Origin of the sequence: Leifsonia sp. NPDC058248 (assembly GCF_042881905.1) — a bacterium.
In the GTDB taxonomy this organism is placed as follows: domain Bacteria; phylum Actinomycetota; class Actinomycetes; order Actinomycetales; family Microbacteriaceae; genus Leifsonia.
This window is the reverse complement of the sequence record NZ_JBHVXB010000002.1, coordinates 335728-451070: the sequence shown is the minus strand read 5'-3', so window position 1 is coordinate 451070 and position 115343 is coordinate 335728. Positions and strand designations below refer to the sequence as shown.

Genomic DNA, 115343 nt, shown 5'->3' with positions numbered 1-115343 from the left:
GCGGTCGGCCCAGGCCCGGGGCGGTGGCAGGCTGTCGCCGTTTCCGCGCATCACGGGGAGGTCGGAGGTGGTGCGCCCGGCCTCGATCGCGGCCCACCAGCGGTCGATCTCGGTGCGGCTGGCGCGGCCGTTGAACTCGCGCAGGGCGGCGAGCGCCCGCTTGCTCTCCGGCATCGCCTTGGCGGCGGCGGTGAGGGAGGCGTCCGGGACCAGACGGCCGGGGGCCGTGTCCGTCTCCCGTGCCAGCTCGTCGCGCGTCAGCCACAGCTCCCGTGCGGCGGCCAGGTTCCGGATGCCCCGCACGGAGTGGATGCCCGACAGGCGCCGCCACGGCTCGTTGCGCACCGGCTTGAGGTCGCGGGCCAGCTCGTCGGCGAACTCCTCCTGGGCCATCGCGGTCTTGCCGGACTCCTCGAGGAGGGCGGCGATCGCGTCGCGCAGGTCGGGGAGCAGTTCCACGTCGAGAGCGGCGTACACCAGCCACGGCTCGGGGAGCGGCCGGGTCGACCAGTCCGCGGCGGAATGCTCCTTGGCCAGGTGGACGCCGAGCAGCTCCTCCACGACCGTGCCGAGGCCGACGCGGGGCATCCCGAGCAGCCGGGCGGCCAGCTCGGTGTCGAAGATCCGCTGCGGGTCGAGGCCGACCTCGCGCAGGCAGGTGAGGTCCTGCGTGGCGGCGTGGAGCACCCACTCGTCGTCGGCGATCGCGGCGTTCAGCTCGTCGAACCGGCCCACCGCGGGAGGGTCGAAGAGAAAGGTGCCGGCGCCGCGCCGGAAGATCTGGATCAGGTAGGCGCGCTGCGAATACCGGAAGCCGGAGGCCCGCTCGGCGTCGACCGCGATCGGACCGATGCCGGCGGCGATCGAATCGACCGCCGCGAAATAGTCGTCGCGGGAGGTGATGACGGAGTGCTCAGTCACGCGGCGGCCGTCTCGTGGAGAGCAGGCTCACACCCTCGCCGGTGGGAGGAAGGCCGGCGAGCATGCAGAGCAGTTCGCCCCAGCCCTCGACGTGGGCGGTGATGTCGTGCTCGAGAGGGGTCCACGAGGCGCGGAGTTCGATCTGCGAGCCGTCGCCCTGCTTGGCGAGCTCGCCGAACCCGGTCGAGATGATCTTGGTGGCCGTGCCACTGGCTGCCGTGTACTTGGCGTGCCGCGCGTCGAGCGCGTCCACCAGCCATGACCAGGCGACATCGGCGAGGAAGGGGTCGAGACCGATGTCGGTCTCGAGCGGAGCCTGCGCGAAGCAGACCACGCGGAACCGGCCGCCCCAGGCCTCCGGCTCGTCCTCGTCGTAGAGCAGGATGAACCGCCCGGTGCCGAGGTCGGAGTCGATGCCGTGGCGCGCCGGACGCACGTCGGCGGCCAACGCGACTGCGTACGGTGCGAGCTGCCCGGGCGCCGGGATCTCGCTGATCACCAGTTCGGGACGGGACTGCGCGGTGCGGATCGTCTCCAACGCCGCGGCGAACTCCGGGGGAGTGCTGGGGGGCGAGGATGTGGTCGGCACGTTACGAACACTATGGTCGTTTGCGCGCGCGGACGGGTAAGGCACGCCGCTGGAGAACTCCTGAGCGAGATCGGAGGGTTCGGCATTACCCTGCTGACATGGCGAGGTCGACGATCGCGAAAACCATCTGGACGGCTGCCGGCGTCGCCGGCGCCCTGGCGCTGGTCGCAGCAGCGGGGGCGGGCCTGGTCATGGCCCGAGTGGCCCTCACCGTGATCACGCCGGTGCGCAAGAGACCGCAGAACCAGAGCATCCGGGGCGTGGACCTCGACGCCGGCACCGTGACGCTGAAGGACACGCCGGATGCCGCCGTCCCCGGTCGTTACGGCCTGTGGTTCGACGACGAGACCGGGTACGCGAAGATCAGCGGTGTCCTCGAGAAGGCCGACGGCCTGGTGACCCGCACGGTCGAGCGCGTCGTGTTCGGCGAGCTGCACCCCACGGGACGCGCGCGGATCAGCGGCTATTACTATCTCGAGCCGGAAGAGCTCGGGCTTCCTGTGAAAAGCATCATGATCGAGACCGAGCTGGGGGAGGCACCTGCCTGGCACTTCCCGCCGGGCGACGGGGACGGCGCCGACGACGGTCGCTGGGTGATTCAGGTCCACGGCTGGGGCGCGTCGCGACAAGAAGGGCTGCGCGCTGTGCGGGCGTTCCACGAGCAGGGCTACACCGTCCTGCTCGCGTCGTACCGCAACGACGGGGATGCTCCGGAGAGCGCCGACCGCCGGTACGGGCTGGGCGGAACGGAGTGGCGCGACATCGACTCCGCCATCCGCTACGCCGCCGGCAACGGCGCCCGCACGATCGTGCTGATGGGCTGGTCGATGGGCGGGGCCGTGGTGCTGCAGACCATCACGCGCTCGACGTCGTCGGGGCTCATCCACGGGATCATCCTGGACTCGCCCGTCATCGACTGGATCGACACCCTCGAGTACCAGGCACGCCTGCTGCGGCTGCCCGAGCCGATCACGCAAGGGGCGCTACGGCTCATCGAGTCCACCTGGAGCGGCCCGATCACCGGCCTGGGCGCCCCGATCGACCTGGCGAGCATGAACTTCGTCGCCCGCGCCGCCGACCTCAGCCTGCCCACGCTCATCCTGCACAGCGACGACGACGGGTTCGTGCCGTCGACGGCGTCGCGGGCGCTCGCCGAAGCGCGCAGCGACATCGTGACGCTGGTGCCGTTCGCCAACGCGCTCCACACCAAACTGTGGAACTACGACGAGGAGCGCTGGAAGACGGCCATCGCCGACTGGCTGGCCGCGAACGTGCACTGACGCTCCGACCCGCCTCTTCGGCCTCTAGGCCGCGATCTTCTCGCGAACCTGCCGCTTGGTGCGCCCCAGCAGCGCCGACATGCCCCGGATGCGCAGCGGAGACACGGCCTGCGTGAGACCGATCGTCTGCGGGTAGTCGTCGGGGACCGCCAGCACCTCGTCCGCCGTCAGCCCGGCCAGACCCTGCACCAGGATCGACGCGAAACCGCGCGTGGTCGGAGACTCCCGCGGCGCGGTGGCGTGGAGGTGCACGATGCCGTCGTCGTCCACCTCCACGAAGATGAACACCGGCGACTGGCATTCCACGACGCGCTCGAGCAGGTCGGGGTGGTCGCGGTATTGCTCCGGCAGCTCGGGGAGCTCGTTGGAGAACTCCAGGAGCAGCTGCAGCCGGTCGGGCTGCTCGAGCGCCAGGAAGTCGTCGCGGATCTCCGCGAGGGCCGGAGCGAGAACTGTCATAGAGCGATTTTACGTCGCCGGAACCGGACCGGGCTCGCTCCCGACGGCGATCGGCACGCGCACCGCGCTTCCCCACTCGGTCCAGGAGCCGTCATAGTTGCGCACGTTCTCGAAACCGAGCAGGTGGGTGAGCACGAACCAGGTGTGGCTCGAGCGCTCGCCGATGCGGCAGTACGCGATGACGTCGTCGCCGGGCTCCAGCCCCGCGTCGCCGAGGTAGATGGCCTCGAGCTCCGGACGGCGCTTGAACGTGGCATCCGGAGCGGCGGCACGCGCCCAGGGCACAGAGGCGGCCGACGGGATGTGACCGGCACGCAATGCGCCCTCGGTGGGGTAGCCCGGGATCTCGGTGCGCTCGCCGCTGTACTCCTCCGGGGAGCGCACGTCGATCAGCGGCTTGCCGAAGTGGGCGAGGACGTCGTCTTTGAAGGCACGGAGACGCGTGTCATCGCGTTCGACGATCGGGTACTCGACCGGCGTGCGGTGCGGGACCTCGGTGGTGATCTCGCGGCCCTCGGCGATCCACTTGTCGCGGCCGCCGTCGAGCAGGCGGACGTCTGCGTGCCCGAACAGGCTGAAGACCCAGAGGGCGTACGCCGCCCACCAGTTGTTCTTGTCGCCGTAGAGGACGACCGTGTCATCGCGGGCGATGCCCTTGCGGCTCAGCAGCTCGGCGAACTTCTCACCGTCGACGTAGTCGCGGAGGACCGGGTCGTTGAGGTCGGTGTGCCAGTCGATCTTCACGGCGCCCGGGATGTGGCCCGTGTCGTAGAGGAGGACGTCCTCATCGGACTCGACGACGACGAGCGCCGGGTCGTCCAGGTGCTGCTGGAGCCAGTCGGTGCTCACCAGCCGCTCGGGGTGTGCGTAGTCGGCGAAAGCGGGGGACGGATCGACCTCGGTGGGCATGGGGATGGACCTCCTGAGAGCGCCTTGTGAGCGCGGGGAACAATCGACTGCGTCGGATTAGGCTGGAAACCCTCGACACTCAGCGAACTTACGTTCCAGGCTACGCGGCGTAAACGGGTGCTGTAAGACTTCGACACAAAGGTGCAGCTTTCATGACCATCGACCAGACCGGCGCCCTCGTGCGTCTCGCCGACCGCACTCCCGACATCACGGGAGCTGAGATCGCCGCCTCTCTGGTGCCGCCGTCGCAGTTCGAGCACGCCACCTTCGAGTCGTACCGGCCCGACCACGACTACCCGTCGCAGGCGGAGGCCGTCGGGCTGCTCAAGACGTTCGCGAAGTCGTGGGAGCCGCAGCGGCCGGCGGGACTGTTCAGCCGCAACCGCAAGAAGGCCGAGACCAAACCGGGCGTGTACCTCGACGGCGGGTTCGGCGTCGGCAAGACCCACCTCCTCGCAGCGCTCTGGCACGAGGCGCCTGGCCCCAAGTACTTCGGCACCTTCATCGAATACACCGCCCTCGTCGGCGCACTCGGCTACGCCGGCGCGGTCAAACTGCTGCGCGGCTCGACCCTGATCTGCATCGACGAGTTCGAACTCGATGATCCGGGCGACACGATGATGATGACCCGCATGCTCAGCGAGCTGGTCGCATCCGGAACCCGCATCGCCGCCACGTCGAACACCCCGCCGAACGCGCTCGGCGAGGGGCGCTTCGCCGCCAGCGACTTTCTGCGGGAGATCCAGGCGCTCTCCGGATACTTCGAGACGATCCGCATCGACGGCCTCGACTACCGCCGCCGCGACACCGAGGGCCGCGCCGTCACCGTCGACGACGAGGAGTACGCCCGCATCGTCGCCGCGCTCAACGCCCGCGGCGAGGTGACGACCAGCGACGACTTCGAATCCCTCATCGCGCACCTCGCCACCGTGCATCCGTCGAAGTACATCAAGCTGCTCGACGGGATCGACGTGATCGGGCTGTCCGACGTGCGCATCCTGCACGACCAGATGGCGGCCCTGCGCCTGGTCGCCTTCATCGACCGGGTGTACGACGCCGAGATCCCCGTCGTGCAGACGGGCGAGCCCCTGAGCGAGGTGTTCGACGAGGAGATGCTCGGCGGGGGCTACCGCAAGAAGTACCTCCGCTCGGTGTCGCGCATGATCGCGCTCACCACCGGCGAGCTGCCACCCCACGAGGAGTAGCGTGCGCGAGCTCGCGGCCGACATCGACGCCCTCGCCGTCCAGACCGGATTCTCCGGAGCGGTGTCGGTACGTCACGGGGACGAGCCGGTTTTCGACGGCGCGTACGGGCTCGCCGATCGCGGCCACGTCATCCCGAACACGATCGCCACGCGGTTCGGCATCGCGAGCGGGGTCAAAGGGCTCACAGCGCTCGCCGTGACGTCGCGGGTGTCGGATGGCACCCTCGCGTTCGATACGACGGCCCGCTCGGTGCTCGGCTCGGACCTGCCGGAGATCGACGACGGCGTGACCGTGGAACACCTCCTGGCCCACCGCTCGGGGATCGGGGACTACTTCGACGAAGAGGCGGAAGGCGAGATCACCGACTACGTTCTCCCGGTGCCCGTGCACGAGCTCGTCGAGACGGAGGACTACCTTCGCGTACTGGGCGGGCATCCGGCGAAATTCTCACCGGGGGAGCGGTTCTCGTACTGCAACGGTGGGTACGTGGTGCTCGCGCTGATCGCCGAGCGCGCGGCCGGACTGCCCTTCCGGGAGCTCGCGCGAACGCGCGTCTGCGAACCGGCCGGTTTGCACACGACCGGATTCCCGCGATCGGACGAACTGCCGGGGGACGCCGCGCTCGGCTACCTGCCGATCGACGGTGTCGACCGCACCAACGTCTTCCATCTGCCCGTGCGCGGAAGCGGCGACGGCGGGGCGTACTCGACGGCAGCCGACTTCGGGCACTTCTGGCCGGCGCTCCTGGGCGGCCGGATCGTGCCGGAGCCGATGGTCGACCGGATGCTCGCTCGACGCAGCGAGGCCGGAGACGGGATGGGCTACGGACTCGGGTTCTGGCTGCGGGATGCCGACGGCGCGATCGTGCTCGAAGGGTACGACGCGGGGGTCTCCTTCCGCAGCTGGCACCGCCGGGCATCCGGAACCACGGTCACGGTGGTCTCGAACACGTCCGACGGCGCCTGGCCGGTCGCGCGCCGGCTGGCGGACCTGCTCGGCTGACGCGGCGGGCCCGTGCGCGTCTTCCAGGCGCCGCCCTCTGCTGCGGCCGCGCTGGCCGAATTCGACCAGACGTCGTCGATCGACAGCACGCGGTAACTCCGGAACTCTGGTCGTGGCCCGGCCGAACGGTCCGGAGTTGGTCGTAGCGGCGCGGCGTGTCGGGCATCCGTTCCGGAGTTGCGAGCGCGGCACACTTCCACGCCATTCGCTGCTGTGCGAAACACGATGTTTACATGCATCAGCGATGCGTAACACTCGCGAAACACGAGCATCCTTCGACCGAAACCTCTCGCGACAAAACTGGGCGACACCCCGAAGCGTTCCCACCCGCACCACCGGGGACACCGTGAGCATTCACAGAGAGGCAGACCATTCGTATGTTGCTACACCTGGCAGCCAGCTACGACGCCAAGACGAGTGTTGACTCGCTCTGGCTTCTCGTCGCCGCAGCACTTGTCCTTTTGATGACCCCGGGCGTGGCCTTCTTCTACGGTGGCATGGTCCGGGCGAAGAGCGTCATCAGCATGATGATGATGAGCTTCGGCGCCATGGCCATCGTCGGCGTCCTCTGGGTGCTCTACGGGTACGGCCTCTCATTCGGCCCGCCGTCGATCCCGCACTTCCTGGGCACACCCGACTGGGGACTCTCCAGCCTCATGGGCAGCGACGGCATCACCCCCGACATGAACAAGCTCGCGTTCGCCGGCTTCCAGGCCACCTTCGCGATCATCACCGTCGCCCTGATCTCCGGTGCGATCGCCGACCGTGCCAAGTTCGGCGCCTGGATGGTCTTCGCCGGCGTCTGGGTCACCGTCGTCTACTTCCCGGTGGCGTACTGGGTGTTCAACCTCGCGGACGGCTGGGCTCCGGCCGTGCTGCACGTGAACGACTTCGCGGGTGGTACTGCGGTCCACATCAACGCCGGTGCGGCCGGCCTGGCGCTCGCACTGGTGCTCGGCAAGCGCGTCGGCTTCCAGAAGGGCATGTCGAAACCGCACAACGTCCCGCTCACGCTCCTCGGCGCCGCGCTCCTGTGGTTCGGATGGTTCGGGTTCAACGCCGGTTCCGAGGCCGCTGTCGACGGCGTCGCAGCGATCGCCTGGATCAACACGCTCGCCGCCCCGGCCGCCGCGATCCTCGGCTGGCTGATCGTCGAGAAGCTCAAGGACGGCAAACCGACGTCGATCGGTGCCGCATCCGGAGCCGTGACCGGCCTGGTCGCGATCACCCCGGCCTGTAACATCCTGACCCCTGGGTTCGCGATCCTGCTCGGCGTCATCGCCGGCGCCGTGTGCTGCCTCGCGATCGACCTCAAGTTCAAGCTCGGCTTCGACGACTCGCTCGACGTGGTCGGCATCCACCTCATCGGTGGTCTGATCGGAACGCTCTACATCGGCATCTTCGGCTTCACCCACGTCTACAACTCGAAGGGCGAGCCGACGGATGCGTTCTCCAGCCTCCTCTACGGCGGCAGCTTCCAGCAGCTCGGGGTGCAGGCGGTCGGCGCCTTCGCCGTGCTGATCTACTCGTTCGTCCTGGCGTACGCCATCGGCTGGATCATCCAGAAGACGATGGGCTTCCGCATCAAGAACGAGGACGAGCTGGCCGGCGTCGACACGGTGGTGCACGGCGAAGAGGGCTACGCCCTCGAGCCCGTCTGATCCCTACACGAACACAGCAGTGAGCGGGGTGTCGCCTTCGGGCGGCACCCCGCTTGCGTGCGACGCGACCGGCGCGTGCCGGACGCTAGGGTGAATGCCAGCCGGCGCGGAGGAGGAGGGCTATGGTCACGTGGCTCGCTGACGCGTCCGCCGGGGCCGCCGCGCCCACGGCGGGCCAGCTGACGGACACGCTGCTGATGCTCGTCAGTGCGTCCATGGTCATGCTGATCGTCCCCGGCGTCGCCCTCTTCTACGGAGGGATGTCGGGTCGGGCCGGTGCGGCGCAGGCGTTCCGGGCCGCGCTCTCCGGCACAGCGGTCGTCGTCGTCCTCGCGGTCGCGGGCGGATATGGCCTGATCGCCGGGCCGGCGCTCATCCCTCACGTGCTCGGGATGCCCGACTGGGGGCTCGCCTCGCTTCTCGGCGGACTCGGGCCGCACGGCCTCGCCGATGCGGACCCGTACCCGCTCGCCCGCGCGGGCTACCTGGTTGCGCTGTGCGCCGTCGCTGTCGCGATCCTCGGGGCGGCCGTCGCCTCGCGCGTCACCCTCCGTGCCTGGGTCGTGTTCGTCGGTGTCTGGTCGCTGCTGGTGCTGTTCCCCGCCTGCTACGCGGTCTTCGCCCTCTCCGACGGCTGGGCGGTGGCCGGGATGAACGTGGTCGACTTCGGTGGCGCCCTCCCGGTGAGCCTCGCGGCGGGGAGCGGAGCGGCGGGCGTCATCCTCGCGTGCGGGCGGCGGGGTCATCCGCCGACAGGCATCCACAGTCTTCCTCTGGTCGCCACGGGCGGCTCGCTGATCTGGTTCGGCTGGTTCGGGCTGACGGTCGGCTCGGAGGGCGCCGTCGACGCCTTCTCGTCGCTGATCTGGATCAACACCCTCATCGCGTCGGCGGGCGGCGCGCTGACCTGGATCATCGTCGACCGGGTGATGCTGCGGCGTCCGACCATCACCAGCGCCCTCTGCGGGGCGGTCTCCGGCCTGGTGGCGATCGCGCCGGCATCCGGGGTGGTGACCACCGGCTGGTCGCTCCTGCTGGGAGCCCTGGCCGCGCTCGCGTGCGCGACGATGGTCGACCTCGCCGCACGGGCACGCTTCGGCGTTCCGATGGCGATCTGCGTCATCCACATCGTCGCCAGCCTGGTCGGGCTCTTCTACATCGGACTGTTCTCCAGCGGCGGGGGACTGATCGAGAGCGGGAACTTCGACCTCTTCGTCTCGCAAGCCGTCGCCGGGATCACCGTGGCCGCCGGTTCGTTCTTCCTCTCGCTGCTGGTCGCCGTCGCGTTGCGGTACACGATCGGCCTCACGCGGGTCCGGTATCCTTCGGACGATGCCGAGCCCGATGAGATTCCTGCGCGCCGTGGCGAGCCTGTTCCGGCCGAATCAGACCGAGCCGGCGACCCGGCCGGCGGTCGAGCCGGGCCGTAGCGGAGCCGCCGCCACGGTCGAAGTGGACCCACGTCGTCTCGGCCGCGTGACCACGACCTATACGCCGCGGACCGACGGCGACGCCGACCCCGGCGAGATCGTGTGGACCTGGGTGCCGTACGAGGAGCGGGACGGCCGAGGAAAGGACCGCCCGGTGCTCGTCGTCGCGAGGGAGGCCACAGGAACCGTGCTCGCCGTGCAGCTGACCAGCCAAGAGCATCCGGGGCGTTCCGACCAGTTGTCGATCGGGACCGGAGCGTGGGACAGCAAGGGTCGATCGAGCTACGTCATGATCGACCGCGTCTTCCGCGTGCATCAGCAGGGGATGCGACGCGAAGCCGCCGCCCTCGACGCCCGGCGGTTCGGTGCCGTGCGCACGGCGTTGAGCGCCCGTTACGGCTGGCGCTGAGATGAGATTCTCTCAGCTATAGACATCGGCTTTCTCGAAGGTGTAGGCCGGAACCGTCGACGACGACACGGAAGCAGGCGATCGTGCGAAACCCGGCGCATGGGAGGCTCTGGACGGGCCTTGCCCTCACCGTCACCGTGACACTGGCGCTCACCGCATGTCATGGGGATCCACCGCCCTCTGTCATCAAAGAAGGCATTGCGGCGGCGAAATCCGACCTCAAAGCGATCTTCGGCGACCTCTCGGCGACAGCGCGAGCGGGCGAGCATGACGCCCCGCCCGTGTTCACGAAGGCGACGACGTCGTCCGAAGTCGATACGGCCGGTGATCAGCTCATCCGGGAACTCAACGAGTACAAAGACGCCTACGCGCGGATCGGGACGGCCGCCCAGACCGCCATGGACATCGACCTGGGCATCCCCGATGACGCCTACGCTCTTGCCGCCGCCGCCTTCATGGGAGGGGATCGCAACCCGAAGTTCGAGCAATACGTCGACGAGCTCGCCGAGAAGCTCGTTCGCGGACTCATGTGCCAGGGACTCCGGAAAGTCATCGATGCGCAGGCTCAGGCGGAAGAGCAGCGCTCTGGCATCGACTACCAGCCCATCGATCCGAACCTGGCGCTGACGTACGTCATCGACAGGCTGAATGAGTTCTCGCACGACTGGGCCCCGTACATCAACTCCGCGAAGCTGGCCGAGGACGCAACGGGGAAGGCGCAGGCGATCATCGAGAGCGTCGACGGAATAATCACGGCACCGAACGGCACCATCCGGCAGGCGGACTTCCTGTACCTGCGTTCGTGCGTCGTCAAATCGCCGTAGGCGGGCCAGGGCACCCCGACCTTCGCGGGTGATCACGCGCGCGGGATCACCCGATCGGAGTGATTCCGGATGCCGGCGGTGCGTGCCACAGTGAGGCTTCCGTTCGACGCGCGAGAGGGTCCTCATGTCCGATCCCGATCTCGATTCCGATCCCGGTCCCGATGGGCCTGACGGTGCGCCGAAGAAGCCGCTGTGGAAGCGCGCCTGGTTCATCGTCACTGCGATCATCGTCGCGATCCTCCTCGTCGCCGGAATCACCACCGCGGCCACCCAGGTCGCGACCATCGACGCGCAGACGGCGGGGACCACCCAGACACCGACGCCGACACCGCCTCCGCTCGCTCTCGAAACGCCGTCGGAGACCGCCACGCCCGTGCCGACGCCGTCACTGATAGCGCCAACGACGACAGAGCCCACGCCGGAACCGACGGCCGGACCGACCGCGGAGCCGAGCCCGGAGCCGACCGGCGAGCCGATCACCGCGCCGACCATCGAGCCGAGCCCGGAGCCGACCACGGACCCGCCTGCGGTCGACCCCGCCCGCTTCAAGACGTCGGCCGGCAAACACCTCAACGACTTCGAGAAGGGCCTGAACGCGATGTCCACCGCGATGACGGAGTTCAACAATCCGCTCGTGGTCGCCAACTCCGTCAAGCTCGCGCTCAACGCCAAGCAGCTGAAAGGGCTCGATGCTCCGGAGAACATCTCCGAGGAGTGGAACGCGGCCAACGACGCGCTGACCAGTCTGGTCGCGGAGATGAAGGTGGTGGTCAAGGCCCAGGACTATCCGGCGCTGACGAACCTGGTCGAGGCGGGGCACCACCAAGTGGCCGCGATGCGGGACATCGTCGCCCGCGCAGAGTGAGCTCGACAGCGTCGCGAAATGAAAGAACCCCGGTCGACCCGGGGCGGTTACTGGTGGGCGATACCGGACTCGAACCGATGACCTCTTCCGTGTGAAGGAAGCGCGCTACCAACTGCGCCAATCGCCCTGAACTGTGCCGGAGAATCCCGGCTGCGAGACTCGATACTAGCCGACGATCGGGCTCCGACGCACATCCGGCATGCGACACACCCGGTTACGTCACCGGTTTTGAAATCGACGATCCCATCAGCTAAAGTCATTGAAGTGCCGCAGCGATGCGGAACACAGTTGCGGATGTGGCGCAGTGGTAGCGCATAACCTTGCCAAGGTTAGGGTCGCGAGTTCGAATCTCGTCATCCGCTCGAGTCGGCCCGATCGAAAGATCGGGCCTCTCACTACGGTGGTGAACCCAAACGGTGGATTGGCCGAGAGGCGAGGCAGCGGCCTGCAAAGCCGTATACACGGGTTCGAATCCCGTATCCACCTCCAGCCCGCAGTAAAACGTGGGTCTGGGCGATTGGCGCAGCGGTAGCGCGCTTCCCTGACACGGAAGAGGTCACTGGTTCGATCCCAGTATCGCCCACAGAGAGAAGCCCCCGGGAAACCGGGGGTTTTCTTCGTTTTCGGGCTTTGTTTTGGGTGAACGTGCTCCGTCGTGGGGTCAGCGTGGGGTCCGCGATTAGGCGAGTTCTAGGCAATATGTCAGTTTGCGACAGCTTCGGCCTTTTTACTAACGTCCAGCTCATACAAATGAACAGCGCGAAACTAAAGCGCAGAGGCGGAAAGGCCCGTCTCGAGAAAGGACACGCACCACCCGGTGCGCAGACGCCAGACGGCCGGATACACGACCAGGCGACCTGGTTCCTGGATAGCTAACAAGCATCCAAGGAGACAGGTATGCCCAGTACAGCCCATTACGCAGTTCGTGACACCACCGCCGATGCCCCGCGTATCGAACGCCTCGGTCACACGATTCCAAATGCCGCAGAATCCGCGACCCCGAGCATGCAGCCTGCGGCAAAGAGCATGGCTCGATACCCGCCTCCCGAGAGCGGAAGTGCAAGGCGCATAGGTTCCGCAACGGTTCCTTTAGTGCCAGCGTCTAACTCGCCTTCTCGCATAAGCCAATGATCTTCGAGTCGCTGGACGGAGGGAATAGCGATTGTGACCGGGTTTCGTATTCGTCGTGGTCGTCCAGGGCGCTGCTGTGGTAATAATCTTGGCGCTATTCGCATCGATGGCGCTATCAAGCCTGCTTGTCTTGGGGCGGCGGCGTGGCTTGGAACTCCGGCGAGCGCGCCCACTACCGATGTCCTCATGCGGACGCCGGTCGATAGCCGCGCCTCGCTCATCGTGCCCGTTGCCTATGGACGATTCGGCGTCCTTGAGATTCGTCATCGAGACCTCCTCCAACTCGACGCCAACGACTTCGACGTGCCAGGGAGGCCCGCCAACGGGTCGGTTTTCTTGCGCCGGACGGGCAAGGAGAACACGAGAGCGACATCCCAAACTCGCGCGAGCGAGGATGGCGCCGGGTAGTTGTCGGCCTAGCCGTGCCGACAAACTACGTCGGTTGCTCCAACAAGGTCCGCTAGAACATCTCACAGCACGCTAGACGATCGGCTTGCGGATACCCTCGGTGGGTGGATCGTTACCCTTGAGACATGGAACCGGACTGGATCGAACCTTGTCATTCCCGGTGACCGAGGACCAGCTTCGTCCACTGTCTCGCTGAGGGATCCGCTATCGTCGCCGATGTCTTGTCCTAACAGTCGGGCCGTTTCGGGAGCGTTCGCTGGGGTCAGCGGTCGATGGACGCCATGTTGTTCCCGTCGTGGCGTTCGCCGGCCGCGGGTTCGAGGGAGTCCAACCGGTCTAGCTGGTCCGTGCTGAGCTCGATGCTGTCGGCTGCGGTGTTCTCCTCGACGCGTGTGACGCGACGGGTGCCGGGGATGGGCGCGATGTCGTCGCCGCGGGTGAGGATCCACGCGAGCGCGGTCTGGGCGGGGGTTGCTCCGATCTCGGCGCCGATCGCCTGCACCTCGTCGACGATGCGGAGGTTGCGGGTGAAGTTCTCGCCGATGAAGCGCGGGTTGCTCTTGCGCCAGTCGTCGTCCGCGAAGTCGTCGACCGTGCGGATCTGACCGGTCAGGAGGCCGTGGCCGAGCGGCGAGTACGGGACGAATCCGATGCCGAGCTCGCGCAGCAGGGGAAGGATTTCGGCCTCGACGTCTCGGGTCCAGAGCGAGTATTCGGTCTGCAGCGCCGATACCGGCTGCACAGCGTGGGCGCGGCGGATGGTGTCAGGCGAGGCTTCTGACAGACCGAAGTGCAGCACCTTGCCTTCGGCGATCAGTTCGGCGACTGCGTCGGCGGTCTCCTCGATCGGCGTGTTCCGGTCGACGCGGTGCTGGTAGTAGAGGTCGATGTGGTCGGTTCCGAGTCGGTGCAACGAGCCTTCCACAGCGGCGCGGATGTTGGCGGCGCTGCTGTCGGTGATTCCCGGGCCACCGCCGGCATGTGAGACGAGGCCGAATTTCGTCGCGATCTTTACCTCGTCCCGACGGTTCTTGATGGCGTCGCCGACGATCTTCTCGCTGAGGTACGGGCCATAGATCTCCGCGGTGTCGATGTGGGTAACCCCCAGGTCCAGGGCGCGCTGGATCGTGCGGATGGACTCGCTGTGATCCAGCGCTCCCTCAGTTGTGTAGGTGCCGGCCATTGTCATGGCGCCGAGGCCGATGCGGGAGACGTCGAGGTCTCCGAGGTGGGCGTGCTTCATGGTGTGCTTCCTTCTTCGTGTTGTGCGGATGCTCGGCCAGTGCCGGTGATGAACCAACGTTCACGGCTTCGTCATGGCGACGAGTCAACGCGCTCCGCCGCAGTCGAGGGAGTCCCGCTCTTTCCGGTTAACAGCAGGGACCCCCTAACGCCGGAGCGCTGACGTAGATTCGAAACATGGACTCAGCCAACGACATCCGCGAGTTCCTGACCTCCCGACGGGCCAGGCTCACGCCTGAACAGGCCGGCCTGCCGAACTTCGGCGGACGTCGCCGCGTGCCAGGGCTCCGCCGCGAAGAGGTCGCCCTCTTGGCGGGTATGAGCGTCGAGTACTACGTCCGATTCGAACGTGGCAACGCCAAGGGCATCTCCGAAGTCGTGCTCGAGGGAGTCAGCCGCGCACTACAGCTCGATGACGCCGAACGCTCCCACCTCTACGACCTCGTCCGCGCCGCCAACGAAGGCATCCACCCCCAACGCCGCCGAGGCAGCACCAAGACGCAAGACATCCGACCCGGGCTCCAGCAGCTCATCGACTCAATGCACGACGTGCCCGTATTCGTCCAGAACGGGCGCCTCGACATCCTCGCCACCAACCAGCTCGGCCACGCCGTGTTCTCCGAGCTGTACGTGCAGCCCCGGCGCCCAGCGAACTTCGGACGATTCCTCTTCCTCGACCCGCGCGCGGACGTCTTCTACCGCGACTGGGACGACGCCGCCTACCAGACCGTCGCGTTACTCCGTAGCGAGGCCGGCCGCTCATCGCACGATCGCATCCTCAGCGACCTGATCGGCGAACTCTCCACCCGCAGCGACCGTTTCCGCACACTCTGGGCATCCCACGACGTCCGCGAACACCGAACCGGCGTAAAACTCCTCACCCACCCCATCGTCGGCGACCTCGATCTCGCCTTCGAAGCGATGAATCTCTCGTCCGACCGCGGGCTCCAACTCATCGCCTACAGCGCCACCCCGGGCTCAACCACAGCCGACGCCCTGAAACTCCTCGCCAGCTGGGCCGCCACTGACAACACCGAGAGTCGTACGACCGCACCAACCGACGCATCGCCTTCCTGACAGGTATTCCGCTCAGAGCGCACCTGAACCGGACTTGATCTTGCGCTGAATGCTCGACCCGGTGATTGCCCGGCGCAGGATCCGGTTGCGGTCGGGTTAGCAATTGCCGGCCAGCTCGTTGCGCTGCGTTGTTATCCGGGCCACCGTCTAATGGCGCTGTCACACGCTGAAGCCGGACGTCCTTCTCCGATAGGGCGAACAAGGCGGCAATGGAATCCCGCAGCAGTTCCGGTTTCAACATCGCCTGGCAGGCGCAGCCGTCGTCCGTCGAGTCGACGAGCAGGGCGTGTGGGCATCGGATGACGGAAGGCCGCTTTTCCGCGCTGTGGTGCGAGGACCCTCTCGCCGGTGGCGCCGAGCGCGTTGTCCGACGAGCAGAGGGCATTTCTGATCGAGTCCGGGACTTTCACGGCAGATGAGCTCAGCGAAACTGAAGCCAGGATTGACCGCGGTGCATTCCAACTCGACTCGATGGAGTGGTGGCTGTCGGAGATGCGAGCGACTCTGTCGCTTCGGGACGCTGCCGCGTTCCTCGGGCGGGAAGAGGACGCCGTAAGGCGGGCCGTCGCAGAGCGAGGCCTGTACGCCGTGGAGATCGCTGGGCGCCTGCGATTTCCGTGGTTCCAGTTCAGCCTTCGCTCGCCAGGAAAAGTCCTGCCCCATCTAGAAGCCCTGCTGCCAGCTCTGGAGGAGCGGTGGGGCTGGAGCAGCATCAGTCGCCCCTTCGCGACAAGGCAGGAGGATCTCGTCGGTGATGGCTGGAAAACACCCGCCAGTTGGCTAGAAGACGACAAGCTTTCTTCGCCCAAGGCTCCTCCCCGCCTTCCAAAATGGTCTCGAGCAAGACCCGGCGTTCCGATGGCCCTGTCATAGTGTTAGCCTCCAGCTGACGGCACGCGCCACAAGTGCAGAGCAGCTGCATCCCCGCGACGCCAGCAGCGCATGGAATCGAGTCCATCGTGACTACCATCCCGACCAAGCCCACCGTGAACGGCAAGGACCCGGACCGTCCGCCCCGACCCAATGCGCGCCCGAGGCGACACATCGGTTTGATCGTGGCCGGTTCGTTGGCCACCGGACTCATCGCCGCTCTCCTCCTCGTTGCCGCCCCGTTCATCCGGCCAGAGGAAAGCGCAGTCACCGGAGCAGCCCTCCTGGGCTTTGCGCTGGGCTGGGCGATGTTGGCAGTGCTCTCCATTCGGTTCACCGATCAGCCCCAACGGTGGGCTGCGATTCCCGCAACGTTCATGGGACTGGGCGGTCTCCTGCTGGTGGTATTCGGCTCATCAGTACACGGGGTGCTCAATTGGGTGTGGCCGCCCGCCTTGCTCGCCTTGGTGATTTGGATGGCTATCCAGATCCATCGACACCTTCGTAGTCGGAGCGGACGCTGGCTTCTCTACCCAGTTATCGGATTGCTGGCTGTTGCCTCGATCAGCGGCGGCTACGAGACCGTCGCCGAAGCGGTGGATGCAAGCGCCCACCCGATGGAAGGTCAGCTGATCAACGTCGGCGGACACAACCTGCACCTGAGTTGCACGGGCTCGGGCAGCCCCACCGTCGTGTTGGAACCAGGCGCAGGCGAGATGTCCGCTGATCTCGGTTGGATTGCGCCCGCTGTGGCTCGTGACACCCGAGTATGTGTCTACGACCGTGCAGGTCGTGGGTGGAGCCAGCCCGCAAGCGCGCCCCAGGATGGAAGGCAGATCGCGACCGACCTGCACGCATTGCTACATCGCGGAAACGTCGCGGGTCCCTACGTGTTGGCCGGCCATTCGTTCGGCGGCCTCTACGTGCAATCCTTCGCAGCCCTTTACCCCGACGAAGTGGTCGGAATGGTGCTAATCGACTCCACGGCTCCGAGGCCGAGACCGAGCTCGGCTGCGACGGATGCTGGGGACTCGTACAACGTCATGGGTCGCGTCTCCGCTTTGGCTTCGAGCTTTGCTCGCTTCGGTCTAGGCCGGCTCTACGGCCAGTTCGACTGGGGCAGCCTACCGCCGGCATCCCGGGACGAGGCACGCGCCAGCGTGGCGAAAGCCGGCCAGCTGGGAAGCACGATTGATGAGTACGTCGAGGCGAACTCCTCGATGGAGCAAGCTGCCACTCTCGTCAGCTTCGCCGACAAACCCTTGGTCGTGCTGACCGCTGGCAACGGAAGCACTGCCGACTGGCCCGCAAAGCAGGACGCCATGGCCACCTTGTCGACTAACAGCGCACACCGAGTCATCGCCGGCGCCACCCACGCGGCCCTGCTGACGGACGAGAAATATGCCGCCAAGACCACTCAAGCGATCCTCGACGTCGTCACGTCGGTGAGGAGTTCTGCGCCGCTGGTCAGGTGATACTCGCGCGAGGCGACAGGTTACCCGGAACGGTGTAGCGGGTGCTATGCCGCTGCTGACCTGATCATGCTTTCATCCGGCCGCGCAAGTACTGGTGGACAGACCCAACTGCGACGGATCCCTCGCCGACCCCGCCGGCAACCCGCTTGATAGACCCAAACCGCACATCACCAGCCGCGAAAACACCGGGCAGATTTGTCTCGAAAGGTAACGGCGGGGGAGTGGCCGGCCAATATTCCGGGGGTACGTCCGAGCCGGTATAGACGAATCCGCGGTCGTCTCGACTCACGCTTACCAGCCAACTTGTGTGTGGCTCTGCTCCGATCAGGACGAATGCTGCGCTCACGGCGAGAGTTGTTCGCTCAGCTGAGTCGGTGTCTTCGATTTGCAGGGCGTTCAGGCGCGCATCGCCGTACCCCTCGATGACGCGCGCGCTGAGCACCACCCGGATGTTGGATGTGGCTTCGATTTGGTCAATGAGATAGCGGGACATCCCGGCTGTGAGCGAGTGCCCGCGGACGACCATGACGACCTCGCTCGCAAAGCTGGCGAGGTGTAGCGCGGCCTGCCCGGCGGAATTGGCGCCGCCGATGACAGCGACCGGTTCACCGGAAAAGGCCGGTGCCTCGACACCCGCGGCACCGTAGAACACTCCGACCCCGGTCAACCGATCGAGCGCCTGAACGCCCAATCGGCGGTACGTGACCCCGGTAGCGATGATGACGGCATCCGCTCGGATCGGTTCCTCGTCGGTCAATGTGAGGATCAGCCCGTCGCCATCGGCCTCCACCGCCAGCGCCTCGTGAGTGAATACGAACTCGGCGCCCAGCAGGACGGCCTGCTCCCATGCCCGGTGAGCGAGCTCACTGCCGTTGATGCCGCGCGGAAATCCAAGGTAGTTGCGGATCATTGAGCTCGTGCCAGCTTGGCCGCCGATGGCTTGGCCCTCGATGACGACGGTTTGGAGCCCCTCAGACGCCCCGAATACCGCCGCTGCCAGCCCCGCCGGTCCTGCGCCAACAATGGCAAGATCGTACTTTTCTCGCGAAGCGCGGGTGGAGATGCCGTGTGCGGCCGCGATCTGAGCGGAAGACGGGTTCTGCAGAACGGACCCGTCGTGGCGTATTAGAGCGGGAAGTTGTTGGCCATCCACCTTGTGGTCGAGCGCGAGCCGCTGACCTTCCTCGGATTCGAGGGAGAAGAAGCGGAAAGGGATCCCATTCCTGGTGAGGATGTCTCGGATCTCGTGGGAGCGAGGGGCCCAGGGGTCCCCCAGTACGCGGTACACGAGGTGTTGAGGGCGGTGAGCACGAGTCCAGGCTGTCAACGCCTCTTGCAGTTGGGGATATAACCACTCCTCCGGAGTGTCCCATCCCTTCACCAGTGCTAGGTCGATTTGACCTAGCGCGGTAGCGCGGCGAACCCGATGGAACTGGCTAAGCGGAAAATTGGTGTGACTTTCATCCATCGGGATTAGAAGAATTCGAGTCGCTTGCTTCTCAAGCGCGTGAGCACGCTCCAAGAAACTCACGCCGTCAACGTCGGGGAGGCCGATGTCCGCTGCGATTATGGCTATGTCGTATCCGCGTTCGATGAAGCGACGGATGCTGTCTAGGCCTTGAGCGCCGGAGCCCACCGCTTGGATCTCGTAGTCCGCGCCGAATCTTCGTTTCACAGCCGTCGATGCGGCGTCGCGCGATGAGTCTTCCGCGTCGACAATCAGGATTATCGGGGAGTAGCGCGGGGCTCCGGCGCGTCCGCCAGACTGGCCATTCATGTGCGTACCTCCCTGCCGAGAACCGTCGAGCCGAACTTTGAGTTGCTTCAGGCCTGCGGTGCGCGACCGGTAGTTTTCAAGGCCGACTCAGCCGCGGTTTCTCGCTTCGGTTTGAGGAGCACGTCGAGAATCTCACCTACCGCGACTTCGTCCAGTCCTTCCCGGCGGATCGGCTGGTCCGGATGCAGTTCGTAGAAGTTGCGACTGCCTACCCGGCGGCGGGTCAGGTATCCGCCTTCGACTAGTTCCGTCACGATGCGGTGTGCCGCCCGTTCCTGGACACCCACGCTTTCGGCGATCTCCCGGATCCGGATTCCCGGGTGACGCGCGACGCAGTAGAGCGCATGTAAGTGATTAGTCAGAAAACCCCACTCAGCCATGACACAAGTCTACTGTCATTTAGGACATGTTTCTATTGCCATGTCGTCTGGAACAGGATATCGTTGCCCACATCGGCGCGGAAGTTCCAAGCCGCCGGCACAAGCCCCGGACCTGGCCAGAATGAGAGACCCGCCCGGTGCCGTGATGCCGAGCCCCCATGAGCGAGGGCGGCTTCACGGCCTATGGAAGGACTTCTCATGGAGCGACAATCTGCGTACGCCCTTGCATTGGAGGGCGAGCATGCCCAGCGTCTGAGCCGCTGGCTATGGCTCGTGAAATGGCTGCTGATCATCCCGCACGTCATTGTGTTGTTCTTCTTGTGGATCGTCTTCCTGGTGCTGTCGGTGGTGGCGTTCTTCGCGATTCTGATCACAGGCCGCTATCCGCGGGGGATTTTCGACTTCAACGTCGGCGTGCTGCGCTGGACGTGGCGGGTCAGCTACTACTCCTACAGCGCGCTCGGGACCGACCGCTATCCGCCGTTCAAGCTGGCCGATGATCCGAACTACCCGGCCCGACTTTCCATCGAGTACCCGCAGAAGCTCTCACGCGGACTCGTGTTGGTGAAGTGGTGGCTGCTCGCGCTGCCGCACTACCTGATCATCGGCGTGTTCACCGGTGCCGCCTTCGCCGGCTACAGCCAGATCCGCGATGGCAATGCTTGGGCCTACGGCAGCGGCCTCATCGGCCTGCTGGTCCTCATCGCCGGTCTCGTCTTGCTGTTCTCCGGCCGCTACCCCCGCGGCGTGTTCGACCTCATCATGGGCATGAACCGCTGGGTCTACCGAGTCAGCGCCTACGCCGCACTGATGACCGACCAATACCCACCACTCCGCATGGACATGGGCGGCAAGGAACCCCCGACCACCGCAGAGGTCCCCAGCATCATCGGGCCGGATCCACTGCCAGCGATTTAAGAAGGGCCAACCATCCGGAAGCGGTGTGCACCCAAGCCTGGAGCGCACCGCCCGGCAGCACGATCCATCACAACTAGTGCCAACGCACCTTCGAAGGAGCACACCATGGCCGCCAACACCGACATCACCGCTCCGGTGAGAGTTCATATTCCGCGGCGCCGAATGCTGCCGACGAGGCGGATCTCCCTGACCGTCGGCATCCTTTACGTGCTCACGTTCGTCTCCATCCCGACGCTGGCGCTGTACGCGCCTATCAAGAACAACGTCGGCGCCTTCATCCTGGGCGCCGGAAGCACATCAGCACTCCAGTGGGGCGCGCTCTCCGAGGTCATTGTCGGCTTGGCCGGCATCAGCACCGCCATAGTGCTGTACCCGCTGACCAAACGAATCAACCAAACCGCGGCCCTGGGGTTGGTGGCGGCCCGGCTCCTGGAAACCTGCCTCATCTTCGTCAGCGTCGTCAGCCTGCTCACGATCATGACACTGCGAAACGACCTCGCCGGAACCGCCGGGACGAACCCTGCGGCGCTGGCCACGATGGGCCACAGCCTGCTCGCAAGCTACAACTGGACGTTCCTGCTCTCCGGAAGCCTGATGCCCGTCGCGTGCGACGTGCTCCTCGGCTACATGCTGTACCGGTCCGCCCTCGTTCCCCGCATCTTCCCGATCGTCGCATTCATCGGCGCACCGCTGCTCCTGGCCTCCGACATCGCGGTCTTCTTCGGCGCCTACTCGAACGTGTCCCCGATCGCCGTTCTCGCCGCACTGCCCGTCGCCGTGTTCGAACTGTCCCTGGGTATCTGGCTGATCGTCAAGGGTTTCAAGCCAACGCCGCTGACCGCCGACTACAACGAAACCAGCCAGTCCACAGCAGCCTGAGCGTCGGCTTCACAAGCAGGCCTGCCAGAACGCTGTCCCAGATACGCGTCACCGCAGTAGTGCCGCGCCCCCGGGAAGAGATCCTCCGCTGAGACGGCTTCCGCTCCTTTGGAGCGATGAGTGTTGACCGGTGTCGCACTGGTTGCGGCCTCGAACGACGGCGGACAAACTACCTGGCGGGAGACCGGGACAAACTGCGGGCGGAAACCCTCATCGAGAGGTTTGAACTGGAAAATCTGGCTGGCCGGCCGACAGCATCTGTCGACCGTCGCCCCACGTTGTCCTTCCGCCACGAAAGTCGATGGCCCGCGCAGTTGCCCACCTGCGCGCACCCGGTCAGGCAGACGCACAGCATCACGAGCGCGGCTGTCGCGGCACATCACTTCCTCCATCGACCGGGCACAGGGCGACGCTATCGCTCCCAAGCTGCTTCGTCGCTGTTCCTCGGTCGTAGTGCACGACTCTTGCGTTGAGAACTCTGCGTGTGATCGTCTTGCCCCGTGAACTTTTTCCCGCCAGATCGACCTCACAATCAGACCGAAGCTTCTCAGCAGGATCCGGCTCCATGGTGGAAACCGTCAGACGCGGAGCTGCCGGCCCTATTCCCGATCGGCGAGGTGATCGCGCAGAGTGACACCGTGGTGCTGATCGTTGCCGTAGCGCGTGTGTACAGCAACGGCGTCGAGTTCCTCATTGACCGTCGTCTGAGGCGCGGTGGCTTGAGCAGGCGGGACTGGCAGCAGATGCAATGGCAGATGCACGACCACTACGCCCAGCACGACCCCGATCGACTGCGCTACGGCGTGGTGCTCGGTGACGGTCAGCAGCTCATCCTGGACGGGCCACCGTCGATGTACGGCGAGGTCCCTGAGCGGCACAGCCTGTCGCTGTCCGGTGGCAATGGCGGTGGGTCAGAGGATTTCTACCGATTCGACGACGGCATGTGGCTGTGGCCGCTGCCACCGGAAGGTCCGCTCGAGGTTGTCGCTCAGTGGCCTGCGTTCGGTATACCCGAGTCGCGCGTCGTGCTCGACAGTGCGCCACTCATTGAGCTGGCTGCGCAGGCGCGGCCTGTTTGGAGCGAGCGGTAGCTCGGCCACGCGTGCTGGGATGCCCAGTTGTCACGGCGCTTTGTGCCGTCTAAACGCAAACGAGGATCGCGGCCCCGACCAAGATCAGCGCTGCAAGTGTCCACCCCTGCCGGACGCCCTGGACAAAGAAGGCGATCGCACCGGCGGAGAACGCAAAGCTCCACATCGTCCAGATCCAGGAGCGACCGATGTGCGCGCTCGATTGTTGCGTGGCGGAGCCTTCATGCGCCGAGTATGTGCCCGCCGGGCCTCCAGGACAAAGATCACCGAGAGCCATGTCTCAGGACATCGGTGACAGGTCGGGATCAATAGGTCGGTGACACTTTGGCCGGTCCCTCAGTCGGGAATTCCGCTAAATTGGGCGCACGTCGTCACCGGTTCGCACTGGCCGGCAACCTCACGCCGGCGTCCACCTCGAAGGAGAGCTGTGACCAATCGCGATACATCCGACAGCAACAGCGCCGACACCCGACTCGCGTGGACCATCGGCGGTGCGCTTCTTCTCGTCTCGCCGGTTCTGTCCCTCGGCACTCCGCCCATCGGCTCCTTCATACCTGGAGGGGGCTACTTCGGACCGGTCTGCTTCTCTGCCGCCACTGTGCTCTTCGCGTTCGGCATCCGAGGCTCCGGGAGCGTGACCGCGCGGCGGCCGCTCGGGACGACCGCCCTGGTGTTCCTCGGCGTGTGGACGATGCTGACGGCGACGCTCCTGGGCGGGCCAGTCATGTCCACCATTTACGCGGCCACCGGTGGCAACGAGTGGACGTTGGCGATCGGCAACGCCACCGTCCTGATCCAGTCCCTCGGCGCCCTGATCGCGGCGATCGAGATCGGGCGCGCCGGCGTGGTCCCGCGCCCCTGGAACTGGGCGCCGACGTGGGCACTGGCCGCGATCGCCGTCCCCTGGGCGATCCTTCGGATCGTGGGCCTGGTCGGCGAGCCGGCCGTCATGATGCTGGTGTTCGCGTTCTCCACGATCGACGGAATCATCAATATCACCGCGGCTGTGTTCCTCGGAGTCGTCGCAATCGTTCTCGCGCAGCTCACAACTCCGACGGGCACAACCCTTTCTGACGACCTAGGCGGCGAGGAGACGGGCAGGGCCGGCACCGACCCCGGTCGCCGGAACCGCTCTGTCCTCCTGCTGCTGGTAGTCGGTGCGTTGGTGACCATCGGGGGTGTGGTCGGCGGACTCCTGGCGCGGGCATCCATCGATCGGGCGCTCTCCGCGGCATCCGGCGTCCCTACGCTGCCGGTCTTCACCTACACCCAGTACACCCAGGCGCATCCTTTCCTGCCCGACCTCACGGGGCTGTGGATCGGCAGCTTCGTCGCGGTTCTCGGCGTGGCCATCCTGCTCGCAGGGGTCGTCGTCGCAACCATGAAGCCGCGCGCAATGTCCTAGCTCAGCCGAGGACGCCTATCCGGTGGCAGGGAAGCGTCGCCAGCCCTCGGTACTCCTCTCGAAGGATGGCACGACGTTCACGGTGGTCACCGTGGTCGCCAGCGCGCACGGCATCTAACAAGTGCTTTGGATGATTGCCCCGGCAAGCTGCCGTGATCTCCCATGCAGCCTGATGACACCGTCGCCCGCCTCGACGCCGTCGCCGCGCCATCCGCCACCCGAAGGGTGCCGCTGGGCGCTGCCCCGATGCCGAAGGGTGGGATGCCTCGACCCTGTCACAGATCCGACGGGTACCCGGTCTGAGCTTCATGACGCCAGCGGAATCACCGCGGCACTGACGGAAGGTACCAGTCATGAAGATCGTCGTCATCGGAGGAACAGGCCTCATCGGCTCCAAAGTCGTCGAACACCTCACCGCGCACGGCCACGAGGCCGTCGCCGCCTCGCCGAACTCGGGCGTGAACACCATCACCGGCGAGGGACTCGCCGAGGCGCTCGGGGGCGCCGACGTCGTGGTGGACGTCTCGAACTCGCCGTCGTTCGCCGACGACGACGTGCTCGAGTTCTTCACAACCTCCACCACGAATCTGCTCGCCGCCGAGCGCCAGGCCGGGGTCGGCCACCATGTCGCGCTCTCCATCGTGGGTGCGGAGCGCCTGCCGAACAGCGGATACCTGCGCGCGAAGGTCGCCCAGGAGAAGCTGATCGAGGACTCGGGCCTGCCGTACTCGACCGTGCGGGCGACGCAGTTCTACGAGTTCGTCGGACGCATCGCCGACGAGGCGACCGTCGACGGCACGGCCATACTCAGCACCGGGCTGATGCAGCCGATCGCGGCGGCGGATGTCTCGACTGCTGTCGCCCGGGTCGCTGCCGGCGACCCGATCAACGGAACGCTCGAGATCGGCGGACCGGAGCGCATCGCCCAGGACGAGTTCGTCCGCACCGGCCTGGCGGCCAAGGGCGACCCCCGCACCGTCATCGGCGACCCTGACGCGCTCTACTTCGGTACGAAGATCACGGGCACCGAGCTCGTGCCCGGCCCGGACGCACAGCTGTCGACGACCACGTTCGCCGAGTGGCTCGCGGCTCAGCCGGCGTCTGCGAAGTAGCCCGTCATGGAATCCGCATACAACTCCGACCCGAGCGCACAGTCGTCGCCGACTCACCGGTGACGAACGAATCACAACCGAAGGAAAGCACATGACTCACAATCGATTCATCCAACAGAGAGAAGTGGACAGCATGACTGGCCTGAAGCCCACCATCGTGCTCGTGCACGGCGCCTTCGCCGAGTCGGCCAGCTGGAACGGCGTCATCGAGCACCTCCAGGCGCAGGGCCATGACACGGTTGCCGTCGCCAACCCGCTGCGCAGCCTCACCATCGACGCCGCCTACCTGCGCGACGTCATCGCGGGTCTCGCCGGGCCGGTCGTGCTCGTCGGGCACTCATACGGCGGCATGGTGATCACCGAGGCCGCATCGAACAACGACGCCGTGCTCGCGCTCGTCTACGTGGGTGCGTTCGCGCCCGGCACCGGCGACAGCGCCCTGTCGCTCTCTGGGAAGTTTCCAGGCAGCACCCTGGGCGAGGCGCTTGCCGGCTACCCGGTCTCGACCGGCGGCAATGAGCTTGTCATCCGCACCGACGCGTTCCACCACCAGTTCGCAGCCGATGTAGCCGACGGCACGGCGGCGCTCATGGCCGCGACCCAGCGACCGGTCACCGAGGCGGCGCTCTCCGAGGGCCTTCCCACGGATGCCCCGGCCTGGAAGCAGCACCCGTCGTGGTTCGTGTACGGCGACGACGACCTCAACATCCCGGCCGAGCTGCAGCGGTTCCAGGTCGAGCTGACGGGAGCACGCGGAGTCCGCGAGCTGGCGGGCGCCTCGCACGCGCTGAGTGTGTCCCAGCCGGGCGAAGTCGCGGCATCCGTGCTCGACGCGGTTGCCGGCGTCGCAGCGGTGGCGGCGTAGACGCGGCGAGTGTTGTCCGTGTCATGACCAGGAAACCGGCCACCGACACGGACAACACTCGCCAGCGGTTCGCGCCGCTGCACGACGGAGATCGGCCATAACCGGACGCGAGAGGTCGTCGAGGCCGGCCTGCTGGATCCGGCGTCGCGTTGGACGCTTGGCGACTACCGCGAGGCGGCGTGACGCCCAGCGGCGCCCTATGCCTTTTTCTCCCGCGCGTGAGTGGCCCAGTCGATGAACCAGAGCACCACTGGAAGCACGATGACAGCGAGCAGTCCGATGATGAGCGCCAGAATGAAGAAGTCGACCGACTCGATATACCCAGTCGTCGGGGCCGCCTTGTCGTTGAGGTGTGCGCGGAACTCGTCGATCTGAGCCTGGTAGAGGATCTTGCCGAAGTCCACTGCTCCGCGTTCCCCAGGCGCGACCGCAGGGGGAGTCGGCCAGTCGATGCTCGGAGTGGCACTAGCCTGCTTCGTCTGCTCAAAGGTCGCCGTGGTGATGAATGGAAGCGCCATCCCCACCAGACCAACCGCCAGCGCCACGACAGCCGCGCGGATTGCCCACGAGCGCCTTCGTACGGTGCGGTCGACTGCTTCACCGATCGCCACGATCCGATCGTGGACGTTCTGCCCGAGCGACTTTCCTCCCGGCGGCGTCATCATCACCTTGTAGCCCGGCGTGATGAACGCCAGGTAGTACGTCGACAAGACCACGGCCACTCCGAGGAACAAGGGTGTGATCAAGCCCCTGATCGGAAAGGCGGTTCCCGTAGCGGAGAAGACCAGCCCGAGAACACCTGTGTACAGAGCAGCGATCGCCGTCGAGGCGCCTTGAACCGTCGTCGCTCCGGTCTTGGCGCGGTCGACGCTTCCAACCGCGAGGTCGTAGAACCGCCCTTCATACGCCGCGAGACTGGTGTTATCCGCCTTGAAGTTCTCCATCACCTGCGGCGGCAGCGCCGGCTTCTGGTTGGGGGCGCCCTGCTCCGGCCCCGGTGGAACCCCGCCCTGGCCTTGTTGCGCGTCGTCGGTCATCAGAAGGCAGGTGGCGCTGGTGGTGCAGGTGGGGCGAAGCCCGGGATGTCCGTCTCAGGGGCAGCTCCAGGATCGAGCTGCCACCAACCGTCCGCGTCCCGCTGAACGAGAAGCCCTTGGACAGCGAAACCGTCCAGTCGATGTCCCTTCTCGGACGAAGTAGCACTCTCGGGCGCGATGACGTGTACTCGCCACTCGACGGTCTGCACAAAGTCATGCTCGTCGAATTCCTGCTGTTCCTTGTCGCAGTAGACCATGATGGTCCTCCCCAGCCGGCGTCCTCGTCTGGCTGATTCGATCGCAGAGTAGCGCAGCCCCTGGCATCGAGTCCAGGGAGTGAGACGCGAACGATCTGCAGGAGCTGTCGCGAGCCCGATGCTGGAGCGCGAAGCGTTCAGCGTCGACCGCGACCTGGTTCAACCGCCGACCGAGCGCCTCCGTTAGGGTCGCCTCTATGGCTATGCACGTCGACGAGCTCCATCTCGAGGATGCGCTCGTGCAGCGGCTGATCGTCGAGCAGTTCCCGGAGTGGCGACACGAGCCGATCCGCCGCGTTGTGAGCAATGGAACCGTCAACGCGATTTATCGGATCGGGTCTGATCTCACCGCGCGCTTCCCGCTACGAGACGTTGACCCGGCGGACGTTGCGGCCGAACTTGCCCGGGAGGCTGAAGCGATGCGGGAGCTGGGCGCGTGCTGTCCGTTCCCGACGCCTGTCCACGTCGCGACGGGTGCGCCCGGCCACGGCTATCCGCTGCCGTGGTCGGTGCAGACGTGGCTCGACGGGGATGTTGCGACACCCGACGGTTTGGCCGGGTCCAAGCGATTCGCCCGGGATCTCGCTTCCCTTCTGAAAGCGTTTCGTGTGGCGGATACCAGAGGGCGCGGGTTCCCAGGTGCAGGCCGCGGCGGTCGGTTGCAGGATTCGGACGAATGGATGGAAGTCTGTTTCCGCGAGAGCGAAGGTCTGCTCCCGGTCGATCGGCTCCGTGCCCTCTGGAGCGGGTTCCGTTCCCTTCCGCCGGCGGCCGACCTCGTCATGAGCCATCGCGACCTCATCCCGGCCAACGTCCTCGTCGATCGCGAGCGACTCGTCGGGGTCCTCGACGGCGGCGATTTCGCGCCCGCCGACCCAGCGCTCGATCTCGTCGTCGCCTGGCACATGCTCGACGGCGATGCCCGTGCAACCTTTCGCTCCGAGCTGGGATGCGACGACGTCGAGTGGCGGCGCGGGGCGGCCTGGGCATTCCAGCAGGCCATGGGCCTCCCGTGGTATTACCGGGAATCGAACCCCGGAATGAGCGCCCTGGGGCGAGGCACCCTTGCCCGGATACTCAGCGACCCGGTAGTCGCCTGAGAGCGTTTGCTGGGCCAGGCCTGGATGAGGATGTCTTCGTCAGCTTCGGAGACTGTGAGATCGTACGCGAGGTTGTCGCCGCGGTTTCGAATCCGAATTTGGTAGGTGCCGGGCCCCCGCAGTGGCCATGTTGATGTCAGGGACGCCGTCGGTGGAGAGTGCTTGGAAATCTATCCTGCCGGTCGGTGGGCTGATCGGCCGGTCGAGCTCTTTGAACGCTCACGACGAGAGCGTCTGCTTGAAGTCGCAGTACGCACACACCAGATGCCCGTTCGTGTACTCCCACAGGTGCGGGTGAGGCGAGGCGAAGAAGCCACAGAGGTCTTCGGTGACGGCGAGGTCGGGGTCGGCGGTGATTGTGTCGGTGGTCGGCATTTCGGTTCAGCTTTCGGCGGCTCGGGTGCGGCGCGATTGGCGTCTTCTCATCTGACTGTGTTGGATCGCAATCAGTATCCAGCGTCGGAAGAAGCGGCGAAATACCTAGAACTGGTGCCGCCCATATGGGGTCAGCTGCATGCGTCGGCCGCAGCAGGTTGACGTGCGTCGGCGTCGTCAGGTACTTGGCCCCGATTACCTCAGAGACGGAGGGCGCGCGTGTCAGCGTGAGCGACACCGACGCCGCGGGTGAGATACCCTCGGCACACATGGGATGGTCGCGCAAGAAAGCCAGCATCGTTCTCTCGGCCGTCAGCATCGTCGGCTTGGTCGCCGCTTTGACCGCGTGCACCGCGGCACCGCCATCGCGCCCCTCGCCGCAAACGACGTCGCCGGCGGCCGAAGCGCCACCGTCGCCGGCTTCGTCCTCCCCGACTTCGCCCTCCCTCACAGCTGTCGACACGATAATCGTGCATCCCACCGGCATCGACCTGACCGCGTCCGGGGTCGTCCAGATGTCACTCGCCTACACCGCTACCGCCGAGCTGTTCACGTCCCAACTCGCTGCCGCAATCGGCACCCCTGCAGAAGTGACCCAACATCCATCGCAGGATTACCGTATGGCGGATTCGACGTCGTACGAGTGGCCCGGATTGAGAATCGTAGACGAGCACCGAAAACAGGGGGGTCCCGGGCCATCGCCGTCAGGGACACCGACTCTGTTTCTCGTGGCGACCGGGCCGGTCATCGGTCACGGCATAACGATCCAAACGGTGCAAGGGATCAAGCCAGGCGACACTGTTGCCTCGGTCGCGGCCAAGTTGGGGGTCGATCCGGAGGCGTCGGTGTACTTCGAAGTCCCGGCCGAGACAGGTCCATCTCTTGGGCCGTCCGCCGTGGAAGGCGAGATCAACGCTGCTGCAGTGGCCGTTGGACAGGCGATCGGGAACCCCTCGGTGGTGAACGTCCTCGCGCCTTACAACTTCGGCGACGGGCACGACATCTGAGCCGACTTCCACGGGTCGTGGTCGTTCGCTCAGGATTGAAGCGGTGATTCAGCACCGATCGCTCATCGCAGTTGATCGTCCTTCCGCCACGAAGACTGTCCGTTTCAGCGAGTGGACAATCTCAGTGCAGGAGCTATCAAGCGGAGACGTCCCCCTGACCTGTCGGTTACGGCGCAACGGCCACTTCGTTTCAGCCCGCAGTCGTGGCCCCGCTAGAAGAATTCGACAGGGATATCAAGATTCTCATTCCGATCCTTGCCGCACTTGGTGCAGCGCTCATAGCGGTCGCCGTCGGGGGTGCTCTCCACATGCCAATGGTGTCGCAGGTTGAGCAGGCACAGCAACGGCTTGCGACGCACGTTCCCCTTTTCGTTGGGGGATGCAATGGCTGATGACACCCTTCGTTGAATTGCGTCCGGGCATCGTTGCCCCCTTCAAACTATTCTGCACAACTTCTCATTTTCGTTGATGAGGGGTCGTTTCGCTACCGCGCTCTGTGCCGCCGCTCCGGACTCAATCGCTCACCGCGACGCAGGCAGCTGGTTCGCCCATCCGATATAGCAGCCGGAAGCCGCGTTTGCGGCTCAGCGCAAGCACTTCCGGTGCTGAGCATCGCGGCGTGATCACCCTGAACACGCGGACTCTGTGAACCTTCTCGCGTGACGTGCTCCTGCCTGGGCGGATCGATTGCAAACCCATAACGATCTCTCAGGAGACGTGCCGAATTCTTTGCCAAATATGGGAGAGCAGGGCGTGTGCTGGAAGGGAGAGCAAGGAGCCGGAATGAGACAGCGCGCGGATTCGGAGGGGTCGCAGGTGGAGGGTGTCTCCGTCGTGGTTCCCACGTTCGACGAGGCGGCCAACGTCGGCGAGCTGGTGCGTTGGCTCGCCGCGGTGCTCGACCCCGACCGGAGCGAGATCCTGATCGTCGACGACTCAAGCGATGGCACCGCGCACGTCGCCTCCGAGAGCGCCGATCATGTGCCGCACCGGGTCCGGGTCGTGCACCGTGACGAACCCGTCGGCGGCCTCTCGGGCGCCGTGCTCGCCGGGATGGCGCTGGCGGTCCACCGCTGGGTAGTCGTTATGGACGGCGATCTGCAGCATCCGCCGGAGGACCTCCCGCGGCTGATCGCGGCGGGGGAGGCCCGCGGAGCGGACATCGTGGCGGCCTCGCGGTATCTCGCCGGCGGCAGTGCTGGGGGCCTGGAAGGGACGATGCGTCATCTCGTCTCCACCGGGAGCACGGTCGTCGCGCGCGTTCTCTTTCCCCGACGGCTGCGCGGATGCACCGACCCGATGACCGGGTTCTTCGCGGTCCGTCGCGACGCGCTCGATCTGCGGGCCATGCGTCCGCAGGGATTCAAGATCCTGCTGGAGGTGCTCGTCCGGCACCGGTTGACGATGAGCGAGATCCCGTTCTCGTTCGGCGTCCGCTCGGCCGGCCAGTCGAAGGCGACGCTCGCTAACGGGGCCGCCTACCTGCGGCAGCTCGTCGCGCTCCGACTGCAGCCATCCTCGACCGCCCGAAGCGCGGCCGCCGTCGAAGTCGTGTGACCCCGGTGACGGGCATGACCGTCGCGCCGATCGCTCCTCGATCCCGAAGCCGCAGAGTCCGCGACGCGGTCAGCCGTCGGCCGATCCTCCCGCTGGTCGCTCTCGGGCTGGGCTGCGCGGTGATCGCCTGGCTGCGGATTCCGGCGATCGCCCGCGATACTTTCTGGGCGGAAGACGGCCGAACCTTCATCTCGTCGGCCGCGCTGGGCGGGCCGAGCGCCCTCTTCAAGCCCTACGCCGGCTACCTGCACACCGTGCCCCGGCTGGTCGCCGCGGTCGTCGTGCTTCTTCCCGTACATTGGTGGGCGCTCGCCACCGCGGCCTCCGCCTGCGCGATCGCGGGCATCCTTGCGGTCGTCGTGTTCGTCTGTACCCGCGACCTGGTGCCGTGGCTTCCCGCCCGGCTCTTCATCGCCGGGCTGACGGTTCTCGCCCCGTTGGCGCCGCGGGAGGTGCTGGGAAACCTCGCCAACCTGCATTCCGTGTTCCTCTGGACGCTGTTCTGGATCGTCCTTTCGCGACCGCGCCGGATGCGGACCGCGGTCATCCTCTCGGTCGTGGCGTTCCTCGGTGCGATGACCGAGATCCAGGCCGTCTTCCTGGCCCCGCTGCTGCTGCTCCGCTCACGCGACCGTCTGGTGTGGATCGTGCGCGCGGGACTGATTGCCGGGATGGTCGTGCAGCTCGTCGTGACCCTGGGCTGGCCGCGGGCGGGGAACACGAACCCGGCTGTCGACCCGCTGTCGATCGGGTACGGGTATCTGATCAACGCGGTCATGCCGCTCGTGATCCCGCAATCGCAGCTCGGCCCCGTCCTCGCCTCGACCGGTCCGGCCGTCGGGATCGCCGTCGTCGCAGCCATCGCTGCGGCCATGGTCTACGTCGTACTCCGTGGCACGCGCGCTCAACGTCTTCTCGTCGTCGCGGCCCTAAGCGGATCCGTACTGATCTACGTCGCGAGCGTTGCGACCAACCCGAACACTTTCTACGACTACGCACGGCTCACCTCCGCGCAGCTGTCGACCGTCTGGCTCACCCGCTACGGCGTCGTCCCCTCGATGCTGCTCGCGCTCGTGCTGCCCGTCGCCGCGGCGATCGCGTTCGGTCGCCGGCATCGACGGCGTGCGGTGAGCTGGTCGGTCATCGCGGTCGCGGCTGTGTCGGCTGCGCTCATCGTCGCCCAGCTCGGGCCGCAATGGACCCGGCGTTCGGACGGTCCCGCCTGGCAGCCGCAGCTCGCGGCGGCCACCGCCCAATGTCGACGCGACGACGAGGTGCGCTTCGTCAACCTCAAGGAGACGATCGGCTGGACAGTGACCGTCCCCTGCGTCGACCTCACCGGCAGAGTCGTCGCCGGCAGTTAGGCTCTGAGCGCTTCCGACCCGGTCAACCACGAGGACGCGCGCGTGCGGAGAGCGCCGAGGGCGACAGCCCACGGGATCAGCAAGCAGAGCGTGAACAGCATCCAATTCGGCACGGACGGACCGAACCTGGTCATCGCCCAGAGGATCAGGGGATGCGTGAGCACCACCATGAACCCACCGTACGCGAGCACGGTCGCCACACGAGAGACCGCCGCGGGAAGACGCTCGCAGAGCCGCTCGGCAGTGAGCACGAGCCCGAACGAGATCGCGACGGCGACCAGATCGCTGACCAGCGGCGTCCCGAAATCACCCTGCTTGATGTCCAAGGGAAGCGCGATCCCGGTAGTGACGAGCACGCCGGATGCACCCAGAAGGCCTGCCCCGAGCAAGCCCGGCCGAGCGATGTGCGGGCGAAGCGTCCGGGCGAGGATGCCGAGCGCCAGGAAGGCGACGCAGGGGACGGTCGACCCGACCGACAGCGGGGTGCGGGCCAGCTGGGGGCCGACGGTGACGCTCAGATCCAGCCCAACACCTGCGACGGCCCAGGTCACGACCCGCGGGAGACGCCAGAGCAGACGCAGGAAGACGGTCGAGAAGAATAGGGCCATCACGAACCAGAACGTCGTGAACGGCATCGCGGAGTTCTCCCCGTCGATGAGCGGTCCAGCCAGCCGCTGCAAGGCGTTGTCCTCCAGCTGCGAGTCCACGACGACGAACACGACGCCGATCAGCACCAACCAGGTGAGCATCGGACGCAGTAGCGTCCGCGTCCGCGTGGTCAGTTCCTGCTTGAGCGAGCGGTTCGGCGACCAGAAGTATCCCGCGAGGACGAAGAACAGCGGGACATGCCAGCTGTAGAGCAGGGTCCGGACGATCGGGAAGGGCATGGTGTGTCCGGCGACGACGGCTACGATGCCGAGGACACGCACCACATCGATGGCGGCCGATCGCGGCTTCCCGGCTGCCGCGCGCGACGCTCCGGACGGATCAGGCAGGGTCGCGGTAGGGTCGGTGCCCCTCAGAGTTGCCACCATCTCGATACCGTCCTCTCTCCTCCATGCCGACAAGACCTCCCTACCCGCAGTCAATGCCCTGAATCCCAAGATTCTGCCAAGTCAGCCTGCTCGCGGCGCGCTTCGGATCAGATAGGGCTAACCTCCGAGCGCGGCGACGATCGACTGCGCCTGACTCCAGTACTGCGCGTAGTAGTTCGGGTCCGCGTTCACTTGGACCGCGTGCGCGAGCGCTGTGGGCGACATGCTCTGCCAGCCGTCGATGCTGGTGAGCTTGTGGAAGAAGTTGGATGCCGCCGTATACGGGTCCATACGGTCGGCGAGCGTGCCCCACGCGCCGTTGTCGCGCTGCTGGAAGAGCCCGCGGCTGTCTGGCCCGGCGGCGTCCCCGTAGGTCAGGTTGCGGAGGCCGGACTCACCGATAGCCGTCATCACCCCGACAGCCTGCGTGTGGCTGCCGATGCCGTCATCGCGTGCGGCGTTCATGATGTGCGCGGCCATGATCAGCTCCGACTGGCAGAAGCCCGCCACTGGGCCGGCGGGGACGACGATCGTGCCCACGGTCGTCGGAGCGACCTGGGGACACGCGGCGGCAGGTGGTGCAGTCTGCCGCGCGGTCGAAGCCGGCGACAAGATTGGGGCAACCCAGGCGGCGGCGAACCAGCCTGCGGTCGCGAGCGCGCCGACGGCCACCAGCCCGATGAGCAGCTTTCTCAGAGGGATCTCCTGTCGTACGGACGAGAGCCCGACGCTACTGGAGAAAGCTGCGCCCAGCCTATGGAAGTCCTGATCAAGTTTCGGTTCCACACAGTTCGCGTCGCTCCGACGGCAGAGAGCTGGAAAGTCCCTGCCGTTTCTTAGAGGCACCTTGCGCTGGGTCAGCGACACTGCTGGACGCACCATTTGCTGCTCTGTTCATCAGGAGAGAACCGTGACATTCCACACAACCATCCCGCTACTCGACGCTTCAGCCTGGCTGCATGCGTTCGGACCGTGGGTGCTCGTCGGAATCGCCGTAGTGGTGTTCATCGAGTCCGGAGTCCTCTTCCCATTCCTCCCCGGGGACTCGCTACTCATCACCGCCGCCATCCTCGCGCCGCACCTGGGTATCCAGGCTTGGCAGGTCGCTCTTGTCGCGGCGGTTGCTGCCTTCGCGGGAGACCAGGTCGGGTACTGGTTGGGGAAGCGATACGGCCGGCACCTCTTCAAACCCGACGCCCGTGTCCTCAAGACCGAGCGGCTGGAGCAGGCCGACGCGTTCTTCGCCCGGTATGGGGGCGTCTCGCTGGTGCTCGGCCGCTTCGTGCCGTTCGTGCGCACCTACGTCCCCCTGGCCGCCGGGATTGCGGCGATGAGGTACCCCCGTTTCCTGCTGTGGAACGCGCTCGGCGGCGTCAGCTGGACCGTCGCCATGGTCGTCCTCGGAGTGCTGCTCGGGGGCATCCCGCTCGTGGCGAACAACATCGACGTGCTGATGATCGTCGTCGTCGCTGTGTCCGTCCTGCCCATCGTGATCAGCGCGCTGCGCCGCCGGCGTTCCCGTTCGCGGGAGGAAGACGCCCCCGTCGAGTGAATCGACCCAGGGAGGGGAGGTCGAACGTCTGTCTGGACTCTCAAAGCCGCTGCGACGGTGTCGACTAAATGATTACAATGTGTAATGATTACACTCTGCAGCTAATTAGGAGAACGCATGGTCGATCCTATGCTCGAGAAGCTCATTCGCTTTCAGCAGCCCGAACGTTCGCTCGGCTACGCCCGGGCCCTGAGTGACGAAACCCTGGCTGGGCTGTTCAATACCGACAGCGAGACGTACCGCGAAGCAATAGCCCAGCTCGACGCGCAGAGGGCTGAGACAGTTCGCCGACTGGCCTCACGCGCGGAGCTGCGTGCGGTCCTCCAGCATTCGCCGTTCGAGCCCGGCCAGACGATCGTCGCGACCGGCGAGAGCACAACGGCCGATCGATCCTCCTGGTTCGAACTCATCGCTGCACTCTTCGCCGCTGAACGACCTGACCTCGAACTCACCTTCGAGAACCTGGCCGTCGCCGGCTCGACCACGACCCAGGCGCTCGCCAGCGTGCCTTCGCTGCGGCGCGCATCCGGAGACTGGGTGTTCTGCATGCTCGGCGGAAACGACTCCCAGCGGTTCGGCGGCGCGGACGGCACACGTCTGGTGAGTACAGCCGAGACGGTTCGCAACCTTCGGGCGCTCCGCGACCTGGTGCAAGCCGAGGGAGCGAACTGGGTGTGGCTGACGCCGACTCCGGTAGATGAGGTGCTGATTGCGCAGTTCCGCTTCTTCCGCTTCGCCGGGATCACCTGGACCAACGCAGACGCTCGCGGGATCGCCGCCGAACTCCCCAAGCTGGGCGGTCCAATCATCGACACGTTCGCGGCAGAGCCTGTGGCCGAACCGTTCCTCGACGACGGCCTGCACCCGAGTCTGAGCGCCCAAGAGGCCTTAGCCGCACAGGTGCTGACGTCGCTCAGCTCGATTTCGGGTTTACGAAGGATCACTACCTCGCGACAGTGAATCACTCCCGCCAGTGCCTGACGATCGGGTCAGCCGCGCCCGTGCCTGCGTCGACGCCGGATGATCTCCACGACGCTCATTGCGCTCCCGACGGCCAGGAGCACCACGGCCCAACCGAGCGGGCCGCCGATGTCCGTTCCCGTGCCCGAGAGCGCTCCGCTCGCGCTCGGTTCGCCGCCGCCGGACGGCGGTACCGGGGCAGGTTCGTTGATCGTGATGTCCGCGGAGGCCTCACCCGTCTCCGGGGTGGGGTCTGGTGTCGTGGTGGCGGCGACTGCGTGGTTCGGGTAGTCGCCCGATGCGGTCGCCTGCGCTGTCACATGGATGGCGATGCTCGACCCGGGGCTCAGCGTTCCGAAGTCGCAGGAGACGGCGGTCTGGATGAGCGTGCAACGGGTGTCATCGACGGTGAGCGCGACGATTCCCTGCGGCATCGGGTCATCGAGCTGCACGTTCTCTGCGTCAGCGGGGCCATTGTTGCCGACTGTGAGGGTGTAGGTGAAGACGTCGCCGACATGCGCGGCGGGCGTGCTCACGGTCTTGGAGAGGGTGACCACGGCCGGCAGGGGTGACACCGTGACGACGGCCGATTGGGCGTTGTTCGTCAGGTCCGGGTCGAATGGAGTGCTGCCGGTCCGGTCGGAGGCGGCGGTGTTTATGAAGGTGCCGAGTGTCGAGGCCGTTGCGACGATGGTCAGCGTCTCCTCGGGGCCGGCCTGCCGGACAGGCGGCACGGGGTCGAGACTGTCGAGCGTCCACGCGCCGGTAGCCGGGTCGTACGCCCCCGCGCTCTGCGTGGCCGAGACCAGCGTCATACCTGCGGGCACCAGGTCGTCGACCTGTACGACACCGGCAGGGTCGGGGCCGAGATTGGTGACAGTGACATGGAAGGTGACCGTGTCACCCAGCTGGGCCTGGGGCGCATCCACCGCCTTCTGCACGCGGATATCGGCGGCAGGAACGTGCAGGCTGGCGCTGGCTTCATTGTTCGTGAAGTCAGGGTCGATCGTCTGCCGGTCATCGACGATGACGTCGTTGCCGAACCAGCCCGATTGGGCGCGGACGAGGACATCGACGGTGAGTGTCAGGCTGCCGCCCGATGGTATGCCGCCGAGGTTCCATAGCCGCGTGGCGGGGTCGAAGGTGGTGCCCGGTGGCGCGGTGAAACCAGTGATGTCCGCCGCCGGCATGAGCGGATCGAAAGCGTAGGAGTCGAGCGAGGCGTTGGGCCCGTTGTTCGTGACCGTCACGGTGTAGGTCACCGTCTGCCCTGGGCGGGCGACGACAGGCGCGACCGATTTCGAGATCGTCAGGTCTGCAAGTCGCACGATGTCCAGGTCGACCGAGTCGCTGTTGTTGGACGGGTCGGCGTCGCTCTGGGTCAGCGACTCCAGCCCGACCGTATTGGTGGTGTGCCCGGTGGTGCTGGCGATCACCCGGATGATCAGCACGGCCGACGCGCCCGGAGCGAGCGTGCCCACCGTCCACTCGCCCGTGGCCGGATCGTAGGTGCCGTCGCCGGTCGCGGACACGAACGTCAGGTTCGACGGGAGCTGGTCGCGCAGCATGACATCGGTGGCGGTCGCCGGCGTCGCGAGCGGATTGTTCGTGGCCGTGACGGTGAACTCGGCGAGCGAGTTCAAGGGCAGGCGGGTGCTCGGGCCGCCCTGGAGGAGGCTGATGGCCTTCGTCACCCCGATATCGACGGTCGGTTGCGCTGTGGTCACCGTGGCCGAGGAGGAGTTGTTGTCCTCGTTCGGGTCGGTGACGATGGGGTCGCGCATCGTGGCCGTGTTCACCTGGGTGCCCGCGTCATCCACCGTCGCAGTGACGATCGCTTTCAGGGTCTCGCCCGGCGCGAGGGCGCCGATGGTCCACCGCCCCGTAGCGAGGTCGTACGTTCCCCGGTCGACGGTGACAGCGGTCGCGGTGATGCCGGGCGGCAGCAGGTCATCGACGAACGCGCCGGTTACGGCCTCGGGACCGTTGTTGCTCGCGGCGAGCTGGTAGGTGACCGTGTCGCCTACGACTGCCGTCTGCGGAAAGACGTTCTTGACGATCGTGAGATCGGCGATCGGCGGGCGCACGACCAGATCGGCAGTGCTGGAGTTGTTGGACGGGTTCGGATCAGGCGGCGTCGAGCCCGCACGGATGACCGCGAGGTTCGTAGAGGTATCGACGATCGTGGTGGTCACAGTGATGTCCAGTGTCACGACCTGACCGACCGCCAGGCTCCCGATGGACCAGGTGAATGTCGCTGGGCTGTAGGAGCCGTCGCCGGTCGCCGAGACGAACGTCAGTGAGCCGGGCAGAGTATCCAGAACGGCCGCATTCGTGGCGGCGAAGGGCCCGAGGTTCGTCACCGTGAGACGGAATGTCGCGTGGCTTCCGACCGGAACCGAGGCGTTCCCCACGACCGTCTTCGTGATCGCGAGGTCGGCGGTCTGCACGATGGGGTTGAGGGTGACGCTTGCCTTATCGTTCGCCGGGTTGGTGTCGATCTGCGTCATCCCGGTGCGCGAGGCCGCGTTCGCGATGGCCGTGATCGACCGAACGGTCGCGACGATGCTGAGGGTCGCCGAGCCGCCGACAGGGATGCTCGGGATCGCCCGCGCACCTGTCGCCGGATTGTAGGTGCCAGAACTCGGGGTGCTGGACACGTAGACGAGCCGGGAGTCCGGCCCGTAGTTCGGCACCTGGTCGGTGACGACGACATTGGTTGCGACGCTCGGCCCGTTGTTGGTGGCGGTGACGGTGAACGTCACGTCGTCTCCGACCAGCGGAGTGGAGTCGTTGACGATCTTGGTGACGCCGACGTCCGTTGCGACCGGGATCTGGGCCGTCGCAGGCGGTGAGGTGACCGTCTGCCCGATCGGTGTCACCGCGGTGACGGTGGCGGTGTTGACGAGGAAACCCTGCGCGTTCAGCTGCGCCGCGGTGATGACGTGGCTTCCCGTGCAGGTCATCTGCGCTCCGGGGGCGAGCGTACCCAGTGGGCAGCTGATCGCGCCGGCGCTCATCCTGTTGTCCGTGAGCGTGAACGTGCTCAGGGTGGAGCCACCGGTGTTCTGAACTACGTACTGAAAACTCACCTGCTGGCCGACCGCGTACGGGGCGGGCGTGGTCACCGCTTTGCTGAGGGCGACGGATGAGGTCAACGAGACGGTCGCGCTGGCTTCCGGCGAGGTCACCGGTCCTGCCGCGCTCGCCGCATTGGCCGTGGCCGTGTTGAGGATGCTGCCGGCCGCGGCATCGGCCGCCGTCACCACGTAACTGCCGCGGCAGGTCGTCGAGGACCCGACGGCGGGCGCCGGCTGCAGCGTCGTGAGCGCGCAGGCAATGGAGGCGGTCGGTATGCGGCTGTCCGCGATCGACAGGGCGCTGACCGGAATGGTCCCGGCATTCGTCACCGTGTACTGGTACGGGATGCTCGTCCCGGGCACGATGACGGCGGGAAGTGTGCCCGCCGTGCGGTCGACCTGCTTCTCGAGCTGCAGCTGGGGCAGCGGGAGAATCGTCTGGATGTTCGCCGCCCGGATCAGGTGCACGTCGTTGCTTCCGCCGGTGGATGCGCTCAGACCGAACTTGTACGTGGACGGCGTGTTCGGTGGGGCCGGGATGTTCAGCTCGGTGATCCACGGACCCGTCGGTGTGTAACGCACCTGGACGATCACCCGCGGGATCGGATTCGCGACGGTCACGGGTGTGATCTGGATGTTCACTGTGCGCAGCGACCCGGTGAGCGTGCTGGCACGAAGGGTGCCGGATCCGCCGTTCAGTGTCGTGCCCGGCTTGTTCGCGTTGGTCACCGGCGTCCGGACGGTCGCTCCCAGCAGGCAGTAGCCGCTCGTGCCTGCACCGGGTCCGCGCAACGAGATGACGTTCGGGGCGATCGCGCCGGATGACGTGCTTGGCGATCGCTGCCCGGCCGGGCATCCGGAACCGCGCGCTTCGCCGTCGTCCCAGAAGTTGCCGAACGCGTCCAGCCCGACCCCGAGATAGCCGCCCACGATTCCCGGTTCGTTGTCGCGCTGCGCATAGCCGAGGCTCCCGCCGAGCCCGCCCGTTGCGGTCAGCGAGGTCGACCCGTCGACCAGGAAGAAGCCGATCCCGTCGGCGCCGTTCCCGCCGTACTGGAACTGGTCGAACGTGATCGAGATGCCCGCCGACGCCGGAACCGGCTTGTTGTAGAGGACGCTACCCCCCGCGTTGCCTGCGAGGTCGGTCAGCTGCAGGTAGCCGGGGGTCACGCCGAGACCGGGGAGGGTCGCTCCGCCGTTGCGGTGCGCGCCGCAGTTCGGGATCTGCGCCGAACCAGCTGGCGGCGTCGACCCGGCGGCGGCACCGGTGAGGCAGGCGTCGCCCTGCACGGTCCACGCCGGGTCGGGAGCACTCGCTCCGGTGAACGTCTCGGTCACGATGGTCGAACCGCCGGTGGGGGGATCGGCGTGCGCGAGGAGTGCCGGCGCGATGAGCACTCCGGCCGCGACGAGCGCGACGATGGTGCCTCCAGCGGCAACCGCACGTACTCCCATATCGCGCCTCCCCAGGTGACGACGACAATGCTCAAGTGAAACACACCCGCTAGGCGAGTGGCTAGACGTGGCCTTGTGGGATGCTGCGCTCATCTCCGAGGGGCACGCCCTGGTCCGCGAGCGGCTGGCTTCCGGTCGCGCGCCCGGGCGGTATCAGTTGTTGGCCGCGATCAACGCGGTGCACACCGACGGCACAGCGACCGACTGGGCGCAGGTCGTCGCGCTCTACGATCAGCTGGTGGCGCTCGACCCTTCTCCGATCGTGCAGCTCAACCGGGCCATCGCGGTCGGCGAGTGCGACGGCCCCGACAGGGGACTCGCACTGGTCGACCGGCTCGCGGACGAGCTCAACGGGTATCACCCCTTCCATGCGGCTCGGGCGCTGTCGCTCGGACGTCTCGGCCGGGACGCCGAGGCGCGGGAGGCGTACGGTGCCGCGAGTACGCTCGCGGAGAACTCCGCCGAGATCGCGTACCTCGAGCGGCGCCGGTCGGAGCTCGGCTCCACGGGACTGTGAGTGACACCCGCTCGGAAAGCAACGATTGAGCCAGTGGGATCAGCGGATTAGGTTTGCTGACCGGGGGCACACGCCCCGGACGGGGCGGGGCGTATGGCCGAGCGGATCAGTTCCAGGCAGTTCCACGACGCGCCGGGCACGAGTGGCTGGCATGTCTTGTACGGCGGCGCCCAGATCGTGTTCGCGACCGGGTCGTTTGCGATCGGAGTGGAGTTCATCCGCCGCATCGCCCTGGAGATTGTCACCCTGGGCCGAGAGCCCGACGTCGATCTCCGGCCGGAGGTGGTCGTCGTCCGTACCGCGGCATCGGTTAACGGGCAGCTTGACACCATCGATGCTGAGCTCGCCCATTGCGTCTCGGCGATCGCCGAAGACATGGGCATCGAGCCCGATCCGTCGAGGCTGCACACGATTCAGATCGCCGTCGCCGAGGCCGAGGGGGTGCGCACCCGCGACTTCTGGGTCGCTGCGCTGGGATACGAGGAGGTGGGCGGACTCCTAGTGGACCCGTTGCGGCGCGGGCCGCGGCTGTGGTTCGACGAGATCGCCGTGCCCGGCCGCGGCCGGACACACATCGACGTGGCCGTCCCGAGGGACCGGGCCGAAGCACGGGTCGCCGCCGTCGAAGCGGCGGGCGGCCGTCTGGCCGACGGATCGCACGCTCCGGACTGGTGGACCCTGGCGTCCCCGGACAATCACGGCATCGACATCGCGGCGTGGGGAGATGTGGACGGCTGATCGAGGTCGCACAACGCCCTGTGCTGACAACTCATCCCCGACAACGAGCTGGGCGTCGGCGATCACGGCGCGCACCAGCGGGTTGCAAGAGCTCCGTCAGTAAGCCGGCGAGGTCGTCGACCAGCCGCGGGACCCGGTTTCCGTGGGTGGAACGACGGTCACGTTGCAAGCCGAATCAGGCGCTTGCACTTAGTGATGGCAATCGCTTCCGAACCCTCACGGACGCGACGGATTTGGTGCGGCGTTCAAAACGGCGTGGAACAGGTAGTTCGTCGATCGCTGCTACCTCCGTTAGTTGCACTGCGAGGGCGGAATACGTCCCTGTGCGATGAGCTGTCCCAATTCGTTCCCGACATTGAATGCCTGCCCTGTCATGGCGATCGTCCTCTTGGTCGATTGAGTGGGGTGGTCGTGGGGCAGGGTCGACGTCATCGGAGTCTGATCCTGCCCGACTGGACGCGCGGCATGCGCGGCCGCAGGCTTGGGTAGCGTCTGAGCCGAACTCGTCGCGCAGCGCGTATCCACTTCGTATTGCACGGATTGCCCAGCAGAGGGACGCGGGTCTACCGTGGGCAGATGGTGGGGCGAAATCGCGCGCTGATGCGCATCGAGAGCGGGCTCGTCGGACTGGCGGCTGTCGTCGCCATGACAGCATGCAGCACGATGGCGGTGGGGTCCTCGCCGAGCGATTCGCCGGCGTCCTCGGCGCCCATCCCGCATGGCTCGATCGTTGACGACCTCACGCCATTGCACGGGGCGAGCGTGCAGTGGTTGGGACCGCCCACGAAGGCGGTCATAGTCAGTCAGGCAGCCGCATCCGGCCTGCTGAGCATGCCCTGGGTTCTGGTCTCGCTGTCCGCCGATCATCGGTTGGCGGAGATCGTGGCGGTGGGCGGTAACGGCGGCAACGGGGGGTGTGTTTCACCCGCCGGCGTGCGCATCGAGCGACGCTCTGGCGCCGTGACGCTCACCGCGCTCAGCCGCCAGGGGCCCGACCAGGCATGTACGGCGATGCTCGCCCTGCAGCATCTGACCGTAGAGCTGCCGGTCGCAGTGGGCGGCGGAGTCCGACTGATCCACCCGCCGACGGATCCGGACTGGAGCAACCCGGCCTTCCTCGCCGGCTTCACCTAGATCGAGCCCTCAGTCGTCGTAGGGCGCCTCAAGCCGATGAGCAGCGCGGTCCCCTCACTCGCCGGGCTGCGATTAGCCGCGATGAACGCCTGCGCTCAGCGCTGATCGGCGACCGAAAATCCAACCGAGGACCGCCGCAACAATCAGCAGACCGGCGATGCAGCAGGCGGCGCCGGCAGCCCGCTCAAGCGTCACTGGGTACATCCCGGAGAAGTCGAACGATGTCGCGTTCGCACCGGAGAAGAACCCGAACGTTCCGAACGATGCAGGCGCGAACAGCAGCACTCCTGCGCCGACCACGACCATGACCACGGCTACCGCCAACAGCACCCACAACACGATTCGCCCCTGCATGAGCTCAGAGTAGCTGAGCGATGCGCGGTCTCTTCCGAGTGCCCCTGAGTGGGGCGTCAGCGCTCTCGCGCTCACCGGTTGCAGCGCCGCCTCCTCTTCGTCTTCCTCGGGCTCGAAAAGCAGCTCCGCTGCCGAGCCCACCACGGAGGCCGCCAAGGCCCCCGACCTGACCGGCTCCTGGAAGCAGACGAACTCCGCGAGCACGGACAGCTACCAGGCCGCCGAGATCACCGGCGACGTCATCACGATCAACTGGGTGAGCAACGGCGGAGACACGAAGTCGATCTACTGGATCGGGACCTTCACGGCGCCGACCGACGCGAACACTCCATATGAGTGGACGTCGACGCGCGACAAGGCCGCCACCGATTCGGCAATGCTGACGTCGCAGGACGACACCAAGGTGTTCACATTCCAGGACGACACCATCAGCTACTCGGCCAGCGCCCTCGGCACCACGACCACCGTCAAGCTCAAGAAGGACTGAGCATCACAGGAGAACGATCGAGCCCGGGCATCCGGCCCGGGTTTTTTCGCGCGCCCGGGCGGCGCGGATTACCCCACTAAAGTTGAATCGTCCAACAACGAACTTTAGGAGTGGAAAAGGTGGCTGACGGCTTCGAGCTCTTCACCGACCGTTCCGTTGTCGCAATGCGCGTCAACGGCGAATTGAAAGATCTCGCGACGCAGGTCACTACCACCGACACCGTCGAGCCGGTCACGATCGACTCGCCGGACGGGCTGGGCATCCTTCGCCACTCCGCCGCCCACGTGCTCGCGCAGGCCGTGCAGTCGATCAACCCGGAGGCGAAGCTCGGCATCGGCCCGCCCATCACCGACGGCTTCTACTACGACTTCGATGTCGCCGAGCCGTTCACGCCGGAAGACCTCAAGGCTCTCGACAAGGAGATGGCGCGCATCGTCCGCGCCGGCCAGCGTTTCGTGCGCCGGGTCGTCACCGATGAGCAGGCGCGCGCCGAACTCGCCGGCGAGCCGTACAAACTCGAGCTCATCAGCCTCAAGGGCGGCAGCGAGCCCGGCGACACCGCCGCGTTCGAGGCGGGGGAGAGCGTCGAGGTAGGCGGCGCCGAGCTGACCATCTACGACAACGTCGACCCCAAGACGGGCGAGACCGTCTGGAAAGACCTCTGCCGCGGACCCCACCTGCCCAACACCCGGATGATCGGCAACGGTTACGCGCTCACCCGCGTGGCTGCCGCATACTGGCGCGGCTCCGAGAAGAACAAGCAGCTGCAGCGCGTGTACGGCACGGCGTGGCCGACCAAGGACGAACTGCGGGCGTACCAGGCGCGCATGGAGGAGGCCGCCAAGCGCGACCACCGCAAGCTCGGCACCGAGCTCGACCTCTTCAGCTTCCCCGACGAGATCGGCTCCGGCCTCGCTGTCTTCCACCCGAAGGGCGGAATCATCCGCCGCCAGATGGAGGACTACTCCCGCGCCGCGCACGAGCGCGCCGGTTACGAGTTCGTCTACACGCCTCACATCACCAAGGGGGCGCTCTTCGAGGAGTCCGGCCACCTCGGCTGGTACAAGGACGCGATGTTCCCGGCGATGCACCTCGACGAGGCGCGCAACGAAGAGGGCGAGATCACCCGCCAGGGCGCCGACTACTACCTCAAGCCGATGAACTGCCCGATGCACATCCTCGTGTACCGGTCGCGCGGCCGTTCCTACCGCGAGCTCCCGCTGCGGCTGTTCGAGTTCGGAACGGTCTACCGCAACGAGAAGTCGGGCGTCATCCACGGCCTCACCCGCGTCCGCGGCCTCACCATGGACGACGCGCACATCTTCACGTCGAAGGAGCGCATGAAGGAGGAGCTGACCAAGACGCTCACCTTCGTGCTCGACCTGCTGCGCGACTACGGTCTGACCGACTTCTACCTCGAGCTCTCCACCAAGGACCCCGACAAGTACGTCGGAAGCGACGAGGTGTGGGAGGAGGCGACGGAGACGCTCGCCGAGGTCGCCCGCGAGTCCGGTCTCGAGCTCGTGCCCGACCCGGGCGGCGCCGCGTTCTACGGTCCGAAGATCTCCGTGCAGGCGCGGGACGCGATCGGCCGCACCTGGCAGATGTCCACCGTGCAGCTCGACTTCAACCTGCCCGAGCGCTTCGGCCTCGAGTACACCGCGCCCGATGGCAGCAAGCAGCAGCCGGTCATGATCCATCGCGCTCTGTTCGGCTCCATCGAACGCTTCTTCGGCGTGCTCACCGAGCATTACGCCGGGGCGTTCCCGGTGTGGCTGTCGCCTGTCCAGGTGGTGGGCATCCCTGTCGCGGACAACTACGGCCCGTTCCTCGACGACGTCATCGCGCGGCTGCGCGACCGCGGCGTCCGGGCCGAGGTCGACCACTCCGACGACCGGATGCAGAAGAAGATCCGCACCCACACCAAGCTGAAGGTGCCGTACCAGCTCATCGTGGGCGAAGAGGATGCGGCGGCCGGCACGGTCAGCTTCCGGTTCCGCGACGGCACCCAGCGCAACGGCGTCACCGTCGACGAGGCGATCGACCGCATCGTCGGCTCGATCGAGAAGCGCGAGCAGGTCGACACGGCATGGCTCGACTGAGCGTCGACGACTACGCGGGCCAGGCGGGCGGGGGAGACGAGGGCGCATCCGAACAGGTGCGCATCGACGACCCCGGCTACCTGGTCGGCGTGCCCGACGAGTTCCAGCGGCTGTGGACCCCGCACCGGATGGTCTACATCCAGCACGGCCAGCAGCCGGGCAAAGACGACTGCCCGTTCTGCGTGGCCCCGACGATGAGCGACGAGGATGCTCTCATCGTGGCCCGCGGAAAGTACGCGTACGCCCTGCTGAACCTCTTCCCGTACAACAGCGGACACGTGCTGGTGTGCCCGTACCGGCACTTCGCCCTGTACGACGAGGCCACGCCGGAGGAGGTCGCTGAGATCGGGAGCATCACGCAGACCGCGATGCGCGTCATCCGGGAGGTCTCGAAGAACGACGGCTTCAACATCGGGCTCAACCAGGGCGCCATCGCGGGAGCGGGCATCGCCGCGCACCTGCACCAGCACATCGTTCCGCGGTGGGCGCAGGATGCGAACTTCCTGCCGATCATCGCCAAGACCAAGGCCCTGCCGCAGCTGCTCGGAGAGGTGCGGAAGGCCATCGCGGACGCCTGGCCGGCGGATGAGCCGGCCGATCGCTCCGAGTAGAATCGAACAAGCGTCGTCCGCGGCCGTGCAGGCCGCGGGCATAGGGGTGTGCCGCATGAGGTAGCGGCACCGAGAGAGGACACAGTGAGCGACACAAACACCGCCGACCAGTTCGGATCCAACCGCGTCAAGCGCGGTCTGGCCGAGATGCTGAAGGGCGGCGTCATCATGGACGTCGTGACGGCCGAGCAGGCCCGCATCGCAGAAGATGCCGGAGCCGTCGCCGTCATGGCGCTCGAGCGGGTTCCCGCCGACATCCGGGCCCAGGGCGGCGTCGCCCGCATGAGCGACCCCGACCTCATCGAGGCCATCATCGCCGAGGTGTCCATCCCCGTCATGGCGAAGGCCCGCATCGGCCACTTCGTCGAGGCGCAGGTGCTGCAGGCCCTCGACGTCGACTACATCGACGAGTCGGAGGTGCTGAGTCCGGCCGACTACGTCAACCACATCGACAAGTGGGGCTTCACCGTTCCTTTCGTCTGCGGTGCGACCAACCTGGGTGAGGCGCTTCGCCGCATCAACGAGGGCGCCGCCATGATCCGCTCGAAGGGCGAGGCCGGCACCGGCGACGTCTCGGAGGCGACCAAGCACATCCGCAAGATCAAGTCGGAGATCGCCGCGCTCAGCGCGATGAGCAAAGACGAGCTGTACGTCGCGGCCAAGGAGCTGCAGGCTCCGTACGCCCTCGTGGCCGAGATCGCCGAGACCGGAAAGCTCCCCGTGGTGCTGTTCACCGCCGGCGGCGTCGCCACGCCCGCCGATGCGGCCATGATGATGCAGCTCGGCGCCGACGGCGTGTTCGTCGGATCGGGCATCTTCAAGTCGGGCAATCCGGAGCAGCGCGCGGCCGCGATCGTCAAGGCCACCACGTTCTACGACGACCCTTCGGTGATCGCCGAGGTGTCGCGCGGATTGGGCGAGGCCATGGTCGGGATCAACGTGTCCGACCTCGCAGCGCCGCACCGCCTCGCCGAGCGTGGCTGGTAGCACCAGAGTCGGCGTCCTCGCCCTGCAGGGCGATTTCCGCGAACACATCGCGGTCCTGCGCGGCCTCGGCGCCGACGCTGTGCCGGTGCGCCGCCCCGCCGAACTGGCGGAGATCGCCGGCCTGGTCATCCCCGGGGGCGAGTCGAGCGTGATGGACAAGCTGTCACGCACGTTCGGTCTCGCGGAGCCGCTCAAGGCTGCCATCGCCGGGGGACTGCCGGTGTACGGCACGTGCGCCGGTCTGATCATGCTGGCCGACCGCATCCTGGACGGGATCGCCGGGCAGCAGACGCTCGGCGGCCTCGACGTGTCCGTGCGCCGCAACGCGTTCGGCTCGCAGCTCGACTCGTTCGAGACCGACCTCGACATCCCGGCGGTCGGCGCCCGGCCCATGCACGCCGTGTTCATCCGCGCGCCCATCGTGGAGAGTGTCGGCGACGAGGCGACCCCGCTCGCCAGGCTCGCCGACGGCCGGGTGGTCGCGGTCGAGCAGGGGTCGCTGATCGGCACCTCGTTCCACCCCGAGATGACCGGCGACACCCGCTTCCACGAGTATTTCCTCCGCAAGGTGCTCGCGGCCTGAGGCCCTGCCGCCGCACACAGGCGACCGGATGCTCGAAGCGGACGGCGCATCCGGATGACCGCCGGGCGGGGGAGTCGTGCGGAGCGAGACGACCACTCGTCCTACAATGGTCAGGATCTTCAGACGTATTCGAGGGAGCACAGTGTCCGGGCATTCCAAATGGGCGACGACCAAACACAAGAAGGCCGTGATCGACGCGCGTCGCGCGAAGTCGTTCGCGAAGCTCATCAAGAACATCGAGGTCGCGGCCAAGATGGGCGGCGCCGACCTCTCGGGCAACCCGACGCTGGTCGACGCTATCCAGAAGGCCAAGAAGACCTCCGTCCCCAACGACAACATCGACCGCGCGGTCAAGCGCGGTGCCGGTCTCACCGGCGAGAGCATCGACTACGCGACGATCATGTACGAGGGCTACGGCCCCAACGGGGTCGCCCTCCTGATCGAGTGCCTCACCGACAACAAGAACCGTGCGGCGGCGGATGTGCGCACCGCGATGACCCGCAACGGCGGCACCATGGCCGACCCGGGCAGCGTGTCGTACAACTTCCACCGCAAGGGCGTCATCGTCGTCCCCCACTCCGACGGCCTGAGCGAAGACGATGTGCTCGTCGCCGTGCTCGACGCCGGCGCCGAAGAGGTGACCGATCGCGGCGAGAGCTTCGAGGTCCTCACCGAGGCAACCGACATGGTGGGCGCCCGTGCCGCGTTACAGGCTGCCGGCATCGACTACGACTCGGCCGACGTCGAGTTCGTGGCGACCGTCAACGTCGAGGCGGACGCCGAGACGGCCCGCAAGGTGTTCCGCCTGATCGACGCGCTCGAAGACTCCGACGACGTGCAGAACGTCTACACCAACCTCGATCTGTCGGCCGAGGTCCAGGCCGAGCTCGAGGCCGAGTAAGCCAGCGGCATGCCGGCCACGTCGATGCGGGTTCTCGGCATCGACCCGGGCCTGACGCGCTGCGGCGTCGGCATCGTGGACGTGCGTGCCGACCGTCGCGCCACGCTGGTGGAGGTGACGGTCATCCGCACCCCGCCGTCCATGCCGTTGGAGGAGCGACTGCTCGCCGTCGGGAACGGGATCGAGGAGCTGCTGGATACCCACGGCCCCGCCGTCGTCGCCATCGAGCGGGTCTTCGCACAGCACAACCTGCGAACGGTGATGGGCACGGCCCAGGTGAGTGGCGTGGCGCTTCACGCGGCCGCCAAGCGGGGACTCCCGGTGGCGCTGCACACACCGAGCGAGGTGAAGGCGGCCATCACCGGATACGGGTCGGCCGACAAGAAGCAGGTGCAGGCGATGGTGGCGCGCATCCTGGGCCTGGCGGAGGTGCCGAAGCCGGCCGACGCCGCGGATGCCCTCGCGATCGCGATCTGCCACGCCTGGCGGGGGGCTCCCGCCACGGCATCCGGGGCCGGCGGAGCCGATCTCACGCCGGCGCAGGCGGCATGGCGCGCCGCGGAACGCTCCAGCGGCCGTGCGTCGGCGGTGCCCCGTAGGCTGGCCAGGTGATCTCCTCCCTCCGCGGCACCGTGCTCTCTGCGAGCGGCGGCACGGCCGTGATCGAGGTCGGCGGAGTCGGCTTCTCGGTGCAGCTGACCCCCGACCACGTGCTGTCCCTGCGCATCGGCGATGAGGCGTTCGTGATGACCTCGCTGATCGTGCGTGAAGACGCGCTCTCGCTGTTCGGCTTCGCCGACGTCGAGCAGCTGCAGGTGTTCGAGCTGCTCACGGGCGTCTCCGGAGTCGGTCCCAAATCGGCGATCGGCGTACTGTCGGTGCTGTCGCCCGACCAGATCGCCGAGGCGGTGGCGGCCGACGACGACGCGCCGTTCCGCAAGGTGTCGGGCATCGGCCCCAAGACGGCGAAGCTCATCGTGGTGTCGCTCTCGGGCAAGCTCGTCGTGACGCGGCGTGCGCCCGTGGCACGCGCATCCGCTGCCCCGTCGTCGGTCGGCGACAGCGTCCTGGTGGCACTGGTCGGCCTGGGCTGGCCGGAGAAGGTCGCCGCTGAAGCCGTCGCCGAGGTGATCACGGACACCGACGAGAAGCTGCGCGACAGCGTCCAGACGCTGCTGCGGCTCACCCTCGCTCGGCTCGGCCCGGCCAAGCAGACCGGGAGGGTGTGATCGTGAGCGACGAAGAAGACCTCACTGCGCCCGAGCTCGAGTCGGAGTCGGAGCTGGCGTTCGAGGGCGCGCTGCGTCCCCGGTCGCTCGCCGAGTTCGTCGGCCAGGCCAAGGTGCGCGGTCAGCTGCAGCTCCTCCTGACCGCGGCGAAGATGCAGGACCGCACCGCCGACCACATCCTGCTCGCCGGGCCGCCCGGCCTCGGCAAGACGACGCTCGCCATGATCGTGGCCCACGAGAGCGGCCGCCCGTTGCGTCTCTCGAGCGGTCCCGCAATCCAGCACGCGGGCGACCTCGCTGCCCTGCTCTCCTCGCTGACGCCGGGGGAGGTGCTCTTCATCGACGAGATCCACCGCATGGCCCGCTCCGCCGAGGAGATGCTGTACCTCGCGATGGAAGACTTCCGCATCGACATCATGGTCGGAAAAGGCGCAGGCGCCACCTCGATCCCGCTCGACCTCGCGCCGTTCACCCTGGTCGGCGCCACGACACGGTCGGGGCTGCTGCCGAATCCGCTGCGCGACCGCTTCGGATTCACGGCCCACCTGGAGTTCTACGACGAGAGCGAACTCAGCCAGGTCCTGCAGCGCGCGGCCGTCCTGCTCGACTTCGATGTCGACAAGAGCGCACTCGCCGAGATCGCCGGACGCTGCCGCGGAACTCCGCGCATCGCCAACCGGCTGCTGCGCCGGGTGCGCGACTTCGCGCTGGTGCACGGCCGCAGGGCCGACATCGACGCCGTGCGGGCGGCCCTCGAGCTCTACGACGTGGATGCTCTGGGACTCGACCGCCTCGACCGCGCCGTCCTTCACGCCATCCTCGAGCGCTTCGACGGGGGACCGGTCGGACTGAACACCCTCGCCGTCTCGGTTGGAGAAGAGGCGGAGACCATCGAATCGGTGGTGGAGCCGTTCCTGGTGCGCATCGGACTGCTCTCCCGCACCCCCAGAGGGCGGGTCGCGACACCGTCGGCATGGCGCCATTTCGGGCTGGAGCACCCGCAGCAAGCACTCTCACAGCAACCATCACTGATGGATGACTTATAATTCAAGCTGGCCTGTCGGCCAACCATTCTCAATCGATTGAAGCGGCCCTGCGTCGCGCACCGGAAGGTAACCCCACCTCATGGGTGACACAACTCTGACCATTGTCATGGTCGTCGTACTGGCGGCCCTGATCTTCTTCATGTTCCGCAACAGCCGCAAGCGTCAGAAGGAGGCGGCTCAGACGCGTTCGAAGATGGTCCCCGGCGTTGAGGTGATGACGAACTTCGGTCTCTACGGCACCCTCCTGTCCGTCAACGAGGACGACAACACCGCCCTCATCGAGACCAGCCCCGGCACCGTCGTGAAGGTCCACCGCCAGGTTCTCGCCCGCGTGGTGGAGCCCAAGGCCGAGGAGACCACCGAGATCGAGGCTCCCGCAGCAGCCGAGCTCAACGAAGATCACGCCATCCCCCTGACGGAGCCGGAGTTCGGTGAGCGCGTCGACGACGCCTCCAAGAAGCCCGGCGCCAAGAGCGACGACTGACCCCATTTCCTGTGTGCCCACGTCTTCTCGGCGTGGGCACGCTCGTAGAAAGCTGAGTAATTAGTGGCAAAGTCGACCCCGGTCAAGAAGGCCTGGCGTTCACTCAGTTGGCTCGGCGCCATCGTCATCGTGCTTCTCGGCACGCTGACGGCCGGCGTCATCTGGAGCAACGCGACGTGGTTGCCCAAACTGGCTCTCGACCTCCAGGGCGGAACGCAGATCATCCTCGCCCCTCAGGTGGAGAACGGTCAGGCGATCGAGCAGCAGCAGCTCGACCAGGCGGTCTCGATCATCCGGCAGCGCATCGACGCATCCGGCGTCTCCGAGTCGGAGATCTCCACCGAGGGCTCGAAGAACATCGTCGTCTCGATCCCGGGAACGCCGGATCAGCAGACCCTCGACCGCATCAAGGCGAGCGCCAAGCTCGACTTCCGACCGGTGCTCATGACGAGCGGACCGACGAACGAGGTCGTCGGCGCCGACGGCAAGTCCACTCCGGCGCCGAGCCCGGCGCCCGGACTCCAGTCCACTCCGTCGACCAAGCCCACCAACGGCAGCGACCTCGCGTGGGTCACCCCGGCGCTGCAGGCGGAGTTCAACGCGTTCTCGTGCGACTCGCCCGAGGCCAAGACGACCAACGTCTCGCCGGCCGGAGAACCGCTGATCACGTGTGACGACCAGGGCACGGTGAAATACCTGCTCGGACCGGTCGAGGTCAAGGGTCAGGACATCTCCGACGCCAACAGCGGCCTGGTGCAGAGCTCGAGCGGCGTCAGCACCGGCCAGTGGGGCGTCAACATCATCTTCAACGGTGAGGGCACCAAGACCTTCGCCGACGTCACCACCCGGCTCAACGGACTGACCGGCGCCCAGAACCAGTTCGCCATCGTGCTCGACGGTAAGGTCATCTCGGCTCCGACCACGAACGCCGTCATCACCGACGGCCGGCCGCAGATCACGGGCAACTTCACGCAGGCCTCGGCCAAGACCCTCGCCGACCAGCTCAAGTTCGGCGCGCTGCCGTTCTCGTTCAAGGTGCAGAGCCAGGACACGATCTCGGCGACGCTGGGTTCGTCCCAGCTCCTCAGCGGCCTCATCGCCGGTCTGATCGGCCTCATCCTGGTCGCGATCTATACGCTGTTCCAATATCGCCTGCTCGGTTTCGTCACGATCGTCTCGCTCGTCGTGGCCGGCCTGCTCACCTATCTCACGATCGCACTGCTCTCGTGGCATTACGGCTATCGGCTCTCGTTGGCAGGTGTGGCGGGTCTGATCGTCGCGATCGGATTCACAGCCGACTCGTTCATCGTCTACTTCGAGCGAATACGAGACGAGCTGCGCGACGGCAGAGGCCTGGAGTCCGCCGTTGAGGCGGGCTGGAAGCGCGCGCAGCGCACGATCTACGCGTCGAAGGCCACCAACCTCCTCGCCGCCATCGTGCTCTACGTGCTGGCCGCGGCCAACGTTCGCGGGTTCGCGTTCACGCTCGGCCTGACGACCATCATCGACGTGCTCGTGGTGCTGCTGTTCACGCACCCGACGCTGCAGCTGCTCGCCACAACCAAGTTCTTCAACAGCGGCAACGCCTGGACGGGTCTCGACCCGCAATCGCTCGGAGCCGTCTACCGCGGCGCCGCGCAGTTCCGCAAGCCGGTCGCCGTGAGCACCGGCAAGGCGGCCGCCGCCAGCAAGGAAGCGGCACGCCGCCAGACCATCGCCGAGCGCAAGGCTGCCGAACTGGCCGCCGCCTCGTCGTCCTCGAGTAGCAAGAGCGGGGGGAAGGACTCCTGATGGCCAGTCGTCTCACCAAGTTCGGCAACGACCTCTACACCGGAGCTCGTTCCTTCGACTTCGTCGGCAAACGCAAAACCTGGTACGTGATCGCCGCTGTCATGGTGATCGTGTCGATCCTGATCCCGATCGTGCGCGGCGGGTTCAACTTCAGCATCGAGTTCCGCGGTGGCTCGCAGTTCACGATCAGCAATGTGCAGAACACCTCCCAGGCCACGGCTCAGGATGCACTGGCCAGCGTCGTCCCCAACGCGGTCGCTCACGTCACCACGGTCAACAACGACTCCGTTCGCGTGCAGACCGATCAGCTGACGGAGGCGCAGACCCGCCAGGTGGCCGACGCCCTCGCGAAGGGCTACGGGGTGCAGGCGACGGATGTCTCGTCGACCTTCATCGGCCCGTCGTGGGGCGCGGACGTGACCCGGCAGTCCATCCAGGGCATCATCGTGTTCCTGTTGCTGGCGTTCATCGCGATGGCGTTGTACTTCCGAACGTGGAAGATGTCGGCGGCGGCGATCATCTCGCTGTTCCACGACCTCATCATCACCGCGGGAATCTACGCGCTCGTCGGGTTCGAGGTCTCGCCCGCGACGATGATCGGCTTCCTGACCATCCTGGGCTACTCGCTCTACGACACCGTGGTGGTGTTCGACAAGGTGCGGGAGAACACGAAGGAAGAGCTCGAGCTCACCCGGCGGACGTTCGGCGAATCGGTCAACCTCGCGGTCAACCAGACGCTGGTGCGGTCGATCAACACCGCCGTCGTGGCGGTGCTGCCTGTCGCGTCGATCCTCTTCATCGGAGCGTTCGCCCTCGGCGCCGACACGCTGCGCGACATCTCGCTCGCGCTGCTCATCGGCATCATCGTCGGCACGTACTCGACGATCTTCCTGGCCGCGCCGATGTACTCGCAGTTCCGTGAGGGCGAGGCCGCCATCAAGAAGCACGACCAGAAGGTGCTCTCGATCCGTCCGAAGGCGTCCGTGCCGCAGCCCACGCCGGTCGCGGCGGAATAGAAGGTGCCCGTGAGCGGTTCTTATCTCGATGAAGACGAGGTGAGCGCCGCGCGCGCGAGCGAACTCGTCGAGGCGGGCTCGGCCTGGCTGCTCGACGTCCGTGAGGCGTACGAGTGGGAGGCCGGGCACGCGCCCGGCGCCCACCACATCCCGCTCTACGAGGTCGAGGCGCGACAGCACGAACTGCCGGAGACGGAGCAGATCCTGGTGATCTGCCACACCGGCGCACGGTCCAGGCTGGTGACCGACGCCCTCAACCGGGCCGACTACCCGACGGCGAACGTGGCCGGCGGGATGGACGCCTGGCAGGCATCCGGAGCCGCTGTGGTTCGCGACGACGGGTCGCCCGGAGCAGTCGTCTGAACGCGGGAACCGTCTCTGCGACCGAGCCGGGTCCGGCGACCACGATAATGGAGGACAGGAGGCGCGCCCATGGTTGACACATCGACACCGCAGGCATCATTGCGCCGCCTCGTGCCGCGGATCTTCTCCCGGGCTCAGCCGGCAGGAGCGGTCGACACGCTCATCCGCACGGTCCGGCTGCACCATCCGAAAGCCGACCTGTCGCTCATCGAGCGCGCATACTCGGTGGCCGAACGCGCCCACTCCGGTCAGAAGCGCCGCTCGGGCGAGCCGTACATCACGCATCCGGTCGCCGTCGCCCAGATTCTCGCCGACCTCGGGATCGGTGCGAAGACCATCGCCGCCGCTCTCCTGCACGACACGGTCGAAGACACCGAGTACACGCTCGACGAGCTGCGCGACGCGTTCGGCGACGAGATCGCGATGCTCGTCGACGGCGTGACCAAGCTCGACAAGGTCAAGTACGGCGACAGCGCGCAGGCCGAGACCGTGCGCAAGATGATCGTCGCGATGTCCAAAGACATCCGCGTGCTCATCATCAAGCTGGCCGACCGCCTGCACAACGCCCGCACCTGGGGCTTCGTGCCGGCCGCCTCTGCCACGCGCAAGGCGACCGAGACGCTGGAGATCTACGCCCCGCTGGCCCATCGCCTCGGAATCCAGACCATCAAGTGGGAACTGGAAGACCTCTCGTTCGCGGTGCTCTACCCCAAGCTCTACGCGGAGATCGAAAGCCTCGTGCGTCAGCGCACCCCGGAGCGGGAGCGCCTGGTTCAGCAGGTGATCGACGCGATCAACGACGACCTCAAGGGCGCGAAGATCCGCGGCAAAGTCGTCGGCCGGCCCAAGCAGTACTACTCGATCTACCAGAAGATGGTCGTGCGCGGTCGTGAATTCGACGAGATCTACGACCTGGTGGGCATTCGGGTGCTCGTCAACTCCGTGCGCGACTGCTACGCAGTGCTCGGCTCGATCCACGCACGCTGGACGCCGATGCCCGGTCGCTTCAAGGACTACATCGCGACGCCCAAGTTCAACCTGTACCAGTCGCTGCACACCACGGTCATCGGTCCGGAGGGCCGCCCGGTCGAGATCCAGATCCGCACCGAGGAGATGCATCAGCGTGCCGAGTTCGGTGTGGCCGCGCACTGGAAGTACAAGGAGCAGACCACCGGCAAGAGCTCCGGAGGCCCGGCCAAGGACGACACCGACCTCGCCTGGCTCGCCCACCTGTCCGACTGGCAGGCAGAGACCGCCGACCCGAGCGAGTTCCTCGACTCGCTGCGGTTCGAGATCGGCGCCAAAGAGGTCTACGTCTTCACCCCGAAGGGGCGGGTCATCGGCCTTCCCGCCGGCGCGACGCCGGTCGACTTCGCGTATGCGGTTCACACCGAGGTCGGGCACCGCACGATGGGCGCCAAGGTCAACGGACGCCTCGTCCCCCTCGAGAGTTCGCTCACCACGGGCGACGTGGTCGAGGTCTTCACCTCGAAGAACCCCGACTCCGGCCCCAGCCAGGACTGGCTCAACTTCGTCAAGAGTCCGCGCGCCCGCAACAAGATCCGTCAGTGGTTCACCAAGGAGCGCCGCGACGAGGCCATCGAGCAGGGCAAGGACGCGATCGCTCGCGCCATGCGCAAACAGAATCTGCCGCTGCAGAAGCTGATGTCGCAGGACTCCCTGGTCGAGGTGGCCTCGCTGCTCAAGTACGACGACGTCTCGTCGCTCTACGCGGCCGTCGGCGAAGGCCATGTCTCGACCCAGTCGGTGATCGAGAAGATCGTCGCCTCGGTGCAGACCGATGCCGAGAGCGATGGGGGCGACCTCGACCTTCCCGTCAAGGGGCGCTCCCGTCAGCTGCGGCACAGCGACTCGGGCGTGCTGGTGCGAGGGGCTCCCGACATCCTGGTCAAGCTCGCGAAGTGCTGCACACCCGTGCCGGGCGACCCGATCGTCGGCTTCGTGACCCGCGGCGCCGGCGTCTCCGTGCACCAGGCGAACTGCCACAACGTGCAGTCGCTCCTGCAGGAGCCCGACCGGATGATCGACGTCGAGTGGGCTCCGAGCTCCAAGAGCGTCTTCCTCGTGCAGATCCAGGTGGAGGCGCTCGACCGTTCCGGGCTGCTCTCGGATGTGACCCGTGTGCTCTCCGAGTACCACGTGAACATCCTGTCGGCCACCGTGACGACCTCGAGCGACCGTCTCGCGCTCAGCCGGTTCGTCTTCGAGATGGGCGACACGACCCACCTCGACCGGGTGCTGAACGCCGTTCGGCGCATCGACGCGGTGTACGACGTGTATCGCGTCAGCGCGGGCTGATTCGGGGCTCAGGGCAGAAGCGACGCCGCCGGCCCGGCACGCGCAGCCATGCGGTCGAGAACGCCCAGACGCACGAGAGCTCTGCGGGTGCCCGGCGAGTGAAGGTGCCGCCGGATGCGATCGCGGCAGTCTGCGGCGCTTGCACCGGCGAACCGGAGCAGGGCCGCGACCTCCAGCGCCACCACCGGACCGAACCGGCGCTCGGTCCGCAGCAGGTCGACCGCCGTTCGCAGCGGTGAGGTCACCCGTGCACCACCCAGCCGGACGACGTCGCCGCGAGTCAGGGCGGCCTGTCGCACGTCGAGTCCGATCGTCCCCACGGCCGCGCCCCGTCGGGTGCGGTCGACGCACACCTGCAGCGCCGTGGGCGGGCTCGCACGGGCGCCGTGCACCCAGGACGATGTTCCCCGATCGGCGATGACGGAAGGCGGCGTGACCGCGGCGAACGCTTCGGCGCGGAGCTCCGCCGAGTCCGCCGTGTCGATCGTGGCGAACAGGTCGCCGACGCGATAGAGCTGCCCGTCGAGCCGCACAGCGCACAACTCAGCGAGCGGGAAGGCCGGAGCGCCGAGCAGCCGGGGGAGTGCCGATGTCATGGCTCCAGCATCCCGGACCGCAACCCGAAACGGCCGGATCGTGTTCGAGCTGTGGACAACTCGGCCTGTGGAAGAGCCGGTAGGGGCTACCCCAGGGCGTCGAGCCAGATCTTGCGAGCGTCGAGGGCTTCCTGCGCTTCTTTGACCTTGCCCTGATCGCCCGTGGCCTTGGCATCCTCGAGCTCCTGCTCGAGCTTGGCGATGGCATCCGTGAGCTGACTGGCGAGGCCCTCGGTGCGAGCCTTCTTCTCGGGGTTGTTGCGCTCCCAGTGATCCTCGTCGAGTTTGCGCACGGCGGCCTCGACTTTGCGCAGCCGATCTTCGATCACCCGGACCTGATCGCGCGGAACGCGCCCGATCTCGTCCCAGCGCTGCTGGATCGACAGCAGGGCGGCGCGAGCCGACTCCCGGTCTGTGGCCTTGAGCAGCGGCTCGGCCTCGTCGAGCAGCTCGAGCTTGAGCTGCAGGTTGGCCGAGTACTCTTCGTTGTCCTTCGCGTCGACTTCGGCTTTGGCCGAGTAGATCGCGTCGCCCGCGGCCTTGAAGCGAGCCCACAGAGCGTCGTCGTTGCGCTTGCCGGCGCGACCGGCCAGCTTCCACTGGTCGAGGAGCTGACGATACTCCGGCACGCCGTCCGCGCCGCGGGGGATGAGCGCCTCGGCCTGCTCGATCAGTGCGGTCTTGCGGGCGCGCACGTCGCGGTGCTGGTTGTCGAGCTCGGCGAAGAAGGCCTTGCGGTTGTGCTCGATGGTCGAGCGGGCGGTGCGGAACCGCTTCCAGAGCTCGTTCGCCTCGTTCTTGGGGATGCGCGGACCCTCGTGCTGGTGCGTCTGCCAGCGGGCGAACAGGGCGTCGAGCGCCGTGGTCGTCTGCTTCCACTGCGTGCGCGCCGGGTCTTCGGCGGCGAGGGCCTCGGCCTCGACCACGATCGCCGTGCGCTCGGCGACGGCCTGCTCGACCTGTGCCCTGGCTTCGGCGCTCTGCTGCTCGGTGAGCTCTTCGACGGTGCCGCCGAGGGTGTCGAGCCGGGTGGCGAGGGCGGCGAGGTCGCCCACGGCGTTCGCGCCCGTGACGTTCTCGCGCAGTGTCGCCACAGCCTTGGAGATGTCGGACGCCGGCGCACCGCGCTTGGCGCGCTGCTCCAGCAGGGTCACCTGGCCGGCCAGGTCGGTGTACTTGCGCTCGAAGTAGGCGAGCGCCTCTTCTGCCGTGCCGTCGGGGTATTGGCCGACGACCCGCTCGCCGTCGCCCTCGCGTACGAAGACGGTGCCTGTCTCATCGACACGACCCCACGGTTGCTGATCAGTTGTAGCCAAGAGCCTCACCTTGCTGACGACGTTCCCGAGCGGATGACCGCCCACAATTGCGTTTCAGCCTATTGCACGCGCGGGCGACGTGCAGCCGCGGCGCCACGAACGGTCACTGAAGCGTGAAGCTGTCGATCGTGGTGGTGACCGCCGGCTTGCCGTCGGTGCCGCCGCCCTGCACGCCCTTGTCGGTGACCTTGGAGATCAGTTCGTCGAGACCGGTGGTCACCTTTCCGAGCACGGTGTAGCCGCCCGCGGAGTCCGACGGGATGGTGGTGTCCTTGTAGACGATGAAGAACTGGCTGCCCTGGCTGTTCGCGTTGTCGCTCTGGCGGGCCATCGCGAGCGTGCCCGCCGGGTAGACGTTGTCCTTCGGGGCGTTCTCGATCGGCCCGTACGCGTATCCGGGCCCGCCGGTGCCGTCGCCCTTGGGGTCGCCGCACTGCAGCACGTAGAAGCCGCCGGTCGTGAGCCGGTGGCAGTTCAGCCCGTTGTAGAAGCCCTTCTGCGTCAATGCGATGGTCGACGAGACCGCCTGAGGAGCCGTGCTCCCGTCGAGCTCGACGCCGAGCGGGATGCCGTTGATCGAGAGCGTGCCTGTCCAGTTCCGATTGCCGGCGAGGGTCTTCGGCGGGAGCGTGTACGTCTGTGCGGAGGCCGAGGCGGACGGGGTCGGCGTGGCGGACACGGACGGCGTCGGCGTGGCAGACGGCGAGCCGGATGCGCTCGGCGTTCCCGGCTGCGCGAAGTAGAGCAGCTGCGTCGCCACGGCGAGCACGACCACGATCAGCACGGCGCCGCCGGCGATCCAGTTGTCGCGTACGCGCCGCTTCGCTCGGGTCTCGTGCACGGTCTGGCGCGCCTGGTATGCGCGCAGCCGCTCGCGCGCCTGCCTGGTTTCGCGGTCGTTCTGCCTGTTTGATGCCACGTGATTCCTCCGAAAGGCGCGCCGTCGTGCGAGAGACTCTCGATCCGTCGCGCCACCGGCCGCGGATCAGGATGAACTTTATGCGACGAGGCTATGCGTGACAAAGTCGCCGCTCCCAGTTTCGGTGTCGGCGGCACCAACTAGCCTGTAGTGATGGTCGATGTGCAACCCGGGCTCCGAACAGGGGCGACGCCGTTGGCCGTGCGCATGCGCCCGAAATCGCTCGACGAGGTCGCCGGTCAGAAGCATCTGCTGCGTCCGGGCTCACCGCTGGTGAGTCTCGCCTCCGACCAGAGCGGCGAGACCGGCTCGGTGTCCGTGATCCTCTGGGGGCCGCCCGGCACTGGCAAGACCACGCTCGCACAGGCGATCGCCCACTCGTCCGGTCGCAAGTTCGTCGAGCTCTCCGCTGTGACGGCCGGCGTCAAAGACGTGCGCCTGGTGATGGACGAAGCGCTGTCGACCCGCGACCTCTACGGTGTCTCCACCGTGCTGTTCCTCGACGAGATCCACCGCTTCACCAAGGCCCAGCAGGATGCACTGCTGCCCGGCGTCGAGAACGGCTGGGTCATCCTGGTCGCGGCCACCACCGAGAATCCGTCGTTCTCGGTGATCTCGCCGCTCCTCTCGCGTTCCCTCCTGCTCACGCTGGAGACCCTGAGCGACGACGACCTCGGCACGGTGGTCGACCGCGCCGTGGCCGACGAACGGGGCCTCGCCGGCCAGTACACACTCGATCCCGAGGCGCGGGCCGCGATCATCCGGCTGGCTTCGGGGGATGCCCGGCGAGCGCTCACGGCGCTCGAGGCCGCTTCGGTGAGCGCCGCGTCGTCCACACCGGCCACCTCCAAGAAGAAGCCGGTGATCACGGCCGAGCTGGTCGCGCAGGCGGTGGACCGGGCGCTGCTGCGCTACGACCGCAACGGCGACGAGCACTACGACGTGATCAGCGCGTTCATCAAGTCGGTGCGCGGTTCCGACGTCGACGCCTCGCTGCACTACCTCGCCCGCATGATCGAGGCGGGGGAGGACCCGCGGTACATCGCGCGCCGCATCATCATCCTGGCGTCCGAAGACATCGGCATGGCCGACCCGCAGGCGCTCGTGATCGCGGTCGCGGCCGCCGACGCGGTGCAGCTCATCGGGATGCCCGAGGGGCGCATCCCGTTGGCTCAGGCCGTCGTGCACCTCGCCACCGCGCCCAAGTCGAACGCGGCCTACATGGCCCTGGATGCGGCGATCGCCGATGTGCGCGCCGGCCGCATCGGACGCGTGCCCAAGCACCTGCGCGACGCCCACTACCCGGGAGCCAAACGGCTCGGTCACGGCAAGGGCTATCAGTACCCGCACGACGACGCCCTCGGTGTGCTCCGCCAGCAGTATCTGCCCGACGAGCTGACCGACGCGAGCTACTACCAGCCCACGGAGCACGGCAACGAGCGGGACGTCTCCGCGCGGCTCGCCAAGCTCCGCAAGATCGTGCGCGGACGCTAGTCCGGGTTCTGTTAGAATTGCTGGGCCTAGAAGCGTGTGTCGCGTGCGGCTGCGTCGACACAAGCTCTCGAAGGGACTGGCCCTGTAGCCGGGCGTCCTGGGCGACATCCCTCTAATTTTTGCAGCACGAAGTGTGCTGCGTTCACTGTGTTAGAGAGACAACCGAAAGGAACTCGTGTCTACCAAGTCACGTACCCGTAGCAAGACCCGCCTGTCGCGGTCACTGGGCATCGCCCTGACCCCGAAGGCCGCCAAGTACCTCGAGAAGCGTCCGTACGCTCCCGGAGAGCACGGCCGCACCAAGCGCAAGGCCGACTCGGACTACGCCGTTCGTCTGCGCGAGAAGCAGCGTCTGCGTGCCCAGTACGGCATCCGCGAGAAGCAGCTGAAGATCGCCTTCGAAGAGGCTCGCCGCACCAACGGACTGACCGGTGAGAACCTGGTCGAGCTCCTCGAGATGCGTCTCGACGCCCTCGTGCTGCGTGCCGGTTTCGCCCGCACCACGGCGCAGGCGCGCCAGATGGTCGTGCACCGTCACATCCTCGTCGACGGCAACCTCGTCGACCGTCCCTCGTTCCGCGTCAAGCCGGGTCAGCTGATCCACGTCAAGGCACGCTCCGAGGGCACCGAGCCCTTCCAGGTCGCGGCCGCCGGCGGACACGTCGACGTCCTGCCGAAGACGCCGGCCTACCTCGACGTCGAACTCGACAAGCTGCACGCTCGTCTGGTCCGCCGCCCGAAACGCGCCGAGGTCCCCGTGACGTGTGAAGTCCAGCTCGTCGTCGAGTACTACGCGGCCCGTTAAGGCTCGCGAAGACTCCCGGAACGGGGTCGTGGCTTCGGCCGCGGCCCCGTTTCTTCGTCGCCGGGGTCGCGGTGAGGCTACGCTGGTGGGAGTATGCCGATGACGGAATGGATGGTGGGCACGTGTCTGGTGGCGACATCGCAGGACTGATCGCGGCAGTCGTCTTCGCCGTGCTCGTCGGGTTCATCGCGATCCCGTTGGTGAAATTCGGCCGTGTGCTCGATCAGACGCGCGCGGCGATCAAAGACGCGAGCGACGGCATCACGCCGATCCTCGACGAGACGGTCACGACCATCCAGGAGACGAACAAACAGCTCGCCCGCGTCGACGTGATCACCAAGAACGTCGCGGATGTGACAGGCAACGTGTCGGCGCTGGTGGCGCTCTTCGCCGCCACGGTGGGCGGACCGCTGATCAAACTGGCCGGGTTCAGTGCGGCCGTGCGTGCCGCATTCAAGGCGGCGGGCGGCCGGTCCGGCACCGGCAGCGGCTCTCGGCGATCGCGCGGGACCACGCACTAAACTGACCGAGGCGCGCGGGTTGCTCCGCGTGCCCAATCCACTTCAGGGAGTATTCGGAATGAAGAGTTTTCTGTGGCTCATCGTCGGCGTCGCGCTCGGATTCGTCGTGGCGCACAAGATGAACGAGACCCCGCAGGGCAAGCAGTTCTTCAGCTCGCTCGACAAGAAGGCACGTGACTTCGGCGAGGCCGTCAGCGACGGCTACCGTCAGCGCGAGGCCGAGCTCCGCTCCGCGATCGACGGCGACTGACCCGCGGACCGCTCCACACCATCCACCCCTCTTCACCGCTCGGAACCCATGCAGACTGCTGAAATCCACCGCCGCTGGCTCGACTTCTTCGCCCAGCGCGGTCACACCGTCGTCCCGTCCGCCTCGCTCGTCAGCGACGACCCGTCGCTCCTGTTCACCGTGGCCGGCATGGTTCCGTTCGTCCCGTACCTCACCGGTCTCGTGCCGTCGCCGTTCCCGCGCGCGACGAGCGTTCAGAAGTGCATCCGGACCCTGGACATCGAGGAGGTCGGCAAGACGCCCCGGCACGGCACCTTCTTCCAGATGTGCGGCAACTTCTCGTTCGGCGACTACTTCAAAGAGCAGGCGATCACCTTCGCGTGGGACCTGCTGACGATGTCGGAGGACGACGGCGGGCTGGGCTTCTCCCCGGACGACCTGTGGGTCACGGTGTACGAAGACGACGACGAGGCGCGGCAGATCTGGCGTCGCGTGGCGGGTCTGCCCGAGGAGCGCATCCAGGGCCTCGGCAAGGACACCAACTACTGGTCGACCGGCCAGCCGGGCCCGGCCGGTCCCTGCTCGGAGATCTTCTTCGACCGCGGCCCCGCCTACGGCATCGACGGCGGACCGGCGACCGACGACGACCGCTACGTCGAGATCTGGAACCTCGTGTTCATGCAGTATCTGCGCGGCGAGGGGACGGGCAAGGCCGACTTCGAGATCCTCGGCGACCTGCCCAAGAAGAACATCGACACCGGCATGGGGCTGGAGCGCGTAGCGTTCCTCAAGCAGGGCGTCGAGAACATGTACGAGATCGACCAGGTGCGCCCGGTGCTCGACCGCGCGGCCGAGCTGGCCGGCAAGAACTACGGCGCGGTCCACGACGACGACGTGCGCCTGCGCGTGATCGCGGACCACGTGCGCAGCGCTCTCATGCTGATGTCCGACGGCGTGACGCCATCGAATGAAGGGCGCGGGTACATCCTGCGCCGGCTGATGCGCCGCACGGTGCGCGCGATGCGCCTCCTCGGCGTCGACCGTCCCACCTTCCCCGAGCTGTTCACGGTGTCGCGCGACGCGATGAAGGCGGCGTACCCCGAGGTCGGCAACGACTTCGCGCGCATCTCCCAGCTGGCCTATGCAGAAGAGGAGACGTTCCTTCGCACGCTGGTCGCGGGCACGGGCATCCTCGACACCGCGGTCGCGAACACGCAGCGCGCCGGCAAGAAGGAGCTCGCCGGCGACACGGCGTTCCTGCTGCACGACACGTACGGATTCCCGATCGACCTCACGCTCGAGATGGCGGAGGAGGCGGGCCTCACTGTCGATCGCACGGCGTTCGACAGCCTGATGGCCGATCAGCGCTCCCGCGCCAAGGCGGACGCCAAGGCGAAGAAGACCGCACTGGCCGACCTGTCCGTCTACAGCGCGTTCCGCTCGCACGGCGAGACCGTGTTCACCGGCTACACGGAGCTCGAGACCGAGTCGAGCATCCTGGGCCTGATCGTCGACGGCGCCTCGGTGACGAAGGCGACCGAGGGACAGGTGGCCGAGGTCATCCTCGGAGCCACGGCGCTCTACGCGGAGTCCGGCGGTCAGGACGCCGACGCCGGCACGATCGTCGGTCCGGGCTACGAGCTCGACGTCCTCGATGTGCAGAAGCCCGTGAAGGGCCTGATCAGCCACAAGGTGCTCGTGCGCAGTGGCGAGGTGGGCGTCGGTTCGCCGGCGACGAGCCTGGTCGACCGCGACTACCGGCGCGGTGCGCGGCAGGCGCACTCCGGAACCCACATCATCCACGCGGCGTTGCGGCAGGTGCTCGGCTCGAACGCCCACCAGTCCGGCTCGTACAACAAGGCCGGCTACTTGCGACTCGACTTCTCGTGGAACCAGGCGCTCTCGCCCGAGACCCGCACCGAGATCGAGGAGATCTCGAACAACGCCATTCGGCAGAACTTCGAGGTCACCACCCGCGAGATGCCCCTGGCGGAAGCCAGGGCGCTCGGCGCGATGGCGCTGTTCGGCGAGAAGTACGGCGACACCGTGCGCGTCGTCGACATCGACGGAGCGTGGTCTCGTGAGCTCTGCGCCGGAACCCACGTGATCTCGAGCTCCGAGATCGGCATGATCAACCTGGTGAGCGAGTCGTCGGTCGGATCCACCAACCGCCGCGTGGAATCGCTGGTCGGCCTGGAGGCGTTCCGCGACCTCGCCGTCGAGCGCACCATCGTGTCGCAGCTGTCCGGAAACCTGAAGACGCCGCGTGAGCAGCTCCCCGAGAAGATCGCCGACCTGATGGCCAACCTGAAGGCGGCCGAGAAACGCATCGCCGCCTTCGAGGCGCGCGCGGTGCTCGACAAGGTGCCGGCGCTGCTCGAGAGCTCCGCGCGTCACGGGGCGTTCACCGTCGTGTCTCAGGATGCCGGATCGCTCAGCTCCGCCGACGATCTGCGTCTGCTCGTCACCACTGTGCGGGAACGCCTCGGCTCCGACCCGGCGGTCGTCGCGCTGGCGGCACGCGCGGGGGAGAAGCCCGTCGTGATCGTGGCCACCAACCAGGCCGCGCGTGACGCGGGGGCGAACGCCGGTGCGCTCGCCAAGACCGCGTCCGGCGTGCTCGGAGGCGGCGGTGGTGGCAAGCCCGACCTCGCGCAGGGTGGCGGAACCGACGTCGAAGCGATTCCGGCAGCGCTCCGCGCGGTGACGTCGGCGATAGCCGGATAGCGCGTGCGAACGGGAGTGCGGCTCGGGATCGACGTCGGCAAGGTCAGGATCGGCGTCAGCCGGTCCGACCCCCACGGGATGCTCGCGACGCCCGTGGAGACGGTCGCCCGCTCCGAAGATGCTGCGGATCGGCGTAGGATCGCGGAGATTGTGACCGAACTCGGAGTTTTCGAGATTATCGTCGGACTGCCTCTGGCGCTTTCGGGAGCACACACGGCATCCACTGCTGACGCGGTCGGATTCGCGACCGCTCTCGGAGCGGACGTCGACGTGCCGGTGCGCCTCGTGGACGAACGGCTGTCGACCGTTTCTGCCCACTCCGCGCTCCGAGCATCCGGCAAGAACGCCAAAAGTGCGCGTCCGGTGGTGGATCAGGTGGCCGCCACGATAATTTTGCAGCACGCCCTCGACGCGGAGCGCGCTACAGGTCATCCGCCGGGCACCTCCATCGAACCGAACATTGGACCTTAGTTTGTCGCAGAACCCACATCCTCCTGGGCCTGGCGAAACCATTCCGCCCGCGGACGCCGAACGCGAGTTCGACCCCTTCGACGCGCTGTTCGACGACGGCATGCCCGAGGTGACGACCGCTCCGGCGGAGCCGACCCGTGTCGCCGACGCTCCGGCCGCGCCGGTCGTTCCGGTCGTTCCGGATGCGCCGGTCGTTGCGGATGCGCCGGTCGCTCCGGCCGTGCGGCGTGCGCCGAGGACGCGCCGCGAGGCGAGGGAGGCTCAGGGGGGATCGCCGCTGACCGCCGAGGTGCCGGTTCAGAATGGCGCGGAGGAGATCGCCGCAGCGTCCGAGACGGACGGCGGACCGGCGCGAGACGGGTCGGCCCCGCCGGAGTCGCCGCTCGCCTGGAGACAGCAGCACTATGTGTCGCACGAGAAGCCGCGCAAGAAGAAGCGCAGCCTGAAGCCGCTCTGGGTGACACTCCTGGTCGTCGCGATCCTGGGCGGGCTCGCCGGTGGCGCCTACGCCGCCTTCCAGCCGCAGGTGGCGAAGCTGGTCGAGGCGATCACCCCCAAGAACAACGACTACAGCGGGAGCGGGACCGGGTCGGTGCTCGTCTCGATCGCCTCGGGCGACACGGGATCGGATGTCGCCACCAAACTGCACTCGGCCGGAGTCACGAAGAGCTACGAGGCCTTCTATTCGCTCCTGCTGCGGCAGAAGCCCGAGGTCCAGTTCCAGCCGGGCGCGTTCAAGCTCGCGAAGCAGATGAGCGCGCAGTCGGCGCTCCTCGCGCTGGAGGACCCGGCGTCGCGGGTCGAGAACACGGCGGTGATCCCCGAAGGGACGGCGGAGAAGGACATCCTCCCGATCGTCGCCGACGCCACGAAGATCCCGGTCGCCGACCTCACGGCCGCTGCGGCCAATCCGGCGCAATACGGAGTGCCAGCGCAGGCGAAGACCCTCGAAGGGTTCCTGTTCCCGGCGACGTACACCTTCGCCCCGGGCATCACGGCCCACGATGCGATCAAGACGCTCGTCGACCGCTCGTTCCAGGCGCTCGACGAGGCGGGCGTCGCGCCCGCCGACCGTTGGAAGACGGTCGTGCTCGCGTCGATCGTCCAGCGCGAAGCCGGACTCGCCCCCGACTACCCGAAGGTGTCGCGGGTGTTCCTGAACCGGCTCGCTCAGGGCTGGAAGCTGCAATCGGACGCGACGGTCGCGTACGGAACCGGTAACACGCACACGGTGACGACGACAGACGCCGAACGCGCGAACGCTGCGAACCTCTACAACACGTACGTGCATCCGGGACTGCCGGTCGGGCCGATCTCGAACCCCGGCGACCTGGCGATCAATGCGGCACTCCACCCGGCCGCCGGACCGTGGATGTTCTTCGTGACGTGGAACCTGAAGACCGGTGAGACCATCTTCTCGACGACGGTCGAAGAGCACGACGCGGCCGTCGCCAAATGGCAGCAATGGATGAGGGACAACCCAGGCTATGGATAAGAAGCAAGGCGCGCGCGGCGCCGGCAAGGCCGCATCGACCGGGAAGGCTGAGAAGCCGACGGCCGACACGGACGTCGACGCGGTCACGGAGCTCGAAGGGCGATTCGCGGACGACGAGGGTGCGGAGCCGGACGAGGCCGCGGAGGTCGACGGGGTCGTCGACGACATCGTCGAGCCGGCCGTGATGGGCGACGACGCGGCGGCCGACGACGATTCGGCCGAGCCGGAGATCGCCGACCGTGTGCCTGAGACGCTGGACGCCGAGGAGAACGGTGTCTCGGAGGCCGAGGCCGAGGCCGGGATCGCCGCGCTGGTCGAAGCGGAGCGCGCCCTCGAAGCGGAGGAGGCCGCCGTCGCCGAGGCCGAGGAGGCCGAAGAGCTGGAAGAGCCCGACGACGACGTGGTCGAGGAGCTCGAGGCAGTCGAGGAACTCGAGGTGGTCGAAGCACCGGCGGCTCCCGCAGCACCGGCGACCAAGCCGGCACGCAAGAGCAAGGCTCCGGTGCGCAAGCTCGCTGTGCTCGGATCCCCGATCGACCACTCGAAGTCTCCGGCCCTCCACCGAGCGGCCTACGAAGCGCTCGGGCTGAACTGGGAGTACGGGACCGCCGACGTCACCGGAGACGGCCTCGCCGACTTCATCGCCGGGCTCGGCCACGAATGGCGTGGGCTCTCGCTGACGATGCCGCTCAAGCAGAGCGTCATCCCGCTGCTCGACGAGATCGACCGCGTGGCCGAGCAGACCGGCGCCGCGAACACGGTGCTTTTCGACGACGGAGTGACGCGCGGCTTCAACACCGATGTGTCCGGGATCGTGCGCGCCCTGGCGGCCGCCGGTCTGGAGAGCGCACGGTTCGTGCACATCCTCGGTGGGGGTGCCACGGCCGCATCCGCGCTCGTCGCAGCCGCGGAGCTGGGAGCCGAGCGGGTAGACGTCTACGCGCGTTCGCTGGGGCGCAGCGTCTGGCTCGAGCCGCTCGCGCACGAGCTGGGACTGATGATCCGGATCAGGCCCACCAGTCAGGCGGACCGCTCGCTCGACATCCCCGACCTCGTGATCAGCACCCTGCCGGGAGGTGTGACCACGGATGCGCTCTACACGGACTCGACCAGACGTCGCGCGCTCCTGCTCGATGTCTCCTACGACCCGTGGCCCAGCGTGCTGGGCGCTGCCTGGCAGGCTGTCGGCGGCCGGGTCGTCTCCGGGCTGGCCATGCTCGCGCATCAGGCGCTTCTGCAGGCCCGCATCTTCGTGACCGGCGATCCGCTTCAGGCGCTCGACCATGAGGAAACCGTCCTCGCGGTGATGCTCGAAGCCGTCGGGATCGACGAGACCGGCGCCCCGCTCGAGTAGCGGGCGACCGAGGGCGACGTCGGGCGGCCTCGTGCCGCTATGCCAGAATCGAATCATGCTTCGTTGGCTCACGGCCGGGGAATCCCACGGCCCCGAACTCATCGCCCTGCTCGAAGGACTGCCGGCAGGCGTGCCGGTCTCCCTCGACGCGATCCGCGCGGACCTCGCGCGCCGCAAACTCGGCTATGGCCGGGGCGCTCGCATGAAGTTCGAACAGGATGCCCTCGAGATCTCGGGCGGAGTCCGTCACGGCTACACGCTCGGCAGCCCGATCGCCGTCCGCATCGGCAACACCGAATGGCCCAAGTGGGTCGACGTCATGAGTGCCGAGCCGGTCGACGAGGAGAAGCTCGCCGGCGGCCGCGGGGCGGCCTTGACGCGTCCCCGACCCGGCCACGCCGACCTCGTGGGCATGCAGAAGTACGGCTTCGACGAGGCACGGCCCATCCTGGAGCGCGCCAGCGCCCGTGAGACGGCCGCCCGGGTGGCGCTCGGCGCGGTCGCCCGGTCGTTCCTGGAACAGCTCGGCATCACCCTCGTCAGCCACACCCTGTCCATCGGGCCCGTTCGCGTCCCCGAGGGCTCGCCGCTCCCGCTGCCGAGCGATGTCGGCACGCTCGATGCCGATCCGCTGCGCTGCTTCGACCCGCGGACCTCCGCCGAGATGGTCGCGGAGGTGGACGCCGCCCGCAAGGACGGCGACACACTCGGCGGCGTGGTCGAGGTGCTGGCCTACGGTCTTCCGCCGGGGCTCGGCTCCCACGTGCACTGGGATCGCCGTCTCGACGCGCAGCTCGCCGCCGCCCTCATGGGCATCCAGGCGATCAAAGGCGTGGAGGTCGGCGACGGCTTCCTCACCACGACACGGCGCGGTTCGGAGGCTCACGACGAGCTCGTTCCCGGCGACGGCGAGATCTCTCGCACCAGCGACAAGGCCGGCGGCACCGAGGGCGGCATGAGCACCGGGACCGTGCTGCGCGTGCGAGCGGGGATGAAGCCCATCGCGACCATCCCGCACGCCCTGCGCACCGTCGACATCGCCACCAGCGAGGCCGCTCCCGCGCACCACCAGCGCTCCGACGTCTGCGCCGTTCCGGCTGCCGGGGTGGTCGCAGAGGCCATGGTCGCCCTGGTGCTCGCGAACGCCGTGCTGGAGAAGTTCGGCGGCGACTCGCTCGCCGAGACGTCGCGCAACCTGCGCGGCTACCTCGACGCGATCCCGGAGAACCTGGCGACGACGCGGCTGTCGGCGCCGTACGCGGAGTGAACGGTGTGACCATCGTCCTGATCGGGCCGCCCGCGGCAGGCAAGACCAGGGTGGGCAAGCGCCTGGCCAAACGCCTCGGGCTCGCTTTCGTCGACACCGACGCCGTCGTGGTCGCGCAGCACGGGCCGATCCCGGGCATCTTCGCCGAGCTCGGCGAGCCGCAGTTCCGGATGCTCGAGCGCACCGCAGTCGCCGAGGCGCTCGTGGAGCCGGGCGTGGTGTCGCTCGGCGGCGGCGCGGTGCTCGACCCCGACACCCGGACCGACCTCGCGGGCGCCACCGTGGTGCTGCTCACCGTGAGCCCCGAGGCGATCGCCTCCCGCATCGCCAACGCGAAACGGCCCCTCGTCACCGACCTCGAATCGTGGAAGCGGCTCGTCGCCAAGCGGGCCGACCTCTACGCCTCACTCGCCGACTACACGGCAGACACATCGACCAGCTCGATCGACACCATCGTGGAACAGATCGCCTCCTGGATCGAGGAAGGACAACGATGACCGACATCGCGAACGACCAGCCCACCGAGATCCTCGTCCCCGGGGAGCACCAGTATCCGGTGCTGGTGGGGCGGGGGCTGCGGTCCGACCTCTCGCGGTATCTGGGCTCCGGCGTCAGCAAGGTGCTGATCGTGCATCCGCCGACCCTCGGCGCCGCGGCCGCCGAACTCCGCGAGTCACTGGTGGGACGCTACGAGGTGCTTCTGGCCGAGGTCCCGGATGCCGAAGCGGCCAAGCGGGTCGAGGTCGCCGCCTTCTGCTGGCAGGTCATGGGGCAGGCCGACTTCACCCGGTCGGACGCCGTGATCGGCTTCGGCGGGGGATCGGTCACCGACCTCGCGGGGTTCGTCGCCGCCACCTGGCTGCGCGGCGTCCGCCTGCTGCAGGTGCCGACCACGCTGCTGGGCATGGTCGACGCGGCTGTCGGGGGCAAGACCGGCATCAATACGGCCGAGGGCAAGAACCTTGTCGGCGCGTTCTACGCTCCGGCTGCGGTGATCTGCGATCTCGACACCCTCACCTCACTCGGACGCAACGAGATCCTCGCGGGTTTCGGCGAGGTCGTGAAGTACGGTTTCATCGCCGATCCCGAGATCCTCGACATCATCGAGCGCGATGTCGACCGGGCCACCGATCCGGTCACTCCGGAGTTCCGGCGGCTGGTCGAGCTCTCCATCGGCATCAAGGCACGTGTCGTGGGGGAGGACTTCACCGAGCAGGGTCTTCGCGAGATCCTCAACTACGGGCACACCCTCGGCCACGCGATCGAGCATGCGGAGCGGTATCAGTGGCGGCACGGCGCCGCGGTCTCGGTCGGGATGATGTTCGCCGCCGAGCTCGCGCGGCTGAGCGGCCGCCTGAGCGATGAGGTGGTCGACCGTCATCGGAGCATCCTGGAGTCGCTCACCCTGCCGACCACATATCCTCTCGGGCGCTGGCAGACCCTTCTGGCTTCGATGCAGCGCGACAAGAAGGCGCGCGGCAGCCTGTTGCGCTTCATCGTGCTCGACGATGTGGCGCGGCCCACAGTGCTCGCCGGGCCCGACCAGAGTCTGCTGTTCGCGGCCTACCAGGAGATCGGGGCGTAACCGTGACCGAGAAGACGGTGGCTCAGAAGCTCCAGGTGAAGGCGGGCGACCGGGTTCTCGTCGTCGGGGGCACGCCCGAGGAGCAGGCCCTCCTCGGCGAACTTCCCGCGGGCGCGGCGGCGATGTCGTCGGCGCGCGCGCCGGGCGAAGCGGATGCGGCCGGCGCAGCGATCGCCGTGACCTTCGTGCACAGCCGTGACGAGCTCCTCGCTCGGTACGCGAGCGAGCTGCCGTCCCTCTCCGGTGCGCGGGCCGTGTGGTTCCTCTACCCGAAAGGCGGCCGGGCCGACGTCAACCGCGATGTCATCATGCGCGAGGCCGGTGCGTTCGGCTGGAGGGCCAACAGCAACGTCTCCGTGGACGACGGGTGGTCGGCGGTGCGCGTCCGTCCGCTCGCCGATGGCGAAGCGTCAGTAGGCTAAGGCGTCATGAGCAGTCTCCCCGACTCCAGCGCCGGCGTCTCCAGGGCGGCCGGCTCGAGCATCCTGGTCCTCAACGGCCCCAATCTCGGCCGCCTCGGCACGCGTGAGCCCGATGTCTACGGCTCCGGCACTCTCGACGACCTCCGAACGGTGCTCGAGGGCGACGCACCCGAGTCGAGTATCGCCCTGCGCCAGACCGACGACGAAGCGGTGCTCCTCGGCTGGCTGCACGAAGCCGCCGACTCGGGCGCACCGGTCATCCTGAACGCCGGCGCCTGGATCCACTACTCCTACGCGCTCCGGGATGCCGTCTCGCTGGTCACGAAGGCCGGAGGCACGGTGATCGAGGTGCATCTCTCCAATCCGCACGCCCGCGAGGAGTTCCGTCACACGAGCGTGATCAGCGGCGTCGCGACCGGGGTCATCGCCGGCTTCGGATTCGAGTCCTACCGTCTCGCACTCGCGTACATTCGCCGAAACGCCCACTGACAACTAGAATCTCTTGAGGCTGCCGCCGGAAGGCCAGCCACCGTGGACCGCCTGAGGCGTGCATCCACCCGCAACTTCTCCCAATCGAACGGAACCCTGGCATGGCAACAACCGCTGACATCAAGAACGGCATCGTCCTCAACATGGACGGCCAGCTCTGGACCGTGATCGAGTTCCAGCACGTGAAGCCGGGCAAGGGCGGCGCCTTCGTGCGCACCAAGCTGAAGAACGTCACGTCGGGCAAGACCGTCGACCGCACGTTCAACGCCGGCTCGAAGATCGAGACGTCGAACGTCGACCGCCGCGACTACCAGTACCTGTACCAGGACGGCGAGAGCTTCGTCTTCATGGACACCAGCGACTACGACCAGATCACCGTGACCGGTGTGGTCGTGGGCGACGCCTCCAACTTCATGCTGGAGAACCAGAACGTCACCATCGCGCTGCACGAGGGCGAGCCGCTCTACGTCGAGCTCCCCGCCTCCGTCGTGCTCGAGATCACCTACACCGAGCCCGGCCTGCAGGGCGACCGTTCGACCGGCGGCACCAAGCCCGCCACCGTCGAGACCGGCTACCAGATCCAGGTGCCGCTGTTCCTCGAGACCGGCACCAAGGTCAAGGTCGACACGCGTACCGGGGACTACCTCGGCCGCGTCAACGACTGACGCCGCCCGTCGACCGGAACCCCACAGACGATGAGTGCACGAACCAAAGCCCGTAAGCGCGCGCTCGACGTGCTCTACGGGGCTGACATCCGCCAGATCCCTCTCAACCAGGCCCTCGCGACCGAGTCCGAGCGCGCAGCCAACGAGCCGCAGCGCGAGGCGTCGTGGCTGTACGCCCGCGAGATCGTCGACGGTGTGATCGACAACAAGGACGAGATCGACGAGCAGATCGAGACCTACTCGCAGGGGTGGACCCTCGCGCGCATGCCGACGATCGACCGCGCCATCCTGCGCATCGGCATCTGGGAGCTCCTGTTCAACGACGAGGTCCCCGACGGCGTCGCGATCTCCGAAGCCGTCGAGGCCGCGACCGTGCTGTCGACCGACGACTCGGCCGGCTTCATCAACGGGCTGCTGGCCAAGATCTCGCAGAACAAACCGAAGTAACCGAAGAGAAGAGCACGATGAGCCGCACCGCCCCCGACCGTCCCGTCCGTCGCCGGGGGGTGCGTGCCCTCGGCGCCGTGCTCGTCGCGGTCGCCCTCGTCGCCGGTGTCGCGGGCTGCTCGCTCGTCGGCGGCGACTCCGGCTCGGTGCCGACCGCCACGGCGAAGCCGGCGACCGGGACCGACGGCGCGGTGAACTTCGACCAGGGCTACATCACGGCGGGCACCGGCCCGACGACGGTCGACCTCTGGTTCGACCCGATGTGCCCCGCCTGCGGCGCGTTCGAGAAGGCCAACGGCGACACCCTCGCCACGGCCGTCTCCGACGACTCCATCACTTTGCGGCTCCGGCCGCTGACCTTCCTCGACCGCGCCTCGAACGGCACCGGATACTCCACGCGCGCCGTCGCAGCGTTGACCTGCGTGGCCGTGCAGGAGCCCGACAAGGCTCTCGCGTACTTCCAGGCGCTGTATAAGGACCAGCCCGAGGAGGGCTCGAGCGGCCTCACGGACAAAGAGCTGGTCAAGCGGGCCACCGATCTGGGGATCGCCGACATCAGCGACTGCGTGGCGAAGGGCGAGCCGTACCAGGCCTGGGCGCAGCGCAACACCGCGCGCTCGCAGACCGGGCCGATCGACGTCGAAGGATCCGACCTGAAGGCGATCCAGCAGACGCCGACCATCCTGGTCGACGGCAAGCAGTACACGGGTGACATCACCGATGCGCGCGCGTTCCGGTCCTTCCTCGAGAAGCACTGACCGCTCGGAGACGATCGGGCCGCGCGCTCACTGCTATGCTCGACCGAGGTAGACATCCTTTAACAGCCGTCCTGTGAGGCGGGGAAGGAGGTCGGCATGACGGCACGCACTGTGCTGCAGCAGGCTGACATCACCCGGGCGTTGACTCGGATCTCCCACGAGATCCTGGAGTCCAACCGGGGAACGAACGACCTCGTCATCCTCGGGATCCCCACGCGCGGCGTCATCCTCGCGCAACGGATCGCAGAGAACATCCAGCGCATCGAGCCGGGCACCGGCGACCTCGTCGGCGCCCTCGACGTGACGATGTACCGAGACGACCTCGCCCGCAACCCGACGCGAGCACCGGCGCCGACCTCGGTCCCGGGTTCGATCGACGGCAAGACCGTGGTGCTCGTGGACGACGTGCTCTACTCGGGCCGCACCGTGCGGGCCGCCCTCGACGCGCTCGGAGACCTGGGCCGGCCGCGAGTCGTTCGCCTCGCGGTGCTGGTCGATCGCGGCCACCGCGAGCTGCCCATCCGGGCCGACTTCGTCGGCAAGAACCTGCCGAGCGCCGCGAGCGAGCGCATCAATGTGCGGCTCACCGAGATCGACGGCGACGAGTCCGTCACCATCGAAGAGGCCGGCGACGGCCGGACGGCGGAGGTGAGCGCATGAGGCACCTGCTCTCCACGAAGACGCTGAGCCGCGACGATGCGATCCTGCTGCTCGACGTCGCCGAAGACATGGCGGATGTGCAGGAGCGCGAGGTCAGGAAGCTCCCGACCCTGCGCGGCAAGACCGTCGTGAACCTGTTCTTCGAGGACTCGACGCGCACGCGCATCTCGTTCGAGGCGGCCGCCAAGCGGCTCTCGGCCGACGTGATCAACTTCAGCGCCAAGGGCTCGAGCGTGTCGAAAGGCGAGAGCCTCAAAGACACCGCGCAGACCCTGGCGGCCATGGGGGCGGATGCGGTGGTCGTGCGCCACCACGCCAGCGGCGCCCCGCAGACTCTCGCGACGAGCGGCTGGATCGACGCCGGGATCATCAACGCCGGCGACGGGACGCACGAGCATCCAACGCAGGCGCTGCTCGATGCGTTCACGATCCGCCGCCGGCTGCATGGAGCGGCCTCGCGCGGCCACGACCTCGACGGGGTCACCGTGACCATCGTCGGCGACATCCTGCACTCGCGGGTGGCACGCTCGAACGTCTGGCTGCTGGAGACGCTGGGTGCGACGGTGACCCTGATCGCCCCGCCCACCCTGCTGCCGGTGGACCTCAGCGGCTGGCCCGCGACGATCGGCTTCGACCTCGACGCCGCGATCGACGCCGGACCCGACGTGATCATGATGCTGCGCATCCAGGCCGAGCGCATGAACGCCGCCTTCTTCCCCAACACCCGGGAGTACTCGCGCCGCTGGGGGCTCGACGACGAGCGGCTGGCCCGCCTCGGCACCGCTAGCATTGTCATGCACCCCGGCCCGATGAACCGGGGCCTGGAGATTTCGGCGGCGGCGGCGGATTCGCCCCGCTCGACGGTCAGAGAACAGGTCGCGAACGGAGTGTCCGTGAGGATGGCAGCGCTGTACCTCCTGCTGTCCGGTGGAGATCGGGAAGACGCAGAGAGATGAACGAGACGTATGTGATCGCGGGCGCAACGCTCGCCGACGGCCGCGCGGCGGACCTGCTCGTCGAGGGCGGGCGCATCGCCGAGGTCGGGACCGGCCTGTCCGCGGCGGGCGCCACCGTGGTCGACGCCAACGGCCTGATAGCCCTCCCCGGCCTGGTCGACCTGCACACGCACCTGCGCGAGCCGGGCTTCGAGCAGAGCGAGACGGTCCTCACCGGCACGCGCGCTGCTGCGGCCGGCGGATTCACGTCGGTGTTCGCGATGGCGAACACCTCGCCGGTCGCCGACACGGCCGGTGTGGTCGAGCAGGTGCTGACGCTGGGCGACACGGCCGGCTACGCCACGGTGCGCCCGATCGGCGCCGTCACCGTCGGGCTCGAGGGGGAGCGCCTCGCCGAGCTGGGCGCCATGGCCGACTCGCGGGCGCGCGTCCGCGTGTTCTCCGACGACGGCAAGTGCGTCTCCGACCCGCTGCTGATGCGCCGGGCGCTCGAATACGTGAAGGCGTTCGACGGTGTCATCGCGCAGCACGCCCAGGAGCCGCGGCTCACGGCCGGCGCCCAGATGAACGAGGGCGCGCTCTCCGGAGAGCTCGGGCTGACCGGTTGGCCGGCGGTGGCCGAGGAGTCGATCATCGCCCGGGATGTACTGCTCGCCGAGCACGTCGGCTCACGGCTGCACGTCTGCCACGTCTCGACGGCCGGATCGGTCGACGTCATCCGGTGGGCGAAGGCGCGCGGGATCGACGTGACCGCCGAGGTCACGCCGCACCACCTCATCCTGACCGAGGACCTGGCGCGGGGCTACGACGCCCGCTACAAGGTGAACCCGCCGCTGCGGCGGAGCGAAGACGTCGAGGCGCTGCGCGCCGGTCTCGCCGACGGGACCATCGACATCGTCGCCACCGACCACGCGCCGCACCCGGTCGAGTCGAAGGACTGCGAATGGGACGCCGCGGCGTTCGGCATGGTCGGACTCGAGTCGGCGCTCTCGGTCGTGCACGCCTCCGTGGTCCGGACCGGGATGCTCGACTGGGCCGACGTCGCCCGCGTGCTCTCGCACACCCCGGCCCGCATCGGGCGCCTGTCCTCCCACGGCCACGCCCTCGAAGCGGGAGTGCCCGCGGAGTTCACGCTCTACGACCCTCACGCGTCTCGGGAGTTCTCGACGGGCGACCTGGCCGGCAAGGGCGTCAACTCGCCCTACCTGTCGATGACACTGCCCGGCCGGGTCGTTGCGACCTTCCACCACGGCTACCCGACCGTGTTCGACGGCGCCGTCGTCGACACCGCCGAGGTCGGCCGTCGCGCCCGCGCGTTCGCCGCCACCCGGCAGGGGGCCCTCCATGGATAGGCTCCTCCCCACCGTCGTCACGGTGCTGGTCATCCTGGCGATCTTCGCTCTCATGCTCTGGGGCTGGCGTCGCCGCGCCGCACGCGACCGTGCGGCGGGAGCGGGCTACACGGCTCCCGCGACGCCTGGCGCGACGATCGCCGAGACCGACGCGCTCTACGTCGCCACCACCAAGGGCGGCGAGCAGCTCGAACGCCTCGCGCTGCCCGGTCTCTCCTTCCGTGGTCGCGCGCACGTCACCGTCGCCGACGACGGGGTTACCATCGCGGTGACCGGCGAAGATCCCGTGTTCGTCGAGGCGGCGGCGCTCGACGGCGTGGGCGAGGCCACCTTCACGATCGACCGGGTGGTCGAGAAGGACGGCCTGCTCCGGCTCTCCTGGACCACCAGTGGCGGCGCCGCCGCCGACAGCTACCTCCGGGTCGTCGACCCGGCCGATCGGGCGCCTCTCATCGCCGCGATCGAAACCCTTCTCCCCGCCGGAAGCCAGGCGGGACCCACCACCGAAAGTGAGGTGTGACGTGGCTGCAGCAGAACCTGCCGTCTTCGTCCTCGAAGACGGAACCCGCTACGTCGGGCGGGCGTACGGAGCGACCGGCCGCACTCTCGGCGAGGCGGTGTTCTCCACCGGCATGACCGGCTACCAGGAGACACTCACCGACCCGTCGTACGCCGGACAGATCGTGCTCATGACGGCGCCGCACATCGGCAACACCGGAACCAACGACGAAGACATGGAGTCGCGTCAGATCTGGGTGGCCGGGTATGTGGTGCGCGAGCCCTCCCGCATCGTCTCCAACTTCCGCGCGCAGCGCAGCCTCGACGAGGACCTCGTCGCCCAGGGCGTCGTCGGTATCAGCGGCATCGACACGCGTGCGGTGACCCGGCACATCCGGTCGGTGGGCGCGATGCGCTCCGGTATCTTCTCGGGCGCCGACTTCGAGCTGAGTGACGGCGAGCAGCTGGACCTGGTGCGGACCGCCGCTGGGATGACCGGCCGCAACCTCTCCGCCGAGGTGTCGACCCCCGAGCCGTTCACCGTGCCCGCTGTGGGGGAGAAGATCGGCTCGGTCGCCGTGCTCGACCTCGGCGTCAAGACCTCCACCCTGAACAACCTCGCCGCCCGCGGGCTCGACGTGCACGTCCTTCCGCAGATGGTGACGGCGCGGGATGTGCTGGAGCTCGAGCCGTCGGCGCTGTTCTTCTCGAACGGGCCGGGTGACCCCGGGGCCTCGGACAAGCACGTCGTGCTCCTGCAGGAGGTGCTGCGGGCGGGCATCCCGTACTTCGGCATCTGCTTCGGCAACCAGCTGCTCGGGCGCGCGCTCGGGCTGAGCACCTACAAGCTGCCGTTCGGCCATCGCGGCATCAACCAGCCGGTGCTCGACAAGCGCACCGGCCGCGTGGAGATCACCGCTCAGAACCACGGCTTCGCGGTCGACGCGCCGATCGAGGGCACCTTCGACTCGCCCGCCGGCTTCGGACGCGTCGAGGTGAGCCACTTCAGCCTCAACGACAACGTGGTGGAAGGGCTCAACTGCCTCGACCTCAACGCGTTCAGCGTGCAGTACCACCCCGAGGCGGCGGCCGGCCCGCACGACGCCAACTACCTGTTCGACCGGTTCGTCGACATGATCCAGCACCCTGCCGACGATCGCGAGCAACCCACGTCCCCCGAGAACGAAGGTCAGAACTAATGCCGAAGCGCTCCGACATCAGCTCCGTCCTGGTCATCGGCTCCGGCCCGATCGTGATCGGGCAGGCCTGCGAGTTCGACTACTCGGGCACCCAGGCGTGCCGCGTGCTCCGCGAGGAGGGCGTTCGCGTCATCCTGGTGAACTCGAACCCGGCCACGATCATGACCGACCCCGACTTCGCCGACGCCACCTACGTCGAGCCGATCACCTGGGAGGTCATCGAGACCATCATCGCCAAAGAGCGCCCGGATGCGATCCTGCCGACCCTGGGCGGCCAGACCGCGCTCAACGCGGCCATCCAGCTCCACGAGCACGGCATCCTCGAGAAGTACGACGTCGAGCTCATCGGCGCCTCGTTCGAGGCGATCCAGAAGGGCGAGGACCGCCAGATCTTCAAAGACCTGGTGATCGCGGCCGGCGCCGAGGTCGCGCGTTCGCATATCGCGCACACGGTCGAGGAGGCCATCGGGTTCGCCGAAGACCTCGGCTACCCGCTGGTGGTGCGCCCGTCGTTCACGATGGGCGGCCTGGGCTCCGGCTTCGCATACACCGAGAAGGAGCTGCGCCGCATCGTCGGCGACGGCCTGCACCAGAGCCCCACCAGCGAGGTGCTCCTGGAGGAGTCCATCCTCGGCTGGAAGGAGTACGAGCTCGAGCTCATGCGCGACACCGCCGACAACACGGTCGTCGTCTGCTCCATCGAGAACGTCGACCCGGTCGGCGTGCACACCGGGGACTCGATCACCGTGGCGCCCGCCCTCACCCTGACCGACCGCGAGTACCAGAAGCTCCGCGACATCGGCATCGACATCATCCGGGCCGTCGGCGTCGACACCGGCGGCTGCAACATCCAGTTCGCCGTCGATCCGGCGAACGGCCGCATCATCGTCATCGAGATGAACCCGCGCGTGTCGCGGTCGTCGGCGCTCGCCTCCAAGGCCACCGGATTCCCGATCGCGAAGATCGCGGCGAAGCTGGCCATCGGCTACCGGCTCGACGAGATCCCCAACGACATCACCAAGGTGACGCCGGCCAGCTTCGAGCCGACGCTCGACTACGTGGTCGTCAAGGTCCCGCGGTTCGCTTTCGAGAAGTTCCCCGCCGCCGACCCCACCCTCACGACCACCATGAAGTCGGTGGGCGAGGCGATGGCGATCGGCCGCAACTACACCAGCGCGCTGCAGAAGGCGCTCCGCTCGCTCGAGAAGCGCGGCTCGTCGTTCCACTGGGGCGCCGAGACGCGCACCCTCGACGAACTGCTGGCCACGATCGGAACCCCGACCGACGGCCGCATCGTGGACGTGCAGCAGGCGCTGCGCCTCGGTGCGACCATCGAGCAGGTGTTCGAGGCCACCAAGATCGACCCGTGGTTCATCGACCAGATCGTGCTCATCAACGAGGTGGCCGAGCAGCTGCGCACCGCCGAGACGCTCGACACCGACACGCTGCGCTACGCCAAGGACCACGGCTTCTCGGATGCACAGATCGGCCAGCTGCGCGGCTTCGGCGAGAACGACGTGCGCGAGATCCGTCACATCCTCGACGTCCGCCCGGTCTACAAGACGGTCGACACCTGCGCGGGCGAGTTCCCCGCGCTCACGCCCTACCACTACTCCAGCTACGACCTGGAGACCGAGGTGGAGCCGAGCGACCGCCGCAAGGTGGTCATCCTGGGCTCCGGCCCGAACCGGATCGGCCAGGGCGTCGAGTTCGACTACTCCTGCGTGCACGCGTCGTTCGCGCTGCACGACGCCGGGTTCGAGACCATCATGATCAACTGCAACCCGGAGACCGTTTCGACCGACTACGACACGAGCGACCGTCTCTACTTCGAGCCGCTCACGCTCGAGGACGTGCTCGAGGTCATCCACGCGGAGAGCCAGAGCGGCGAACTCGTCGGCGTGGTCGTGCAGCTCGGCGGCCAGACGGCCCTCGGGCTTGCCAAAGGCCTGAAGGCGGCGGGCGTTCCCATCCTCGGCACCACGCCCGAGGCGATCGACCTGGCGGAGGAGCGCGGCCTGTTCGCCGAGATCCTCGAGACCGCGGGGCTCCTCGCCCCGCGCAACGGTACCGCGCACGACTTCCCCGGCGCCGTGCAGGTGGCGGAGCAGATCGGCTATCCGGTGCTGGTGCGCCCGAGCTACGTGCTCGGCGGCCGCGGCATGGAGATCGTGTACGACAGCCCCTCGCTGGCCGACTACTTCGACCGGGTCGCCGGGCAGGGCATCGTGGGACCGTCGCATCCGCTGCTGGTCGACCGCTTCCTCGACGACGCGATCGAGATCGACGTCGACGCGCTCTACGACGGGGAGCAGCTCTACATCGGCGGCGTGATGGAGCACATCGAGGAGGCCGGCATCCACTCCGGCGACTCGAGTTGCACCCTGCCCCCGATCACCCTCGGCCGTCGCGAGATCGACCGGGTCCGCGATGCGACGCTCAAGATCGCCGAAGGCATCGGCGTGCGGGGTCTCCTCAACGTGCAGTTCGCGGTCGCCGCCGGTGTGCTCTACGTGCTCGAGGCGAATCCGCGAGCATCCCGGACCGTGCCGTTCGTGTCGAAGGCCCTCGGGATCCCGCTCGCGAAAGCCGCTTCGCGAATCATGGTCGGCGAGTCGATCGCCTCGCTCGTCGAGTCGGGCATGCTGCCCGTCCAGGACGGCTCGGTCATCCCCATGGACTCTCCGGTCGCCGTGAAGGAGGCCGTGCTGCCGTTCAAGCGGTTCCGCACCAAGGAAGGCAACATCGTCGACTCGGTGCTCGGCCCGGAGATGCGCTCGACCGGTGAGGTCATGGGCATCGACAAGGACTTCCCGCGCGCGTTCGCCAAGAGCCAGTCGGCGGCCTACGGCGGGATGCCGCTCGGCGGCACCGCGTTCGTGTCGGTCTCCGACCGCGATAAGCGCTCGATCGTGCTCCCGGTGCTGCGCCTGCAGCAGCTCGGCTTCGAGATCCTCGCCACCGAGGGGACCGCCGAGGTGCTGAACCGCAACGGGATCGCCGCGCGGGTGGTGCGCAAGTTCAGCGACACCAGCGACAGCGTGGCTCCCTCGATCGTCGACCTCATCAACCGCAACGAGGTGGATGTGGTCATCAACACGCCGAGTGGCCGGTCGGCCCGTGCAGACGGCTACGAGATCCGTGCCGCCGCCGTGGCAGGGGACAAGCCGCTGTTCACGACCATCGCGGAGCTGAGCGCTGCCGTCGCCTCCGTCGACGCCATCCGCGAAGGGTTCGAGGTGCGGTCGCTGCAGGAGTACGCACTCGATCGGGCCGCCCGCGCGTGAGCTTCGGTGACCGGCTCGCCGGAGTCTTCGCCGACCGGGGACGACTCTGTGTCGGGATCGACCCGCACGCGCACCTGCTGGAGAGCTGGGGCCTGCCGGCCTCGGCATCCGGCGTGCGCGCGTTCGGGCTCGCCGTCGTGGCCGCGACGGCCGGCCGGGCGGGCATCGTCAAACCGCAGGTCGCGTTCTTCGAACGGTACGGGTCGGCGGGCTATGCGGCGCTCGAAGAGGTGCTCGCCGCCGCCCGCGCGGCCGGGCTGCTCGTGATCGCGGATGCGAAGCGCGGGGACATCGGCACGAGCGTCACGGCCTATGCCGAGGCCTGGCTCACCCCGGGTTCGCCGCTCGAGGCCGACGCGATGACGATCGCCGCCTTCCAGGGCGTGGGCTCGATCGCCGATCCGATGCGGCTCGCGGAGGCCAACGGCAAGGGGCTGTTCGTGCTCGCCGCGACGTCCAATCCGGAGGCGGCTGCGATCCAGCAGGCCGTCGTCGCATCAGGGGCGCGTTCGGGCCTGACGGTTGCGCGTGCGATCATCGAAGACGTGAGTTCTTTCAATCTGGCCCAGGCGCCGCGCGCCTTCGGCTCGATCGGGCTCGTGCTCGGCGCGACCCTCGATCTGGCCGACTACGGCATCGACACCAGCACAGCGCCCGCCGCGAACGCGGCTCCGGTGCTCGCGCCGGGGTTCGGCCACCAGGGCGCACAGGTGCGGGATGCGCCCCGGCTCTTCGGCGCACTCGCCGGCGGCGTGATCGTCAGCGAGTCCCGCGGGCTGCTCGGAGCCGGGCCCGCCGGGCTCGCCGACGCGATCGAAGAGCGCGCCGAGGAGGTGCGGAGCAGCCATGTCTGAGTCCGGCACCGCATCCGTGCGCCCCGCACCGCCCGAGGTCGACCGCCGCGCCGCCTCGCAGGCCGCCGTGGCCGCCCGCCGCGCCCGCGCTGCCGTGAAGGCCGCCATCGGCGCTCACGAGATCTCTCCGCTGACCGTGCTCGACCGGGCGACCGCCGACCCCGACGGCGTCGAAGGCCGGCTGCGCGTCACCGAGTTCCTGCTGAGCGTCCCCGCCATCGGCACCACCAAGATGAAAGACGCCCTGCGACGGCTCGCGATCTCGCCCGCCAAGCGCCTCGGCGGCCTCGGCCGTCACCAGCGGCTGCGGCTGCGCGACTTCCTGATCGAGCGCGAGTCGCGCAGCGGGCGCCAGAAGAACCAGCTCGTCGTGCTCGCCGGCCCCACCGCCGTCGGCAAAGGCACCGTCTCGACGCACATCCGTGAGAACTATCCGGACGTGCTGCTCTCGGTCTCGGCCACCACCCGCGCCCCGCGGCCTGGCGAGGTCGACGGCGTGAACTACTACTTCGTCTCCGACGCCGAATTCGACCGAATGGTCGAGGAGGGCGAACTGCTCGAATGGGCGACCGTGCACAACGCGTTCCGCTACGGGACTCCGCGCACGCCGATCGATCGGGCGCTCGGCGAGGGCAAGAGCGTTCTGCTGGAGATCGACCTGCAGGGTGCGCGCAGCGTGCGCGCGGCCATGCCGGAGGCGCGGCTGATCTTCCTGCTGCCCCCGACCTGGGAGGAATTGGTGCGCCGTCTCATCGGCCGTGGCACCGAATCCGCTGCCGAACAGCAGCGCCGGCTGGAGACCGCGAAGGTCGAATTGGCCGCTCAGGACGAGTTCGACCACCGGGTCGTGAACACGGACGTGGCCGAGGCCGCGCGGGAGGTCGTAGACTTGATGAAGATCCGCTCGGCGCCGTCGCGCCCGTAGACCGATTTCTTGGCGTCCGCGAGACGCCCGTCGTCACCGTGACGACCACCTTCGACAAGGAGCAATACACTCATGGCACTCAGCAACAAGGGCATCATCGACCCGCCCATCGACGACCTCCTCGCCAAGGTGGAGTCCAAGTACGCACTGGTGATCTTCGCGTCCAAGCGCGCCCGCCAGATCAACGACTACTACGCCGACCTGCACGAAGGCAGCCTCTTCGACAACGTGGGACCGCTCGTCGACTCGTCCGTCGACGACAAGCCCCTCTCGGTGGCGCTGCACGAGATCAGTGAGGACAAGCTCGAGATCAAGCCGATCGCCGAATAACCAGCGCGGCCGGGATTCGCCCCGGCACATGAGGGGATGCCGCCGTGGGCGCACGATTGACCGTTGTCGTCGGAGTAACCGGCGGCATCGCCGCGTACAAGGCCGTCGGAGTGATCCGGGCCCTGGTGCTGGAGGGCCATTCGGTGCACGTCGTCGCGACCGAGGCAGCCCTGCGGTTCGTGGGCCGGCCGACTCTGGAGGCGATCAGCCGCAACCCGGTCGCGACAGACCTCTACGAGGGCGTCGCCGAGGTGCGGCATGTGGCGATCGGCCAGTCCGCCGACCTCATCGTGATCGCGCCGGCGACGGCCAACAGCATCGCCAAGCTGGCGGCCGGCCTCGCCGACGACCTGCTCGGCAACACGGTGCTCGCAAGTACGGCTCCTCTGGTGATCGCCCCGGCGATGCACACCGAGATGTGGCGCAACGCGGCTACAGTGGCGAACATCGCCACCCTCCGCAGCCGCGGCGTCACGGTGGTCGGGCCGGCCAGCGGCCAGCTCACGGGTGCCGACTCCGGCCCCGGGCGCATGGAGGAGCCGGCCGTGATCGTGCGGGCGGCGCTCGAGGCGGTGGGTGCGCATCCGGAGAAGTCGGTGCCGGCGGCGGTGTCCGAGCAGCCGCAGGCGATCGCGACACCACCGGTCGACCCGGCCGCTGCGGTCGCCGACGTCGTCGTGCTCTCCGAGCGCCGGCGCGCCAACGAAGCAGCCCGCAAGCCGCGCGGCGGCAACGACCTCGCCGGCAAGCGCGTGGTCATCACCGCCGGAGGCACCCGCGAGCCGCTCGACCCGGTGCGGTTCCTCGGCAACCGGTCCAGCGGGCGGCAGGGCGTCGCCCTGGCGCAGGCCGCGCGCGCCCGCGGAGCGGAGGTCACCCTGGTGGCCGCGCACCTCGAGGTGCCCGTGCCCGACGACCTGCAGCTCGTCGAGGTGCAGACGGCGCTTGAGCTCCAGGAGGCGGTCACCGCCGCCGCGCAGTCGGCCGACATCGTCGTGATGACGGCCGCTGTCGCCGACTACCGGCCGTCCGACGTGCGAGAGTCCAAGATCAAGAAGACCGAGGCGGGGGAGTCCCTCTCCCTCGAGCTGATCGCCAACCCCGACATTCTGGCCGGGCTGGCGTCACGCAAGCACGACGGGCAGGTCGTCGTGGGCTTCGCGGCCGAAACCGAGCCCGACCCGTCTGCGCTCATCGAGCTGGGCCGCTCGAAGCTCGCGGCGAAAGGCTGCGACTTCCTGGTGATCAACCAGGTGGGCTGGAATCAGGGCTTCGCAACGGAGAGCAATGAAGTCGTCGTCCTCCGGCGGGGCGGCGATATAGTGATGGAGGCCTCCGGAACCAAGCTGTCGGTGGCCGATCGTATTCTCGACGTCATCGCCTGACGCAAACCAGATGTGACGGGCCCGAGCTAGGGAGAACCTTGGCGGAACTGCGCCTCTTCACCTCCGAATCCGTCACCGAAGGCCACCCGGACAAGATCTGCGACCAGATCTCCGACAGCATCCTGGATGCCCTGCTGACGGTCGACCCGCACAGCCGGGCCGCCGTCGAGACGCTCGTCACCACCGGCCTCGTGCACGTCGCCGGCGAGGTGACCACGAACGGCTACGTGGAGATCCCGGCTCTGGTCCGCGAGAAGATCGTGGAGATCGGGTACGACTCGTCCGACGTGAGCTTCGACGGCAACCAGTGCGGCGTGTCCGTGTCGATCGGCGCGCAGTCGCCCGACATCGCGCAGGGCGTCGACAACGCGCTCGAGACCCGCTCCGAGCAGAGCCACGACGCGTTCGACCGCCAGGGCGCCGGCGACCAGGGCATCATGTTCGGGTACGCCACCACCGAGACCCCGCAGTACATGCCGCTGCCCATCTGGCTGGCTCACCGGCTCGCCGAGCGCCTCGCCGAAGTGCGCAAGGAGGGCATCCTCGACTACCTCCGTCCCGACGGCAAGACGCAGGTGACGATCGGCTACGAGGGCTTCGTCCCCAAGTCGGTGCAGACCGTCGTGCTGTCGACGCAGCACGCGCCGAGTGTCTCGAACGAGACCCTGCAGGCCGAGGTCATCGAGGAGGTCATCGCGCCGGTCCTCCACGCCGCAGGCCTCGAGTCGTCGCACGTGCGCACCCTCATCAACCCGACCGGACGATTCGAGATCGGCGGCCCGAAGGGCGACGCGGGCCTCACCGGTCGCAAGATCATCGTGGACACCTACGGCGGCGCGAGCCGGCACGGCGGAGGCGCCTTCTCGGGCAAGGACCCGTCGAAGGTCGACCGTTCGGCCGCCTACGCGATGCGCTGGGTCGCCAAGAACGCCGTCGCCGCCGGTTTCGCCGAGCGGCTCGAACTGCAGGTGGCGTACGCCATCGGCAAGGCGGCGCCGGTCGGCCTCTACGTCGAGACCTTCGGCACCGGAACGGTTCCCGATGACCGCATCATCGCGGCCATCCGGGAGGTCTTCGACCTGCGCCCGGCGGCGATCATCCACGACCTCGACCTGCTTCGCCCGATCTACGCGAAGACGGCCACCTACGGCCATTTCGGCCGCGAGCTGCCCGACTTCACCTGGGAGCGCCTCGACCGCGTCGACGATCTGCGGTCGGCCGCGGGGCTGTAGCGTGACGGCGGCCGGCCGGGTCGCCCGCATCGTCATTGATTCGGCGCTTCCCCAGCTCGATCACTTCTTCGACTACCGGGTTCCGGCGGAGCTCGCGGAGCTCGTCCAGCCCGGCGTGCGGGTCAAGGTGCCGTTGCGCACGGCCGGACGAATCGCCGACGGCTACCTGGTGGAGTTCGCGGACGAGAGTGACGGCGCCTACGAGGGCGAGCTGAGCCCGATCGAGTCGGTGGTCTCACCGGTGAGGGTGCTGTCGCCCGAGGTGTGGCGGCTCGCGCGCCGGCTGGCCGATCGGAGCGCGGGCACGGCCAACGACATCGTGAGGCTGGCGGTGCCCGGACGCGCGGTGCGCGTCGAGAAGACGTGGCTGGCGCAGCGGGAGAAGGAGGCGGCCGGCGCGGCGGTGGCTGGCGAGGCGGTGGCCGGCGAGGCTGCTGCGGCGACGGCGGCCGATGCCGTCGTCCCGGTGGTGCGCGGCTATCCGAACGACCGCCTGGAGCGCGCCGTCGCCGAGGGTGAGCGCCTCGCGCTGCGCTCCATCCCGCGCCTCGCACAGTTGCCCGACGGGTCCTGGGTGGGCGAGTGGGCGGTGACCCTCGCGACGATGGCCACCGGATGCTGGGCGCGCGGCCGTTCCGCGATCGTCGCCGTTCCCGACTACCGCGACCTCGATCAGCTCGCAGCCGCGCTGGACGCCATCGCCCCGGTCGGAGCCGTCGTGCGCGCGGACGCCTCGCAGGCGAACGCCGACCGCTACCGCGGATTCCTCGAGGCGCTGTCCGGTCCGCGCATCGTGATCGGCAATCGCTCCGTCGTCTATGCGCCCGCCGCCGACCTCGGCCTCATCGCTGTCTGGAACGACAGCGACCCGCTGCACGCCGAACCGCTCAGCCCCTACGTGCACACCCGTGACGCCGCGCTCGTGCGGCAGGAGCTGCAGGAGTGCGCGCTGGTGTTCGCCGCGCACGCGCGCAGCGTCGAGGTCGAGCGGCTGGTCGAGCTCGGCTGGCTCGCCGAGGCGGCACCGGAGCGCTCGATCTCGCCCAAGGTCGTGCTCACGGCCAACCAGCTCGCGGACGAGCAGGCGGCGCGAGCTGCGCGCATCCCGTCGACGGCCTGGCAGGCCGCCCGCACCGCTCTCACCGGCACGGCGGACGTTCCGGCCGGGCCCGTGCTCATCCAGGTCGCGCGTCCGGGGTACGCACCGCTGCTGGCCTGTGCGCGCTGCGGCCAGGCTGCGCGCTGCAACCGCTGCGAGGGCCCGCTCGGTCAGAGCCGGGCGGGCGCGACCCCCTCGTGCGGCTGGTGCGGCGCCCTCGCGACGGACTGGCACTGCGACAACTGCGAGCACGATCGGTTCCGGATGGTCACCGTCGGGTCCGGGCGCACGGCCGAGGAGCTGGGGCGCGCGTTCCCGGGGGTGCGGGTGATCGTCGCCGACGGCGAGCATCCGGTGCAGACGGTGGGGGATGCTCCCGCCATCGTCGTCGCCACCCGCGGCGCAGAGCCCATCGCTGCGGGCGGCTACCGGGCCGTGCTCCTGCTCGACGGTGAGCGGATGCTCGCGCGGGAGGACCTCCGCGTGGCCGAGGACTGCCTGCGCTGGTGGTCGAACGCCGCCGCCCTCGGTGCTCCCGGAGCGCCCACCGTCCTCGTCGGTGTCTCCGGTCCGCTCGCCAGGGACTTCGCCACCGGCCGGCTCACCGAGTTCGCCCGCACCGAACTCGCCGGCCGACGCGAGCTGCGCTTTCCGCCGGCTGTGCGCCTCGCCTCGATCGTCGGGGCTGCCGACGCGGTCGAGCAGCTCGTGGAGTCGGTCGACCCCGGTCTGCTCATCGACGTGCTGGGGCCGGCGACCACGTCGGATGGGCTGGTGCGGAGCATCCTGCGCTTCGAGTACGCCCGGGGTGCGGAGGTCGCCGCCGCCGTCCGGGCCGCCTTCGTGCGCAACGCGACCAAGCGGCGCAGGGCGCCGGCGGGCAAGGGCGGCTTCCGTCCGGCACCGACGCTCAAGGTGCGCTTCGACGACCCGGAGATCGGCTAGCTGCGGCGGGCGCCCGCCCGCGCCGCCCGCGCCGCAAGCCAGCCGCTCTCCGCGCTGCCCCCAAGTTATCCACACCCCACGCACGCCGCCAGGGCGTGGGTCGTTCCAAAGTGTCGTTATGCGGGCGATTTCGGGGCCCTTAACGACAATTTGGAACGACTCACGAGCGCGGGCCGGGGTGAGGGGATGGGTTCGCGCGAGTGAGGGTGGGGTTGGGTGACGGGTTCGCGCGAGTGAGGGCGGGGTGGGGGATGGGTCCGCGCGAGCGCGGGGCGGGGCGAGGGGCGCGTTCGCGCGGGCTCACGCGGTGACGGAGAATGGACGTTGGTGCGCGCCGGCGGTCCGGCGTGTGCCCGCACCCGAGAAGGCTACGACGATCCGGAGAGCTCTTTGACACGCATGAGGCTGGTCTTCGCCGGCACCCCGGCGGTCGCCGTCCCGTCGCTGCGCACGCTGGCCGAGCGGCACGATGTGGTCGCCGTCATCACCCGCCGCGACGCGGAGGTGGGGCGCAAGCGCGTGCTCACGCCGTCGCCGGTGGCGGTCGCGGCGGAGGAGCTCGGTCTCGAGACGATCAAAGCCAACCGGCTCGACGACGGCGTGACCGCGCGCATCCGGGAACTCGCCCCCGAGCTCGGCGCCATCGTCGCCTACGGCGGTCTCGTGCGCGAGCCACTCCTGTCGACGCCGCGGCTGGGCTGGGTCAACCTGCACTTCTCCCTGCTTCCGCGCTGGCGCGGCGCCGCGCCCGTCCAGCATTCCGTGATCGCGGGCGACGCCGAGACGGGGGCCGTCGTGTTCCAGCTGGTGCCCGAGCTCGACGCGGGCGCCGTGTTCTCCGGGCTGCGCCGTGAGATCGGCGCCGACCAGACCGCGGGCGAACTGCTCGACGCCCTGTCGCTGTCGGGGGCCGCGCTGCTGGCCGACACCGTCGACGCACTCGCCGACGGCTCGGCGGTCGCGACCCCGCAGAGCGGAGAGGCCACGCTCGCACCGAAGCTCGGGCTTCCGGATGCGCACCTCGACTTCACGACGGACGCCGGCGCCGTCTACGCCCGCCTCCGCGGCGTGACACCGGAACCGGGCGCCTTCGCGCTGCTCGACGGCGAACGCTTCAAGATCCTCGCCGCACGGCGATCCGCGGACGCCGAGCCGCTCGCTCCCGGCGTCGTCGCCGTGCGGGAGAAGCGCGTCTACGTCGGCACCGCGACCGATCCGCTCGAGCTGATGACCGTGCAGCCGGCCGGCAAGCGCGCCATGCCCGCGGCCGACTGGTGGCGCGGCCTCCCGAACACCGAAGGAGTGGTGCTCTCATGAGCGAGCGGCCGACCCATGTGCAGCCGGCACGCCGCGTCGCCTACGACGTCATCTCGGCGGTGCGCGAATCCGACGCCTACGCCAACCTGCTGCTGCCCACCCGCATCGCGCGGGCGGGACTGTCGTCCGCCGACGCCGGTCTCGCCACCGAGCTGACCTACGGCACGCTCCGGATGCAGGGCTACTACGACCGCGTGATCTCGCGTGCTGCGGGCCGGCCGGTCGACCGCATCGACCCGCCGATCCTCGATGTGCTGCGACTCGGCGCCCACCAGTTGCTCTCCACCCGGGTCGCCCCGCACGCGGCGGTCAACGAGTCCGTCGCCCTTGCGCGGACCGTCGGATCGCGTTCGGCGACCGGCTTCACCAACGGCGTGCTGCGCGAGATCGGCCGCCACACTCCCGAGGAGTGGCGGCAGCGCATCCTGGCCGACGCCAAGAACCCGGATGACGAGCTCGCCGCCCTCAACTCGCATCCGGTCTGGGTGGTGCGGGCGCTCCGGCGGGCGCTCGAGGCCGAGGGGCGCGGAGACGAGCTCGACGAGCTGCTGGCAGCCGACAACGCGGCGCCGCGCGTGAACCTGATCGCGCTTCCCGGTCTCGCCGAGCCTCCGGAAGGAGCTGCGCCCGACCGGTTCTCGCCGCCCGGCTTCACGGCCGGCGGGGGAGACCCGCAGGGCCTCGTCGAATCGAACGACGGCCGGATCCGGGTGCAAGACGAGGGGTCGCAGCTCGCCGCGCTCGCGCTGAGCCGCTCGCGACCGGTGCTGGAGGGCGAGCTCTGGCTCGACCTGTGCGCGGGCCCGGGCGGCAAATCGGCGCTGCTCGCGGCCGAGGCGCTCGACGGGGGAGCCGGTCTCATCGCGAACGAGGTCGTCCCGGCGCGCGCCGAGCTGGTGCGCCGGGCACTCGCGCCCGTCCCGCTCGACGTCGAGGTCTGGGAACGCGACGGCACGACCGTGGGCGAGACGCATCCGGACACCTTCGACCGCATCCTGCTCGACGCGCCCTGCACCGGACTCGGCGCGCTCCGCCGCCGGCCCGAGGCGCGCTGGCGCAAGACCCCCCGCGACGTCGCCGAGCTCACCGTTCTGCAGTCGCAGCTGCTCGACGCTGCGATCGGCGCGCTCAAGCCGGGAGGGGTGCTCGCCTACGTCACGTGTTCGCCGCACATCGCCGAGACACGCGGCGTGGTGGCGGATGCTCTCAGCCGTCACGAGGAGCTCGAAGCTCTCGAGACGGCCGGGGTCGTGCAGCAGCTGGCCGTCGAGCGCCTGGATCTGGCCGGCGACTCCACGACGGTCCAGCTCTGGCCGCACCGGCATGCCACCGACGCCATGTTCATCGCCCTGCTCACGAAGAAATAGGCTGGCAACCATGCCAGCACGGATCAACCCCAGCATCCTCGCCGCCGACTTCGTGAACATGCAGCGCGACCTCGAGAAGATCGCCTCGGCCGATCTGGTGCATGTCGATGTCATGGACAACCATTTCGTGCCCAACCTCACCTTCGGGCCGCAGATGGTTCAGCGCATCCAGGACGTGTCGACGATCCCGCTCGACGTGCACCTGATGATCGACGACCCCGACCACTGGGGCCTCGGCTATGCCGAGCTGGGAGCGTACTCGGTGACGTTCCACGCCGAGGCGGCCGCTGATCCGGTGCGGCTCGCCCGCCGCCTGCGGGCTCTGGGCGCCCGCGCGGGCATCGCACTGAAGCCGGGCACGCCCGCCGACGACTATCTCGAGCTGCTCCCCGAATTCGACCAGGTGCTCGTGATGACCGTCGAGCCCGGTTTCGGCGGCCAGTCGTTCATGACCGAGACGATGCCCAAGCTGGCGCAGCTACGGGCGGCGGTCGACGCATCCGGTGCCGACGTCTGGCTGCAGGTCGACGGCGGCGTCACCGAGGAGACCATCGTGACCGCGGCCGAGAACGGCGCGGACACCTTCGTCGCCGGATCGAGCGTCTTCCGGGCCGAGAACCCGGCCGCGCAGATCTCGTTGCTGCGTGAGACCGCGACCCGGCACATCCACCCCGGCGGAAACTAGTAGCCTGTAACGGTGAAAACCTTCGACGACCTCTTCGCCGAGCTCAGCGAGAAGGCCGTGACCCGTCCGGAGGGTTCCGGCACGGTTCGCGAGCTCGATGCGGGCGTGCACGCCATCGGAAAGAAGATCGTGGAAGAGGCCGCCGAGGTGTGGATGGCCGCCGAGTACGAGACGGACGACCGCACCGCCGAGGAGATCTCGCAGCTGCTCTACCACCTGCAGGTGCTCCTCGTGGCCAAAGGCCTCACCCCGGCCGACGTGTACCGACATCTGTGACAGTCCTGTCCTGATTCCCTCACGTACACGAAAGACCTGACCTGACATGCTGAAAATCGCCGTCCCCAACAAGGGCTCCCTCTCCGAGACCGCGGCTCAGATGCTGCACGAGGCGGGCTATGTCGGCCGCCGCGACCCCAAAGAGCTGATCGTCACCGACGCCCGCAACGACGTCGAGTTCTTCTACCTGCGCCCGCGCGACATCGCCACCTATGTCGGCAGCGGCGCGCTCGACGTCGGCATCACCGGCCGCGACCTGCTGCTCGACTCCGGTTCGTCCGCCGCCGAGATCGCCGAGCTCGACTTCGCCGCCTCCACCTTCCGGTTCGCCGGCCCCACCGGCGTCTTCACCGATCTCGCCGACCTCGACGGAAAGCGCGTCGCCACCAGCTACCCGGGCCTGGTCGGCGACTTCCTGGCCGACAAGGGCGTCGACTCCACGCTGATCAAGCTGGACGGCGCGGTCGAATCCGCCGTGCGTCTGGGGGTCGCGGATGCGGTCGCCGACGTCGTCGAGACCGGCACGACGTTGCGCAAGCAGGGCCTCGAGATCTTCGGCCCGGTGATCCTCGAGTCGGAGGCCGTGCTCATCTCGTCGGCCTCACCGGCGTCCGGTGTCGACACGCTGCTGCGCCGGCTGCAGGGCGTGATGGTCGCCCGCCAGTACGTGCTCGTCGACTACAACCTCCCGGTCGCCCTGCTCGACCAGGCCGTCGCCCTCACGCCCGGTGTGGAGTCGCCGACCGTCTCCCCGCTGGGCGAGCCCGACTGGGTGGCCGTGCGCGTCATGATCAAGAGCGACCGCACCAACCACATCATGGACGCCCTGTACGAGCTCGGCGCCCGGGCGATCCTGGTCACCTCGATCCACGCGGCGCGCATCTGATGTCGGTCGCGGTCAGGGTCATCCCGTGTCTGGACGTGGCCGCCGGCCGCGTGGTCAAGGGTGTCAACTTCCAGAACCTCCGCGACGCCGGCGACCCGGTCGAGCTGGCGCGCTCCTACTACGAGCAGGGCGCCGACGAGCTCACCTTCCTCGACGTCACCGCCACGGTCGACAACCGGTCGACCACCTACGACGTCGTCCGCGCGACGGCCGAGCAGGTGTTCATCCCGCTGACCGTCGGCGGCGGCGTGCGCAGCACGGAGGACGTCTCACGACTGCTCGCCAGCGGCGCGGACAAGGTGGGCGTCAACTCCGCCGCCATCGCGCGCCCGGCGCTCGTCGGCGAGATCGCCGACCGGTTCGGCGCCCAGGTGCTGGTGCTCTCGCTCGACGTCAAGCGCTCGGCGGCGACCGCATCCGGTTTCGTCGTCACCACGCACGGAGGGCGCACCGAGACCGACCTCGACGCTCTGGAGTGGGCGGCGCGGGCGATCGAGCTGGGCGCGGGCGAACTGCTCGTGAACTCGATCGACGCCGACGGCACGAAAGAAGGCTTCGACACGGAGCTGATCCGCCTGATGCGTGGCATCAGCAGCGTCCCAGTGATCGCGTCAGGCGGAGCGGGCAAGGTCACCGACTTCGTGCCGGCCATCGAGGCGGGGGCGGATGCGGTGCTCGCCGCGAGCGTCTTCCACTCCGGTGAGATGACGATCGGCGACGTCAAAGAAGAACTCGTCCGGGCAGGCTTGGAGGTCAGGTCATGAGCGCAGTCGACACCGCGATCCTCGATCGCATCACGTTCAACGGCGACGGGCTGGTCCCCGCGATCATCCAGCAGTGGGACTCCCGCGAGGTGCTCATGCTGGGCTGGATGGACGCCGAGGCGTTCCGCCGCACGATGACGGAGGGCCGGGTGACCTTCTGGTCGCGATCGCGCCAGGAGTACTGGCGCAAAGGGGACACCTCCGGGAACGTCCAGTACGTGAAGTCGGCCGCGCTCGACTGCGACGGGGACACCCTGCTGGTGACCGTCGAGCAGATCGGCGCGGCCTGCCACACCGGCACGCGCACCTGCTTCGACGGCGATCAGCTCGCGCCCGTCGTCGGCGCCGCGCCAGACGCAGCGGAGGCATCGTGATCGCCACCGGCTCGACGGCCCCCACCGGATCCACCTCCCGCGACGACTTCGGGTCCCTGCTCGCCGACCACCGTGTCGTGCCCGTGGTGCGCGAGCTCTTCGCCGACGGGGAGACCCCGGTCGGCATCTACCGCAAGCTCGCCGCGAGCCGGCCGGGCACGTTCCTGCTGGAGTCCGCGGAGCAGGGCGGGATCTGGTCGCGCTTCTCGTTCGTGGGCGTCTCGTCGTTCGGCGTGCTCTCGCAGGAGGGGGACGCAGTGCGCTGGCTCGACTACGGCGTCTCGGCCGAGCGCGCGCTCGGCACCGCTGCGGACCTTCCGCCGCTCGAGGCGCTGGCCGCCCTCTACGCCCGCTGGCAGACGCCGCGGATCGAGGGACTCCCGCCCCTCACCGGAGGCCTGGTCGGCTTCATCGGCTGGGAGGCCATCCGGCAGATCGAGCGTCTGCCGCACCAGCCTCCCGCCGACTTCGACGTGCCCGGGCAGGCGCTGGCGTTCTCCGCCGACCTCGTGGTGATCGACCATCGCTCCGGCACCGTGCAGCTCATCGCCAACGTCCTCAACGACGGCGTCGACGACGCGGACGCGCTGTGGGCGGAGGCCCAGGGCCGGCTCGACGCCATGCAGACCGGGCTCGCCTTGCCGTCCGAGGCCTGGCTGGCCGAAGTCGACCTCGCAACGCCCGCCGACCCGGTGTCCCGCACGCGACGGGAGGACTTCCTCGCCTCGGTGGTCACCGCCAAGGAGCGGATCGTCGACGGGGACATCTTCCAGGTCGTGATCTCGCAGCGCTTCGAGCTCGAATGCTCCGCGCATCCGCTCGACGTGTACCGTGTGCTCCGGAGCCTCAACCCGAGCCCGTACATGTACTTGCTCGCGCTCGAGCGGCCCGACGGGGGAGCGTACTCGATCGTCGGCTCGTCGCCCGAGGCGCTGGTGAAGGTGCAGAACGGACGCGCGTTCACGCATCCGATCGCCGGTTCGAAACCGCGAGGTGCGACGCCGGAGGAGGATCTCGACCTCGAGGCCACGCTGCTCGGCGACGACAAAGAGCGCGCCGAGCACCTGATGCTCGTGGACCTGGCCCGCAACGACCTGCTGAAGGTGTGCGAGGCGGGCTCGGTCGAGGTGACCGAGTTCATGCGCGTGGAGCGGTTCAGCCACATAATGCACATCGTCTCCTCCGTCGAAGGCGACCTTCTGCCGACGGCCACCGCCATCGACGTGTTCCGGGCGACCTTCCCGGCCGGCACGCTGTCCGGCGCGCCCAAGCCACGGGCGCTGGAGATCATCGACGAACTGGAGCCGGCGCAGCGCGGGGTCTACGGCGGCGTGATCGGCTACTTCGGCTTCGCCGGCGACGCCGACCTCGCGATCGCGATCCGCACCGCCACCATCATGGACGGCGTCGCCTACGTGCAGGCGGGCGGCGGGCTCGTCGCCGACTCGATCCCGGAGAGCGAATTCCAGGAATCGCAGAACAAGGCGGCGGCGCCGTTGCGCGCCGTCGCCGTCGCGAACGCGATGAGGCGGGTGCAGGGTGTCGGACGCGACTGAGCCGGTGGAGCCCGCCGGAGAGGTTGAGGAGGCCGCAGAGGCCCGCACCCCGCGCCGTGTCTCGCGGGGCGCCAAATACCTGACGCTGCTGCTGCTCGTGATCGGGAGCGGGCTCACGCTGCTCGCTTCCACCCAGACCTGGTTCTCGGTGACCCTGACCGCGGCGGCCAACCACGCAGGCGCGATCATCGTGCAGGGCTCGGCCGCGGCGCCGGCGCTCACGGCTCTGTCCCTGGCCGGGCTCGCGCTGACCGCGGCCCTCGCGATCGCAGGCCCGGTGTTCCGCATCGTGCTGGCGCTCCTCGGCATCCTGCTCGGCGTCAGTGTGCTGATCTCGGCGGGAAGCGCGCTCGGCGACGCGCTCGGCTCCGCGTCGGCCGCCATCACCTCGGCGACGGGAGTCGCCGGCGACGCCTCGCTTTCGCGTCTCGTCGCCCGCATCGACACCGCAATCTGGCCGGCAATCGCGATCGCCGGCGGCGTCGTCCTGGTGCTCGCGAGTGCCGCGGTCATCGTCACGACCCGGCTGTGGCCGGGTCCGTCACGGCGCTATGAGACCCGTTTCGAAGATCCCGACGGCGCCCACGCCTCCGATCCTCGGACTCGGGACGCACAGGACGCGGATACTCCGACGCCGGATGCTCCGACCCCGGACGCCCGGACCCCGGATGCCCGGACCCCGGATGCCCGCGCGCAGGTCTCCGACGACGACGAGGCCCGGGCCGCAGCCGAAGCCGGGGAGCAGTCCGGCGGAACCGGGACGACGCGCCCTCTGGAGCGCGATCGGGCCATCGACAGCTGGGATGAGCTGAGCCGCGGCGAGGATCCCACGCGCTGAGACCGCAGCGCGAGGGCTGCGGTGCTACTCGCTAGACTTGAGAAGTACCCCATCGATCCACCCGTGCGCGGCCGCTCCGGCAGCGCACCTCACGAGCAGGAGTCCCATGAGCACCGAGTCAGTCGAGCCAGGCCACGGTCACTCGCCGGCGGCGTGGACGGCCGTCATCATCATGCTGATCGCGTTCACCATCGGTGCCGTCGCGTTCTACTTCGAGGCCCCCCTCGTCGTCTGGGGCGCCGCCGGGCTCGCGATCGTCGGCCTCATCGTCGGCGCCATCATGAAGCGCGCGGGCTACGGGGTCGACGGACCCAAGTACCAGCCGAAGGGCCACTGACGCGTGCTCGCCGACCTCGTCGCCGGCGCACTCGAAGACGCTGAGCGGCGACGCGCCGAGCGCCCGCTCTCCGTCGTCGAGGCCGCTGCGGCCGACCGTGCCCCCGCGATCGACGCACTCGCCGCGCTGGCCCCGGCCGAGCGCGTCAAGATCATCGCCGAGGTGAAGCGCGCGAGCCCGTCCCGCGGTGCGTTGGCCGAGATCCCCGACCCGGCCGCTCTCGCCGTCTCGTACGAGACCGGCGGAGCGAGCGCCATCAGCGTCCTCACCGAGGAGCGCCGGTTCCGCGGCTCGCTGGCCGACCTCGAGGCGGTGCGCGCCGCGGTGTCGATCCCGGTGCTCCGCAAGGAGTTCATCGCCGATCCGTACCAGGTGTTCGAGGCCCGCGCCGCAGGCGCCGACCTCGTGCTGCTCATCGTCGCCGCCCTCGACCAGGCGAAGCTCGTCTCCCTGCACGAACTCGTCACGTCGCTCGGCATGACCGCGCTCGTCGAGGCGCACTCGGCCGATGAGCTCAGTCGCGCGCTCGACACGGGCGCCGGGCTCGTGGGCGTCAACGCCCGCAACCTCTCCACGTTCGAACTGGACCGCGATCTGTTCGGCACCCTCGCCGACCGCATCCCGTCCGGTGTCATCCGCGTCGCGGAGTCCGCCGTCAAGACGGCCGACGACGTCGCGCACTATCGGGCCGCGGGCGCGGATGTCGTGCTCGTCGGCGAGGCGCTCGTCACGAGCGACCCCGTCGCAACGCTCGAGGAATTCCTGGTGGTCTGAATGTCTCTCCGCACCGAGACCGGTCCGTACTTCGGCGATTTCGGCGGGCGGTTCGTCCCCGAGTCGCTCATCGCAGCCCTCGACGAGCTCTCGACGGCCTGGGAGGAGGCGAAGGCCGATCCGGCCTTCCACGCCGAGCTCGACGAGCTGAACCGCAGCTACACCGGCCGTCCGTCGATCATCACCGAGGTACCGCGTTTCGCGGCGCACGCCGGCGGGGCGCGCATCATCCTCAAGCGCGAAGACCTCAACCACACGGGCTCGCACAAGATCAACAACGTGCTCGGCCAGGCGATCCTCACCAAGCGTATCGGCAAGACCCGGGTGATCGCCGAGACCGGAGCCGGTCAGCACGGTGTGGCCACGGCCACCGCCGCAGCCCTCTTCGGTCTCGAGTGCACCATCTACATGGGCGAGGTCGACACCGAACGCCAAGCGCTCAACGTGGCCAGGATGCGCCTGCTCGGCGCCGAGGTCGTCGCCGTCACGACCGGCTCCCGCACGCTCAAAGACGCCATCAACGACGCGATGCGCGACTGGGTGACCAACGTCGCGAACACCAACTACATCTTCGGCACGGTCGCAGGCCCGCACCCGTTCCCGGCCATGGTCCGCGACCTGCAGAAGATCATCGGCGAGGAGGCGCGCCAGCAGGTGCTCGACCTCACCGGCGCGCTCCCGGATGCCGTGGTCGCTTGCGTGGGCGGCGGCTCGAACGCGATGGGCATCTTCCACGCCTTCCTCGACGACGAAAACGTGCGGCTCGTGGGGTACGAAGCCGGCGGAGAGGGAGCGGAGACCCCGCGTCACGCTGCGACCATCACCAAAGGCCGTCCCGGAGTCCTCCACGGCGCGCGTAGCATGCTGCTGCAGGACGAGGACGGCCAGACCATCGAGTCCCACTCGATCTCCGCCGGCCTCGACTATCCGGGCGTCGGTCCGGAGCACGCCTGGCTGGCCAGCATCGGACGCGCGCAGTACGAGCCGATCTCGGATGCCGAGGCGATGGATGCCCTGCGACTGCTCAGCCGCACCGAGGGCATCATCCCCGCCATCGAGTCGGCCCATGCGCTGGCCGGCGCCCTCAAGCTCGGCCGGGAGCTCGGACCCGAGGGCACCATCCTGGTCAACCTCAGCGGACGAGGCGACAAAGACATGGAGACGGCCGGCCGGTACTTCGACCTGATCGACGAAGACGCGGTGCAGTCGTGAGCAGCACATCCGTGGAGAGCCGCGTCGCCACCACGATCGCGCGCCGCAACGCCGAGGCAGCCGGCGCCCTGGTCGGCTACCTGCCGGCCGGGTTCCCCGACCTGCGGACCAGCATCGACGCCGCGGTGGCCATCGCCCGCAACGGCGTCGACGTGATCGAACTGGGCCTTCCGTACTCCGACCCGGTGATGGACGGTGCGGTCATCCAGGCCGCGACCCAGAAGGCGCTGTCGAACGGGTTCCGGCTGCGCGACGGCTTCACCGCGGTCCGCGAGATCTCCGCCGCCGTCGACGTCCCCGTGCTCGTCATGACCTACTGGAACCCCGTCGTGCAGTACGGCGTCGACCGGTTCGCCGACGACCTCGTCGCGGCCGGGGGAGCGGGCCTCATCACGCCCGACCTCATCCCGGACGAAGGCGCCGACTGGCTCGCCGCCTCCGAGCGCGCCGGGCTCGACCGTGTCTTCCTCGCGGCGCCGTCGTCGACGGAGGCGCGGCTGCGTCAGGCGGTCGAGGCGAGCCGCGGGTTCGTCTACGCCGTCTCGACCATGGGCATCACGGGCGCCCGCACCGACGTGGACTCCGCGGCGCGATCGCTCGTCGCCCGGCTCCGCGACGTCGGCGCCACCAGCACCTGCGTCGGCCTCGGCATCTCGACGGCCGCCCAGGTGGCGGAGGTGCTCGAGTACGCCGACGGTGCGATCGTCGGCTCCGCCCTCGTGAAAGCACTGTCCGACGGCGGTGTCGAGCGGGTCGCCCACGTGGCCGCCGCACTGTCCGAGGGCACGGCCAAAGCCAAATAGACTATGGTGGCCGCGCGCACGTTCCGCGCGGTCTGATCAACACGAAAGGTGAGTCATCGGGTGTTTGCGACGATGAGCAGCTGGTACGCGAGCATTCCCAGCCCGGGACCCGAGTGGCAGCAGATTCCTCTGCCGTTCTGGCCGTACCGCGTGACGACCTATGCGCTCATCATCCTGATCGGCATCATCGTGGCCGCGATCTGGACCTCGCGCCGCCTCACCAAGCGCGGCGGAGAGCCGGGCGTCGTGCTCGACATCATCCTGTGGGCCGTTCCGCTCGGCATCATCGGTGCCCGCCTCTACCACGTGATCACTCACCCGGCCGACTACTTCTACCCGGGCGCCAACCTCTGGAACGTCCTGTTCATCTGGGACGGCGGGAACGCGATCTTCGGCTCGCTGATCGGTGGCGCGATCGGCGCCTACATCGGGTGCCGGCTGTCGGGCATCCGGTTCTGGTCCTTCGCCGACGTGCTGGCGCCCGCGCTGCTGCTCGCCCAGGCCATCGGCCGCTTCGGCAACTACTTCAACCAGGAGCTCTTCGGCCTGCCCACCAATGTGCCGTGGGGCCTCCAGATCGACGCCGGCAACAAGGCGATCCCGGTCGGCCTCCCCGACGGCACGCTGTTCCAGCCGTTGTTCCTCTACGAGATCATCTGGAATGTGATCGGCATCGCCGTGATCCTGTTCCTGGAGCGGCGATTCCAGCTCCGCTGGGGCAAGACGTTCGCGGTTTACCTCATCTGGTACGGCCTCGGCCGCTCCTACCTGGAGTCGATCCGCATCGACCCGAGCGAGTTCTCGGTCCTCGGCATCCAGAGCAACGTCTGGGCGGCTTTCCTGGCCGTCGTGCTCGGCATCGTGCTGCTCGTCACGCAGACCCGTCGCCACCCCGGACTCGAGCCCGGGGTGTACCGACCGGGTCGTGAATGGGTTCGGCCGGATGCTGAGGTAGACTCTGACGACACCGATTCGGACGATGAGGATCATGGCGATGACGCCATCGAGCCGAACGAACCGGGCGCAGCCAAAGCCACAAGCTCACTCGGCTCGTAAAGTCCACCTGTCGAGGAAACCCTGAAGCACCTCTGACCGCACCGACTCCCCAGCCCGCACCAGGGCTGCCGAGAGCGGCGGAACCCTCCCCAGTCCCCGGGCCGATGGCGTCCCCCCGCAATTACGTATCAACGTGAGGACGGTCGAAAGATGGCGCTTACGCTTCCCCACACCCGCTTCAGCACGACCCCTGTGAAGCAGGGTCTCTACGACCCTGCCTTCGAGAAGGACGCGTGCGGTCTCGCGATGGTGGCCACGCTGCGTGGCACCGCCGGGCACGACATCATCGACGCGGCGCTGAACGCCCTGCGCAACCTCGAGCACCGTGGCGCTGTCGGTTCCGACGCCGGCACCGGTGACGGAGCCGGCATCATCACCCAGGTTCCGGACGCATTCCTGCGCGCCGTCGCGGGGCTCGAACTCCCCGCACCCGGCGCGTACGCGGTCGGCAACGCCTTCCTCCCGGTGGAGCCGGGGGAGCGTGCGGCGGTGAAGGCCGCCATCGAGGCGATCGCGATCGAGCAGGAGCTCGCCGTGATCGGCTGGCGCGACGTGCCGGTGCGCCCCGACGAGATCGGGAACCTGGCGCGTGACGCGATGCCGGCGATCGAGCAGCTGTTCGTGTCGAGCACCCGCACGGACGACGGCGAGCCGGTGAGCGGGATCCTGCTCGACCGCCAGACCTTCTTCCTGCGCAAGCGCGTCGAGCGCGAACTCGACGTGTACTTCACCTCGCTGTCCAGCCGCACGCTGGTCTACAAGGGAATGGTCACCACGCTCCAGCTGGAGCCGTTCTACCCCGACCTCTCCGACCAGCGATTCGCCTCCAAACTGGCGCTCGTCCACTCGCGCTACTCCACGAACACCTTCCCGTCGTGGCCGCTCGCGCAGCCGTTCCGCCTGATCGCGCACAACGGCGAGATCAACACCGTGCAGGGCAACCGCAACTGGATGCGCGCGCGGCAGTCGCAGCTCGAGAGCGAACTGCTCGGCGACCTGGCGCCCGTGCTGCCGATCGTCACGCCCGGCGCGAGCGACTCGGCGTCGTTCGACGAGGTGGTGGAGCTGCTCTCGCTCTCCGGCCGCTCGCTTCCGCACGCCGTGATGATGATGGTGCCGGAGGCGTGGGAGAACCAACCCGGTCTCGAGCCCGTGCGCCGCGACTTCTACGAGTACAACTCGATGCTGATGGAGCCCTGGGACGGCCCTGCCGCGATCGTCTTCACCGACGGTTCGGTGGTCGGAGCGACCCTCGACCGCAACGGGCTGCGCCCCGGCCGCTATGTCGTGACGAACGACGGCCTGGTGGTGCTCGCCAGCGAGATCGGCGTGCTCGACATCGAGCCGAGCAGGGTCGTGCGCAAGGGACGTCTGCGACCCGGCCGCATGTTCCTGGTCGACACGGTCGCCGGACGCCTCATCGAGGACGACGAGATCAAGGCGGAGCTCGCCGCAGGCGCGCCCTACGGCGAGTGGCTCGACGAGGGCCGCATCAACCTCAAAGACCTCCCCGAGCGCGAGCACATCGTGCACACCCCCGCGTCGATCACGCGGCGCCAGCGCACCTTCGGCTACACGGAGGAGGAGGTGCGCATCCTGCTCAAGCCGATGGCGACGACGGGTGCGGAACCCCTCGGCGCCATGGGGTCGGACACGCCCGTCGCGGTGCTCTCGGAGCGCCCGCGCCTGCTCTTCGACTACTTCACCCAGCAGTTCGCGCAGGTCACGAACCCGCCGCTCGACTCCATCCGCGAAGAAGTCGTCACCTCGCTGAAGCTCGGCCTCGGCCCGGAGCGCAACCTGCTCTCGGCGGGCCCGGAGCACGCCCGCCAGGTCGTCCTCGACTTCCCGGTGATCGACAACGACGAGCTCGCCAAGATCCAGCACATCGACCCGCGCCCGGGAAGCAGGCTGACCACGACGGTCAGGGGTCTCTACCGGGTCGAATCCGGTCCGGACGCGATGAAGGCGCGCCTCGCCGAGATGTGCGACGAGGTCGACGAGGCCATCGAGGCCGGCGCCCAGTTCATCGTGCTGAGCGACCGCGACTCCACCAAAGACCTCGCCCCCATCCCGTCGCTGCTCATGCTGGCGGCGGTGCACCACCATCTCATCCGTGCGGAGAACCGCATGAAGGTGGGCATCATCGTCGAGGCCGGCGATGTGCGGGAGGTCCACCACGTCGCACTCCTCATCGGCTACGGCGCATCGGCGATCAACCCGTACCTGGCGATGGAGACCTGCGAGGAGCTCGTCCGCAGTGGCATGATCACGGGCGTCAGCCCCGAGAAGGCCGTCAAGAACGTGATCAAGGCGCTCGGCAAGGGTGTGCTGAAGATCATGTCGAAGATGGGCATCTCGACTGTGTCGTCCTATGCCGGCGCCCAGGCCTTCGAGGCGGTCGGCCTCAGCCAGGAGTTCGTCGACCAGTACTTCACCGGCACCACGAGCAAGCTCGGCGGCGTCGGCATCGAGGTGATCTCCTCCGAGAACATGTCCCGCCACACCAGCGCGTACCCGTCCGAGGGCGCAGCGCTCGCGCATGAGCGTCTCGCGACCGGCGGCGAGTACCAGTGGCGTCGTGACGGTGCACCGCACCTCTTCAACCCGGAGACCGTGTTCCGGCTCCAGCACTCGACGCGCATGCGCCGCTACGACATCTTCAAGCAGTACACCGACCAGGTCGACAACCAGGCCGAGTCGCTCATGACCCTGCGCGGCATGTTCAAGCTGCAGACCGGTGTGCGGCCGCCGGTGCCGCTCGACGAGGTCGAGTCGGTCGAGTCGATCGTCAAGCGGTTCTCGACCGGCGCGATGAGCTACGGCTCCATCTCGAAGGAAGCCCACGAGACGCTGGCGATCGCCATGAACCGGCTCGGCGCCAAGTCGAACACGGGCGAGGGCGGCGAAGACCTCGACCGCCTGCTCGACCCCGAGCGCCGCAGCGCGATCAAGCAGGTCGCCTCCGGCCGGTTCGGCGTCACGTCGATGTACCTGACCCACGCCGACGACATCCAGATCAAGCTCGCCCAGGGCGCCAAGCCCGGCGAGGGCGGCCAGCTGCCTCCGACCAAGGTGTACCCGTGGGTCGCCCGCACCCGTCACGCGACCGCGGGCGTCGGCCTCATCTCGCCGCCGCCGCACCACGACATCTACTCGATCGAAGACCTCAAGCAGCTGATCTTCGACCTCAAGCGCGCCAACCCGAACGCCCGCGTGCACGTCAAGCTGGTGAGCGAATCGGGCATCGGTGCGGTCGCCGCCGGTGTCGCCAAAGCACTCGCCGACGTCGTGCTCGTGTCCGGCCACGACGGCGGAACGGGCGCGTCCCCGGTCAACTCGCTGAAGCATGCGGGCACGCCGTGGGAGCTCGGCCTCGCCGAGACCCAGCAGACGCTGATGCTCAACGGGATGCGCGACCGCGTCGTCGTACAGGTCGACGGTCAGTTGAAGACTGGTCGCGACGTGATCGTCGGCGCGCTGCTCGGCGCTGAGGAGTTCGGCTTCGCGACGGCGCCGCTGGTGGTCTCGGGCTGCATCATGATGCGCGTCTGCCACCTCGACACCTGCCCGGTGGGCGTCGCCACCCAGAACCCCGAGCTGCGCTCCCGCTTCTCGGGCAAGCCGGAGTTCGTCGTGAACTTCTTCGAGTTCATCGCCCAGGAGGTGCGCGAGTACCTCGGTGAGCTCGGCTTCCGCACGCTCGACGAGGCCATCGGCCACAGCGAACTGCTCGACGTGAACGGGGCCATCGACCACTGGAAGGCGTCGGGGCTCGACCTCTCGCCCATCCTGACCGGGCCGGAGTTCCCCGACGACGCGCCCCGCAAGAACGGCCGTCACCAGGACCACGAGCTCGAGAAGCACTTCGACAACCAGCTGATCGAACGCAGCGCCGACGTGCTGGCGAACGGCGGGCACATCGAGATCGACCTCCCGATCCGAAACACGGAGCGGGCCGTCGGCACGATGCTCGGCCACGAGGTGACGGTCCGCCACGGCGAGAACGGTCTCCCCACCGGCTCCATCGAGATCACCCTCACCGGGTCGGCGGGCCAGTCGCTGGGCGCCTTCCTGCCGAGCGGCATCACGCTGCGCCTCGAGGGCGACACCAACGACTACGTCGGCAAGGGCCTCTCGGGCGGGCAGATCGTGATCCGGCCCGACAAGGGCAGCGTGTTCCCGGCCGAGCGCAACGTGATCGCAGGCAATGTGATCGGCTACGGCGCCACGCAGGGCAGCATGTTCATCCGCGGCATCGTGGGCGAGCGCTTCCTGGTGCGCAACTCCGGAGCGACCGCCGTCGTCGAAGGGGTCGGAGATCACGCGCTGGAGTACATGACCGGTGGCCTCGCCGTCATCCTGGGCGGGACCGGGCGCAACCTCGGCGCCGGGATGTCGGGCGGGACGGCGTACGTGTACGAGCTCACGGAGGAGCAGGTCAACCGCGACTCGCTCGCCACGGGCGAGCTCGAACTGCTGCCGCTCGGCAGCGCCGACATGGAGATCGTGCGCGACCTCCTGGAGCGTCACGTCGCGGAGACGGACTCGGCGCTCGCCATCAAACTGCTCGAGGACTTCGACGACACCGTCGCGAAGTTCGTCAAGGTGCTGCCGCGGGACTACGCGGCCGTGCTGCAAATGCGTCAGGACGCCGTCGACGAGGGGCTCGACCCCGACGGCGACATCGTGTGGAACAGGATTCTGGAGGTGACCGGTGGCTGACCCGAAGGGCTTCCTCAAAGTTACGGAGCGCGAGCTCCCCAAGCGCCGCCCGGTCTCGGTGCGCCTGATGGACTGGAAAGAGGTCTATGAGGCCGGCGACCCGGCTCAGCTGCGCCGCCAGGCCGGCCGCTGCATGGACTGCGGCGTGCCGTTCTGTCATCAGGGATGCCCGCTGGGCAACCTGATCCCGGAGTGGAACGACCTCATGTGGCGCGGCGAGGGCCGCCAGGCCATCGAGCGACTGCACGCGACGAACAACTTCCCGGAGTTCACCGGCCGTCTGTGCCCGGCGCCCTGCGAGTCGTCCTGCGTGCTCGGCATCAACCAGCCCGCGGTCACGATCAAGCAGGTCGAGGTGTCGATCATCGACCAGGCCTGGCAGAACGGCTGGGTGCAGCCGCACCCGCCGGAGCGCCTCACCGGCAAGACGGTCGCCGTCGTCGGATCGGGCCCGGCCGGCCTGGCCGCCGCCCAGCAGCTCACCCGCGCCGGTCACACGGTCGCGGTGTACGAGCGCGACGACCGCATCGGCGGCCTGCTCCGCTACGGCATCCCGGACTTCAAGATGGAGAAGAAGCACCTCGAGGCGCGACTGAACCAGATGATGGCCGAGGGCACGCGCTTCCGCGCCGGCGTCGACATCGGCGTGGACATCACCTGGGACGACCTGCGGGCGCGCTATGACTCGGTCGTCGTCGCGACCGGCGCCATGGTTCCGCGCGACCTGCCGATCCCGGGCCGTGACCTCAGCGGGGTGCACTTCGCGATGGAGTACCTCGTGCAGCAGAACAAGGCCGGAGCCGGCGACGGCATCGCCGACCAGATCACGGCCGAGGGCAAGCACGTGGTGGTCCTCGGTGGTGGCGACACCGGCGCGGACTGCATCGGCACCGCGCACCGTCAGGGCGCCGCGTCGGTGACCAATCTCGCCATCGGCACGCAGCCGCCCAGCGAGCGTCCGGCCCACCAGCCGTGGCCGACCACCCCGACACTTTTCGAGATGCAGAGCGCGCACGAGGAGGGCGGCCGCCGCGAGTACCTCGCGTCGACCGTCGAGTTCCTCGCTAACGAGTACGGCGAGGTGCGAGCGATCCGCGTGGCGGAGACCGAGTACCTCGACGGACGCCGAGTTCCCAAGGCGGGCACCGAGCGCGAGATACCCGCCGACCTCGTGCTGCTGGCCCTCGGGTTCACCGGCCCGGAGTCGGAGCAACTGTCCGACCAGCTTCAGGTCCCCTTCGACGAGCGCGGCAATGTGCAGCGCGACGGCGACTACCAGACCAGCCAGCCGGGCGTGTTCGTCGCCGGCGACGCGGGCCGCGGGCAGTCGCTCATCGTCTGGGCGATCGCAGAAGGACGTGCAGCGGCCGCAGCGGTTGACCGGTATCTTGAAGGAGAGACGCAGCTGCCGTCCCCGATCCGACCCACCGACCGGGGCATCCTCGTCTGAATTGTTGGACGCGCGCGCGGAACCGCCGCGCACGTCATCACCGAATCGAGCGCCGTCAGGGGCGCAGAATCACGGAGCACAAAGAAAAGTATGAGAAGGGCGAAAATCGTCGCGACCCTCGGGCCCGCGACCTCGAGCTATGAGAACATCCGCGCGATCATCGACGCGGGCGTGGACGTGGCTCGAATGAACCTGAGCCACGGAAGCTACGACGTCCACGAAGGCGTCTACGCGAACGTGCGCAAGGCCGCAGGAGACGCCGCGAAGCCGGTCGCCGTCCTGGTCGACCTCCAGGGCCCGAAGATCCGCCTCGGCAAGTTCGAGGCCGGTCCCTACGAGCTCGCCGAAGGCGACATCTTCAAGATCACCATCGACGACATCATCGGCACCAAGGAGATCTCCTCCACCACGTTCAAGGGACTGCCCAACGACGTCAAGGCGGGCGACTTCCTGCTGATCGACGACGGCAAGGTGCGCGTGAAGGTCCTCGAGACCGACGGCACCGTCGTGACCACCCAGGTCATCGTCGGCGGCCCCGTCTCCAACAACAAGGGCATCAACCTCCCGGGTGTCGCGGTCAACGTTCCCGCGCTCTCCGACAAGGACGAAGCCGACCTCCGCTGGGGCCTCAAGCTCGGCGCCGACCTCATCGCGCTCTCCTTCGTGCGCAGCGCGGCCGACATCCAGCGCGTGCACGAGATCATGGCGGAGGAGGGCCGCAAGGTCCCCGTCGTCGCAAAGATCGAGAAGCCGCAGGCCGTGGAGAACCTCGAGGAGATCATCGAGGCGTTCGACGCCATCATGGTCGCCCGTGGCGACCTCGGTGTCGAGCTGCCGCTGGAGGCCGTGCCGATCGTGCAGAAGCGCGCCGTCGAGCTCGCCCGCCGCGCGGCCAAGCCGGTCATCGTGGCGACGCAGATGCTCGAGTCGATGATCTCCAGCCCGGTTCCCACGCGCGCCGAGACCTCGGACGTCGCGAACGCCGTGCTCGACGGAGCGGACGCCGTGATGCTGAGCGGCGAGACCAGCGTCGGCGAGTATCCGGTGATCACCGTGCAGACCATGGCCCGCATCGTCAGCTCCACCGAGGAGCACGGACTCGACCGCATCGCTCCGCTGGGCACCCGCCCGCGCACCCAGAGCGGCGCCATCACCCTGGCGGCCGTCGAGGTCGCCGACTTCGTGGAGGCCAAGTACCTCTGCGTGTTCACCGAGTCGGGCGAGTCGGCGCGACGCATGTCGCGCCTGCGCAGCAAGATCCCCATCCTCGCGTTCACGCCGGAGGAGTCGATCCGCCGCCGCATGTCGCTCAACTGGGGCGTGGAGTCATTCGTCGTCTCGCGGGTGACCCACACCGACCAGATGGTGGCGCAGGTCGACGAGGCGCTCAAGTCCACGGGCCTCGCCGAGAACGGCGACAAGGTCATCATCATCTCGGGATCCCCTCCCGGAATCCCTGGAACCACCAACGACATCCGCGTCCACCGCGTCGGCGACGTTCTCTGAGAACCGGATGACAGCGACGGCCCCCGAGCGATCGGGGGCCGTCGTCATGTGCGGGCGCCCGCGGGGGAGTGCTTTCCCACGGAGTTCGCAGCAACGCGCGGGTGCAGCGGGGCGGGAGCGGCGTAGTCTCGAAGCCATGAAACGTCGCTGGGTTCGCTGGCTGCCTGCCGCGGTCATCCCGGCCGCCATCGCCGCCGGGGCCCTCATCGCGCCGCTCACGGCGGGTGCGGCCGATCTGCCGTCGAAGACGCCGGCCGATGTGCTGAAGCTGGTCGCCGCGAGCGATGTCCGTGCGTTCTCCGGCACCGTCGAGCAGAGCTCCGACCTCGGGCTCCCGTCCCTGCCGACCGTCGGCTCCGGCCCCGGCTCGCAGAGCGACGCCACGAACGTGATCGATCTCCTCACCGGCTCGCACACGGCCAAGGTCTACGCCGACGGCCCGTCGAAGGTGCGCGTGCAGGTGCTCGACCAACTGGCCGAGCGCGACGTCGTGCGCAACGGTGCAGACGTGTGGCTCTACACGTCGACCGGCGAGAAGGTCACCCACGTGACGCTCCCCAGCCGCACGGCCGAGAAGACCACCCCGGATGCGACCACCACGACGCCCGCTCAGCTCGCCGAGCGCTTCCTGGCCTCCGTCGAGCCGAGCACCTCGGTGACCCTCGGCGCGAACACCACAGTCGCGGGACGCGACGCCTACGACCTCGTGCTCACGCCGAACACGTCGGCGACCCTCGTCGGCTCGGTGTCGATCGCGGTCGACGGGCAGACCGGCGTTCCGCTTCGTGTGCAGGTGGCCGCCCGCGGCCAGCAGAGTACCGCCTTCGAGGTGGGCTTCAGCTCCTTCGACCCGTCGGCCCCCTCCGCCGACGTCTTCGCCTTCACCCCGCCGAAAGGCGCTACCGTGACCGAGCAGGCTCTGCCGGCGAAGGGCGAGCGCACGCACGCCGAAGCCGGACATCCCAAGCCGGTGGTGAGCGGCACCGGCTGGAGCAGCATCGTCACCGTGCCGGTCGGAACCGTGCCGGCCTCCGTGACGTCGTCGCCGTTGTATGGACAGCTCACCACGGCCGTTCCCGGTGGGCGCGCGCTGTCGACGTCGCTGATGTCGGTGCTCCTGACCGACGACGGCCGAGTCCTCGCCGGCGCGGTCCCGGTGTCCGCGCTCGAAGCAGCCGCCGCGAAGTGACGGAGCCCGACGCCGCGATAGCGACGAGCGGCCTCTCCAAGAGGTTCGGGTCGCGCACGGTCGTCGACGGGCTCGACCTGCACGTCCCTCGCGGAGCGGTGTTCGGCTTCCTCGGGCCGAACGGCTCGGGCAAGACCACCACGATCCGCATGCTGCTGGGGTTGGTGCGCGCCTCCGCCGGCGACATCCGGCTGCTGGGCGAGCGGATGCCCGACAGCGGCGCGCGGGTGCTGCCCCGGGTGGGAGCTCTCGTTGAGGGGCCGGCGTTCGCGCCCTACCTCTCGGGAACCGCCAACCTGGTGCGCCGGGACACCGCAGACCGCTACGCCCCGCCGTCGACCCGCCGTGCTCGGGTCGCGGCCGCGCTCGACCGGGTCGGACTCTCGCACGCGGCAGGCCGGAACGTGCGCACGTACTCGCTCGGCATGAAGCAGCGGCTCGGCATCGCGGGCGCACTGCTCACCGACCGCGACCTGCTCGTGCTCGACGAACCGACTAACGGGCTCGACCCGCAGGGGACCCGCGAAGTCCGCTCGCTCATCCGGTCTCTGGCCGACGGCGGTGCGACGGTGTTCGTGTCCAGCCACCTGCTGGCCGAGATCGAGCAGATCTGCACGCACGCCGCGATCATGCGTACGGGTCGGCTGGTCGCCCAGGGGTCGCTCGACGATCTTCGTCAGGCCGGCGGTCCGCGCGTGCGTGTCGAGACGCCGGATGCCGCAGCCGCGATCGGGGTGTTCGCACGCCTCGGGGTGGCCGCTGCCGTCGCCGACGACGGAGCGGTCGACGGACCGTTGCCCGATCCGGCGCCCGCACCCGAGGACGTGGTGGCAGCGCTCGTCGAGGCGGACGTCCGGGTGCGCGGCTTCGCGGTGCACGCGTCGACGCTCGAGGAACGATTCGTCGCGCTCACCGGGGAGGGCTTCGATGTCGAGCAGTGAGGTCTCGCCGGGCGGTGAGGTGTCGGTCGCAGGCCCGGGCGTGCTCGCCAATCGCGCGCGCCCGACCGCGGGATGGTCGCTGCTCTGGTCGGAACTCTGGGTGCTGTTCCGTCGCTGGCGCATCTGGGCGATGCTGGCCGCCCTGGCCGCCGTGCCCATCCTGATCGCTGTGGCGGTGCGGGTGCGCGGCGGTCCGCCCTCCGGCCGGGGTCCGGCGTTCCTCGACCAGATCACCGCGAACGGCCTCTTCGTGGGCTTCACGGCGATGGTGGTGTGCGTCCCGCTCTTCCTGCCGCTGACGATCGGCGTCGTCGCGGGGGACACGATTGCGGGCGAGGCCAGCCACGGAACTCTCCGCTACCTGGTGATCGCCCCCGCGGGGCGGGTGCGGCTGCTCGTCGTGAAGTACGTCGGCGCGGCCGTGTTCAGCGTCGTCGGGACGATCGTCGTGATCATCGCCGGCTCGGCGATCGGCGCTGTGCTGTTCCCGGTCGGGCCGGTCACCCTGCTGTCGGGCAGTGTCGTGAGCGTGGGCGACGCCTTCGTGCGGCTGCTCATCATCGCGGCCTACGTCTCGGTCTCGCTGCTCGGCCTGTGCGCGATCGGGCTGTTCCTCTCCACGCTGACCGACGTCCCGGTCGGCGCCATGGCCGCGACCATCGTGCTCTCGGTCGTGTCGCAGGTGCTGGACGAGCTCCCGCAGCTCGACGCCCTGCACCCGTGGCTGTTCAGCCACTACTGGCTGGGGTTCGCCGACATCCTGCGCCAGCCGATTTCGTGGGACTCCTTCGGCAGCAACGCGCTGCTGCAGCTGGGCTACGTCGCCGTGTTCGGCGCGCTGGCGATCGGCCGGTTCACGACGAAGGACATCCTCTCGTAGGCTGCGTCGGCCGGGCATCCGGGTCGCCCTCCGGGTCGTGCCTGCGGAGCCGACGGCTAGGAGATGCCCTCGGCCGTGCTCTCCAGCTCGGACTTCGGATGCTCGCGCTGGGTCGCGATCGTGACGCCCGCGGCCACGCACACGATCAGGATGCCGAGGAGCTGCACACCGCTGAACTGCTCGTGCAGCACCAGGACGCCGAAGATCGTCGCGATCACCGGTCCGAAGCTGGTGATGATCGCATAGAGCCGGGGCGGGATGCGGCGCAGGATGAACGTGTCGAGACTGTACGGGATGGCCGACGACAGCACGCCGGCGGTCACGAGCAGGCCGATCACGCGCCAGTCGAGACGGCTGTAGTCGACCACGATCAGGGCGATCGGCAGCAGGATGACCGTGGCCACCACGCTCGCGACGCTCAGCCCTTCGAGCCCGGGGAGCCGCAGCGCCACACGTCGGGTGAGCAGGATGTACGCCGCCCACGAGGCCGCGGCGGTGAGGGCGAGCAGCACCCCGATCGGGTCGATGGCGCCCTCCGTGCCGGTCAGCAGCACGACGCCGCCCGCCGCGACGACCGCGCAGAGCACGTCGAGCAGCCGGCGGGAGCCGACCAGCGCGAGGGCGAACGGGCCGAGGAACTCGATGGTGGCGGCGATGCCGAGGCCGAGCCGCCCGACCGCTTCGTAGAAGCTGAGGTTCATCGTGGCGAGCACCAGGCCGAGAGCCAGTGCCGGCCAGAGCCTGCGCCAGGTCAGCTCCGCGCGCTTGGGCCGGTAGAACGGCAGAACCGCGATGGCGGTGATCACCTGTCGCACGGCGACGACCACCACGGAGCCGACGATCGGGATGAGCAACCCCGCGATCGCCGAGCCGAAGTTGATGCTGACCTCGGTCGCGACCTGCGTGCCCGCCCCGATGAGCGAACGGCGGGCTGGGCGGTCGGGTTCGGAGCTCACCCGTCGAGCTTAGGGCGTCAGCGTGGCGCCTCGAACCGCATGATCGCCCGGGTGGCCGAGGGTCGGCGCACCACCTGGAAACCCGCCGAGCCGAACAGCGAGACCGTGCCGTGGAAGCGTTCGGCACTCGTGAGCGCCGGCCGCACCTCGGGGTCCACCGGATATCCTTCGACGATGTCGGCGCCGCGGCCGAGCGCGTACGCCAGGGCCCCTTCGAGCAGCGCGTGCGCCACCCCGCGCTTGCGGTAGCCCTCGCGCACGACGAAGCAGGTGACCGCCCACGGGTCTGCCGGGTCGTCGGCGAGTCGCTTGGTGATGGGCGAGCGGGCGAGGCCGGGATACGACGAGAACGGCTCGACAGCCGCCCAGCCGACCGGTTCGCCGTCGAGCCAGGCGATCACGCCCGGAGCGGGCTCGGCGGCGACGGAGTCGTGCAACCGGACGGCCTTCTGTTCGCGGGACAGCTCGCGGTACTGGGTGCCGGTGAGCTTGAACCACTGGCACCAGCATCCGGAGGGGTCGCCCTTGTACCCGAACACGGCCTGCAGCTCGGGCCAGAGTTCGTCGCGCACCGGTTCGACGGTGATCGTGTCTGCTGGCATACGGACAATTTAGCGGGCGCGCAGCGCCCCGGCCAGGAGGGTCGGATGCTCGACGTGGCCGAAATGCCCGGTGGCCGGCACCGCGATCGCCCGGTACTGCGGCACGATCGCGGCCAGCAGCACGTCGTCGTGACGGCCCACGAACACGTCGTGGTCGCCGTGCAGCGCGACGACAGGGCACCGGATGCCCGACCAGCGCTCGCGTGCCGGGTACGCCTGCGCGCACTGCATCGCCCGTACGAACGCTCCCGGTCGCAGATCGTGCGCCAGTTCGTGGACGGCCGCGCGATCGGTCCGCGCGAAGAGCGGCGCAGCGAGCACCGGCAGCACGCCCCAGCGGTCGAGCGCGCGCACGAAGCGGGCGGCGAACGGCCCGAGCAGCAGGAGGAAACGGATGCCCTGAAGCAGTCCCACCAGCAACGGATAGCGCAGCAGCCGGCCGCCCGGGCTGAGGCGGTCCCCGCGGCCGCCGAGCGTGGTCGCCGAGACCAGCAGCACCGACTCGGTCCGCGCGGGCTCGGCCGCGGCGAGTTCGAGGGCGATGAAGCCGCCGAGCGAATGGCCGACCACCTGCCACCGGTCGTAGCCGAGGGCGCGTGCGACCGTCGCGACCGACGCAGCGAGGGCACCGGCGTCGAGCGTCGACAGGTCGTCGACGGGGGAGTCGCCCCAGCCGGGCAGGTCGGGCACGACGAGGTCGCTGACGACGCCGCCCGCCTCCGCCGCGGCGATCGCGGGCCGCCAGGTGGTCCACGATCCGGCCGCCCCGTGCAGCAGGATGGTCGCGGTGCCCGACTCGCGCGCGGTGTGCCGGACCGCGACCCGGCCGAGTGGCGTCTCGATGAACGTTCTCTGCATACCCGGTGTTCGGAGCCGACCCGCGCGTAGGATGCCGAAAAAGCGGAAGGATCTCGATGAGCACCCGTACGACCACCGGACTGA

The 115343-nt window shown here is 68.2% G+C and carries 107 protein-coding genes and 4 tRNA genes (2 of these 111 only partly in view); 91 read left to right on the top strand and 20 right to left on the bottom strand.

Translation table 11 applies throughout. The annotated features are described in order from the left end of the window. Together ACFVV5_RS05315 and ACFVV5_RS05310 are read right to left on the bottom strand one after the other, a co-directional pair. Positions 1-921, bottom strand: partial view of an HRDC domain-containing protein gene (locus tag ACFVV5_RS05315; protein ID WP_387240027.1) — the 5' portion only. 276 nt of this gene lie to the left of the window's left edge; only the first 921 of its 1197 coding nucleotides appear in the window; the start codon lies at positions 919-921; the stop codon falls past the left edge of the window. Further along, a complete protein-coding gene (locus tag ACFVV5_RS05310) occupies positions 914-1510 on the bottom strand; it encodes a DUF3000 domain-containing protein (protein ID WP_387240024.1) in 597 nt (198 codons plus the stop codon). Before ACFVV5_RS05310 ends, ACFVV5_RS05315 begins: the two co-directional genes overlap by 8 nt. Before the next feature lie 98 nt (positions 1511-1608). On the opposite strand from ACFVV5_RS05310, the gene ACFVV5_RS05305 reads away from it, so the two are divergent. Beyond that, entirely contained in the window at positions 1609-2790 is a 1182-nt protein-coding gene (locus ACFVV5_RS05305; RefSeq protein ID WP_387240021.1) for an alpha/beta hydrolase family protein, read from the top strand. A 24-nt stretch (positions 2791-2814) separates the two neighbouring features. On the opposite strand, the gene ACFVV5_RS05300 is transcribed toward ACFVV5_RS05305, so the two are convergent. Together ACFVV5_RS05300 and ACFVV5_RS05295 are read right to left on the bottom strand one after the other, a co-directional pair. After that, entirely contained in the window at positions 2815-3249 is a 435-nt protein-coding gene (locus tag ACFVV5_RS05300) for a SufE family protein (RefSeq protein WP_387240019.1), read from the bottom strand. Between the two features lie 9 nt (positions 3250-3258). Continuing rightward, on the bottom strand, positions 3259-4158 hold the full coding sequence (locus ACFVV5_RS05295; RefSeq protein ID WP_387240016.1) for a sulfurtransferase: 900 nt from the start codon (positions 4156-4158) through the stop codon (positions 3259-3261). Between the two features lie 152 nt (positions 4159-4310). On the opposite strand from ACFVV5_RS05295, the gene zapE reads away from it, so the two are divergent. The 7 genes from zapE (at position 4311) to ACFVV5_RS05260 (ending at position 11555) form a co-directional block, all read left to right on the top strand. Next, positions 4311-5363, top strand: coding sequence for a cell division protein ZapE (gene zapE / locus ACFVV5_RS05290; protein ID WP_387240014.1), 1053 nt, complete (start codon positions 4311-4313; stop codon positions 5361-5363). A gap of 1 nt (position 5364) precedes the next feature. After that, complete coding sequence (locus ACFVV5_RS05285; protein WP_387240011.1) at positions 5365-6366, top strand: serine hydrolase domain-containing protein; 1002 nt, start codon at positions 5365-5367, stop codon at positions 6364-6366. A 377-nt stretch (positions 6367-6743) separates the two neighbouring features. After that, entirely contained in the window at positions 6744-8027 is a 1284-nt protein-coding gene (locus ACFVV5_RS05280) for an ammonium transporter (protein ID WP_387240008.1), read from the top strand. 122 nt (positions 8028-8149) lie between these two features. Further along, a complete protein-coding gene (locus ACFVV5_RS05275) occupies positions 8150-9457 on the top strand; it encodes an ammonium transporter (RefSeq protein WP_387240005.1) in 1308 nt (435 codons plus the stop codon). A gap of 46 nt (positions 9458-9503) precedes the next feature. Further along, positions 9504-9866 carry a type II toxin-antitoxin system PemK/MazF family toxin gene (locus ACFVV5_RS05270; protein WP_387240002.1) on the top strand — a complete coding sequence of 121 codons (363 nt, stop codon included), beginning with the start codon at positions 9504-9506 and terminating at the stop codon, positions 9864-9866. A gap of 83 nt (positions 9867-9949) precedes the next feature. Further along, positions 9950-10690, top strand: coding sequence for a hypothetical protein (locus ACFVV5_RS05265; protein ID WP_387239999.1), 741 nt, complete (start codon positions 9950-9952; stop codon positions 10688-10690). Positions 10691-10814: 124 nt separating this feature from the next. Further along, complete coding sequence (locus tag ACFVV5_RS05260) at positions 10815-11555, top strand: hypothetical protein (RefSeq protein WP_387239996.1); 741 nt, start codon at positions 10815-10817, stop codon at positions 11553-11555. Positions 11556-11606: 51 nt separating this feature from the next. Here ACFVV5_RS05260 and ACFVV5_RS05255 read toward each other — a convergent pair. After that, a tRNA-Val gene (locus ACFVV5_RS05255) sits at positions 11607-11682 on the bottom strand. 163 nt (positions 11683-11845) lie between these two features. Between ACFVV5_RS05255 and ACFVV5_RS05250 the strand changes: the two genes are divergently transcribed. From ACFVV5_RS05250 to ACFVV5_RS05240, 3 genes are all read left to right on the top strand, one after another. Continuing rightward, positions 11846-11917, top strand: a tRNA-Gly gene (locus ACFVV5_RS05250). Positions 11918-11970: 53 nt separating this feature from the next. Beyond that, a tRNA-Cys gene (locus ACFVV5_RS05245) sits at positions 11971-12044 on the top strand. A gap of 22 nt (positions 12045-12066) precedes the next feature. Continuing rightward, positions 12067-12138, top strand: a tRNA-Val gene (locus tag ACFVV5_RS05240). A 1218-nt stretch (positions 12139-13356) separates the two neighbouring features. Here ACFVV5_RS05240 and ACFVV5_RS05235 read toward each other — a convergent pair. Beyond that, the gene (locus ACFVV5_RS05235; RefSeq protein WP_387239993.1) at positions 13357-14337 is read right to left on the bottom strand and encodes an aldo/keto reductase; all 981 of its coding nucleotides are present in this window, start codon (positions 14335-14337) and stop codon (positions 13357-13359) included. 176 nt (positions 14338-14513) lie between these two features. On the opposite strand from ACFVV5_RS05235, the gene ACFVV5_RS05230 reads away from it, so the two are divergent. Then, positions 14514-15413 carry a helix-turn-helix domain-containing protein gene (locus ACFVV5_RS05230; protein WP_387239990.1) on the top strand — a complete coding sequence of 300 codons (900 nt, stop codon included), beginning with the start codon at positions 14514-14516 and terminating at the stop codon, positions 15411-15413. Positions 15414-16372: 959 nt separating this feature from the next. Then, a complete protein-coding gene (locus ACFVV5_RS05225) occupies positions 16373-17758 on the top strand; it encodes an alpha/beta fold hydrolase (protein ID WP_387239987.1) in 1386 nt (461 codons plus the stop codon). Between the two features lie 64 nt (positions 17759-17822). On the opposite strand, the gene ACFVV5_RS05220 is transcribed toward ACFVV5_RS05225, so the two are convergent. Together ACFVV5_RS05220 and ACFVV5_RS05215 are read right to left on the bottom strand one after the other, a co-directional pair. Next, positions 17823-19535, bottom strand: a complete 1713-nt coding sequence (locus tag ACFVV5_RS05220; RefSeq protein WP_387239984.1) for an FAD-dependent oxidoreductase — start codon at positions 19533-19535, stop codon at positions 17823-17825. Between the two features lie 47 nt (positions 19536-19582). Next, positions 19583-19915, bottom strand: coding sequence for a helix-turn-helix transcriptional regulator (locus ACFVV5_RS05215; RefSeq protein ID WP_387239981.1), 333 nt, complete (start codon positions 19913-19915; stop codon positions 19583-19585). Positions 19916-20113: 198 nt separating this feature from the next. On the opposite strand from ACFVV5_RS05215, the gene ACFVV5_RS05210 reads away from it, so the two are divergent. The 6 genes from ACFVV5_RS05210 (at position 20114) to ACFVV5_RS05185 (ending at position 26185) form a co-directional block, all read left to right on the top strand. Continuing rightward, positions 20114-20833, top strand: coding sequence for a DUF4389 domain-containing protein (locus ACFVV5_RS05210; protein ID WP_387239978.1), 720 nt, complete (start codon positions 20114-20116; stop codon positions 20831-20833). 105 nt (positions 20834-20938) lie between these two features. Then, positions 20939-21712, top strand: a complete 774-nt coding sequence (locus ACFVV5_RS05205) for a DUF4386 domain-containing protein (protein WP_387239975.1) — start codon at positions 20939-20941, stop codon at positions 21710-21712. 500 nt (positions 21713-22212) lie between these two features. Further along, entirely contained in the window at positions 22213-22803 is a 591-nt protein-coding gene (locus ACFVV5_RS05200) for a hypothetical protein (protein WP_387239972.1), read from the top strand. 427 nt (positions 22804-23230) lie between these two features. Beyond that, positions 23231-24208 carry a hypothetical protein gene (locus tag ACFVV5_RS05195; protein ID WP_387239969.1) on the top strand — a complete coding sequence of 326 codons (978 nt, stop codon included), beginning with the start codon at positions 23231-23233 and terminating at the stop codon, positions 24206-24208. Between the two features lie 353 nt (positions 24209-24561). Continuing rightward, positions 24562-25320, top strand: coding sequence for an SDR family oxidoreductase (locus tag ACFVV5_RS05190; protein ID WP_387239966.1), 759 nt, complete (start codon positions 24562-24564; stop codon positions 25318-25320). A 133-nt stretch (positions 25321-25453) separates the two neighbouring features. Beyond that, entirely contained in the window at positions 25454-26185 is a 732-nt protein-coding gene (locus tag ACFVV5_RS05185) for an alpha/beta fold hydrolase (protein WP_387239964.1), read from the top strand. 197 nt (positions 26186-26382) lie between these two features. On the opposite strand, the gene ACFVV5_RS05180 is transcribed toward ACFVV5_RS05185, so the two are convergent. Beyond that, positions 26383-27222: a hypothetical protein gene (locus ACFVV5_RS05180; RefSeq protein WP_387239961.1), complete on the bottom strand. Its 840-nt coding sequence runs from the start codon at positions 27220-27222 to the stop codon at positions 26383-26385. A 454-nt stretch (positions 27223-27676) separates the two neighbouring features. Between ACFVV5_RS05180 and ACFVV5_RS05175 the strand changes: the two genes are divergently transcribed. Beyond that, entirely contained in the window at positions 27677-28579 is a 903-nt protein-coding gene (locus ACFVV5_RS05175) for an aminoglycoside phosphotransferase family protein (protein ID WP_387239958.1), read from the top strand. 219 nt (positions 28580-28798) lie between these two features. On the opposite strand, the gene ACFVV5_RS05170 is transcribed toward ACFVV5_RS05175, so the two are convergent. Continuing rightward, positions 28799-28954 carry a hypothetical protein gene (locus ACFVV5_RS05170; protein ID WP_387239955.1) on the bottom strand — a complete coding sequence of 52 codons (156 nt, stop codon included), beginning with the start codon at positions 28952-28954 and terminating at the stop codon, positions 28799-28801. A 227-nt stretch (positions 28955-29181) separates the two neighbouring features. On the opposite strand from ACFVV5_RS05170, the gene ACFVV5_RS05165 reads away from it, so the two are divergent. The 3 genes from ACFVV5_RS05165 (at position 29182) to ACFVV5_RS05155 (ending at position 32882) form a co-directional block, all read left to right on the top strand. Next, the gene (locus ACFVV5_RS05165; protein WP_387239952.1) at positions 29182-29961 is read left to right on the top strand and encodes a hypothetical protein; all 780 of its coding nucleotides are present in this window, start codon (positions 29182-29184) and stop codon (positions 29959-29961) included. 783 nt (positions 29962-30744) lie between these two features. Then, a complete protein-coding gene (locus ACFVV5_RS05160; RefSeq protein WP_387239949.1) occupies positions 30745-31518 on the top strand; it encodes a polyprenol monophosphomannose synthase in 774 nt (257 codons plus the stop codon). Positions 31519-31532: 14 nt separating this feature from the next. Then, entirely contained in the window at positions 31533-32882 is a 1350-nt protein-coding gene (locus ACFVV5_RS05155) for a hypothetical protein (protein WP_387239946.1), read from the top strand. Here the strand turns inward: ACFVV5_RS05155 and ACFVV5_RS05150 are convergent. Both ACFVV5_RS05150 and ACFVV5_RS05145 read right to left on the bottom strand, forming a co-directional pair. Next, entirely contained in the window at positions 32879-33916 is a 1038-nt protein-coding gene (locus ACFVV5_RS05150; protein WP_387239943.1) for an acyltransferase family protein, read from the bottom strand. The genes ACFVV5_RS05155 and ACFVV5_RS05150 overlap by 4 nt on opposite strands. A gap of 117 nt (positions 33917-34033) precedes the next feature. Next, positions 34034-34702, bottom strand: coding sequence for a hypothetical protein (locus ACFVV5_RS05145; protein WP_387239940.1), 669 nt, complete (start codon positions 34700-34702; stop codon positions 34034-34036). Between the two features lie 124 nt (positions 34703-34826). Here ACFVV5_RS05145 and ACFVV5_RS05140 point away from each other — a divergent pair, with 124 nt between their 5' ends. Together ACFVV5_RS05140 and ACFVV5_RS05135 are read left to right on the top strand one after the other, a co-directional pair. Continuing rightward, complete coding sequence (locus ACFVV5_RS05140) at positions 34827-35468, top strand: DedA family protein (protein ID WP_387239937.1); 642 nt, start codon at positions 34827-34829, stop codon at positions 35466-35468. Between the two features lie 129 nt (positions 35469-35597). Next, positions 35598-36428 carry an SGNH/GDSL hydrolase family protein gene (locus ACFVV5_RS05135; protein ID WP_387239934.1) on the top strand — a complete coding sequence of 277 codons (831 nt, stop codon included), beginning with the start codon at positions 35598-35600 and terminating at the stop codon, positions 36426-36428. Positions 36429-36457: 29 nt separating this feature from the next. On the opposite strand, the gene ACFVV5_RS05130 is transcribed toward ACFVV5_RS05135, so the two are convergent. Further along, positions 36458-40963 carry a hypothetical protein gene (locus ACFVV5_RS05130; protein WP_387239931.1) on the bottom strand — a complete coding sequence of 1502 codons (4506 nt, stop codon included), beginning with the start codon at positions 40961-40963 and terminating at the stop codon, positions 36458-36460. 67 nt (positions 40964-41030) lie between these two features. Here ACFVV5_RS05130 and ACFVV5_RS05125 point away from each other — a divergent pair, with 67 nt between their 5' ends. The 3 genes from ACFVV5_RS05125 to ACFVV5_RS05115 all read left to right on the top strand — a co-directional run bounded on the left by ACFVV5_RS05125 (position 41031) and on the right by ACFVV5_RS05115 (position 43352). Further along, positions 41031-41480 carry a hypothetical protein gene (locus tag ACFVV5_RS05125; protein ID WP_387239928.1) on the top strand — a complete coding sequence of 150 codons (450 nt, stop codon included), beginning with the start codon at positions 41031-41033 and terminating at the stop codon, positions 41478-41480. Between the two features lie 93 nt (positions 41481-41573). Next, positions 41574-42218 (top strand): VOC family protein, encoded by a 645-nt coding sequence (locus ACFVV5_RS05120; RefSeq protein WP_387239925.1) that lies wholly within the window; start codon positions 41574-41576, stop codon positions 42216-42218. A 576-nt stretch (positions 42219-42794) separates the two neighbouring features. Continuing rightward, positions 42795-43352: a hypothetical protein gene (locus tag ACFVV5_RS05115; RefSeq protein WP_387239921.1), complete on the top strand. Its 558-nt coding sequence runs from the start codon at positions 42795-42797 to the stop codon at positions 43350-43352. 72 nt (positions 43353-43424) lie between these two features. Here the strand turns inward: ACFVV5_RS05115 and ACFVV5_RS05110 are convergent, their stop codons facing one another. Beyond that, complete coding sequence (locus tag ACFVV5_RS05110) at positions 43425-43910, bottom strand: hypothetical protein (RefSeq protein WP_387239918.1); 486 nt, start codon at positions 43908-43910, stop codon at positions 43425-43427. 52 nt (positions 43911-43962) lie between these two features. Between ACFVV5_RS05110 and ACFVV5_RS05105 the strand changes: the two genes are divergently transcribed. The 14 genes from ACFVV5_RS05105 to ACFVV5_RS05040 all read left to right on the top strand — a co-directional run bounded on the left by ACFVV5_RS05105 (position 43963) and on the right by ACFVV5_RS05040 (position 57625). Beyond that, positions 43963-44193, top strand: a complete 231-nt coding sequence (locus ACFVV5_RS05105; RefSeq protein ID WP_387239915.1) for a hypothetical protein — start codon at positions 43963-43965, stop codon at positions 44191-44193. A gap of 164 nt (positions 44194-44357) precedes the next feature. Further along, positions 44358-46295: a threonine--tRNA ligase gene (thrS, locus tag ACFVV5_RS05100; RefSeq protein ID WP_387240122.1), complete on the top strand. Its 1938-nt coding sequence runs from the start codon at positions 44358-44360 to the stop codon at positions 46293-46295. Further along, entirely contained in the window at positions 46283-46906 is a 624-nt protein-coding gene (locus ACFVV5_RS05095) for an HIT family protein (RefSeq protein WP_387239912.1), read from the top strand. The genes thrS and ACFVV5_RS05095 overlap by 13 nt, the downstream gene beginning before the upstream one ends. 84 nt (positions 46907-46990) lie before the next feature. Next, a complete protein-coding gene (pdxS, locus tag ACFVV5_RS05090) occupies positions 46991-47893 on the top strand; it encodes a pyridoxal 5'-phosphate synthase lyase subunit PdxS (RefSeq protein WP_387239909.1) in 903 nt (300 codons plus the stop codon). Further along, positions 47883-48476, top strand: a complete 594-nt coding sequence (pdxT, locus tag ACFVV5_RS05085) for a pyridoxal 5'-phosphate synthase glutaminase subunit PdxT (RefSeq protein WP_387239906.1) — start codon at positions 47883-47885, stop codon at positions 48474-48476. Before pdxS ends, pdxT begins: the two co-directional genes overlap by 11 nt. A 142-nt stretch (positions 48477-48618) precedes the next feature. Continuing rightward, a complete protein-coding gene (locus tag ACFVV5_RS05080; RefSeq protein WP_387239903.1) occupies positions 48619-49377 on the top strand; it encodes a YebC/PmpR family DNA-binding transcriptional regulator in 759 nt (252 codons plus the stop codon). A gap of 24 nt (positions 49378-49401) precedes the next feature. Then, complete coding sequence (gene ruvC / locus ACFVV5_RS05075; RefSeq protein ID WP_387240119.1) at positions 49402-49989, top strand: crossover junction endodeoxyribonuclease RuvC; 588 nt, start codon at positions 49402-49404, stop codon at positions 49987-49989. Continuing rightward, positions 49986-50606 (top strand): Holliday junction branch migration protein RuvA, encoded by a 621-nt coding sequence (ruvA, locus tag ACFVV5_RS05070; RefSeq protein WP_387239900.1) that lies wholly within the window; start codon positions 49986-49988, stop codon positions 50604-50606. Before ruvC ends, ruvA begins: the two co-directional genes overlap by 4 nt. Before the next feature lie 2 nt (positions 50607-50608). Then, positions 50609-51652: a Holliday junction branch migration DNA helicase RuvB gene (gene ruvB / locus ACFVV5_RS05065; protein WP_387239898.1), complete on the top strand. Its 1044-nt coding sequence runs from the start codon at positions 50609-50611 to the stop codon at positions 51650-51652. Between the two features lie 79 nt (positions 51653-51731). After that, positions 51732-52136: a preprotein translocase subunit YajC gene (gene yajC / locus ACFVV5_RS05060; RefSeq protein WP_387239895.1), complete on the top strand. Its 405-nt coding sequence runs from the start codon at positions 51732-51734 to the stop codon at positions 52134-52136. Between the two features lie 63 nt (positions 52137-52199). Next, positions 52200-53927: a protein translocase subunit SecD gene (secD, locus tag ACFVV5_RS05055; RefSeq protein ID WP_387239892.1), complete on the top strand. Its 1728-nt coding sequence runs from the start codon at positions 52200-52202 to the stop codon at positions 53925-53927. Beyond that, positions 53927-54943, top strand: coding sequence for a protein translocase subunit SecF (secF, locus tag ACFVV5_RS05050; protein WP_387239889.1), 1017 nt, complete (start codon positions 53927-53929; stop codon positions 54941-54943). The genes secD and secF overlap by 1 nt, the downstream gene beginning before the upstream one ends. Positions 54944-54952: 9 nt before the next feature. Further along, positions 54953-55306, top strand: a complete 354-nt coding sequence (locus tag ACFVV5_RS05045) for a rhodanese-like domain-containing protein (RefSeq protein WP_387239886.1) — start codon at positions 54953-54955, stop codon at positions 55304-55306. Positions 55307-55375: 69 nt separating this feature from the next. Then, positions 55376-57625 (top strand): RelA/SpoT family protein, encoded by a 2250-nt coding sequence (locus ACFVV5_RS05040; RefSeq protein ID WP_387239883.1) that lies wholly within the window; start codon positions 55376-55378, stop codon positions 57623-57625. A gap of 8 nt (positions 57626-57633) precedes the next feature. Here ACFVV5_RS05040 and ACFVV5_RS05035 read toward each other — a convergent pair whose 3' ends face one another. The 3 genes from ACFVV5_RS05035 to ACFVV5_RS05025 all read right to left on the bottom strand — a co-directional run bounded on the left by ACFVV5_RS05035 (position 57634) and on the right by ACFVV5_RS05025 (position 60456). Continuing rightward, complete coding sequence (locus ACFVV5_RS05035) at positions 57634-58221, bottom strand: type IV toxin-antitoxin system AbiEi family antitoxin (RefSeq protein WP_387239880.1); 588 nt, start codon at positions 58219-58221, stop codon at positions 57634-57636. Positions 58222-58307: 86 nt separating this feature from the next. Further along, positions 58308-59537: a DUF349 domain-containing protein gene (locus ACFVV5_RS05030; protein WP_387239877.1), complete on the bottom strand. Its 1230-nt coding sequence runs from the start codon at positions 59535-59537 to the stop codon at positions 58308-58310. A 103-nt stretch (positions 59538-59640) separates the two neighbouring features. Next, positions 59641-60456 (bottom strand): peptidylprolyl isomerase, encoded by an 816-nt coding sequence (locus ACFVV5_RS05025; protein WP_387239874.1) that lies wholly within the window; start codon positions 60454-60456, stop codon positions 59641-59643. A gap of 153 nt (positions 60457-60609) precedes the next feature. Between ACFVV5_RS05025 and ACFVV5_RS05020 the strand changes: the two genes are divergently transcribed. From ACFVV5_RS05020 to ACFVV5_RS04785, 48 genes are all read left to right on the top strand, one after another. Continuing rightward, on the top strand, positions 60610-61950 hold the full coding sequence (locus ACFVV5_RS05020) for a replication-associated recombination protein A (RefSeq protein WP_387239871.1): 1341 nt from the start codon (positions 60610-60612) through the stop codon (positions 61948-61950). A gap of 175 nt (positions 61951-62125) precedes the next feature. Next, a complete protein-coding gene (gene rpsD, locus ACFVV5_RS05015) occupies positions 62126-62755 on the top strand; it encodes a 30S ribosomal protein S4 (RefSeq protein ID WP_387239868.1) in 630 nt (209 codons plus the stop codon). 122 nt (positions 62756-62877) lie between these two features. Then, complete coding sequence (locus ACFVV5_RS05010; RefSeq protein WP_387239865.1) at positions 62878-63276, top strand: DUF948 domain-containing protein; 399 nt, start codon at positions 62878-62880, stop codon at positions 63274-63276. Between the two features lie 58 nt (positions 63277-63334). Further along, positions 63335-63526, top strand: coding sequence for a hypothetical protein (locus ACFVV5_RS05005; RefSeq protein ID WP_387239862.1), 192 nt, complete (start codon positions 63335-63337; stop codon positions 63524-63526). Between the two features lie 48 nt (positions 63527-63574). Continuing rightward, positions 63575-66232, top strand: a complete 2658-nt coding sequence (gene alaS / locus ACFVV5_RS05000; RefSeq protein WP_387239859.1) for an alanine--tRNA ligase — start codon at positions 63575-63577, stop codon at positions 66230-66232. Positions 66233-66235: 3 nt separating this feature from the next. After that, positions 66236-66703: a Holliday junction resolvase RuvX gene (gene ruvX / locus ACFVV5_RS04995; protein WP_387239856.1), complete on the top strand. Its 468-nt coding sequence runs from the start codon at positions 66236-66238 to the stop codon at positions 66701-66703. Position 66704: 1 nt separating this feature from the next. Further along, positions 66705-68198 (top strand): endolytic transglycosylase MltG, encoded by a 1494-nt coding sequence (gene mltG / locus ACFVV5_RS04990; protein ID WP_387239853.1) that lies wholly within the window; start codon positions 66705-66707, stop codon positions 68196-68198. Beyond that, a complete protein-coding gene (locus ACFVV5_RS04985) occupies positions 68191-69552 on the top strand; it encodes a shikimate dehydrogenase (protein ID WP_387239850.1) in 1362 nt (453 codons plus the stop codon). The genes mltG and ACFVV5_RS04985 overlap by 8 nt, the downstream gene beginning before the upstream one ends. Positions 69553-69607: 55 nt before the next feature. Then, positions 69608-70819, top strand: coding sequence for a chorismate synthase (gene aroC, locus ACFVV5_RS04980; RefSeq protein WP_387239847.1), 1212 nt, complete (start codon positions 69608-69610; stop codon positions 70817-70819). 5 nt (positions 70820-70824) lie between these two features. Further along, positions 70825-71316: a shikimate kinase gene (locus ACFVV5_RS04975; protein ID WP_387239844.1), complete on the top strand. Its 492-nt coding sequence runs from the start codon at positions 70825-70827 to the stop codon at positions 71314-71316. Next, on the top strand, positions 71313-72404 hold the full coding sequence (aroB, locus tag ACFVV5_RS04970) for a 3-dehydroquinate synthase (protein WP_387239841.1): 1092 nt from the start codon (positions 71313-71315) through the stop codon (positions 72402-72404). The genes ACFVV5_RS04975 and aroB overlap by 4 nt, the downstream gene beginning before the upstream one ends. Before the next feature lie 2 nt (positions 72405-72406). Next, positions 72407-72826 carry a hypothetical protein gene (locus ACFVV5_RS04965; protein WP_387239838.1) on the top strand — a complete coding sequence of 140 codons (420 nt, stop codon included), beginning with the start codon at positions 72407-72409 and terminating at the stop codon, positions 72824-72826. Positions 72827-72832: 6 nt separating this feature from the next. Next, entirely contained in the window at positions 72833-73315 is a 483-nt protein-coding gene (locus tag ACFVV5_RS04960) for a type II 3-dehydroquinate dehydratase (protein ID WP_387239835.1), read from the top strand. 101 nt (positions 73316-73416) lie between these two features. Then, positions 73417-73980, top strand: coding sequence for an elongation factor P (gene efp, locus ACFVV5_RS04955; protein WP_387239832.1), 564 nt, complete (start codon positions 73417-73419; stop codon positions 73978-73980). 30 nt (positions 73981-74010) lie between these two features. Then, on the top strand, positions 74011-74427 hold the full coding sequence (nusB, locus tag ACFVV5_RS04950; protein ID WP_387239829.1) for a transcription antitermination factor NusB: 417 nt from the start codon (positions 74011-74013) through the stop codon (positions 74425-74427). 17 nt (positions 74428-74444) lie between these two features. Further along, positions 74445-75185, top strand: coding sequence for a DsbA family protein (locus ACFVV5_RS04945; RefSeq protein WP_387239826.1), 741 nt, complete (start codon positions 74445-74447; stop codon positions 75183-75185). 96 nt (positions 75186-75281) lie between these two features. Then, positions 75282-75845, top strand: coding sequence for a bifunctional pyr operon transcriptional regulator/uracil phosphoribosyltransferase PyrR (pyrR, locus tag ACFVV5_RS04940; RefSeq protein ID WP_387239823.1), 564 nt, complete (start codon positions 75282-75284; stop codon positions 75843-75845). Then, positions 75842-76801: an aspartate carbamoyltransferase catalytic subunit gene (locus ACFVV5_RS04935; RefSeq protein ID WP_387239820.1), complete on the top strand. Its 960-nt coding sequence runs from the start codon at positions 75842-75844 to the stop codon at positions 76799-76801. Before pyrR ends, ACFVV5_RS04935 begins: the two co-directional genes overlap by 4 nt. Beyond that, positions 76798-78153: a dihydroorotase gene (locus ACFVV5_RS04930; RefSeq protein WP_387239817.1), complete on the top strand. Its 1356-nt coding sequence runs from the start codon at positions 76798-76800 to the stop codon at positions 78151-78153. Before ACFVV5_RS04935 ends, ACFVV5_RS04930 begins: the two co-directional genes overlap by 4 nt. Beyond that, the gene (locus ACFVV5_RS04925; protein WP_387239814.1) at positions 78146-78673 is read left to right on the top strand and encodes a hypothetical protein; all 528 of its coding nucleotides are present in this window, start codon (positions 78146-78148) and stop codon (positions 78671-78673) included. Before ACFVV5_RS04930 ends, ACFVV5_RS04925 begins: the two co-directional genes overlap by 8 nt. 1 nt (position 78674) lies before the next feature. Continuing rightward, positions 78675-79850, top strand: a complete 1176-nt coding sequence (gene carA / locus ACFVV5_RS04920) for a glutamine-hydrolyzing carbamoyl-phosphate synthase small subunit (RefSeq protein ID WP_387239811.1) — start codon at positions 78675-78677, stop codon at positions 79848-79850. Continuing rightward, positions 79850-83137, top strand: a complete 3288-nt coding sequence (gene carB / locus ACFVV5_RS04915) for a carbamoyl-phosphate synthase large subunit (protein ID WP_387239808.1) — start codon at positions 79850-79852, stop codon at positions 83135-83137. Before carA ends, carB begins: the two co-directional genes overlap by 1 nt. Then, complete coding sequence (gene pyrF, locus ACFVV5_RS04910; protein WP_387239805.1) at positions 83134-83991, top strand: orotidine-5'-phosphate decarboxylase; 858 nt, start codon at positions 83134-83136, stop codon at positions 83989-83991. Before carB ends, pyrF begins: the two co-directional genes overlap by 4 nt. After that, positions 83984-84916, top strand: coding sequence for a guanylate kinase (gene gmk, locus ACFVV5_RS04905; protein ID WP_387239802.1), 933 nt, complete (start codon positions 83984-83986; stop codon positions 84914-84916). Before pyrF ends, gmk begins: the two co-directional genes overlap by 8 nt. 72 nt (positions 84917-84988) lie before the next feature. Further along, positions 84989-85246 (top strand): DNA-directed RNA polymerase subunit omega, encoded by a 258-nt coding sequence (rpoZ, locus tag ACFVV5_RS04900; protein ID WP_387239799.1) that lies wholly within the window; start codon positions 84989-84991, stop codon positions 85244-85246. A 56-nt stretch (positions 85247-85302) separates the two neighbouring features. Continuing rightward, positions 85303-86631, top strand: a complete 1329-nt coding sequence (locus ACFVV5_RS04895; RefSeq protein ID WP_387240117.1) for a bifunctional phosphopantothenoylcysteine decarboxylase/phosphopantothenate synthase — start codon at positions 85303-85305, stop codon at positions 86629-86631. Positions 86632-86669: 38 nt separating this feature from the next. Then, entirely contained in the window at positions 86670-87863 is a 1194-nt protein-coding gene (gene metK / locus ACFVV5_RS04890) for a methionine adenosyltransferase (protein WP_387239796.1), read from the top strand. 1 nt (position 87864) lies between these two features. Continuing rightward, positions 87865-89907, top strand: a complete 2043-nt coding sequence (locus ACFVV5_RS04885; protein ID WP_387239793.1) for a primosomal protein N' — start codon at positions 87865-87867, stop codon at positions 89905-89907. A 399-nt stretch (positions 89908-90306) separates the two neighbouring features. Continuing rightward, positions 90307-91224, top strand: a complete 918-nt coding sequence (locus ACFVV5_RS04880; RefSeq protein ID WP_387240115.1) for a methionyl-tRNA formyltransferase — start codon at positions 90307-90309, stop codon at positions 91222-91224. Then, the gene (locus tag ACFVV5_RS04875; RefSeq protein ID WP_387239791.1) at positions 91221-92591 is read left to right on the top strand and encodes an RsmB/NOP family class I SAM-dependent RNA methyltransferase; all 1371 of its coding nucleotides are present in this window, start codon (positions 91221-91223) and stop codon (positions 92589-92591) included. Before ACFVV5_RS04880 ends, ACFVV5_RS04875 begins: the two co-directional genes overlap by 4 nt. Positions 92592-92601: 10 nt before the next feature. Continuing rightward, positions 92602-93276, top strand: coding sequence for a ribulose-phosphate 3-epimerase (rpe, locus tag ACFVV5_RS04870; RefSeq protein WP_387239788.1), 675 nt, complete (start codon positions 92602-92604; stop codon positions 93274-93276). A gap of 12 nt (positions 93277-93288) precedes the next feature. Next, positions 93289-93552, top strand: coding sequence for a phosphoribosyl-ATP diphosphatase (locus tag ACFVV5_RS04865; protein ID WP_387239785.1), 264 nt, complete (start codon positions 93289-93291; stop codon positions 93550-93552). Positions 93553-93598: 46 nt separating this feature from the next. Further along, positions 93599-94438 (top strand): ATP phosphoribosyltransferase, encoded by an 840-nt coding sequence (gene hisG, locus ACFVV5_RS04860; protein WP_387239782.1) that lies wholly within the window; start codon positions 93599-93601, stop codon positions 94436-94438. Beyond that, complete coding sequence (gene hisF, locus ACFVV5_RS04855; protein WP_387239779.1) at positions 94438-95202, top strand: imidazole glycerol phosphate synthase subunit HisF; 765 nt, start codon at positions 94438-94440, stop codon at positions 95200-95202. Before hisG ends, hisF begins: the two co-directional genes overlap by 1 nt. Next, the gene (gene hisI / locus ACFVV5_RS04850) at positions 95199-95576 is read left to right on the top strand and encodes a phosphoribosyl-AMP cyclohydrolase (RefSeq protein WP_387239776.1); all 378 of its coding nucleotides are present in this window, start codon (positions 95199-95201) and stop codon (positions 95574-95576) included. Before hisF ends, hisI begins: the two co-directional genes overlap by 4 nt. Then, the gene (locus tag ACFVV5_RS04845) at positions 95573-97132 is read left to right on the top strand and encodes an anthranilate synthase component I (RefSeq protein ID WP_387239773.1); all 1560 of its coding nucleotides are present in this window, start codon (positions 95573-95575) and stop codon (positions 97130-97132) included. The genes hisI and ACFVV5_RS04845 overlap by 4 nt, the downstream gene beginning before the upstream one ends. Further along, the gene (locus ACFVV5_RS04840) at positions 97116-97970 is read left to right on the top strand and encodes a Trp biosynthesis-associated membrane protein (protein ID WP_387239770.1); all 855 of its coding nucleotides are present in this window, start codon (positions 97116-97118) and stop codon (positions 97968-97970) included. The genes ACFVV5_RS04845 and ACFVV5_RS04840 overlap by 17 nt, the downstream gene beginning before the upstream one ends. 106 nt (positions 97971-98076) lie before the next feature. Next, entirely contained in the window at positions 98077-98307 is a 231-nt protein-coding gene (locus ACFVV5_RS04835) for a DUF6704 family protein (RefSeq protein ID WP_387239767.1), read from the top strand. Positions 98308-98310: 3 nt separating this feature from the next. Next, the gene (gene trpC, locus ACFVV5_RS04830; RefSeq protein ID WP_387239764.1) at positions 98311-99081 is read left to right on the top strand and encodes an indole-3-glycerol phosphate synthase TrpC; all 771 of its coding nucleotides are present in this window, start codon (positions 98311-98313) and stop codon (positions 99079-99081) included. Further along, positions 99082-100293 carry a tryptophan synthase subunit beta gene (trpB, locus tag ACFVV5_RS04825; RefSeq protein WP_387239761.1) on the top strand — a complete coding sequence of 404 codons (1212 nt, stop codon included), beginning with the start codon at positions 99082-99084 and terminating at the stop codon, positions 100291-100293. A gap of 11 nt (positions 100294-100304) precedes the next feature. Then, entirely contained in the window at positions 100305-101096 is a 792-nt protein-coding gene (trpA, locus tag ACFVV5_RS04820) for a tryptophan synthase subunit alpha (RefSeq protein WP_387240111.1), read from the top strand. Positions 101097-101168: 72 nt separating this feature from the next. Then, entirely contained in the window at positions 101169-102152 is a 984-nt protein-coding gene (gene lgt, locus ACFVV5_RS04815; protein WP_387239758.1) for a prolipoprotein diacylglyceryl transferase, read from the top strand. Between the two features lie 150 nt (positions 102153-102302). Further along, on the top strand, positions 102303-106877 hold the full coding sequence (gltB, locus tag ACFVV5_RS04810; RefSeq protein WP_387239755.1) for a glutamate synthase large subunit: 4575 nt from the start codon (positions 102303-102305) through the stop codon (positions 106875-106877). Continuing rightward, complete coding sequence (locus tag ACFVV5_RS04805; protein WP_387239752.1) at positions 106870-108327, top strand: glutamate synthase subunit beta; 1458 nt, start codon at positions 106870-106872, stop codon at positions 108325-108327. Before gltB ends, ACFVV5_RS04805 begins: the two co-directional genes overlap by 8 nt. 90 nt (positions 108328-108417) lie before the next feature. Next, positions 108418-109833, top strand: coding sequence for a pyruvate kinase (gene pyk, locus ACFVV5_RS04800; RefSeq protein ID WP_387239749.1), 1416 nt, complete (start codon positions 108418-108420; stop codon positions 109831-109833). 136 nt (positions 109834-109969) lie between these two features. After that, a complete protein-coding gene (locus ACFVV5_RS04795; RefSeq protein WP_387239746.1) occupies positions 109970-111022 on the top strand; it encodes an outer membrane lipoprotein carrier protein LolA in 1053 nt (350 codons plus the stop codon). After that, positions 111019-111963 carry an ABC transporter ATP-binding protein gene (locus ACFVV5_RS04790; protein ID WP_387239743.1) on the top strand — a complete coding sequence of 315 codons (945 nt, stop codon included), beginning with the start codon at positions 111019-111021 and terminating at the stop codon, positions 111961-111963. Before ACFVV5_RS04795 ends, ACFVV5_RS04790 begins: the two co-directional genes overlap by 4 nt. After that, positions 111950-112843, top strand: a complete 894-nt coding sequence (locus tag ACFVV5_RS04785) for an ABC transporter permease (protein ID WP_387239740.1) — start codon at positions 111950-111952, stop codon at positions 112841-112843. The genes ACFVV5_RS04790 and ACFVV5_RS04785 overlap by 14 nt, the downstream gene beginning before the upstream one ends. A 56-nt stretch (positions 112844-112899) precedes the next feature. Here ACFVV5_RS04785 and ACFVV5_RS04780 read toward each other — a convergent pair whose 3' ends face one another. The 3 genes from ACFVV5_RS04780 to ACFVV5_RS04770 are packed head-to-tail and all read right to left on the bottom strand — an operon-like array spanning position 112900 to position 115259. Continuing rightward, on the bottom strand, positions 112900-113799 hold the full coding sequence (locus tag ACFVV5_RS04780) for a DMT family transporter (protein ID WP_387239737.1): 900 nt from the start codon (positions 113797-113799) through the stop codon (positions 112900-112902). Positions 113800-113816: 17 nt separating this feature from the next. Then, positions 113817-114401 (bottom strand): GNAT family N-acetyltransferase, encoded by a 585-nt coding sequence (locus tag ACFVV5_RS04775; RefSeq protein ID WP_387239734.1) that lies wholly within the window; start codon positions 114399-114401, stop codon positions 113817-113819. A 9-nt stretch (positions 114402-114410) separates the two neighbouring features. Continuing rightward, positions 114411-115259, bottom strand: coding sequence for an alpha/beta fold hydrolase (locus ACFVV5_RS04770; RefSeq protein ID WP_387239731.1), 849 nt, complete (start codon positions 115257-115259; stop codon positions 114411-114413). 56 nt (positions 115260-115315) lie between these two features. Between ACFVV5_RS04770 and ACFVV5_RS04765 the strand changes: the two genes are divergently transcribed. Beyond that, a protein-coding gene (locus ACFVV5_RS04765; protein WP_387239728.1) for a phosphoketolase crosses the window boundary here: on the top strand, positions 115316-115343 show its 5' end (the start). Its footprint extends 2405 nt past the window's final position; the window shows 28 of its 2433 coding nt (coding positions 1-28); it begins with the start codon at positions 115316-115318; its stop codon lies beyond the right edge, outside the window.

Excerpts from the sequence above, each read along its gene's own strand:
- ACFVV5_RS05305 (WP_387240021.1), top strand. The coding sequence starts at position 1,609 with ATGGCGAGGTCGACGATCGCGAAAACCATCTGGACGGCTGCCGGCGTC.
- ACFVV5_RS05300 (WP_387240019.1), bottom strand. The coding sequence starts at position 3,249 with ATGACAGTTCTCGCTCCGGCCCTCGCGGAGATCCGCGACGACTTCCTG.
- ACFVV5_RS05295 (WP_387240016.1), bottom strand. The coding sequence starts at position 4,158 with ATGCCCACCGAGGTCGATCCGTCCCCCGCTTTCGCCGACTACGCACAC.
- zapE (WP_387240014.1), top strand. The coding sequence starts at position 4,311 with ATGACCATCGACCAGACCGGCGCCCTCGTGCGTCTCGCCGACCGCACT.
- ACFVV5_RS05280 (WP_387240008.1), top strand. The coding sequence starts at position 6,744 with ATGTTGCTACACCTGGCAGCCAGCTACGACGCCAAGACGAGTGTTGAC.
- ACFVV5_RS05275 (WP_387240005.1), top strand. The coding sequence starts at position 8,150 with ATGGTCACGTGGCTCGCTGACGCGTCCGCCGGGGCCGCCGCGCCCACG.
- ACFVV5_RS05260 (WP_387239996.1), top strand. The coding sequence starts at position 10,815 with ATGTCCGATCCCGATCTCGATTCCGATCCCGGTCCCGATGGGCCTGAC.
- ACFVV5_RS05235 (WP_387239993.1), bottom strand. The coding sequence starts at position 14,337 with ATGAAGCACGCCCACCTCGGAGACCTCGACGTCTCCCGCATCGGCCTC.
- ACFVV5_RS05230 (WP_387239990.1), top strand. The coding sequence starts at position 14,514 with ATGGACTCAGCCAACGACATCCGCGAGTTCCTGACCTCCCGACGGGCC.
- ACFVV5_RS05220 (WP_387239984.1), bottom strand. The coding sequence starts at position 19,535 with ATGAATGGCCAGTCTGGCGGACGCGCCGGAGCCCCGCGCTACTCCCCG.
- ACFVV5_RS05215 (WP_387239981.1), bottom strand. The coding sequence starts at position 19,915 with ATGGCTGAGTGGGGTTTTCTGACTAATCACTTACATGCGCTCTACTGC.
- ACFVV5_RS05210 (WP_387239978.1), top strand. The coding sequence starts at position 20,114 with ATGGAGCGACAATCTGCGTACGCCCTTGCATTGGAGGGCGAGCATGCC.
- ACFVV5_RS05205 (WP_387239975.1), top strand. The coding sequence starts at position 20,939 with ATGGCCGCCAACACCGACATCACCGCTCCGGTGAGAGTTCATATTCCG.
- ACFVV5_RS05190 (WP_387239966.1), top strand. The coding sequence starts at position 24,562 with ATGAAGATCGTCGTCATCGGAGGAACAGGCCTCATCGGCTCCAAAGTC.
- ACFVV5_RS05185 (WP_387239964.1), top strand. The coding sequence starts at position 25,454 with ATGACTGGCCTGAAGCCCACCATCGTGCTCGTGCACGGCGCCTTCGCC.
- ACFVV5_RS05180 (WP_387239961.1), bottom strand. The coding sequence starts at position 27,222 with ATGACCGACGACGCGCAACAAGGCCAGGGCGGGGTTCCACCGGGGCCG.
- ACFVV5_RS05175 (WP_387239958.1), top strand. The coding sequence starts at position 27,677 with ATGGCTATGCACGTCGACGAGCTCCATCTCGAGGATGCGCTCGTGCAG.
- ACFVV5_RS05170 (WP_387239955.1), bottom strand. The coding sequence starts at position 28,954 with ATGCCGACCACCGACACAATCACCGCCGACCCCGACCTCGCCGTCACC.
- ACFVV5_RS05160 (WP_387239949.1), top strand. The coding sequence starts at position 30,745 with ATGAGACAGCGCGCGGATTCGGAGGGGTCGCAGGTGGAGGGTGTCTCC.
- ACFVV5_RS05155 (WP_387239946.1), top strand. The coding sequence starts at position 31,533 with ATGACCGTCGCGCCGATCGCTCCTCGATCCCGAAGCCGCAGAGTCCGC.
- ACFVV5_RS05150 (WP_387239943.1), bottom strand. The coding sequence starts at position 33,916 with ATGGTGGCAACTCTGAGGGGCACCGACCCTACCGCGACCCTGCCTGAT.
- ACFVV5_RS05135 (WP_387239934.1), top strand. The coding sequence starts at position 35,598 with ATGCTCGAGAAGCTCATTCGCTTTCAGCAGCCCGAACGTTCGCTCGGC.
- ACFVV5_RS05130 (WP_387239931.1), bottom strand. The coding sequence starts at position 40,963 with ATGGGAGTACGTGCGGTTGCCGCTGGAGGCACCATCGTCGCGCTCGTC.
- ACFVV5_RS05120 (WP_387239925.1), top strand. The coding sequence starts at position 41,574 with ATGGCCGAGCGGATCAGTTCCAGGCAGTTCCACGACGCGCCGGGCACG.
- ACFVV5_RS05115 (WP_387239921.1), top strand. The coding sequence starts at position 42,795 with ATGGTGGGGCGAAATCGCGCGCTGATGCGCATCGAGAGCGGGCTCGTC.
- thrS (WP_387240122.1), top strand. The coding sequence starts at position 44,358 with ATGCGCGTCAACGGCGAATTGAAAGATCTCGCGACGCAGGTCACTACC.
- ACFVV5_RS05095 (WP_387239912.1), top strand. The coding sequence starts at position 46,283 with ATGGCTCGACTGAGCGTCGACGACTACGCGGGCCAGGCGGGCGGGGGA.
- ruvC (WP_387240119.1), top strand. The coding sequence starts at position 49,402 with ATGCGGGTTCTCGGCATCGACCCGGGCCTGACGCGCTGCGGCGTCGGC.
- yajC (WP_387239895.1), top strand. The coding sequence starts at position 51,732 with ATGGGTGACACAACTCTGACCATTGTCATGGTCGTCGTACTGGCGGCC.
- secF (WP_387239889.1), top strand. The coding sequence starts at position 53,927 with ATGGCCAGTCGTCTCACCAAGTTCGGCAACGACCTCTACACCGGAGCT.
- ACFVV5_RS05040 (WP_387239883.1), top strand. The coding sequence starts at position 55,376 with ATGGTTGACACATCGACACCGCAGGCATCATTGCGCCGCCTCGTGCCG.
- ACFVV5_RS05035 (WP_387239880.1), bottom strand. The coding sequence starts at position 58,221 with ATGACATCGGCACTCCCCCGGCTGCTCGGCGCTCCGGCCTTCCCGCTC.
- ACFVV5_RS05020 (WP_387239871.1), top strand. The coding sequence starts at position 60,610 with ATGGTCGATGTGCAACCCGGGCTCCGAACAGGGGCGACGCCGTTGGCC.
- ACFVV5_RS05005 (WP_387239862.1), top strand. The coding sequence starts at position 63,335 with ATGAAGAGTTTTCTGTGGCTCATCGTCGGCGTCGCGCTCGGATTCGTC.
- alaS (WP_387239859.1), top strand. The coding sequence starts at position 63,575 with ATGCAGACTGCTGAAATCCACCGCCGCTGGCTCGACTTCTTCGCCCAG.
- ACFVV5_RS04985 (WP_387239850.1), top strand. The coding sequence starts at position 68,191 with ATGGATAAGAAGCAAGGCGCGCGCGGCGCCGGCAAGGCCGCATCGACC.
- aroC (WP_387239847.1), top strand. The coding sequence starts at position 69,608 with ATGCTTCGTTGGCTCACGGCCGGGGAATCCCACGGCCCCGAACTCATC.
- aroB (WP_387239841.1), top strand. The coding sequence starts at position 71,313 with ATGACCGACATCGCGAACGACCAGCCCACCGAGATCCTCGTCCCCGGG.
- ACFVV5_RS04960 (WP_387239835.1), top strand. The coding sequence starts at position 72,833 with ATGAGCAGTCTCCCCGACTCCAGCGCCGGCGTCTCCAGGGCGGCCGGC.
- efp (WP_387239832.1), top strand. The coding sequence starts at position 73,417 with ATGGCAACAACCGCTGACATCAAGAACGGCATCGTCCTCAACATGGAC.
- nusB (WP_387239829.1), top strand. The coding sequence starts at position 74,011 with ATGAGTGCACGAACCAAAGCCCGTAAGCGCGCGCTCGACGTGCTCTAC.
- ACFVV5_RS04945 (WP_387239826.1), top strand. The coding sequence starts at position 74,445 with ATGAGCCGCACCGCCCCCGACCGTCCCGTCCGTCGCCGGGGGGTGCGT.
- pyrR (WP_387239823.1), top strand. The coding sequence starts at position 75,282 with ATGACGGCACGCACTGTGCTGCAGCAGGCTGACATCACCCGGGCGTTG.
- ACFVV5_RS04935 (WP_387239820.1), top strand. The coding sequence starts at position 75,842 with ATGAGGCACCTGCTCTCCACGAAGACGCTGAGCCGCGACGATGCGATC.
- ACFVV5_RS04930 (WP_387239817.1), top strand. The coding sequence starts at position 76,798 with ATGAACGAGACGTATGTGATCGCGGGCGCAACGCTCGCCGACGGCCGC.
- ACFVV5_RS04925 (WP_387239814.1), top strand. The coding sequence starts at position 78,146 with ATGGATAGGCTCCTCCCCACCGTCGTCACGGTGCTGGTCATCCTGGCG.
- carB (WP_387239808.1), top strand. The coding sequence starts at position 79,850 with ATGCCGAAGCGCTCCGACATCAGCTCCGTCCTGGTCATCGGCTCCGGC.
- gmk (WP_387239802.1), top strand. The coding sequence starts at position 83,984 with ATGTCTGAGTCCGGCACCGCATCCGTGCGCCCCGCACCGCCCGAGGTC.
- rpoZ (WP_387239799.1), top strand. The coding sequence starts at position 84,989 with ATGGCACTCAGCAACAAGGGCATCATCGACCCGCCCATCGACGACCTC.
- ACFVV5_RS04880 (WP_387240115.1), top strand. The coding sequence starts at position 90,307 with ATGAGGCTGGTCTTCGCCGGCACCCCGGCGGTCGCCGTCCCGTCGCTG.
- ACFVV5_RS04875 (WP_387239791.1), top strand. The coding sequence starts at position 91,221 with ATGAGCGAGCGGCCGACCCATGTGCAGCCGGCACGCCGCGTCGCCTAC.
- rpe (WP_387239788.1), top strand. The coding sequence starts at position 92,602 with ATGCCAGCACGGATCAACCCCAGCATCCTCGCCGCCGACTTCGTGAAC.
- hisG (WP_387239782.1), top strand. The coding sequence starts at position 93,599 with ATGCTGAAAATCGCCGTCCCCAACAAGGGCTCCCTCTCCGAGACCGCG.
- hisF (WP_387239779.1), top strand. The coding sequence starts at position 94,438 with ATGTCGGTCGCGGTCAGGGTCATCCCGTGTCTGGACGTGGCCGCCGGC.
- hisI (WP_387239776.1), top strand. The coding sequence starts at position 95,199 with ATGAGCGCAGTCGACACCGCGATCCTCGATCGCATCACGTTCAACGGC.
- ACFVV5_RS04835 (WP_387239767.1), top strand. The coding sequence starts at position 98,077 with ATGAGCACCGAGTCAGTCGAGCCAGGCCACGGTCACTCGCCGGCGGCG.
- trpB (WP_387239761.1), top strand. The coding sequence starts at position 99,082 with ATGTCTCTCCGCACCGAGACCGGTCCGTACTTCGGCGATTTCGGCGGG.
- lgt (WP_387239758.1), top strand. The coding sequence starts at position 101,169 with ATGAGCAGCTGGTACGCGAGCATTCCCAGCCCGGGACCCGAGTGGCAG.
- gltB (WP_387239755.1), top strand. The coding sequence starts at position 102,303 with ATGGCGCTTACGCTTCCCCACACCCGCTTCAGCACGACCCCTGTGAAG.
- pyk (WP_387239749.1), top strand. The coding sequence starts at position 108,418 with ATGAGAAGGGCGAAAATCGTCGCGACCCTCGGGCCCGCGACCTCGAGC.
- ACFVV5_RS04795 (WP_387239746.1), top strand. The coding sequence starts at position 109,970 with ATGAAACGTCGCTGGGTTCGCTGGCTGCCTGCCGCGGTCATCCCGGCC.
- ACFVV5_RS04785 (WP_387239740.1), top strand. The coding sequence starts at position 111,950 with ATGTCGAGCAGTGAGGTCTCGCCGGGCGGTGAGGTGTCGGTCGCAGGC.
- ACFVV5_RS04775 (WP_387239734.1), bottom strand. The coding sequence starts at position 114,401 with ATGCCAGCAGACACGATCACCGTCGAACCGGTGCGCGACGAACTCTGG.
- ACFVV5_RS04770 (WP_387239731.1), bottom strand. The coding sequence starts at position 115,259 with ATGCAGAGAACGTTCATCGAGACGCCACTCGGCCGGGTCGCGGTCCGG.